Raw genomic sequence first — 113,954 nt, 5'->3', positions numbered from 1 at the left:
ATGCGCTCCTGGTGCTGACAGACTATGGGTATGGCAAGGGGAACTCTTCGCATTTTCCTGGGCGCAGCCCCGGGCGTTGGGAAGACGTTCGCGATGTTGCAGGAGGCCCACCAGCTCCGGGCCGGCAATCGCGACGTGGTCGTTGGGGTTGTCGCAGGCCATGGACGGAAGGAAACCTGGGACCTCGTGGCAGGTCTTGAGGTGGTTTCCCCTGGTCACGCAGGTTGGACAGGTGTCGTCGTTCAGGAAATGGATGTGGATGCTGTGTTGGCCCGGCACCCGGACGTTGCCGTTGTGGACGAGTACGCCCACACTAATGCGCTGGGGAGCAGGAATGAACACCGCTGGCAGGACATCGAGCTGCTGCTGTCAGCGGGCATCAATGTGCTCTCCACGGTCAGCATCCAGCACCTGGCTTCGTTGGAAGACGTGGTGTCCGCCATCACCGGGCAGCCCCCGGGGGAAACGGTTCCGGACGACATGGTGCGCCGGGCGGATCAGATCGAACTCGTGGATGTTGCGCCGGAACTTCTCCTGGAACGGTTGACGGCCGGAAATATCTATCCGGCCGAGATGATCGATGCTGCCCTGGCCAACGAGTTCCGGCTCGGCAATCTCTTCGCGCTGCGCGAGATCGCGCTGATTTGGCTGGCCGACCGGGTCGATGAAGGCCTGGCAAAGTACCGTGCCAGCGAAGGGATCACGGCGACCTGGCCGGCGCGGGAACGCGTGGTCGTCGGTCTGACCGGCGGACCAGAAGGGGAAGCTCTTATCCGGCGGGCGGCCCGGATCCAGTCGCGGGTCAACGGCGGGGACCTCCTTGCTGTCCATGTGCGCCGAGCAGAGGGGCAACCGGGAGCGGCAGCACAGGTGTTGGCATCCCAGCGCCGGCTCGTCACCGACCTGGGTGGCAGCTACCACACTGTAGTAGGGGAGGACGCGGCGGAATCGCTTTTGGAATTTGCCCGTAGCGTCAACGCAACCCAGATCGTGGTGGGCGTGTCCCGCGGCCGCCTGGCCAGCCGTCTGTTGGGCAGGAGCGTCGGCGCCAAGGTCGTGAAGGGCTCCGGGGACATCGACGTGCACATGGTCTCCCATCCCTTGGGCGCCCGGACGCTTCCCCGCCCGCCCTCACCGGTGCTGGGCCGGGCCCGGACAACCGCAGGGTTCGTTCTGGCGGTGCTCCTCCCGGTCCTGATCACCACGGGATTGTCGTTCGCCCCGGAGCTGAACCTCGCGACCCACGTGCTGGTCCATCTCACGGGGGTGATCGCTGTGGCATTTATCGGCGGTCTCTGGCCAGCGGTGCTGGCGGCCGTGTTGGACTCGCTGCTGCTGAATTACTTCGAGACCGAGCCTGTCGGAACCTTCAATATCAGCGACCCACAGAATGTGTTCGCGTTGCTGGTGTTCCTTTTCGCGGCAGTGGCGGTCTCCCTGCTGGTGGGCGTTTCGGCCCGGCGTGCCGCGGAGGCTGCCCGTGCCCGTGCCGCGGCAGCAACACTGGCTGATCTGGCCCGTGATGCGCTGATCGCCGATGACTCGGTCGAGGCGTTCCTCGACAAGGTGAGGGAGACCTTCCAGGCCAAAGCGGCCGGCCTGTTCACCAAAGCCTCTGAAGCGCCTGGCTCCTGGGAGCTTGAGGCCTTTTCCGGGGACGGGCCTCCGCCGTCCCCGGATTCAGATTCAGCGTCGTCGGGGCCAGGCGCGGTTGAACTGGCCGATCCCGACACCGCCCTGGTGGTGTCCGGCCGGGCTCTTACGGCCGGTGACCGGCGGCTCCTTGCCGCGCATGGCGTCCATCTTCTTTTGCTGCGGGAGCGGGATGCCTTGCACCGCAGGCTGACAAACACGGCCAAACTTGCCGAAGGGAACAGCATCCGCACATCGATCCTGCGGGCCGTCGGCCACGACCTGCGCACGCCACTGGCCGGTATCAAACTCGCAGTGACCGCGCTGCAACGGCAGAAGGGCCGCCTGCCGGCGGAGGTGGAGACCGAAATGCTTGACACCATCGAGTCCTATTCGGACCGCCTCGACGGGCTGATCGCCAGCCTGCTGGACATGTCGCGCATCTCCAGCGGTTCCACCGCACCGCTGACCGCCCCCGTCATCTGGCGGGACGCGATCGAGGACGCGCTGCGGGGACTTCCCGCGGACGGCATCCGCGTCGACCTTGCCCCCAACATGCCCCCTGTGGACGCGGACCTCGGCATGCTCGAACGTGTCATCGCGAACATCGTGGAGAACGCGCTGAAATACGCGGCCGGTTCGGACATTGTCATTGTCGGACCTTCCAGCGGGGCCGGGGCGGCTACGGTCAACGGCCGGCCCTGCGGAGAGCTGCACATCGTCGATCACGGCCAGGGCGTCTCCGCCGCGAACGTTATCGCGATGTTCCAGCCGTTCCAGCGGCTGAACGACGCGCCGGAAGGCTCCGGCGTGGGCCTGGGACTGGCCATCGCGAAGGGCTTTACCGAGGCGATGGGCGGACAGCTCATCGCCCAGTCGACACCAGGAGGGGGACTGACCATGGTGATCCGCCTGCCGCTCTCTGCAGGCCCCCACGCTGCCGCCGACTCCCCAGAGGATGAGAGAGGATGAGAGAGGAGGCAGCGCCTCATGAGGACCGTCCTGGTCGTTGATGATGAACCACAGCTCCTGCGCGCCCTCCAGGTTAACCTCCAGGCCGAGGGATACCGGGTACTGACGGCCCTCGACGGCCTCACCGCCCTGGCACACGCCGAGGCCGGTCACCCCGATGTCATTGTTCTGGACCTTGGGTTGCCGGACATCAATGGCGTGGACGTCATCACCAGGATCCGCCGCACCAGCAGCACCCCGATCATCGTGCTCTCGGCCCGGCACGGATCCGTGGACAAGGTCCGGGCGCTGGACGCGGGGGCCGATGACTACGTCACGAAACCCTTCGGGCTCGACGAACTCCTCGCCCGGCTCCGGGTCGCCGGGCGCCGCCTCACCCCGGACATCGACGACCAGGGGCCAACCATCGACGTGGGGGACTTCGAAGTGGACCTCGCCAACCGGAAGGTCACGAGGGACGGTGCCGCCGTCCGTCTTACCCCGCGGGAATGGGCGATCCTGGAACTGCTGGTCCGCAACCCGGGCCGGCTCATCACCCAGCAGCAGATGCTGGCCAAAATCTGGGGACCCGGATACGACAGTGAAACCCACTACCTTCGGGTCTACATGGGTCAGCTGCGCCGCAAGCTCGAGGCAGATCCGGCCCGGCCGAAACACCTTCTCACTGAGGCCGGGATGGGTTACCGCTTCGAACCCTGACGCCCGTCGCGAAAGCGCCCGCAAGCCACCACGTCCCCGGCCCCCGTCGAGGGCGTAAAGGATTCGTCAATAAAAACCCTTTTCGCGATCCGCCGTTTTTTGCCGGTGTTAGCTTCGGCAGTGAACGCGGTGCGCTGCGCAGCGCGGAAAGGAACCCATGACCACGTTGAGCAGGCCCCCGGCCGATCCCTCCGCGCTGCGGCCGCACGGTGCAGAAGCGATGAAGAACTGGCTGCTGTTCGGGCTGCAGGACAGCAAGGGCATCCATCAGGGCCCCGGTGCCGTGAGCGACAAGCACCTGAAAAAGCACGCGTGGTGGCAGGTCATGTGCCTGACCGGTGTGGACTACTTCTCCACCCTGGGTTACCAGCCGGCGATCGCGGCCCTCGCCGCCGGCGTCATCTCGCCGCTGGCGACGATGGTGCTGGTTGCCGTGACTTTGCTCGGTGCCCTGCCGGTCTACCGGCGCGTGGCCGGTGAAAGCCACCGCGGGGAAGGCTCGATCGCAATGCTTGAGCGCCTGCTTCCACGCTGGGGCGGCAAGCTCCTGGTCCTGGTCCTGCTCGGATTCGCCGCGACCGACTTCATGATCACCATGACCCTCTCCGCAGCCGACGCCACCGCACACCTCATCCAGAACCCCCTGGCTACTGGTTTGCTGCAAGGCCAGAACGTCCCGGTCACGCTCTTCCTGCTGGCGCTGCTGGCCGCCGTGTTCCTGCGCGGCTTCCGGGAAGCCATCGGCGTCGCCGTCGTACTCGTCGCTCTCTACCTCAGTCTCAATTTGGTGGTCGTGGCTGTGACGATCGTTCAGGTCTTTGCCCATCCGGTGGCGATGGGCAACTGGTGGACCAACCTTTGGACTACCCATGGGGATCCCCTCATGGTCATCGCGATCGCACTGCTGGTCTTCCCCAAACTCGCCCTCGGCCTCTCAGGGTTCGAAACCGGCGTCGCTGTGATGCCCCAGGTCCGCGGAGACGCCGACGACGCCGAAGACCACCCGGCAGGCCGCATTAGGGGAACCCGGCGCATGCTCACCAGCGCCGCCGTGATCATGAGCGGATTCCTCATCACCACCAGCTTCATCACCGTCGTCCTGATCCCGGAACAGCAATTCCAGCCCGGCGGCGAGGCGAACGGCCGCGCCCTGGCCTACCTCGCCCACGAATACCTCGGCGTCGGCTTCGGCAGCATCTATGACATCAGCACCATCGCCATCCTCTGGTTCGCCGGCGCCTCCGCCATGGCAGGACTGCTGAACCTGGTCCCGAGGTACCTTCCCCGCTACGGCATGGCTCCCGCATGGGCCAAAGCAGTCCGGCCGCTCGTGCTCGTCTTCACCCTGATCGGCTTCCTCATCACGTTCCTCTTCGACGCCGACGTCGACGCGCAGGGCGGCGCCTATGCCACCGGCGTGTTGGTGCTGATGACCTCAGCCGCCGTCGCCGTAACGCTTTCGGCCCGCCGGAAGCGGCAACCCAAGCGCACCTGGGGCTTCGGCGCCATCGCCGTGGTCTTCACCTACACCACAATCGCCAACATCTTCGAACGGCCCGAAGGCATCAGGATCGCCGGGGTTTTCATCCTGGGCATTATTGTGATCTCCCTGCTCTCCCGCGTCCGGCGCTCCTTCGAACTGCACGCCACCCATGTCCACCTGGACCAGCAGGCGCTGGAATTCATGTCGGACACCCTTGAAGGGCCCATCGCCCTGATCGCGCACGAACCGCTACGCCTGTCTGCAGAGGCGTACCGCGACAAGCTCGCCTCCGCCATCGAGGTCAGCCACCTGCCCCTCGCGCAGGAGGCACTGTTCCTGGAAGTCGTCGTGGATGACTCCTCGGACTTCGAAACGGAACTCTACGTCCGAGGCGTGACCCGCCACGGCTACAAGATCCTCGAAGTCCACGGTCCCGTGGTTCCGAACACCATTGCCTCCGTCCTGCTCCACATCCGGGACGTCACCGGGCTCATGCCGCACATCTACTTCCGCTGGACTGAAGGCAACCCGGTCACCAACCTCCTGAAGTTCCTGTTCCTCGGCGAAGGCGAAATCGCTCCCGTCACCAGGGAAGTCCTGCGCGAAGCCGTTCCCGAGGTCACCAGACGCCCCTGGGTCCACGTCGGCTAACAGCCCGGGACGCTCACCGGACCGCGTGCGGAACCCGGCGGGCCACCTCGACTGCCTCTTCATACCTGAACGGTGATCCCTGCCGGAAGGCTGCCTCTGCATCGGCACGGCGGACACCGTGCGCCAGCACCCTCACATGCACCATCTCATCGTAGGCAGCGGAGCACGCCAGAATGTCACCCAGCACCTGATCCTCGTGGAAGCCGCGATCGGAATAAGGCTGGAAAATGACCCACCACGTGTCTCCGGCCTGGTCCCGGAACAGGTAGCCGGCCCGCGGAGTGAACGCCATACCGTCCACTCCGCGGCCGTCGTACCCTTCCACGGAACCTGCCGCCGCCGAGAACCTGATCCCGCCTTCTGTATCCCTGTCATCCCAGCGCATCTGCCAGCGCACCTCCACGCATCTATCGGAAATCGCTCCGGCGGGGCCGCTCCGCTGCGCCCTGCCCGTACCTATATCGAAGGTCCGGGAACGGTTTTCCGGCCGCTCGCGCCCGGTTTATTGACGCATTTTTTACGGGACCGCAGCAGGGAGGGCCTGTGTATCCTTGCTTCCGGCCGTCTTTACCCGGCCAGTTGCCAGGCGCGACACTGATTCCGTGAAGATGAGTGAGTGGTGGCCCCTTGTCAGCGCAGAAACCCGGCATTGGCTCGTGGGGCATAACGGGGAGCCCCTGACTTCGCCGGTCATCGCCGACATCATGGCGGTCACGAACGGGCCACAATGCCCGAGTGGTGGGCGGGTGGGTCAGCGAACGGACCTCACCTGACCGACGCAGCCGTGGACTGGGTCGAAGCCGTTGCCAACGGCGAGGATCCGGCACCGACCCTCTAAGCAGCACGGGAAACGCGAGCCGGGCATGGACAGGCAACGTAAAGCGACCACGGCCTGACCTCATAGGCGGGTCTGGCGAAGCTCCCCATGGGCCCGCGCCAGCCGATCCCTCAGCTGTCGGTTTTCTTCGCTAAGCCGTTGGATGCGCTGGTGAGCGAGTTGGAGCCGCGCTTTCAGCGACGCCTCGGATACTCGTAGCGACTTACCCGTGGGCGTTGTTTTGGGCGGCAGGTTCCGGACCCGGAGCTGCTCGAGCAGGTCCGGCTGAGTATACAGCCAGGAACGTGACACCCCGGCGGTCCTGGCAAGTTCACTGACGGTTGCGGCTTGTGTGGTTTGGTCCAGTTTCCGCAGCGCCTGCTCCGCACGCTGACGCGCGGTCTCAGATCGCCTGCGCGCGGCCGTAAGAAGATGGTGGGTGTTGTCAGTCCGCATCGCAGCGGTTCCCCTCGCCGGGCGCCGTGGTTTGGATGGTGGCGATGATGTTTTCGAGGTTGGCCGCGACGTGGCGGTTCATTTCGACCACGCGTGTTCGCCCCGCCGATTCGGCCTGGGCGATCAGCTTCTTGGTGGAGCGGAGATGATTGAGGTGCTCGGAGAGAAAATCCGGGGTGGTGACGAAGACCGGGCAGGTGAGGCAGGCGTTGGCGTGCGGACAGGCCTGCTGGAGCGGCAACCCGCAGTACCCGTTGGACAGGGCCATGGTGGCCCGGCCCAGGTTTTCTTTCATCCAGGCTGCATCGTTGATCGTCTCGTCCTGTCCGGGGTTGATGACTTCACCATGGATGTTGATCTTCTGCGCTTGTTCCCAGTGCCGGCGGACGCTCTCGTCCTTGAGCCGGGCGTAACGGGCGGTCATTTCGTGCGATTCGTGGTCCAGCAGCCGGCGCACCACTTCCTGCGGGACGTCGGCGTTGATGAGCCTCGTAGCGTAAGTGTGGCGGAGCTGATGGGCGGTGAAACGGAACGGCAGACCCTGTTCGTCCCGGAGCCCGATGGTTGTCTGCCAGGTCTGGATTATGCCGGCAGCGGTGCCGGAGTTGAACGGCCTGTCACCGGTCCGGGACTGAGGCGATGGCGCGAGATAGCGGGCGCTGGGCATCGCGTCGCGGACAATCCGTTGTTGCTGCCGGATCGCGTCGGCGAGTTCGTCGTCGATCGGCAGGGTCGCCTCGCGGGACATTTTGTGGTTGAAGTAGCGCAGGTAGGGGGCGTTCTGGTCATCGACGAGGAGACAGTCGAGTTCCAGGCGGTAGGTGTCGGCCAGGCGGAGCCCGGTGCGGATGAGGATCTGCATCATGAGCCGGTGGGGCTGTTCGAGGCGGCCGAGCATGTCAGGATCTTCGATCTGGGCCATGATGAATTCCGGCAGCGCCCGGGGCAGGGCGGTCGGGCGGCGCGGGTGATCCCCGAGGTGGATCCCGGCGGACGCTGACAGGCCCGGTTCCCAGTTGTGTTCCCGCGCGGCGCGCAGGAACAGTGCGGTAGAGCTCAGGGAGTAGCTGCGGCTGGCGGGGCTGAGGCCAAGCCGGAGCAGCAGGTTCAGATACACTTCGACGGTTTCCCGTGTGAACTCGTGCACGGCACCGTTTTCACCTGCATGTTCGGTGAAGGCGTCCGCCAGCCGGTGCAGGGCCGTCATGTCCCGGTTCAGCTGAGAGTAGCTGGTGCCGGTGGAGATCCGCCAGCGCATGAACCGTTTCGCCAGCAGCCGCAGCCAGGGCTGCGGTACTGGTTTGAACCGCAGGGTGCCGCCCTGGCCTGTCCTGCCACGGAACCCCATGACTTCAAGCCGCCAAAGGTCACGCTCGAATTCCGAGGCCGCATCCGGTGGTGCCAGGAAGACTTCCAGCTCCGAGTACAGGGTTGTGTGCACCCGGCGCAGCTGCGCCGGGGCATCCCACAGTTCAGTGCTTTCCATGCCCGAGTCTGTCAGGAGCGATCCTGTTTGCCGTTGCCTCAGCTCGCTGATCAGGCTGCGCAGATCCTGTGCCCGAAACCGCTGCCGTTCCCGCTTCCGGGAAGCGAGAAGCTGGATCGCCAGCGCCAGTTCAATGCGCAGTCCTTCGGGCAGGCCTTCCAAGTTCAGCCGTTCAGGCCTGGTGCGCTGCCCCGGCAGGTCCCTGAATGCATTGAGCTCCGGTTCCCCGAGTCTCTTCCACCGGTAGAGGTGCGTCTGGCACAGCTGCTTGGTGGCAAGGAACCGGACGCATCCGTCGATGCTGCAGAGCGGGAACAGATTTCCGGCAAGGTCAGCGTCATCAAGCACGATCACCGCCGCATCAAACCGCGGCGCAAGGGCCAACCGCATCCGTGCCAAGAGACCGTCCGGGCCAGGGTGTCCGCTCTCGGCACTATGCGGGTCCATTTGTCATCTCCTTGTTGTTCCTGCCGTTGGCGTGCCCGTCGGCCTCCTGCCGGTCCGGAAGCCAGCCGGCCGATGCCAGCGCCGCCCGGACGTGCCGGATGTCGAGGTGGGAGTACGTGTCGATCGTGGTCGCGACGGATGAGTGGCCCAGCAGATTCTGGACGACTTCGGAGGGGACTTTCCGGCGGAGCAGGTCCGTGGCGTAAGTGTGGCGGAACTGGTGGGGAGTGAAGTGAAACCCTACGCGGCCCCTCAGCCGGGTGACCAGGTCCAAGACCGCCTGGTACGTCATCGGGCGGCCCACCGGCGGCGACCACAGATTCACAAAGACGTAGTCGCAGTCCAGCGCGCCGTACTCCTCGAACAGATAATCGGCGAACAGACGAACCAGGCCGGGCTGCACGGGAACATCGCGGTCGCCGGTTTTGGCTCGGGCCTTGTTGGCATTCCGCCGGGATCGCACCCTGACGATGCATTGGGCAGAGTCAATGTCCTCGTGCCTGAGCCCGAGTACTTCGCCGATCCTCATGCCGGTGCCTGCCAGAAGCGCGAAGAGCAACCGGTCCCGCAGGTGGTCGCAGGCATCCAGCACCGCTGCGACCTGGCCGGGGCTGAGGGTGCGGGGTAGCCGGGCCGGGTTCCGCCGCCGCAGTGACGCTGTCTGCCGGTTGGAGCGGTGAAGATGGGCGAGCATCGGTTTCCAGGATCCGCCCCGGCCGCGCCTGCCCGGCGGCAGGAAACGGACGTCCGTCCCATGAAGGTGGTGAAACTGATAAAAGGAACCAACGGCGGACAGCTTGCGGTTGATCGTTCCCGCCGAACATTGCTCCGTCGGATGCATCAGGCGCCGGATCTGTCCGGTCCGCTCCCCGGGAGTGAGCTGGAGCCAGTTCGCGAATCGTCCAACCTCCTCCAGTTGGACCTCCTGCCAGCGAACGCGGGACTGCTCGAGGAAAGTGAAGAAATCCCGCAGGTCGAAAGCATAGGACCTGATGGTCCCGGGTGACCTGTCCACTGCTCCCAGGTGGGCCAGGAAACGGTCAACGGGTTCTACGACGTCGTATGCTGCATCGAGGACGGTCCAGGATTCGTCCCCGTTTTGCAGGGTTACCCGTTGAACAGACCAGGGCATGCGGCTCCTCCGGAAGAGTTCAAACGAACAGTGCCGGTACCCGGTCTAACAGGGGAAATTGACCACGTCGTGAACGCGTAGACAACACTGAAGATAACCGACTCTTTAACAGCACATCGCTGTCGCAGGCGGCCCGTGAGCTACGTCGAAGACACCCAGCCAGGGGCTGAGGGAAACGTATATTCGAATAGACACGCCAGTAAAAAGCGGCCTTCTGAGCCGCCGCTGTTCATTGTGGGGGAGGGGTACGACAAAGAACGGGTTGCACGCCAATGGGGACAGCTTTGAGCTGTGCGGAGGGCTCCACCTGCCCCCAGTGGGCACAACCCGTTCACCCCCGTCTTGGTGGTCTGCCTGATGTCCGCGGGGAGGTTACACGGTGCCGGTTACGGGTTTGGGCCCCCGTTGCCTGCCGGTGCGCCAGCCCGGCAGCACCTCATCCAGCGTCCGTGCCTTGTCCGGCTCGAGTTCGCCGCGGCGGGCCTTTTGGCGCTGGGCGTGCAGCCATACGCCGAGGTCGTGTTCTTCACCAGCCGGAGCCTTGTGCCGGGGCCAGTCGTGCCCGTCCGCCCGGTATCTCGCCAGGGTGGCGAGCCGGTCCTGCCACCTGGCCTCATCGGCCACGGCCCGCGGTGCCCGTTGCCAGTCGGCGAGCACGGCGAGCCCCTCGCGGTAGGCGGGTGCGAGTGTCCCGGCCGCGGCCTCGCGGCGGCGCCGCTCCAGCCAGGACGCCAACCTCCGCTCATCCGCGTCGTCAGAGGCGCGGGAGGGATACCCCCCGGTTGACTGGACCATGGCCACGAGCTGGCACATACGCGCCAGCCCCTGCCCGTTCACTGGTGGCACCGGCGTGCCGGCGGCTTTCTCGTGCTCGGCCTGGAGCCCGGGGTCAGCGGCCAGCGCCACAGAGAGGTGGTAGCCGACCGTCCCGGCCGGGGCCCGGGTGAGCGCAGCGATCCGGGCGCGGGTCAGCCCGCCCCGGTACATCAGCACCCACTCCGCGTTCGGAGCCGCAGTACGCCGCCTGGTCACCACGGCACCATCCTGCCACCCGCACCTCTCACGACCTGTCGCCAGATGGCCGCGTTCTCCGTCCCTGCTGCGGCATTCCAAAATGTCTCTCCGCAAGGGCTGGGGTGCATGGGGGCGGTCTTTGCCTCGTTTGTACGGGGTGTGGGAATTAAGGGTGTTCAGGCAAGTGCTCAGGCTCTAAGCTTTTGCCCACCTACCGACACAGGAGGCTCTTGTGCGTACGTCTGATCAGATCGACCGGCCGGCTCAGGCCCGCCATCTCCAGGAAGCCCTCCTCACGCGCGTTGCCAAGGGCAGGGAATGGGCCACGCCCGGCGTTGAAGCTGCGCTCCGTCGTGCCCTGACAGGGATCGACGCAGGGCTCGAAACGGCGTCACCCCGCCTGCAGGCCAGCCTGCGGACCATCGCCGACGAACTCGCCGGGAGGATCGAAACGGCCACCCCTCGGCTCCACGATCGGATAGCGAGGCTTCTTCCACTGGATGGGACTACGGCACAAGCGATCCCCCCGAAGACGCCAACCAGGATGCTCTGGTGGTTCATCCCGGCCACTTTGGCAGCCGCGGCCGGTGGAGTAGCCCTGTGGCGGGTGATGCGATCGGGTCCCGAACCGGAAATTGGCGCAGCGCCTGCAGCCCCACTAGTAGGGGAAGCCTCCACAACTCCGCCCCCGGAATCCGTCATTTAGGCGTTTAGGGAGAGGCTCCGGCTCCCCCACTCCCGCCACGACGTTAACTTTCCAGCGACCGGCCGCGGTCTGCCAGGGCGACATCCCCAGGCCCGCTGGCCCCGTGGTTGGTCCTCTGGCGGCACCTTACTTCCTCAGCACCCCTAATGTGCCAGCGCCAGGGCCTTTCCCACGCGCAGCGTGCTCGTGTCCCTGGGTATGGACATCATCCATGGCACCGGTCATCGACCTGGCGCTTTCAACGACGGAGCGCGGAAGTTTGCTTAGGGTGCGATTCGCTTTAAGGCACCGGGTCCGGGAGACGTCACCTTTCCCGGTGCCATTGCCGGCCGTCGCAGGCAGGTTTGTAACCGGCACTACCAATGATCAGCTGGCTGCCTTGGAGAAACCTTGGAAGAACCTGTCGGCTTCAACCGTCCCCTGAAGTTTGCCTCAAGCGGCCAGAATGAGGGGCGGCTGTTTGCTACCTGTTGCCAAGGCGCCTGTCCCAGCCCGGACCTAGGAAGTGGGCCACGGCCGGGAGACGGAACCACACCACGGCGACTACCAGCACGACAACAACGGCCATTGTGATCCAGAACCCCAGCGCCGAGGGGTGGTTTGCGGCTGCTTTCATCTATGACTACCCCTTGTAGGGCCGAATATCATTATGGTCCCACGGGGCCGACAGCGAGGAACCCCGGGTACAAGGGGGGAAGGCCCGGCTGGTGTCTGGGAGCAGCAACCGCTGGTGATGCCTGAGACAGGCAGCCCGCGAGGGGTGGCAGCAGTGCGCGCCGGAAGTCGGACTACGAACTAGAGGACTGCGTCGTTGGTTTCCGGCAGGTCTGGGCCTGGAATGGCGGCAGGTTTTCCGGGTCCTGGACGTTGTGGAGGTGGGCGAGCAGGGCCAGTCCGGGGTCTTCCGGGTACGCGCCCAGGTGTTGCAGCAGTGACGCGCGGACTAGGGGTTCGAGGTCCGTTTGGGTGAGGATCTCGTCGATGAGCCGTCCGAGCTGGAACTGCAGGAGCGTGCGCCGCGCCGCTGGCGCGGACGGGGCGGCGTCTTCGGGGACTTGATCGGCCGTTGGGGATGGCGGGGTCGGTGTCCGGGGGTGTGGACCGGTGGATCGTTCTCGTTCTTTGGGGCTCAGTGGCGTTGCGTCCGGGCGCGGGTCCACGGCCGGGATCGCGAGCGTGCTCATGCGAGTACCGGGACGATGCCGGTGACCACGGTGCATTACAGGGACCGGCGGACTGGTCGAGGAGTCACCGTACTGGCCAGATGTCCGATCCTTTCGTGCTCTCCTAGGGATACCTGAGGAACACACGAGACCAAGCCCCCCCACGAAGCAGTTGCCGCCACCAGACCCTGAAGACTGATTACTTGCCACCGTGGCTGATCAAATCCACCGTTCCTGCCCGTGCATATGCACGGCGCCGTGCCTTGTGGCTCATCAAGCAGTAACCTGACAACGAGGGGGAACATGAGACTCACTGCACAGATCAAGAAGGCGGCCGACGGCTGGCTCGACCTTCACGTCCTCGAGTTGCCGGAACTTCGGGCCCATGCCCGAAGCATCGAAGATATCCCGGACGCTGTCAGGGACGCCGCGGCAATACTGACGGACCGCCCCGGGCATGACTTCGACGTCGAGGTCAGGTATTAGCGACTCAGGCCCGAGGACCTGCACTTTTCCCAACCGGGAGCAGCGGACGCCTTATTGAGTCCGCACCGCACGTCGCCGGCCCGGAGTCTCGCCATCCCGCCAGCCTGCGTTAGAGCGGACGGATGTTTTCGGCTTGGGGGCCCTTGGGCCCGTGGGCCACGTCGAACTGTACTTTTTGGTCGTCTTCCAGTGACCGGTAACCGCGGCCGGCGATCGCGGAGTAATGGGCGAAGATCTCTCCGGTCCCGTCGTCAGGGGCAATAAAACCGAAGCCCTTTTCCGCGTTAAACCACTTGACCGTGCCTGTTGCCATGCGTGCCCCCAAATGAATTCTTCGTCTCACCGCAGGCAACGGCATACCAGCGGGGCGGACATCCTTATCCGCTGGTCTCCAACGTAGAGCCCACTCTTCCACCGGCACAAGGCCGCGGCAGCACCGGGACCGACGACGGAGCTGGGTGCCGGCTGGCATGGGGGACACCAGCGCAGTGGTCCGCCGCCGGCCGGTTTCAATTTTACGCCCGGCACAAGGCCAGTAACGGTGGGTTTCCAGGATGGCCGTCTTGGTCTTCCGGAGGCAGCAGTCCCGGACAAAGCACGGTTTTATAGGGTTCGTCGGGTTTCCCCAAGGTGCCAGTGACAGCATCTGGGTAGCTGGCCAACGAGGCGCCCTTCGGGCCAGTCCGCCGGGCCTGGCCATGCTCCCCCCGCCAGCTGGGCCCGGCGGAAACCTTGTGCCGCCGAGACCGGCGGACATTGGGTGCAAGACGGCTTCGGGAAATCCCGGCGTGGTTCAGGTGCTCTTTCCCGAACCCGTTGCTGGACGTAGGCTGGGTGTGATCCACCCGCCTGCATTGGGCGCTGTGGCACGCCCAGCCCAGGAAGGCGACATCAATGGAGATGGACATCAGGGGGAACTGGGACAGGCTCAGCCCCTCCATGCAGCAATGGCTCAGTGACAACCCCGGATCCGCGATCCTGCCCCGCACGATAGCCGCCATCATCTGCAAGGAGATCGGCAAACCAGCAGACCGCGATCTGCACGGTGGAACCCTGCTGTCGCAGGAGGACCGCGACTTCATCCTGGACAAAGCCCGCCACACCACCCCAGCAGGGCCGGGGCCCCGCTTTTTTGGTCCTGCACCGGCACCACGGAACTAGGAGTTCCGGACCATGGCCGCTCTGGCGGCCCGGCAGTAGCCCCGCATCGGCGCCTGCCCTCGTGGGCTTTTCCGCCGGACCCGACATAGGCGGTGTCTGGAAGCAGATGCCCCCAGTTTTGGATAGGCCGCGGCGGCGCGCCTGCCAGCACGGTTTTCGGCTCCTGAAGTGGCGTCCTGCCCCCCGAATTTCATCCAATGATTTTGAGGAGTGTTGACGGTATGGTTGGGGTCACTCCAGCAAGCGCTCCATAGGACTGACCGGCGTCACGGTTTCACCCACGCGAGTGATTTCACCCAGTTCGGGCGCGCAAGGGGCTTAGGAGGCGCATTGTCGATGAGAGACGATCCTGATGTCGTGTGGTTTCTTGAATCAGGGGAGGATGAACTCTTCGTCAGGCTGGGGCGGGAACTTGTAGGCGACAATCTCGGTATGAGGCCGGACGATACAGTTGAAATCCAGCGCTTCGGCAGGGCATGGTTCGAACGCGTATGCAATGGAGTTCAGGGCGGTGGTTTGTGCCCAGCCCTTTGCAAAGGGCGTTCTGAGCGATGATTTGACTGGCATCCTGGTCGACATGGCGACCGTGTTACTGCCGCTTGTCGGCAACCAGAAGCTGATCGCGCTCACTGTTTCAGGGATCATCATGCGCCGCGGACTGACAGCCTTTTGCCAACCCGGTGAGTCCTAACTCCTCAGGAGTCTGACCACTGTCGATGGAAGGGCGCACTCCTTGAATTCACGATCGGGGCGAAGGGCTGCCATCGGGATGTCCCGCATGCCCAGCTCAGGAACCTTCACCGCCCGGTGAAGGTTCCTGAGCTGGAGCACGGGCCGTCTCGAAACCCTAGGGTTCCGAGACGCCTTTGGACATGACGAACGCCGGTAGATGGCGATTCGGCCGTTAGTCCCGGGAAGCCTAAAAACTAGTTTTCGGTATCCCTAAATTTGCGGTATCCTCGTTGCAACACCACGATGGCGAGGAGCGATGATGGCCACCCCCACCCTTCAGGCACGCCCGGCTGCAGGCCGGGTCTGGTCCCGGCTGCTGCTGCTTGGCCCGGCGTTCGTCGCCGCTATCGCTTATGTGGACCCCGGGAACGTTGCAGCAAACCTGACCGCCGGGGCCAGCTACGGGTACTTGCTGGTCTGGGTTCTGGTCGTGGCGAACGCGATGGCCGTGCTGGTGCAGTACCAGTCGGCAAAGCTTGGCCTGGCCACCGGTCTGAGCTTGCCGGAGATCCTGGGAAAGCGGCTAGGCACCCGGCGCCGGCGGCTGTACTGGGCCCAGGCCGAAATCGTGGCTGGTGCCACCGACATGGCCGAGGTAATCGGTGGGGCCGTTGCCCTGAACCTGCTCTTCGGACTCCCGCTGCTCGCCGGCGGGATCATCATCGGCCTGGCGTCCATGTTGCTCCTGGCCCTGCAGACTGCCCGCGGCCAGCGGTCTTTCGAGTACGCCATCCTGGTCCTGCTCGGCGTCATTGCTGTCGGTTTCATGTCTGGCTTGTTCGTCAACCCGCCCGATGGCGGCAGCGCCCTTGGCGGACTGCTGCCCCGCTTCGAAGGAACGGATACGGTCCTGCTGGCCGCGAGCATGCTCGGCGCCACGGTAATGCCGCACGCGATCTACCTGCACTCCGCCCTGGCCCGGGACCGGCACGGCTTCTCCGAAGACCCGGCCGTGCGCACCCGACTGATCCGGGCCACCCGGTTCGACGTTGTCGGCGCGCTGCTGCTCGCCGGTGTGGTGAACATTTCGATGCTTTTGCTGGCCGCGTCCAGCCTGCGCGGCATCGAGGGGACAGACACCATAGCCGGCGCGCACGCCGCCGTCACCTCCGCCCTGGGCCCGGCCATCGGTGTGGTGTTCGCGATCGGGCTGCTCGCGTCGGGCCTGGCGTCCACCTCAGTCGGCTGCTACGCCGGCGCGACCATCATGGGCGGCCTGCTGAAGATCCGCATTCCGCTGCTCACCCGCCGCGTGATCACGCTGATCCCTGCCCTGCTCATCCTCGGCGCCGGCATCGAACCCACACTCGCCCTGGTCCTAAGCCAGGTACTGCTCAGCTTCGGCATCCCGTTCGCCCTTATCCCGCTGATCCGGCTCACCGGCAAACGCGAAGTCATGGGCATCCACACCGACTCCAGGGCCCTCAAGATCGCCGGCTGGACCAGCGCCACCCTGATCGTCGGCCTGAACTGTGTGCTGATCACCCTGACCATCACCGGCCAGTCCTGACAGCGTCACCCTTTCGGTGCTCGTCACGGGTGCCCGGAAGGAACCACCCACACGGCATCGGACGCCTGTGCCCCGAGGGCGATGTCCTGATCCCGCCCGGCAACGCGCACGGTGGTTTCGGGCGAAAAGGCCCGCCGTTCTCCTATCAGGAGCTCCGTGCCCGGGATGAGCCCAAGATCGGAAAGGTAGCGCAGGAGCGGGGCGTCCGCGTCCGACACCCGATAGATGGTGACCTTGTTGCCCGCGCCTGCAAAGGTGAGCTGCTGCGCGTCAAGCCGCCGTCGGTATCGTCCATCCGGGGACGGGATCGGATCCCCGTGCGGATCGCTCACCGGGTGGCCCAGCAGCTCATCGATCCGGGCCAGGAACGTCTCGGACACCGCGTGCTCGAGCACTTCGGCTTCATGGTGAACTTCGTCCCAGCGGTAACCGAGGACCTGGACCAGGAAAGTTTCCAGCAACCTGTGCCGGCGGACCAGCATCACGGCAACCTCGCTACCCGCGGGGGTCAGGTCGATCCTCCCGTGCCGTTCATGCGTGACGAACCCCCGGTCGGCGAGTTTCCGCACACCTTCAGAAACGGTGGACGCGCCCAGGCCCAGCCCCTCCGCGATCCGGCCGATGGTCACGTCCTGTGCTGTCCACTCAGCGGCTGACCAGATGAACTTCAGGTAGTCCTGGGCGGAGGGAGTCAGATCGGACACCGGCATGGCTCTGATCGTAGCAACCGGGGACCGGCTGACTTCCCTTCAATGGTGAAGGCCCACTGAAGCCTACTCCTGTGCCGGAACGAACCGCACGGTGAGACGGTCAGGAGGCGTTCCTGGAAGCCTTCCGCTTGCGGCTGAGGGCGAACAGGCCAGCGCCGGCGGTGATGATAACCGCGGCGATGCCCAGCACTGCCGGGGCGTTGCTGTTGTCCGGTCCGGGGACCGGTGGAACGCTCTGCCCGGTCGCCGGACTGGATGGCACTGCCGTTTCGGCGACCGCCGCGGCGGCGGTCGCCGGCGCCGGGGCTGGGGTCGTTGCCGAGGCGGCTGGGTCCTGGACGGTGAAGGAGTAACTGCCTTCGATCGGGTGTCCGTCGGAGGACACAGCGCGCCAGAGGACCTTGTACGGGCCGTTGGCGCCTTTGGCGACGGTGGTGGAGATGGTCGCGTCGGTGATGCTGACTTTGCCGTCACTGAGGGTGGTACCGGTGCTGTCGGTGACCTGGATGACGCTGAAGTTCAGGCTGGCGGCGGCGGTCGGCGGCTCGGACAGGGTCAGGGAGACCGTGTCCGGGGCGGTGGTGACGGTGCTGTCCCTGACCGGTGAGGTGGAGGCCAGGGAGTCGTGGGCCTGCGCGGGGGCCGCGGCGAGGGACAGGATCATGGCGGCGGCCGCGAGGGCAAGTGCCAGGGCGATGCGCCGGGCACTGCGAGGTACGGTTTGGACGGTGTTGTGCACGGGACTCCGGCGGGGGTCTTGGCGTGCGCGGACCGATGGTCCGCGCACGCATTCCGGCGGTTATTTGGCGGCGTCGTCGAGGAGCTGGCGGAACTGCTCCTCGCTGTTAAGGGTGAGCTTTTCGCCGTTGAGGAAGAACGTGGGAGTTCCGGTGACGCCGAGGGCTTTGCCGTCGGCGATGTCTTTACGGATCCGGTCCTTGGTTGCCTCCGCCGCGACAGTGGCGTCGTATTTGGCCATGTCCAGTCCAAGTTCCTGCGCGTAGGTGCGGAACAGGGCGGCCTGGGAGTCCTGCTTTTCGCCCCATTCGGTCTGGGTGTCAAACATCTTGGTGTACATCTGCTGGTATTTGCCCTGCTGCGCGGCGGCCTCGACGGCGAGGGCGGCGGTGCCGGAGTTCCGGTGTCCGGGCAGCGGGAAGTAGCGGTTGACGAAGGTGATCCGGTCCCCGTATTCCTTCTTCAGTTCCTCGACCAGTGGCACGGCGGCCCGGCAGGACTCGCATTCGAAGTCCAGGAACTCCACGAGCTGGGCTTTCTCGGTGGCCGGGGTGGTGACGCGGTGGCTGTCAGCCCGGACGAGCTGGGCGTCCGAGGCCGGCGCCGCGGCGGTGGGGGCGGGTTTGGTGGCCGTGAACACGGCATACCCGATCACCGATGCGGCGACGGTGAACGCGATCAGGCTCCACAGCACAGTGCGGACCCTCTTGGCGGTGTCGCGGGGTTTCGGGGCGGCTGCGGTTTTTGGGGTCTTGGGTGGTGCTGGTGTCATCAGTGGGGCAGGCTTTCCTGGTCGCGGTGGGCGGCGGGTTCGATCTGGAAGGTGGAGTGCTCAATGCTGACGTCGAAGTGTTCGGCGACGCAGCGCTGCAGGTCCGCCAGGATGGTCGCGGAGTGGCCGTCCCGCATGCACTTGTCCTTGACGGTGACGTGGGCGGAGAGGACCGGCGTGCCCGAGGCCACCAGTGAGGCGTGCAGGTCGTGGACGTCGATGACGTGCGGCAGGGCCAGGATGTGCTCGCGGACCTTGGCCAGGTCAAGGCCGCGGGGCACGTTTTCCATCAGCACGTCAGTGGTGTCACGCAGGAGTTTCAGGGTGCGGGGAATGATCAGCGCGCCGATCAGCAGGGACACGACGGCGTCAGCCCGGGTCCAGCCGGTGAAGGCGATGATGACCGCTGCCGCGATGACCGCGACCGAGCCCAAGGCATCGTTGAGGACCTCGAGGAACGCGGCCTTCATGTTGAAGTTGTGGTGCCGGCCCGAGGCGAGCACGAGCAGGCCGATGGCGTTGCCGGCCAGGCCGATGATGCCGAACCACAGCATGGTGGATCCTACAACCGCAGGGGGTTCGAAGAGCCGCCGGATGCCTTCGACGATGACGAACCCGCCCACTCCCAGCAACAGGGCCGCCTGGCCCGCCGCGGCGACGATTTCGGCCCGCTTGTATCCCCAGGTGCGCTTGAGAGTGGCCGGTTTCAGCGCCAGCGACGCGGCGATCAGCGCAATCAGCAGACCGGCCGAGTCGGTGAACATGTGCCCGGCGTCCGCCAGCAGCGCCAGGCTGCCAGTGAGCACAGCGCCGACGATCTCGGCGACCATCACCGCAAAGGTGATGGCGAAAACGACGACAAGTCTGCCTCGGTTACCGGCCGCGTCGCCGCCGTGGGTGTGGTCGTGTCCGCTGCCCACGGATCAGTCCTTCGGGCGGAGGCTAAGCGTCAGGGGCTGCGGCTGGGCATCGGATTCACACCCGGCGCAGCATCCCGGGTCTTCCTTCACTGCATCGCTATCGGCCTTCCGGCCCGAAATCGGGAGGCCCTGGCCCTCGGCTGCGTTTCCTTCCGGAACCGGCGCGGGTGCGCAGCAGTCGTCCGTTTCGGTGTGGTGCCCGGCGGCGCCGGGGACGGTGCAGCAGACGTCCCCGCGCCAGGCGTTGATGCCTTCGCGGACGGCGATCCCGGCGATGACCAGGGCGGCGCCGGCGTCGGCCCACCACCAGCCCAGCGTGCTGTTCAGGACCAGCCCGACCAGCAGGACCGCGGAAAGATAGGTGCACAGGAGGGTCTGCTTGGAGTCCGCCACCGCGGTCTTCGAACCGAGTTCCCGCCCTGCCCGGCGCTGGGCCCAGGACAGGACCGGCATGATGGCAAGGCTCAGGGCCGCGATCACGATCCCTGCCGTGGAGTGCTGCGCTTCCCCGGCGCCGGTGAGGGACCGGATCGCGTCCACGGACACGAAGGCCGCCAGGGCGAAGAACGAGATCGCGATGATCCGCAAGGTCAGGTGTTCACGCCGCTCGGGGTCCTTGGCGGAGAACTGCCACGACAGCGCCAGGGCGGAGGTTACCTCGATGACGGAGTCCAGCCCGAAACCGATCAGCGCCGATGAGTCGGCCACACCGCCGGCCCATAACGCGGCCACGGCCTCGATGACGTTGTACGAAATGGTCGCAGCGGCGAACCAGCGGATCCGCCGCGACAGGACGGCCCGCCGGTCCTGGCTCGGGGTCTGCAGCACGGCCGTCATACGAAGCACTCCCCGTCAGGGGCGCAGCAGGACGGATCCACGGCCAGGACAACCCCGAGCAGATCCTTGATGGCGTGACCCAACCGGGCATCGGCGAGTTCATACCGGGTCCGCCGCCCATCCGGGACAGCGACCACCAGCCCGCAGCCACGAAGGCACGTCAAGTGGTTGGACATGCTCTGCCGGGACACACCCAACGCGTCCGCCAGATCGGACGGGTAGGACGGGGCATCGGAAAGCGCGAGCAGGACACGGGCGCGGGTAGGGTCCGAGACCGCGTACCCGAACCGGGCCAGCACCGGCGCCTTGGTAAGAGTTTCCATAACCCCCAAAGTACAGCGCACGATGTATTCAGGCAAACCTGTATAGGGACACCTTTCCCGACGGCGCTGGATGGCTGGAACGACTTCCGGCCCGGTTCGGAGCCGGCCCCTCATCCACGCGCTGCCCTTCGGGTGGTGCCATGCGCTAACCTGATAGGTGCACATGTAAGCACCTATTGATGTATGGGTGCTGGATTCAAGGAGTTTCTTTGATTGCCGTTCTGGCCGTTCCGGCCTATCGCAAGCTTTTTCGGCCCAGATCGTCGCGCTGCTGGGTACCGGGCTGTTGACGGTGGCGTTGGGTTTGCTGGCGTTTGATCTGGCCGGCGGCCAGGCCGGCGCCGTTCTGGGGACGGCGCTTACGATCAAGATGCTCGCGTACGTGTTTGTGGCCCCGTTGATGGCGGCGCTGGTGGAGCGGCTGCCGAAGAAAGCGGTCCTGGTCGGTGCCGACCTGATCCGTGCCTGGATCGCGCTGATGCTGCCGATGGTTGATCAGGCGTGGCAGATCTACGTCCTGGTGTTCGTGCTGCAGAGCGCCTCGGCTACCTTTACCCCGGCGTTCCAGTCCCTGATCCCGGTGATCCTCCCGGAGGAACGCCGGTACACCCGGGCCCTGTCGCTCTCGCGTCTGGCCTATGACCTGGAGTCACTGGTCAGCCCGGCCATGGCCGCGGCGCTGCTGGCAGTGGTGTCCTTCCACGAACTCTTCCTCGGGACCGTGGCCGGTTTCCTGCTCTCCGCCGCTCTCGTGGTCACAACCGGTCTTCCTGCGGCGCCGCGGGTGCGGCAGGAAGGATCGCTGTGGCACCGGACCACGCTGGGCTCGCGGATCTTCGCGAAGAACCCCGAGCTGCGGGCCCTGATGGCCCTGAATCTTGCCTTGGCCGCCGCGACCGCCCTGGTGCTGGTGAACACGGTCGTTTACGCCAGGGACATGTTCGGCGGGTCCAATGCCGACGTCGCCGTCGCGCTGGCCTGCTTCGGCGCCGGGTCGATGCTCGTGGCCCTGACCGCGCCCCGGGTCCTGGACCGCGTGCCGGACAGGGTCCTGATGCGGGCCGGTGCCGTGTTGCTGTCCGCCGGCCTGGCCGGGGCGTTCGCCCTGCTGGCCGTGCCGGGGACCTGGCCGGTACTGCTGGGGCTGTGGGTGGTTCTGGGCGCGGGGACCTCGATGATCAACACGCCGTCGGCGCGGCTGCTGCGCCGGGCGGCGACCGACAGCACCCGGCCCTACATCTTCACCGCTCAGTTCTCCCTCTCCCATGCCTGCTTCATGATCACCTACCCGGTCGCCGGCTGGGTCGGGGCCGCGGCCGGCCAGCCGGTGGCGGCCGCCGTGCTGGCCATCGTCGCTACAATCAGTACGGTTGCCGCGTTCCGGTTCTGGCCCGCAGCAGCCAGGTCCGGTCCCGTGCCGGAAACCATGAAAGGGTGAGGCCGTGGACAACGTCGAACACCTCGCCGCCGTTAGCCTCCACCACCCCGCACCGCCGGACGCGCGCCGGCTGGAAGCAGCGACGGCCACCTTCCGGATGCTCGCAGACCCGACCCGGCTGCACCTGCTCTGGCTCCTGGCGCAGGAGCCCTCAGACGTCGGCACCCTGGTGGAACAGACCGGAGCATCACGGACCTCGGTCAGCCAGCACCTGGCCAAACTGCGCTTCAGCGGCCTGGTCACCACCCAGAAACACAGCCGGCACGTCATCTACAGCCTCACCGACGGGCACCTGACCCGCCTCGTCATGGAAGGCCTGAACCACGCCGACCACAAAGTCACCGGCGAACCCTCCCACGACTGAACAGCACCGGCCTTCCGGCGACCACACCCCAGCCGGCCGGGCGGGCACATAATGAAGGCAGCCGTGGGCCGCAGCGCTGCGGCCCTGTGGTGATCTGAGAGTGCAAAGGGGCACGGCATGGAGCCGACGAAAGAACAGATCGTTGCCGGGTATGACCGCGCCGCAGCAGAACTCCGGGGATGGCTGGCTGACGCATCAATCGCCGATCTGCGCCGCCGGAGCAACGGCACCCGCTGGACGAATGAAGAACTGCTCTTCCACATGGTTTTCGGCTACATGGTGGTCCGGTCACTGCTTCCGCTCGTCCGCGTCGTCAGCGGCCTCCCGGCACCGGTCGGCCGGGCGTTCGCCAGGGCCCTGAACGCCGGAACGGCCCCGTTTGATGCCGTGAATTACTGGGGCTCGCGCGCCGCCTCGCTGGTCTACAACAGGGACCGGATGCGCCGGAAGCTGGACAGAACCCTCAGCGCCCTGGCCCGCCGGCTGGAACGCGAAACCCCAGAAAGCCTGTCCCGCACGATGCCGTTCCCGGACAAGTGGGATCCGTTTTTCAAGCCCCTGATGAGGCTCAACGATGTGTATGCCTACCCGACGCAGCATTTCGACTTCCACGCCCGGCAACTGAGCCTCCGCCCCGCGGAAGGACCGGAGGCGTCCTGAAACCAGCCGACACGACCGGGTCAGGAACCCGGGGTCAGGTGACGGTGAGTTCGGTGTACATCCCTGCCGGTTTCGTGCCCTAGGCCGCCGAGCCGGATTCGACCGGGAGGCCGTCGAGGCGCGCCTTCGGCCCACGGCGCGCAGTTGTTGGGTGGACAGGGCGGAGAAGGGTCCCCGGGTCCTGATGCGGGTGGAGGGCCGGCGACGGCTGGGGGAGATGCCCCGGTCTCAGAGGGCACTCACGTCGCCGGCCCCGTCTCACTCCGGACAAACCGTCCGGAAACCACATCGATGCCGACGACCTGAGTTACCGGATGGGCTTCAACACTACTTCCGCCCACTCTGATTTAACACCGGATCGGGGCGCACGGCACGCGTGGGCGCTACCTGTTTTCCTGCCCGCACAGCTACGCACCTGCGCAGAACAAGCACGGGCGTCACGGGTACGTCTTGTTCATAATTCCAGAAGGGGTTGCCTGGGTGCTTGCTCATTCGAACATCTTAAGTGTGATCCGCCGACGCTGAATCCAAAGTCAAAAACGACCGTTTCTGAATCTGCCTATATCCACGCGGGCCGCCGGCGCTGCCGCTTCGTGTCGAATCCTGCTCGGGCACTGCTGCATGGTGAGGGCAGTAACGTGCCTTTTTGACCGTCCTTTGAAGCTAATTTTCGGGTGATCAAGAATGATTAGTTCCGATTGAGGCCGTACTGGCGTGTCATGAGCGCCGCCTTGTAGTGGGCCTCGGCTGCGTTCACCTCAGAGGAGGGGGTGCTGGGTCCGAATACGCGCAGGAGGCTGAAAACGAAGTGCCGGGCATGGTCCGACTTCATTTTTGTAGCTTCCCCCGCTGCGCTTTGGTTAGCAAGCTCGCGAAGGGCGACATTCCCGCCGTGGCCGTCACGAGCATAACTTGTCCACCGGCCGAGGATTCGCTCGGCACCGTCAGCTTTGCCAACGTACTGTTTGCCGTTAGTGGAGTCTGTAATGAGGTAGATTCCCTGGACCTCTGACAGGGCGATACGCCAGTCCCCGTATCGGGGATCATCCACCATGTCCTGCAGTTGGTGATAGGGGAGCAGCACCCCGTCAAATCCTGGAAAGGGAACTTTGTCCCGGTCGGCGATCTCCAGCACAGGCATGCGGGCGCCTGTGGCTGAGCCGGCGTTTCGGTGCCAGCTCCGGGGATTATCCCACTCGATCACGAGCCGGTCGTTAAGGGGCGCAAGGAATTCTGTGGGGCGCAGGTCGAAGCATCTGTAATTCTTGGAGGATGCTGTTTCCACCTCGCCATAGTTCTCGTAGGTACCCCAAAGACGGGAGCGGCGCCCGCCATCGGCAATGAGGATCACCCAGTATCGGGGAGGATGCGCGGGAAAACGGGGCGGAACGTCTTGCTCTCTGGTGTAGGCGAGGACTCGCTCCTGGGTCAGATCCTCCGGCCCGCGCAGTGCATCGGGATCACTTGGCTTAAAAGTGTGGCGGATGACGTGGACGTCCTCGAGCCGAATCGCCGGGTCGTAGTCCGCACCAATGCCACTAAGCACATGACCCAGAGTGAGGGAAGCGCGGAAAGCCGGCTCTTCAGAGACCACCGTGCTCGAAGGGACGGAGAGGGCAAGGGATTCCAGATCAGACACCGGAACACCTTATGCCACTGCGATTGTGCCGGTCACTCAGCGGCTCGCTAGCGTAGATCGGAGCCACGAGACGGAAGCGACTTTGTGCATCGTCGGATCGATCTTGTGCTTCGCTTCGCTGCGGGGTAACCGCTGCTCGATACCAAGCTTTGCTTCAGTTGGCGCTACGTGAAGCCTTAAAAATGGGAACGCCCCGGGTCCGCTCAAAGACGGAATACCGAGGCGACCAAGTTATGCGTTACAGGTAACATGCCGGAGCGTGTCCGCCAGAGGCTATCCTGAACTTGCCCCTTGATCGTATCGGAAAGGCGACCAGATTGCATCCCAATGCGTCTACTTACGCACCTTGGGTGCAGGATTGGCTGACGATCGATCGGTTCAAGACTTACCTTCGCGCGGCTGGCAACAACACCCAGCGAGCTTTTGATTTGTATCAATGGAATACGGCTGTCAATGCCGCGCTTCTCCACGACTTTGCGCATGTGGAAGTAGCGCTCAGAAATGCACTGCACAGGGAACTGAGCACTCTGGTCCAGCCTTCATTGACTTGGCTCGCAGCGCCGACTGCTTTGACTTTGTTTCCAGTCGCGATGACCACAAACAAGGCCGGCACCAGCTATGACGCCAACGAATGGCTTCGAGGTCGACTTCATGATGCCCGCGTCAAGTTCAAATGTGGCCATACGAGCCAACAACTGTCCCCCACAGATGCAGGCCGTATCGTCGCAGATCTTACGTTCGGTGTGTGGGTGGAGCTTCTACATTCTCGATTTGAACCCACAATATGGACGAATGCGCTGCGAAATGCCTTTGCTCAAGGTATCGCTCGTCAAGACGTTTACAGCCGTCTTCGTACCCTCAACGACGTAAGAAACCGGCTCGCTCATCACGAGCCCAACCTCACTACCGTAAACAAGGCCCATCGCGAGCTATTTTGGCTGCTGAGCGTCTTGGATCGAGATGTCCAAAGGCACGTTCGGGCACATAGCCAAGTTGCCAGCCTGCTTGCAGCTAAACCGTGAGTGGCCGTCGGCTGCCAACTAGCCAGAATCGACTGACTTATCCAGCTTGTCGAACATCTCAGCTGAAAGGTTAGCTAACGGCCCTCGGCTGTGTGCAAGGGCCAGTGGGCCGGCTGCTGGGGGTCGGTACTCCGACCCCCCAAAGGGTGTGACGTTCGACGGTAAATGGCGGCTTTTTCACGGCGCTATTTGGCGCTTGTTGCAGCCTGCAAGAGGATCGACTACCGGGCGTCGGGTGCGAAGTTCCTAGTGGGTATATCGTCAAGGGGAACGTAGATCGGAGACATCGTGGGCTTTTTGGACAAGCTATTGGTAGGCGGAGTCGCTGCCCTCATCGGCGGTGGCATCGTCCAGACCTATCGATCCGCTCAGGAGACCATACGCCGGAAAAGCACCCCGATGACGTTCGATGATCGTCTAACCCAGCAGGATTTCGTCGCGATTTCGACGCGGATAGCAGAGCACACACCGCGTATTTCTCGAATCACAACCACTGGAGTCACTGTCCTGCTCGAGGTGCGATCTAACAGCGGTCTCTCGACATGGACAGCCGAAATTGACTTCAACGACTACGGGCGACTGACTGGAAACTACTGGCTACAGTCGGCAAACACGCAGTCGCCTATTCCGGAGTTTTTCGCCCATGCACTCCAGGAAGAAATCTGGAAGCATGCCGGCCAGAAGCCGACCGGATCTAGATCAGCCTGATCCCAGCGAGGGCGGGCATTCGAGGACCTTGGGATCCTTACAGCCCTTGCCTTCGACTTCTTCGCGACTAACCTCCATGCCGCGCCCAGGTTGGTTCCGGCGACGAAGGCTCCGAACCATGCGATACCCGCGGAACCGACCGTATTCGCATTCATAAAAAAGGACAACGCAAACTCCGAGTGCCGCGAATAGGCATAGCAGCGACACCCATGCGTGACGCGACCCGAAGCGGAAGAGCCAAATCCCCAACGCAACCCCAGCAGCCAGGGCTGCGGACGCCTGCCAAGGAGCATCGAGCCTTCCGAAGAGGACGAAGGCAAGCGTGACGCATAAGAGGACCACGGCAAAAACAAAGTAGCTCGTGCGGACTCGCGCTTGCGGGACTGTCTATTCACGCTGTTCACGGCGCCGGAGCAGGATGCTTGTGATCCACCACCATCTTCTCTTGATACCCCATGCTTGCCACGATAGCGGTGCCCACGCCGACAGGCTGTTGCGCTCCGACAGGCGAGTCAAATACGACCAGCTTGTTAAATAGTGCGTGGGGAGTCTCGGTCTGCAGCCGGGGTTCCTCAGACTGCGGCGGGTTTCTCTCTAAAACGACCGTTTCTGACCTGCTCCGGCAAGCCTCCGGAAAAATGTGACTTTCGGCGATAAATGGCGGCTTTTTCGCGGCGCTATTTGGCGCTTGGTGCAGCCGCAAGGGGATGGGCTTACGTGCAGCTCTCCTGCTGTCGCGCGGGCATCAGAGCATGGTCAACGTCGCGGCGCAAATGCGGAAACTCGAAACCCACCCCCTTCTGGGACCGGCACTCGCTTCAGGACGTGTCCACGTCACCGGGCTGTTCTAGAGCATGTCGGGGTTGCTGCACTGGTTTTCGTTGGACAACTGTAGCGGCCCCGCCTACGTGTTCTGGAGTTTGGTCGACCGCCTGATCGTGCGCCGAACCGTCATGGACACAACCGGAAACCAGCGAACCTCCAAAAACGCTCCCTGACGGCCTACGACCACTGAACCGAATAGGACTTAATCATCCAGAGGAGATGCAGGTCGATGCAGAGGATATGCAGGTTGATGCAGCCGAGCAAAGGGCGATAAGGGCGATATTGGTATCTTTGCGGCGTGGGTGGCGGTGGCACGCTCGACGGCGTTGCGAACCTGCTCGGTCGGGCAAGGAAAGCCGTTGAGGTCATCCCTTAGGGACGCCTCGAATGGGATCGCCTGCTGGAGTAGGCCACGGACCCTCTGAACGCTCGACTGGGCACCTTGGAGCAATAAGAAGTCGCTCGACTCGTCAACCAGAGAGAGGTTCGCCAGATTGAATTGGTAAACGCAGATGAGAGCGTAAAGGTAATTATCGACTAGCCGAAATTCCAAGGTGTCCTCGGGATGCGTTATCCACTGCCGCTGGTAGTCGAGGAGTTCCTCCTCGGCGGGAGCCCAACTTTGGAACGCCGTGGCGCAGATGTGGAAGGGCAACAGACCGTTCGACTCGACCTGACGCGAGTCCAGGAGGCTAAGCGAACCATCGTTCGTGATCCGGTATCTATCAAGTTCCGAAGGGATTGCCGGATTAGCTATTTCAGGGGGCGCGTCCGCGACGGCACTTCGCAAGCGTGAGTTGAAGTCTGTGCCCCAGGGGATCACTATTGTTCGCCAAGATCGGTCCTGGACAAGAAAGCTCCACGCGGTCATGACGTTAGCTTACGGTTTCGGCTCAATTCCGGTGATTCGTGGTCCTGAGCATGGAAGCGGCGTTGACCATCCCGAGATAGTGAACGGCCCGCCCCCGCGCAAGGTTCCCCCTGCCGCACTGACGGGCCGGACGAGGGCGGCGAACTGAAAGGCACCCGCCGCCCGGTCTGCTAGTCGGTCAGGATAACCCGCACGAAGTCCGAGGGGAGTCTCAGTCTTGCGGAGGGGGAAGGTTGGTAAAGCGCTGAAGTATGCTAATGCAGTGCCTCGCGAGCGTCAGCTTCTTCGAAGGATAGTGAGTTCGTAGGTTTGTCGCCCGGACCTACCCAGTCTATTGTTGGCGGCCAACGGAGATTCACCCCATGTTGGAGAACAGGTCCTATGACATCTCCACCGCACGCGTCCTCCTCATCAAACCGGAGGGCATCGAACAACTCGACCCCCTTTCAGAGCAAAACCAGGAAATGCCCGTTCCGTCTTAGACGGGGATGACTGATCCAGCTCGAAGCGGCACGGCCCGACACCAGACATTTTGCAGCTGTCCCGCCATCGTGAACTGGAATTAATGGGGAGTGGGAAATAACCCTCCTCCGTCGAACGCAGCCGGGAGGCCATGCCTCCCGGCTGCGTTCGAGTCCGCCCCAGATGCTCCAATACAGGTGACTCAGAGTGGCGGCCCGCACGACGGATTTGTCGCGCTCGACATCGGTCTCTATCACCGAGACGATCCAGTTCCCGTCTCCTGCGGCAGGATTGCGGTACCAAACCTCACAAGCCCGACGCCAGGGCCCCGGAGAGCTTCGGATGATGGGACGAGCGACCCCAAATGGTCTACCGACCGACGCCGATGTCCGCCCGGAAGCCGGTCGTCGAACGCGCAACCGGCATCGATTCTTCCCTCGGCACTGTTGCCAGCCTTCCTACGCACGTTTACCCCGCACGATGAAAAGCACGGTGAAGGTGCCCTAACCGCTACGCTCCAAACTGTCTCAAAACCCTTGGGAAAGGAGACGTCTCATTGAGTGAATACTGCCCTCGCCTGCATTGCCACAGATTTTCGGCGGAATCCTGGGTATGAGCTAGCGAGGGAATTTCTCGTAACTATGTCTTGCAATCTTCTGGCAAGAATCGAGTGCTCATCGTTAGTTATGAGACACGTCAGTCTGGTCGAAGCTCACCACCCCGATCGCGGCACTGGAGGCCGAACAGACTCCGTCGGGCGAGCGGCTGGGCAGAGGTGCGGAGCGGCAAGTTGCCCAGGAAGCGTCGATGCCCGCAGCCGACCGACGGGTGAGGCTCGGGGCGCTGCAGCACGCTCATCATGCACTTCTTGGCGGCTTCACCCCATGCACCAACGAAGACCTACGCGCGGAAAGGAAGGGGAGAGCTTCTCCTTAGCTCAAACTCGGTGGGCAAAGTGGACGGGTCAATAACGGTCGTTTCTGACCACCCCCGGCCCGGCCTCCCATTCCTGCCCCTAGGAGGCTCATATTTAGTCAAAACCGGCTGCCGAAAAGAAAATCGTCACAACGCCAAACGGAGGGTTTTTGACGTGTCGGGGAACGTAATCGGCTACGCGAGGGTCAGTACCCGGGGGCAATCTCTCAATTCTCAGGTCGACGCACTGGTGGCGGCAGGGGCCGTCCGAGTTTTCCAAGAATATGTGTCGGGGGCCACGCAGGCGAGGGAGCGGTGGCAGGACTGTCTGGATTATCTGCAGCCAGGCAACGTCTTGATGGTTGCTGATCTGACAAGGCTGGGCCGCAGCACAGCAGACTTGGCAGACATCGTGACGGTGCTGGGCCAGCGGGGGATAGGGTTCCGGTCTCTGGCTGAACCGTGGCTTGATACCACCAGCGCTCACGGCAAGCTCATCTTTGACATGTTCGCTTCCTCGCAGAATACGAACGATCACGATTGTCAGAAAGAACCAAAGCCGGCCTCGCGGCAGCAAAAGCACGCGGTCGACTTGGCGGCCGCCCTCGACCATGACGCCGAGGAAGCTGGAAACCGCCCGGCAGCCAAGGAGCGAGGGAAAGACTCTGAAGGAGACGGCTCAAAGGCTTAGCGTCAGTGTCTCCTCGCTAACGCGGGCGCTGGCGCACGCGGACTCATAGGCGCCGACAGAACAATGCCAAATACCGCTGCGATTCAACCAACCACAGCGATTTATGGGCTCCTGTAAATCAAAACAGCTGTGAAACAGCAGGTTGCGGGACCGGTATCCGCGCTTAAACCTTCCAAGAAAAGACTTTTCCGTCTGACGTTATATAGCGGGCTTCAGTGATGCGTGTTCCGTCGATGATGGGCATGATGATCCATCCTCGTGCGCATTCTCCCCAGTTCATGGCACCGCCGTCTGGGTACATCGGAGTGACAGGGTCGCCGGTATATCCGGTTGACCGCTCATAGACGCCGTTGTTGGAATCACGGAGACTCCATCTCTGGGAAGAGACAGAGGGCGTTGACTCGCCGTCCTTCGGGTCGGCACCGAGACAAACCTCTACCTCGAAGGCTCCAATGTCCTGGTTGTATTCGTCCCGAATCTGCTTGTACTGGAAGAAGGTAGCTGTGGCCCCGGTTTCCTTCACTTTGACTCGGGTGCCCGCACTGGCTGGCGCGGCAGGCGGGGTGATTAAAGCTGGCGACGCAGTGACAGTTTGGGTTGCTGTTACCGTTACCGTTGGCGCGGCCGTGGGAGTGGCTGTGGAACAGCCCGCTACCGGCAGGATTGCAACAACGAACAGGCCAACTCTTCTTATCAATTCAGTCCCCCAAAGGCTCCAGATCTCGAACTCTTTATTCGAGCCTCCGCGATCATACAGGGGATCCCAGAAGTCTCCGGTTCGGGAAACAACCAACCGATACTGCCCGCACGGCCGTCGGGATCGCGGCATCGCCGCAGAAGAGGAAATAAACCTCTCGGTTGAAACAGCAGCACAGCACAGCCTATGAGCGACAATGAATGCTCTTCATTCGGTGTACCTCAAAGTCCCGTGGCTGGCGCAGGTCGCTAATGCGCGGCGAGGTTCAATTGGTTCGGTACGATCTTGGGACGGTTGCAGTAGCCGGGAAACGCGACAGGCACTTCTACCAGACCAGGATGTCCAGAAGGCGGAGATCCGTCAGCCCGTCCAGTAGCCGGACCTCCCGCTGCCTGTTGGTGTCCGCCGACTCGTATGAGCGAAGTTGGCGCCGCAGTTCGTCTAACGCTCCGGACGCGCGCGCCTCGAGTAGGTCATTGCGTACGGCGATCCACGTGCGTCGACGCCATCCGAACTGCGGGTAATCCCTTCGGAGCCGCTTTGCCGCCGGGGCATAGGAGCGCGCTACGTGGCTGTCCAGGATGGGGAAAAGGTGCGGGAGTTTTAGGTGCAAGACCTTTGAAATCTTCGCGAAGCTCACGCCGCTGGGAGCACTTTGAGCGAAATGCCAGTAGAGATCAGTCATCTCGGAGAACAATCTCTCGTCGACAGCAACGAGATCTGGGTTCGCGTTGCCGAGGTCAGCGGCTGGATTCACCCACGGTGCCGTTGCCGCTGTCTCAACGAAGAAGGTGACTTCCTTGTTCGAGATCCGGGAACTGATCTTGCGGGTTCGGATGACTTCCTGAGCCGTGAGGTGCCCTGGCTGTCCAGCACCCAAATAATCAAACGCGGCAGGCGTCTTCCGCGGATATTTCTGCATAACCGCCATTGCCTCTTCTAAAGTGCGGACATGGCCGGCCACAGTGAGTGTCTGCGCTGTTTCTCGAGTCATATCGTGATTGCCCCCAATGCGGTTCGCGAATGGAGGTTAGCGAACGGACGTAGTCCCTGGCCTGCTGCTGTGATCGGGCGTGGCCTTGTTGGCGTCCAAACGGAACGCCTTGGACACTTCTGTAAGCGTTAATTCGTGGCGCAGCTTGCATGCGCTGTTTTGGTTTGCGAAGAGCCCCTTAAGCCAAAAAGCCTCCGAAAGATCAACCGTTCGTTCCCATGAAACGGGCACTATGTACTCATAAGTGTCAACGCCATCCTGGCCAGCGGCAGTGTTGAGCAATCCGTAATCACCGCTGAGGTCCAGCTGACTGAATGATCGATCTCCCCCGTTTTCCTTGAGTGTCGCTTCCAGTGCCGGCTGCGCCGGTCCGGTGACTGTTCCGACGCCAACGTAGCCGTGGCCGGGGACGTATACGAAGATGCGGGCACCGACGGGGAGTTTCCGCAAAGATCTGGAGTACCACTCGCCGCCGCCGGCGGAAACGAAGCCGTATTTCCGTGCATCGTCCCAACTGCGTGTTGAGTTTTCCAGGCCGAATGCCACATACCAGTCGGAGCCATTCCACGCGGCTTTGGTAGACCGCTGGTGCGCTCCTCCGCTGGATGGCACGGCCTGCTGCGTCGCGGGGATAAGCCAGGTTCGCGCGAGGTAGTCGTTGCCCTGGTCCGTGAAGTAGCGGAAGAGCATGACGTTGATCGGGACCGCGTAGGTGGCACTTAGGTATTGAACGATGCGTTCGGTGCTGTCATCCAGATCGCTGGCCACAACAGTAATCGAGTGGGCCTCATTGAGATCATCCGGGGTCGGTGTCCCGCCGAAGCGCTCGGCGAATGCGACATCGAAATCTGTGCCGGGGTTGTGCTTGTGGAAGATGTCCCGCAGGTCTTCGTTCGACAGGCCCTGCACCCAGGATGCGTAGTCCAGCGCCTGCGCGACGATCTCACGGGGAGTCCTGTCCCTCTTGAGCTCAACAATGTGAACCGTCCCGTCGACGTCGATGCCGAGGATATCGATGAATTTTCCGTGACCGGTTAAGACTTGATGGCCGATCAGAAGTAGTTCAGTCTCGAGGATGGCGGGATCGTCCAGGATGAGCTGTTCGAGGCGGGATTCCAAGGGCATCTTGGCGGGTGCTAGTTGGACCGCCTTATCAGTCACGCGCCAGAGGCCGATTTCTAGAGGCAATGAGATCCTTCGGTAAGCAGCGAACGTTTTTGCCGAGCCTACCCCCTAGACCAGGAACAGTATTGGAGGGCACGTAGCCTTGACGGCTACTTCTTCCGTGCCTTCTTCAGAATTTCCGCTGCCTGCCTGTACGCCTGCTTGGCCTCCGGGCTTGTCGCTGCGCGGTACAACCTTTGACCTTCTTCAGCCAGCTTCTTCGCTTTTGCTTGCACGACAGGGTCTTTGGCGAGGGAGTAAAGCTTCGCTCCGCCGGCCTTCGCCTTCGTCCCGCTGTTCTTCAACAGGCCAATTGCTTTGTCCTGTTTTCCCGCCATGGTGTTCTCCGTAACTGCAGTGGTTGGTCAAGCGAGATTAGCACTGTGTGAGAATGCTCCTATGGAGCCAGAAGACACCGGGGAAATTGCACTGCATGTTGAAGGAGAATCCGCCATTGCGGTGGGGGACCCGGCTGCCCTTGCGGCATTATTCGAACGCCTGGACGTCGATCCCACAGCGGCGGTTCCCGTGGGCCAGGCCATTGCCGATACAGCGGCAGCAGTGAGCGGCTTGGGCGCTGTCGGAATGACGGCAAAGGGAAACTGGTTCCAAATGACTCCAGAATCGCTGGCCAAATTTCAGGAATTTAGCTCCTTCAATCCTCCTGCCAACGGCGTTTTCAGTGCAGCCATACGTGGGGAAGGAGGCCGCTTTGAAACCTTCGTTGATCTCGTCCAAGCGAACGGAATCAATCCAGCGTCAGTAGCTAACGCCCATGCCCTTGCCGCCGCCATGGCTCTGCGCATGGCCATCAAGAACCTTGAGGACTTGGTCAAGAGGCTGGACGTTAAGCTCGACCGCGTGCTGCAGGACAGCCGCACCAGGGAGATGGGCAACGTTCAAGGCATCACACACGTGCTTTCAAAAATCTATAGGGACTTCGAAGAGACGGGGACAATCACCGCCACAGATTGGGGCCAGATAGACTCTCACCCGACAGAGTTAGCCCAGCTGCTCAACACAGCTCTCGGGCACATCGACACCCTGACGCAAGGACTTTCGGCCGAGCCTCTCAAGAAAAAACTGGAAAGCGCTGAGCTGGCGAGTAATGGGGAACTCCAGCACTGGCTCGTGCTCGCCGCTATCTGTCTCGCAAACATGGCGCGCATGGACGCGCTGGAAATAGCTCACGCCAGAACACAGGACGAGGCGTCAGCGGTGCGCCAGGCGGCAAAAGTGAAGCGGGCTAACGAGGATCTTCTGGCGAAGACCAAAGAGACGGTCCAAGCCCTTGCAAACGCTGCTGAAAGTGCCGGACGGGTAGAAGCCTTCCATCGTGTTGCCAGCCCCTTTGCTGCAACCAGACTGGAAAAGTCAACCGAGAAGATCCGAGCGCTTCTCAGCGCGTTTTCCGACGCTTTCGGCATGCCCGCCATATCCCAGCACACGGACCGCCGCGCCTGGCACGAATCAATTTTGGACCTGGCCCAAGAAGTCAGCGGCGGAGTCGTCGGCGCAGCGACGGCTGTCACGACGGGAGTAGCAGCTGCCCCCAAGGCCATCGGTACCGCTGTGGAAGACTCCTTTTTGGGATTTGCAGATCAGATCCGGTCTCGGCGCGAATCTGAAACTGAACACTCCACCCAGGAAAGTGATGCGAAGTCAGAGCTTATGAAAAGTGCGGACCAACCTAACGGGGCGTGAGCGCCGGCTGCCACCGGATCGTCCCTAAACTCAACTTTGGACGAGGGCGAAAGACCAGTATTTTGGCATAACCTCCGGGACGCGCAGATGACGCTAAGTTCCCTATGTTCCCAGGCGCGGGAGCGACACTGGCAGGATGTCCCACTCCTAAGGAAGTGGGACACGGCCATACGTCTGGCTTGGCTGCAGTTGGGGGACCTTCACCGTGCAATAAGTCGTGCGAGGTATAACGTTAGCCCTGAAGCCCGGTCTTCAGCAGGTTCACCTTGTGCGTCGGGCCGGGGTTCTGGGACAGGACGTTGATGGAGCCGTTGCCGTTGTCCGCGATGACGATGGCGATGTGCCCGGCGTCCCGGAGGGGGGCGCTGGTGGCCAGCAGGGCCATGAAAATGCCCATCGGCACGTTGATGAATTTGAACAGGCCGCCGATAAGGGGCAGGCGGGACAGGGCCCGTGCCGACAAAGCCGGTCATCACACCGGCCACGAGGGCCAGCCGCGGAGCCATCTCCTTGAGCACGTTGGGGAGGTTCCCGGGTCCCTCCCGGTTCAGGGCGTCGTTGAGCGGGCTAGAGACGGGGAAGCCGCCCCGGTGCTCGTCCCCAGCGCCACCCGGGAAGGGCAGCATTCAGCCTGGCTTCCCTGTTGTGGTCGAGTCCGTGATTGCGGTGCTTGATCCTTTGGATATGGAGCCAGACGCCTAGGATCCTTTCTTCTTCAGTGTCGGCTTTCTTGTGCCGGGGCCAGTCGTTGCCTCGGCCCATGTACTCCCTGACCTCAACTAGACGCCTGTCCCATCGCGCTTCGTCTTCGACTTTGCGGGTAGACGGATTGTTCCATCCGGGAATGGCACTAAGGCCTTCCCTGTATAGAGCGGAGAGGGTCCCCTGGGCGTAGTCCTGCCGGCGGCGGTGGAGCCATACACCCAAGGTTCGCTCCCTGGCAGAAGCCGCGCCTGTAGAGGGGAGCCTGCCTTCTGCCTTGTAGAGCGCGATGATGTCGTTCATGTTCCGAACTCCCGCGGGGGTGTTCCTGGTGACTGAGCCGACAGATGCTTTGTGTTCGTCCCTGATGGATGGCGCCGCCTGTGCTGCTATGCGGAGGTGGTAGCGTACGGTGTTTGCGGCCACGCCCGCCTCGGCTGCGATCTTCGCGGACGGGACTCCCCGCTGATACATCTGCACCCATTCCGGATGCGGTGCCCTGTGTTTCATTTGCGTCATCGAAGCCTTCCAGCCGCTTCAGCTCATCTCTGGATCCCGGTTTCACAGACCAGCCATCTCATTATCCATCTCCGTACGTTATGGAAAGTCTGAGCCACTGGCGGCACGGAGTTGCTGCTCAGGGATAACTTCTGAAATTGCGCCGGAATGTACCCGTTTGAGAGTCTCTGCTGGCGTGATGGCTGCACCGTGTCCCAGCTCCAAGGAATCACTACACAAGCGCCTCGGGGATGATGGGCATCGTGGGGAAAGGTGCCCTGTGGGCGACGGAGGCTTCCTACCTGAACGACACATCAGAACTCCGGTATGCCTTGGACATGTTGAAGGGTGCCTGGGACCAGGAATATGAAGAACTCGGAGGGCTCCAGGAAACCATCACTACCCACAAATCGTCCCGGCCGAAAACGTCCATCACAGTGCTAAAAGTCTTGAGCACGTAAGCGCGGGCAGGCAACAGGAATTCGACTACGAGCAAGTCTCTAACGGGGCCCCTAACTAATCACCCGGGCGCTAGAAGTGTTCTCAAAGATGCAGTCGTCCACGGCGCTGGAGCACCTGAAGTCCTAGCCCGGAAACCTTGGGCCAGGACAAGAAAAATACCCCGGTCCGAAGACCGGGGTATACGCGATTACCCGACTCATCCGTGAAGGATGTATCGACTCACCACAATGCGTGCGCGAGGGGGGATTTGAACCCCCACGCCCTTTCGGACACTGGCACCTGAAGCCAGCGCGTCTGCCGTTCCGCCACTCGCGCGCAACCTCTTCTACGCAGTTCCACAGCTCCGGATCCGGAGTTGCAGCCTATGTAAGCAGAGAGAGCAAGCATAACGGACAAATGCGAGTCTCAAGGCGCAAGTGCGGTGAAACGGGGAACCCAGAGGGCGGAGTCGACGGCATAACGCACGATTCGCCCTCTTGGGCGGCTCGCCGGACAGGAAGAGAGGAGGCGGCTGGCCGTGCTGTGCGCGTTTTATGCCGCCCGTCGCGAAAGACCCATGGACAAGCCACTCTGGGCCCAGTGCGAAGGGATACACTGGCACTTGACTTGAGAAACTCGGAGAAACTGGGTCAGAAAGGTATGGATGACGGAGTCCTGGATGTCCGCTGAGGAGGTCGCTGAGCATCTTGGCGTGATCAAGGACACCGTCTACTCCTGGATTGCTAATAAGGGTATGCCAGCTCATAAGGTTGGTCGTCTTTGGAAGTTCCAGATCACCGAAGTTGATGAGTGGGTGCGCAGCGGCGGTGCGGCTGAGGAGTCACCGAGTTCGTCAGACAAGGGGGAATGACGGCCCGTGCAGATCATCGATAACGTTAACGAGTTGCTTGGCGACGATCTCAAGGCAGAGATTGCCACGGGTTCGAGGTTGCGTATCGCAGCGTCTTCTTTCTCGATCTTCGCGTTCGAGGCTCTACGCAAAGAGCTGGAGCACCTAGAGGAACTGAAATTCATCTTTACCTCGCCCTCTTTCGTGACCGCCAAAGCAACAGACAGACTCCCAAAGGAACAGCGCGAGTTCTTCATCCCGCGTGGCCGGAATGGCGAGTCGACGTTGTACGGCTCCGAGTTTGAGATTCGTCTGCGCAACAAGATGACTCAGCGGGCCATCGCACGCGAGTGTGCTGAGTGGGTGCGGCGCAAAGTGAGGTTCCGATCGAACAAGACGGCCGCTCCTATGCAGCAGTTCGCCATCGTTGACGATAAGGCGGCGTACCTGCCGCTCCAAGGTTTCACATCAGCAGATCTTGGCTATGAACGCGGCAACGCTGTGTCCAATATGGTCACCAAGCTCGATGACGCACCGATGACATCGCAGTACATGCAGCTCTTCGACCAGATCTGGCACAACTCCGCACAGCTTGAAGACGTGACCGAGGCGGTACACGACCACATCGCGTCTGTGTACGCGGAAAACTCACCGGCGCGTATCTACTTCCTGATCCTGTTCAATTTGTTCGCTGAGTTCCTCGACGACATCAGCGAGGACGTGCTGCCCAACGATCTGACTGGGTACCAGGACAGTGCGATCTGGAAGAGCCTATACAACTTCCAGCGCGACGCCGCGACGGGCTTGATCAACAAGTTGGAGACCTATAACGGTTGCATCCTCGCCGACAGCGTCGGCCTGGGCAAGACCTTCACGGCGCTTGCGGTCATCAAGTACTACGAGCTGCGTAACAAGTCGGTGCTCGTGCTTGCGCCGAAAAAGCTGGCTGAGAACTGGACGAACTACAACGCAAACTTGACGACGAACATCTTCGCGTCCGACCGCTTCAATTACGACGTGCTCGCCCACACGGACCTTTCGCGCACTCGTGGTGAGTCGCTTGGCATCCCGCTGGACCGCGTGAACTGGGGCAACTACGACCTCGTCGTGATCGACGAGTCACACAACTTCCGTAACGCTGACTTCACCACCGAGAAAGAGACCCGCTACGGGCGACTTATGCGGCAGGTCATCCAGCAGGGTGTGAAGACCAAGGTGCTCATGCTGTCGGCGACACCGGTGAACAACCACTTCACCGACCTTCGTAACCAGCTCGCGCTGGCCTATGAAGGCGACTCACAGAACCTGTCAGCCAAGCTAGGCATCTCAACGACAGTTGAGGAAGTATTCCGGCAAACTCAGCGGGTATTCAACGAGTGGTCAAAGCTCCCCGCCGAGCAGCGCACTACCGACGCGATTCTCTCCAGGCTGGACTTCGACTTCTTTGAGCTGCTCGACGCGGTGACGATCGCCCGCTCCCGCAGGCAAATCCAGGCGTTTTACGACACCTCAGACATTGGAGCATTCCCTGAAAGGTTCCCGCCAGAGTCAGTGCGATCGCCGCTTACCGACCTAGCCGGAGTACCATCTTTCAACGAAATGTTCGAGCGGCTGTCGTCACTAACGCTCGCGGTCTATGCACCGCTGACCTACGTGTTCCCGAGCAGGCTAGAGAAGTACGAGCTGCTCTACGACCCAGCAGCCAGCGGAAGCATGGCCAACCTCGGGCATGCGAACCGTGAGCGCGGCATCCAAAAGCTAATGACGGTGAACCTGCTCAAACGGCTCGAGAGTTCAGTCGAGGCGTTCCGGATCACCCTCACCAAGCTCGGCGGAACAGTCGGGCAGGCACTTTCTGCGATCGACAATCACGTCAGTTCGGTTGACGATCTCGCGGCGTCCGTCGGCGACCTTGAAGCCGATGACGACGACTTTGAGTTCCCCTCTAGCGGCACCGTCGGCACAAAGGTAAAGATCGACCTCGCCGATATGGACATCGAATCCTGGCGGCGTGACCTCGCTCATGACGCGGGCGTGATCGCTGAACTGTTGGCAGGGGTCAGCGTCGTTACTGCGCAGCACGACTTGAAACTCCAGGCACTAAAGCAGCGCATCCAAAGCAAGATTGCCACGCCAATCAATGCGGGCAACCGAAAGGTTCTCATCTTCTCGGCCTTCGCCGACACCGCCGCCTACCTCTATCGCGAACTCGCCCCACAACTCGCGCGGGAGGGCATGGACACGGCGGTGGTGACCGGGCAGGGCAACCCCCGAACTACGCTCGGCAAGGGTTTCAGCTTCCAGCAAGTGCTCACCCTGTTTTCACCGAGGTCGAAGTCTCGCCACCTTGCCATGCCGAACGAGCAGCGTGAAATCGAGGTGCTCATCGGCACCGACTGCATCAGCGAGGGACAAAACCTCCAAGATTGCGACTATCTGGTCAACTACGACATTCACTGGAACCCGGTGCGGATCATTCAGCGGTTCGGTCGCATCGATCGCATCGGTTCCACGAACGCGCACATCCAACTCGTAAACTTTTGGCCGGACATCTCCTTGGATGAGTACATCAACCTCAAGGAACGCGTCGAGAACCGCATGGTGATCGCCGACCTCGCCGCGACCGCGGACGACAACGTACTTACCCAGGAGTCAAGCGACACCGCGTTCCGGAAGGAACAGCTTCGCAAGCTGCAGGACGAGGTCATCGAGCTGGAGGACGTGCGCACCGGCGTGTCCATCACGGACCTTGGTCTCAATGAATTCCGCATGGACCTGCTTGGCTATGTCAAGGAGTACGGCGACCTCACCGCCGCCCCTAAGGGCCTGCACGCTGTCGTCCCCGCGCGGCCAGATATTGGCCTGCGGGCCGGCGTCCTCTTCGCGCTACGTAATGTCAACGCCGACGAGACAATCAACCGTGGAAACCGTCTGCACCCGCACTACCTTGTCTACCTAGACAACGAGGGCAACGTGATCGCCGACCACACCGAGGTCAAGCGTATGCTGGACCTCATCCGCGCAGGATGCCGCGCGCACGACGAACCCGTCGCTGACGTTTGCCGGGCCTTCAACGCCTCCACGCTCGAAGGCTCAGACATGAGCCGATACTCGGAGCTGCTCACGGCCGCGATCCGTTCCATGATCGACGTGACCGAGGAACGTGACCTCGACAGCCTCTTTACCGCCGGGCACACAACCGCGCTAACCCAGACCATCGGCGGGCTCGACGACTTCGAACTGATCGCCTTTCTCGCCATTGTGAACCCCGCTACGGCGGCAGAATGAGCGCGCCGCTGTACCGCTGGCCTGCGGCCGCCAAGTTCGGCCGAGTTGTGCCCAAGAGCAAGTTCTACGAGCATTCGACCATCCCAGCCACAGTGCGCGACAAATTCGTCTCCGAGGTCCATCGCATCATCTGGGCGTACAAGCTCGCTGACGAGACCATCAACCTCCGCGGTGACGAGTCCGTGCCCGAGATCCAGGTCTTCAGTATCGAGGTCAAGGCGGATGATGTCAGCGAAGACGTACTCACCGTCATCGACAGGGCCGTGCCGTTCCCTATCATCTTCGAGATCAGCCGCCCCACTGGCAGCACGCGTATGGTCGCGTCTCACAAGCAGCTCGACGCCGCGAGCCCGCGGCTCAGCGCCTACTTCACTACGGAATGGCATGCGCCCGACGCGCAGCGGGCCCCGTTACCTCCCTCCCTCGATCTAGCCGGACTCTACGCTGGCCTTCTGACGCCAATCCTGCCCATGGCGACGCGCCCTGGAGAGAACATGGTGGCGGCAACCGACAGGCTGCGTCAGGCAAGCAAGCTCGAACGCGACGTCGCTGCCCTGGAAAAGAAGCTCCGAACCGAACCGCAGTTCAACCGCAAAGTGGAACTACGGCGCCAGCTCCGGGCAAAGACGGCTGAGCTTGCCCTCCTTATTGACACTGCAACTCCTATTACCGAGGACACCCCGTGGACAAACTGCTGATGCACTCACCCGACCTGACTGAGCGGAATATCGACAAGATCGCCGAACTGTTCCCCACAGTCATCACCGAGGGACGTGACGACGACGGTAACGCCACGAGGGCGATCGACTTCGACCTGCTGCGACAGGAGCTGTCCGCTCACATTATTGAGGGTCCGCAGGAGCGCTATCAGCTCGATTGGCCCGGCAAGCGTGAGGCGCTCTTCGCCGCAAACGCACCCATCGCGAAGACCCTTCGCCCGGTCCGCGATGAGTCGGTGGACTTCGATGCCACGCGTAACCTCTTCATCGAAGGCGACAACCTCGAGGCTCTGAAGCTGCTTCAGGAGTCCTACCTCGGCAAGGTCAAGCTCATCTATATTGATCCTCCATACAACACCGGTAACGACTTCGTGTACGACGACAATTTCGCCGAGACAACCGAAGAGTACTTGGCCAAATCTGGACAGGTCGACGATGCAGGTAACCGACTCGTCGCCAACACGGAGTCCAACGGACGATTCCATTCTGACTGGCTCAGCATGATGTACCCGCGACTGAAGTTGGCGCGGAATTTGCTCGCGGACGATGGAGTGCTCTTTATCTCCATTGATGACAACGAGAGCGCCAACCTCCGCAGGCTTGGTGACGAAGTCTTCGGTGCAAATAACTTTGTAGCGCAGTTGGCGGTGCAGGTGAATCCGAGAGGACGCCACCTCGACCGCTTCGTGGCCAAGACGCATGAGTCGATCCTCGTTTTCGTGAGAAACGCTGCGTCTGATGCGATCACGGGCATTGCGAAGGACGGTCGGATGGCGGACGAGTATCAACGATCGGACGAGGGCGGCCCGTTTCGGCTGTTGGGGCTGAGAAACCGGAACCAGGCATTCAACCCGCAGACTAGGCCCAACCTCTACTACCCCCTTTATGTGTCGCCGACAAGCGGAGGAGTCTCGACCACACCCGGCGGTGAGTTCACTGTCGAGGTATATCCAGATGCCCCGGATGGCACAAAAACCTGTTGGACATGGGGGCGGGAGCGGGTAATCAACGATAATGATCTACTTCTTGCCGAGAAGTCCGGCGTGGAGTGGCGCGTCCACCGCAAGGACTATCTGTACGGTGACAACGGTCAGATTGCGAAGACCCTGGTGAAGTCCCTCTGGCTCGAGCCTGAGTTTAACAACGACTACGGGCGAAAAGCCGTGAAGGACCTCTTCGGCCGGGCAGTAATGGACTTCCCGAAATCGCTTCAACTCATGGGGCGACTCATCGAAATTGGATCCAGCGCAGACGGCATCGTCTTGGATTTCTTTGCTGGGAGTTCATCGCTTGCCCACGCGGTCATGCTTGCCAACGCAGCTGACGGCGGTAGCCGGCGGTTCATCATGACCCAACTGAACGAGGAAACGGATCCGAAGTCGGAGGCGGCCAAAGCCGGCTTCGCAACGATCGCTGACCTGTCCAAGGAGCGAATTCGTCGTGCTGCCGCAAAAGTAGCCGGCGAGGCCGGACTTACTGCCGAGGGGTTGGACCTAGGCTTCCGCGTCCTCAAGGTCGACTCGACAAATATGCTCGATGTGCGCCGCACCCCCGACATGCTTGGCCAAGAGGAACTAACCCTCTACTCCGACAGCGTGAAGTCCGACCGCACTGGCGAGGACTTGCTATTTCAGGTGCTGCTCGACTGGGGTCTGGAGTTGACGATGCCGATTGCAGTCGAACGGATTGACGGGCGTGACGTGTTTGTTGTCGAGGACGGCGCGCTGGTTGCGTGCTTCGATGCTGAGGTAACTCCGACCCTGGTGCGTGAGATTGCGCGCCGCGAGCCCCTTCGGGCCGTCTTCCGTGACTCCGGATTCGCGACGGACGCTGATCGCATCAACGCTGAACAGGTGTTCGCCGAGGTCTCGCCCGCCACAGACGTGAAGGCGATTTGAGCCCTATGAAGCTTCAGTTCAAGGTTCAGCAATACCAGACCAATGCCGTCGATGCGGTGGTCGACTGCTTCGCTGGGCAACCCCGTCACGATGGAATCTCCTACCGGATCGACCCGGGTCGTGGCGCGAAATCCGCTGAGCCGACGTTGGACATTCCTGAGACACGGGACTCCGGCCTACGTAACGCGGATATCGCCTTGAATGCTGTGCAGTTACTGGAAAACATTCAGGCGGGGCAGCGCAGCAGGAATCTGCCCCTATCGAAGACACTGGTGTCGAGTAAGGCGGCAGCGCCAGGTACTCCGAACCTCGATATCGAAATGGAGACCGGAACCGGCAAGACCTACGTCTACATCAAAACCATCATGGAGCTGAATAAGCGCTATGGGTGGAGCAAATTCATCGTCGTCGTACCGAGCGTGGCCATCCGCGAAGGCGTGAAGAAGTCGTTCGACGTCACCTCCGAGCACTTCCAGCAGATTTACGGTACTAAGCCGCGCTCGTTCGTGTACAACTCCCTGCAGTTACAGGAACTGGAGCGTTTCAGCTCTGACGCCGGGGTGCAGGTGATGATCATCAACATCCAGGCGTTCAATGCCACTGGCAAGGACAACCGGCGCATCTACGACGTGCTCGACGATTTCCAGTCGCGCCGTCCCATTGACGTGATAAGCGCGAACCGGCCGATCGTCATCATTGACGAGCCGCAAAAGATTGGAGCGGCAAAGTCGTTGGAGGCACTGAGCCGGTTCAATGCCCTGATGGTGCTGCGCTATTCGGCGACCCATAAGGTGGAGCACAACAAGGTGCACCGGCTGGACGCACTGGACGCCTACAACCAGAAACTCGTGAAGAGGATCTCCGTGCGCGGCATCACGGTCAAGGGCCTGGCAGGAAGCACAGCATACCTGTACCTGGACGCGATCGAGATCGCAAAGGGGGCGAAGCCCCGCGCGCGGGTCGAATTGGAAGTACAAACAAAGAGCGGAATCAAGCGGCAGGTCAAGCGGCTCGACCTAGGGGCCCGACTCCATGACATATCGGGCGGGATTGAGGCATACAAAGACCTCGTTATTACCAACATCGACGCCAACCGTGATGTCATCGAACTCAGCGACGGCAGCATCGTGGCCTCCGGCCAAATCACCACCGACGTGACCGAAGAAGCGAAGCGCCGCATCCAGATCCGTGAGGTCATCCGTGCTCACATAGATAAGGAGCGCGAGCTCTTCGCACAGGGCATCAAGGTGCTGTCGCTGTTCTTCATCGACGAGGTGGCCAAATACCGCGACTACGAGCGTGAAGACACGCTCGGAGACTACGCGCGCGTCTTCGAGGAGGAGTACCGTGCGCTGGTGGCCGATGAGCTGAGTCAGCTGGACTTCGATACCGATGCGGAGGCATACAGGCAACACTTGGAGTCGATCAACGTAGAGAAAACGCACCAGGGCTACTTCTCGATCGACAAGAAGACCAAGCGGTTGGTGGACCCCAGCGTGGCTAAACGTGGTGAGGACGCGGGCCAGTCCACGGATGTCGGCGCTTATGACCTGATCCTTAAGCACAAGGAGCGCCTGCTGTCCTTCGCGGAACCAGTCCGGTTTGTCTTCAGCCACTCTGCACTGCGCGAAGGCTGGGACAACCCCAACGTATTTGTCATGGGCATGCTCAAGAAGAGCGACAACACCGTCTCGCGCCGCCAGGAGATCGGCCGTGGTCTGCGGTTAGCTGTGGACCAGCATGGCGAGCGGATGGACAACCCCACCACCGTTCACGACATCAACGAGCTGACCGTGGTAACTGACGAGTCCTACACCGACTTCGTGGCGGGACTACAGAAAGAGATCGGCCAATCATTGGCCTCCCGTCCCCGGAAGGCCAGCGTCAAGTACTTCGCGGGCAAGACGTTCGTCACTGAATCGGGGGAGAGCATCGTCCAGGAAGCGCTAGCGAATGCGCTGTATAAGTACCTCGTGAAGAACGACTACATTGACGATGACGACACCATCTCCGACGCTTACAAGGCCGCCCGAGACGCTGGCACTCTCGCTGAGCCGAACTCGGACGTGCTCAAGCCGGTCATTGATCAGCTCTGGCCGCTCGTAGATGCGCTCTTTGTAGGCGTCCCTCAGCCAGATGATGGGCGCAAACCCAAGCGGATTCCCCTAAACGAGGAGAACTTCGCCAAGAAGGAGTTCAAGGAGCTCTGGAACCGCATCAACCACAAAGCGGTCTACCAAGTCGAATTTGATTCGGCCGAACTTGTCGCGAAATGCGTCGCGGCGCTCGATGCCCATCTGAATGTCACTGCGATGCAGTACGTCGTGCAGTCCGGCGAGCAGAACGCTGAACTTGACGCTGACGCCATGGCGGCCGGGGCCGGGTTCACTGTTAGCTCGACGAATACACATACAGAGACGATCTCGGCGGCCTCACAGGTCCATTACGACCTGCTCGGTGAAATCACAGAAAAGACCCAGCTCACCCGCCGGACAGCGGCCGCCGTCCTTTCAGCGGTGATGCCGGCAACCTTTGCGAAGTACCGGCAGAACCCCGAGCACTTCATCACCGAAGCCGCGCGGCTGATCAATGAGCAGAAGGCCACCGTGATCGTTCAACATCTAACGTACGACACGCTCTCCGATCGACACGACACCGCGATCTTCACCGCCAACCAGACGAAGCAAGACTTTGCCAAGGCTGGGGAGAAACTGAAAAAGCACATCTACGACTACGTGATCACCGACTCGAAGGGCGAACGTGCCTTCGTCAACGACCTTGACACCAGCAACGAGGTTGTCGTCTACGCCAAGCTGCCCCGGGGCTTCTTCATCCCAACTCCAGTTGGCGAGTACAACCCAGATTGGGCCATCGCTTTCAAAGAAGGCGCCGTCAAACATGTCTACTTCGTTGCTGAGACCAAGGGCTCGCTGTCCTCGATGCAGCTTCGCCGAATTGAGGAAGCCAAGATCGAATGCGCCCGCAAGTTCTTCATGGAGCTGAACGCCAAGCACCATGAGAACGTCACATACGACGTTGTGACCGACTACAGCCAGCTTATGCAGCTCGTAGCAGCTGGGGCCGCAAATGGTTTGAAGGACCAGGAGTATGCCGGCTTATGACCTGAAACATGACCACACACGAATGTGCTCCGACCAATCAGTCGCCGTATGGGATCAGTCAGAGACTGTCCGCGGCGGGGATCACGACATTCAAGCGGAGAAATACATTCTGCCAGCCGTCTACGCGTTCCTTCTGGTTCGGCTCCTCAAGTAGCTCCGGTGACGGCCTAGCACTGCCTCCGCTAGCCAGACAGGTGTGAGGAACCGGATAGAGCACCGGTTCCTCACAGTAGCCGTCCTGCGGCTTGGCTGCTCCGTCGGCCTAGCGCCGGTACCCGTTGTGTAAGCCTAGCGTCGGTACCCGTTGTGTAATAAGGGCGCTTATGATTCGCTTCTTCTAAGTCTTGCCGCAGGCTTTCTTGAGATCCCGATCGAAGGAACGCACGACAATGCCGGAAACCACGCCCTCTTTGTCATCCAAACCGGCGCCCGGGACGGGGCGGCTGCACGATGCATTCCAGAACCAACTGGTGCTCAATCACCTGGATCTGGCCGAATCCCTAGCCTCGCGGTTCGCCGCCCGCGGACGGGAGCGCTCAGACCTGGTCCAGGTGGCCTATCTGGGGCTCATCAAGGCCGCATGCGGTTTCGATGAGGAGAAGGGCGAAAGCTTTCCTGCCTACGCGGCGCCCACTATCAGCGGCGAACTCAAGCGCTTCTTGCGGGACCGGTGCTGGACCGTCCGGCCGCCACGCCGCATCCAGGACGTCCGGACGCAGCTCCTGCGCACTGCCCCTGATCTGGCCCAGTCGCTGGGCCGTGTACCCTCGGCGCAGGAATTGGCCACGGAACTAGGCGTCACACCGGCCGAGGTCCGCGAAGCGCAGGCAGCCGGCAGCAGCATGCATCCCGACTCGCTGGACAGCCCGGATCCCTGGGGTGGGCCAACCAGGGGCGAGGGGCTGGTCTCTCCGGACCAGCCGATAGAGCACCTCGAAGAACTCGTGTGCCTGCACGAGGCAATCCAGGAACTGGACCCTGACGATCGGGAGATGCTGTACCGGCGCTACTTCCGCGAGGAGACCCAGGTGGAACTCGGCAAACGGTTCGGCATCTCGCAGATGCAGATGTCTCGGCGGCTGTCCCGGATCCTAGTGTGGCTTCAGCTCCGGCTGCTTGACGACGAGTCAGTAGCTCTGAACACGGCCACCGCGGACCAGCGCTGATCAGGGGAGCCGGGGCCGCCACCCGGTTGCTGGGCGGGACCAAACCTTCGGAGATCTGGGCTTGAGCTGCTGTCTTGGCTGCCTCTTACGTCGCGCCTTCGGCTTCGACGTAGCTGAGCTGGCCGTTAGCGGCTTCTACGGTCAGGGTTACTTTCACGTCCATAGTTTAGGCAACGGCCCGGGCCAGGGTGCTTTCCAACGCTGCCAGCAGCGTTGGGCCGTGCTTTTCTTCGCGCCGGTCCACTGGACGTGCCCCACCCAGAGCAGGGCAAGAGGTCATCATCCACAGTGCGAAGTAGTTGTGCGGGATCCGGAGCTCTATCGCGCGCCGGAACAGGCGCACGACAACTGGGTTTAGCGACAGGTCCGGCTGGAACTGGAATCCAGGGCAGAACGTGCCCTCGTCGATAAAGACGCGAACGAGTTGGCGAAACGCCGGTTCCGGGTTCGGGGAGGCGGCTCCGAGCCGTTCCCGGACCTGGCCCACCGCGGGCAGGCCGAACTCGTCACGGACCGCGTCCCAGAGCTGCTGCGGAATGGGGGAGCGGTATAGCTCAGCTGGCATCATCAATGCCGTCCAGCAGCCATTGCGTGGAGGCGGGGTCACGGCGCAGCAGGAACGTACGCAGTGCCGAGTTGGAGGAGAGCTTGACCTGCACCCGCCAGAACTCGATGTCAACGATGTTCCCGATACCAACTGGCGCGGTGGTGCGGGTCTGCCACCAGGAGTCCCGCTCGAACCAGTGCACTGGTTCTTCGGTAATTACCCACAAGCGCCCGTCATGCCGGACGGCGAGGGGCCGGCCGGTGGGGTTGAACCGCACGTCGACCGCGACATTCAGGGATGTTTCATTGGCTGTTGCTGTCACGTTTTACGCGCTCTCCTAAATTCCTGTTGCTTGCCCCGCCGCGGCGGGTGACCGCCGACGCCCATACCCAGGTGCGATAAGCCAGGGGCCCGTCCTGCCATCTGACCTCAACGGCCTTCGCCGTCCAGGCGAACACCTCGCCCTCAACGAGCTCGGCACAGTTCGGGAACCGCAGCCAGGCCCTGACCGGGATCCCCGGAAATACGTTGTGGACCGGAAAGTTCTTGAAATCAAGTTCCTCCAAGGTGAGCCCGATCGGCTGCGCACGCCTCGCGTACCGCGCGTGCAGCGCCTTGGCCTGCTCGGGACCCATTACCACGGTTACTAGAATATATGTTCGAACGACACCGGAAAATTTTAGCGGCATCCACTCGTGCCGCTTCCATCAACTATGAGGTCGGGGTACGACAAAAAACCGGCACCCCCAAAAACTGAAGCGGGTTATGCCCATTGTGGGCAGGTGGAGCCCTCCGCACACCTCAAAGCTGTCCACACTGGGAATAACCCGCTACGGCGCCGTCGTCAGCGGTGCCTGTCGTTCAGTTCAGGGGGAGGCCTGACCTCGGAAGGTTCCAGCTCCGGCCGTGGGCGCCTATAGGTGACCGGGTGACGGAAGGACGTGCCGGACCAGGCGACGTCGGCCGAGACCTCGACCACGACCGGTTCGATCAGCGTTAGCCGCACGGGGCCTTTGTCCCTGCTGAATCTGTTCAGGGAGGACTCGCTGATCTCTTCAGGCCAGGGGTGTCCTGGACCGGCAGCATGGAGGTACTGGCCCAGTTCACGTCCGACTTTCGTGGAGAGAACCGTGGACCGGCCGACAATCTTCAGCTCGCCGCCCACCGGCAGGCCGGCGATGATGGCCTGCGGTTGGGTCAAGGACCCGATCACGGCAGCGCAGACGACATCCAGGACGTCTTTGTGTTTTAGCTTCAACCACGCCCTGGTGGCCTCGTACGGCTGGGCTCCGCCCTTGAATACGAGACCCTCGATTCCCGTAGCGGGCAGATCCCGCAGCCAAGTCTTCGCCAGTTCCATGTCCCCGGTCGTGGGGGAGAGGTTCAACGGCGCAGTCCAGTCCCGGCCCAGTTCCTCGAGCAGCTACCGGCGCCCCGCGAACGGCACGTCCCGGATGTCCTGCCCGGCGACGGCCAGGACATCGAAGGCCACGAACGAAGCCGGCAGCTCATTGACCAGGCCCGGCAAAGCGGCCCTGGAGGCGATCATGCGCTGCTGCAGCGCCTCGAAATCCAGCCGGTCCCCATTCCAGATGACGGCCTCACCGTCCAGGACCACCCCGGGAGGTACCTGCTCTGCGAGAGCTTCGGCCAGATCCGGCAGGATTTTCGTGAGGTTTTTGCGCTGCCTGGACCACAGCGTCACCTGATCAGCGTCAATAAACGCGGCCGCCCGGAAACCGTCCCATTTGGGTTCGGCCCATAGGCCGCCGGGCAGTGCGTTCGGGCCAGGGAAGGTCTTGACGAGCTTCGCCATGGCAACCGCGACCGGTGGGTGCAGTGCCGGCGGAAGGGACTCGGCCATGGGCCCAGCCTAAAGGAGAAACGCCGGCATGAAGGTCCGTCTGGCCTTACTTGGCCCGAGGGCCCTCCGTGGCAGCGTCCTCTGCGCTGACGCGGCGCAGCAGGGCCGCCATGCTCCGAATAGCTGCCGGATCTTCCTGCCAGGGCTTGCCGCCCCGGGAGCAGGCATGAAAGCCCGTGGCAGATGACTCTTTCGCCGCTTCGGCGAGCTCAGCCCACGCCGCTTTCAGGTCTGCCACCTGCTCAGGAGTCGACGGCTCCTGTTCCTTCGGCTCAATCGCCGCTGCGAGGGCGGGGCAACCAGCACCCGTTGCCGGCTTGCGCAGCCGGGCGAACCAGCTCGACAGACCCATACGCTTTCCCTTCGCATCAACACTCCAATGACCCCCCAGGGCAAAGCAGAGGGACCGCAACCGGTGCCGCATGCGGCCCTCTGCCCTGGGGTAAACATCCTGCTGCTTACGCCTTCGAGCATGCCACACGGATAAGTGATGGTGCATGCTCGCAGGGCTCGCACCCATGTGGGCGTCCGCTGGCGCGGCCGGCTGTTGGGGCCAGGTGGCGCCGTCGCAGAGCTCCTTCACCCCCTGGCCCTGTCTTGTCTACGACGTTTTGGCTGCTGTCCTGACGGATTGTACGTGTCCGCTCCGGCCTGTCGAGCCCCTCCTTCGTCGGGGCCTGCGGTCCGGGAATTTCCCTGCGGCGCTCCTTCGTCGCTGATTTCCTCCGGGAATTTCCCGCACCTTGCCCTCACGGGTAGACAGGCCTCCGTCGGCCACAGCTCCGCAAGCTTCGCCAGCAGCCAAAACAACGGGGGAGAAGGGGAGCTGGCCGGTCACCATTGGCCGCCCCACCCACCAACCCTTTCGGCAAAAAGGAGCACCACCATGAACGCAGTCACTAAGAGGACCGTGACCACCGCTGACACTGGCGAAACGGTCCACGACGTACCCGTGCTCATCGACTACCACATGAACGACGGGTACGACTGGATGGACGTCATCGCAGAACACGGCTGGGCCGTGATCCCCAGCTGGGGCTGCGACGGCTGGGACCTGGGCCAGTGGCCTTACGTCATGGTCGCCGGGATCCGCACCGCGGACGAGATCGGCAACCTGTTCGGCATGGCCACCTATTGCGAGGGCGACGTCCGCACTTACTGGTTCAGGACAAAAGGCAGATTCTGGACCGCGATCAGTGAGCAGGCGTTCTTCCACTGGAAGAACGGACAGGCCCAAGGCCCCGACGACCTGCCCGAAGCCGCCGCCGAAATGCCCAGCCGCTACCGGATGCCCTGCACCCTCACGGACGCGGCCTAACCCTATCCGAGCCGGTGCCCCGCCGAGAGCGGCGGGGCACCGCACCACCCCAAGACATATCATCTGAGAGAGGACAAACCCTCATGAGCATCTGCACCGCCCTGATCATCCCCGCCGACCTGAATGAACCGGCCCGCGTGGAAACCATCGACGCCGGGTTGGAGACCCTGCAAACCCTCGTGGCCGGGAACATCGAAGCCGTGAGTGGCGATGACTGGCACTTCTACCTGAACGAGGAAGGCAAAATCCTCAACCTTCCCCCGAACCGCCGTACCGCGATGCTGGTCCTCGAAAAAACCCGGATGCTGTCAGACGTCTTCTGCGGGAACGTCGTGTTCCTGGGAGAGACCCGCGACGGGGATGAAGGCAATGTGCCCCAGCACCTGATCGACCTCGCGCAGCAGCTCTTCGGGTTGGAACAGGAAGCCGCCTAACAGGCCGGGCACCCGCTTACTCAAATGCTCAAATGAGTAAGTGGGTGCCCATCTCCGTTGGATGGGCCAGTCTGCGGGGGCGGTCCCTGATTGAAAACGCGGCCGGAGACGCCGGGCTGCTGGAGCACGATGCCGTTGATGGTGCCGTCGGGCAGGCCCTTGGACAGGTCGGCGACCTCAACCTCGAAGCCGAGCGCCTCGGCGCGGCCCTTGACGACGGCGATGGTCTGGGGAAGGACATCGGCGTCCAGGACAGTTTTGCCGTCGCGAGCGTCCTTGTTCTTGTTGGCGCGGCGCATCATGAGGACGGCTTCAGCGACAGCCGTTGCTTCATCGAGCAGTGAGGCGTTGGCGATAGGCAGCGCGGTCAGGTCCTGGACCATGGTCTGGAAGTTCAGCAGCGCCTCGAGCCGACCCTGGGAAATCTCCGGCTGGTACGGCGTGTAGGCGGTGTACCAGGCCGGGGCCTCCAGGATGTTGCGGCGGATCACCGGCGGCGTAACGGTGTCGTAGTAGCCCTGCCCGATCATCTGAACGGCGGTCTTGTTCTTGGCTGCAAGGCGGCGCAGTTCTGCAAGCACCTCAACCTCGCTCAGTGCATCTCTGAGCGCAAGCGGCTTGGACTGGCGGATCGCATCAGGAACAGCAACGTCCACCAGGCCATCAACGCTGTCGTAGCCAATGGCTTTGAGCATGCTGTTCACATCGGCCTGGCGACGCGCGCCGATATGGCGGTCAGCAAAGGATGATGAATGGGATGCGATCGTCATGAGGAACTCCAGGTCTGGCCGGCCACGGGTGGCGCGGCATGGTTGGGTTCCTCCCCGCTCTGTATTGGACCTGAGAGATTCCGCGGAAGTGGTAGTCCGCTTGCACCGTCGGTGAGCCAGGCTTGCCCGGCTGCTTTCCAGAGTTGCCTCGCCGCGGCGGTGCTTGGGCCTGAGAGATTCCTGGGGAGGATTTGCTCCTACGGCGCTGCCCGGTGATGACGGGGAGAACTCTCCCGCCACGGCTCGAAAGGCTATTGAGATGTAGGTGATTCGCTTCACACCGTAGATGAGTCAGATGTTGGTCTGCAACCTGAAAGAGAGGCACCTTAAGCTCTTCTGTACCTTGTACATAATCCCTTTCACCTATGCTCATTGATCGCGTTCGCCTGCCCTGTTGTACTGACACTCACACGAATCCCCACGGTCCCCTGGCCGCTTCCAAAGACGTCCAGCGGTAAAAACCAGAACGAGGCCTCAATCGAGTTATGTCGACGACAGAGAAAACCCAACAGTTAAAGTCTCCAATCGCCCCTGAGTGGCTTACGGTCCCCACTGAGCCGAACGAGCTCAATCCGGTGATCTGGGCCGAGGGAGTGTCTCGATCCGAGGCGGGTGAAATCACTATCGCCGGACTGCCTGTCTCTGAGCTGGCTCAACGGTTCGGGACACCCGCCTATATCATCTCCGAGGACCACTTCCGCAGCCGCGCACGGGCCTTCCGTGATGCCTTTAATGAAGCCTTTGCACCCCTGTGTGGCGGAGTGGATGTCTACTATGCGGGCAAGTCTTTCCTGTGCACCGAGGTAGCCAAGTGGGTAGCGGAGGAAGGACTGCGCCTGGATACGTGTTCCGGAGGGGAACTCGCGTTGGCAGCACGGGCTGGTATCGATGGCGTGAAGCTGGGTCTTCACGGCAACAATAAGTCGGACAATGAGATCAACCGCGCGCTCGATATGGGCATTGGCAGGATCGTTGTGGACAGCCTTCAAGAGCTGGAACGCGTGGCAGAAATTGCGCGTGGCCGTGGTCTCACGGCTCCGATTCTGTTGCGGCTTACCCCAGGCGTTCATGCCAAAACGCACGAATTCATTGCTACCGCCCACGAGGACCAGAAGTTCGGTCTCTCCATGGCCTCCGTCAACGGCAATCCATCCGCTGCTGAACAAGCAGTCGATGCAGCGTTGGCACACCCCAGTCTCGAACTCCTCGGTCTCCACTGCCACATCGGTTCACAGATCTTTTCGCCTGACGGCTTTGCCTTGGCCGCGGAGAAGCTCCTCGGCTTCATTGCTTCGATCCGTGACCGTCATGGGGTGTCCCTAAAAGAACTGGACCTTGGCGGCGGGTACGGCATCGCCTATACAGAAGTTGACCATCCCCAGGAGCCGAAGCATTTGGCAACGGCGATGGCGGCGGTCGTAGGTGAAGCCTGTCAGCGTCTCGGCATTGATGTGCCGCGCATCTCGATCGAGCCGGGTCGGGCCATTGTGGGCAGTTCAACTTTCACTCTTTACAAGGTCGGCACCCTGAAGACTATCCATGTGGAGCACGGCACGGATGTGTTCGAGCGCCGCTACGTATCCGTGGACGGCGGCATGAGTGATAACCCGCGGCCCGTACTGTACGGTGCGGACTACTCGGCGGCCCTTGCCTCCCGCAGTTCAGAGGCGCCATTGGCCCTGTCACGGGTCGTGGGCAGGCATTGTGAGAGCGGCGACATCGTCGTCAAAGACACCTATCTGCCCTCCGACGTTGAGCCTGGGGACCTCCTTGCAGTGCCGGCAACCGGCGCGTACTGCTGGGTCCTGGGAAGTAACTACAACTACACCCCGCGGCCGCCTGTCGTCGCTGTTTCCCGGGGCGAGGCGCGTCTCATCGTCCGCGGTGAAACCGAGGAGGACCTTTTTCTCCGTGATGTCTCATGCTGATCCCACACCACGCCGTTGTCGTCCCCATTACCCAGCTGGTCCGAAAGGGCGAATCCTGATATGACAGACTCTTTGACCGAATCTGAAGCTCTGACATCCACTCCTCTCCAGGGGGTGCCCTACTGGAAAGGTCACGGCACCGGCAACGACTTCGTCCTGATAGCAGACCCGGACGGCAATCTGGAGATCAGCTCGACCATGACCTCCCAGATCTGTGACCGGCACAAGGGCATCGGAGCAGACGGCCTGATCCGCGCAGTCCGTTCGGAGCGCCTTCCCGAAGGGAGGGAGGTCCTGACCTTCGCGCCGCAGGCCGAATGGTTCATGGACTACCGCAATGCCGACGGCACAATCGCCGAGATGTGCGGTAACGGCGTCCGCGTGTTTGTTCACTTCCTGGTCTCAACCGGACTGGCTGACCTTCCTGCCGGTTCTACGCTGACCATCGGAACCCGGGCAGGAGCGAAGAAGGTCACCCTGATCGGCAGCGATTATGAGATCGACATGGGTCCCTGGCGGAAAGCCTTTCCGGAACGCAGCGCCGAGGATGGCACCGACGCTGTTGTTTCGGCGCCGGGTGTTGAGGTACAGCGCGGTGTTTCCATTGACATGGGCAACCCGCACACAGTCGTGATCCTGCCCCCTGGCACGCCCTTGTCACCTCTCAACCTGTTCACCGCACCTCACGTCAGCCCCCGGCCCCGGCGGGGTACCAACGTCGAATTCGCTTCGCTCAAAGAGCCGGAAAACCCCCAACTGCCCCGCGTCATCACTATGCGGGTTTACGAGCGTTCGGTTGGAGAGACCCAGGCCTGCGGAACAGGAGCCTGCGCCACAGCGGTCGCCGTCCGTCTGCAATCAGGGCTTCACGATGCCGAATGGACAGTGCAGATGCCAGGCGGCCCAGTCCTGGTGCGCTTTCAAAAGGAACGAGGGATGGGAGCAGCTGTGCGCGAGCACGTCTTTCTGCGCGGCCCTGCCCGGATGGTCTCAAAGGGCGCCATCGATCCTGAGATGTGGGACTTTCCACGGGAAACCTCAGACGCTTCCAAACTTCTTGAGGTGGCACGATGAGCGCGCAACCTGATTCGCTGGCTCCGGCCAGGACGTTCGGCCTGAATCTTCCCGACTACCCTTGGGACGCGATGGCACCGTACAAAGCCATAGCAGCCAGGCACACGGACGGGCCGGTAGATCTTTCTTTGGGCACTCCTGTGGATTCGACCCCGGATGTCGTCCGCGAAGCATTGATCCGGTCAGCCAACGCTCCGGGATATCCTGGTGCGCACGGCACCGCTTCCCTTCGGGAGGCGATTGCGCAGTGGTTTATCCGTCGCCGCGGTGTCGACAGCCTCGACCCGCAAAGCATCATGCCCACGGTTGGATCCAAGGAGCTCATCGCGTGGCTGCCGTTCATGCTTGGCCTGGGGCCAATGGACGTGGTCGTCAGGCCAAAGATCGCCTACCCCACGTACGACATCGGTGCGAAGCTGTGCGGGGCTACGTCGGTGGCCTGCGACTCCCTGGAGGAACTGGACCCGGCGACGCTGCGAAGGGTTCGCCTGGTATGGATCAACTCCCCGGGGAACCCCACAGGCCAGGTCCGTGACGCGCAATCCATGAAGACCCTTGTTGCACAGGCCCGTGAACTTGGGGCCGTTGTTGCCTCAGACGAGTGCTACGCCGAACTGGGCTGGGATTCCTGGGACACGGAAACCGGTGGGGAGCGCATTCCCTGCGTCCTGGAATCCGAAGTCTCCGGCGGCTCCACTCAAGGGCTGCTCTCCCTGTATTCGCTCAGCAAACAATCGAATCTCGCCGGCTACCGTGCTGCGTTTGTGGCTGGCGATGAAAAGATCATGGCCAGTCTGGTTAATACCCGAAAACACGCCGGCATGATCGTCCCGTCCCCGATAATGGCGGCGATGGAGGCGGCACTGAACGACGAGGAGCATGTGCGCATCCAGAAGGCGGCCTACCGGCAGCGCAGGGAGATCCTGCTGCCTGCCCTGCAGAGTATCGGCTTCAACGTCGAGCACTCGGAGGCAGGTCTGTATCTTTGGGCGACCGCTGGACAAGACACTTGGCACACGGTGCAGTTCCTGGCAGAACAGGGCATCATCGTCGGGCCGGGAAGCTTCTACGGCCGCGCCGGTGAGGGTTATGTCCGGTTCTCAATCACCGGGTCCGACGAATGCATCGCCGCCGCCGCAGAGAGACTGACGGCAGCCGAACTGCCCCGAAAAGCCCATAGCTAGGCGAAGCTGGCAGCTCAGGACCAAGTAAACGGACTGGAGAACGCACCATAGCTGCGTTCTCCAGTCCGTTTTTGTGTTTCGGCAAGGATCTGTAACAGAAATGCAAGACGCTGGAGGCAAATCCTCGTCCTCAGGGCTTCCCACCTACTCCGACAAGCGTCTCCAGCGTGCACCAGGTGGAAGCGGGATCGCCTGCGCCCAGATATCTGCTTCCAAACGCAAAGCGGGCCGGAGTCCCCTTCCCGAGGGGACTCCGGCCCGCTTTGCGTTGCTGAAGGATACTGACGGCCCGTGAACGGCCTTGGAGGCGTTGTTTTTGTATGGCTGGCTTTATCAGTTGGCGTGCAGCGAATCGTTCAGCTCTACAGTACGTCCGCCACGATGGAGAACCTCGACCTCGCCCGAGGTGGAGTTCCGGCGGAACAACAGGTTCGGCTTACCGGAAAGCTCGACGGCTTTCACGTGCTTGTCCTGTCCGCCGTTCTCCCGGCTGACGATACGTACCTTCGTGCCGGCTGTGACGTAAAGCCCGGCCTCAACAATGCTGTCGTCGCCGATGGAAATCCCTACGCCCGAATTGGCTCCCAAAAGGACGCGCTCACCCAGCGATACACGTTCCTTTCCGCCGCCCGAGAGCGTACCCATCACGGAGGCGCCGCCACCAACGTCCGAGCCGTTTCCGACGACTACGCCAGCCGAGACGCGGCCTTCGACCATTGAAACTCCCAGGGTTCCGGCGTTGAAGTTTACGAACCCCTCGTGCATGACGGTAGTGCCTTCGGCCAGGTGAGCCCCGAGACGGACCCGGTCAGCGTCGGCGATCCGGACGCCCGCGGGAACCACGTAGTCCACCATGCGGGGGAACTTGTCCACCCCATACACAGTGACGGTGCCGCGGGTCCTAAGGCGGGTCCTTGTCTCCTCGAAGTTCGAGACTTCACACGGGCCGAAATTCGTCCAGACCACGTTGGGCAGGACGGCAAAAATACCGTCCAGGTTCAACTCATTAGGGCGGACGAGACGATGGGAAAGCAAGTGAAGACGCAGGTAGGCATCTGCAGTGTCCCGCGGCGGCTCATCGAGATCTAGCTCTGTCAGGACGACTTTCAGGTGCACGCGTCTGTCGGTGTCGTCTCCGGTCGCGGCCAGCCGTGGCAGTTCGCTCGGAGGGGTAGCCGAGGGCTCAGGCTGCCCGAGCTGAGGGCTTGGATACCAGGTGTCCAACACGGTTCCGTTGCTGGACACCGTCGCTATTCCCCAGGCGTGGGCCAGCCTGGAGGCTGCCCCAGTGGGGGTGTCTTGAGGGAGGGTCTGTGTCATGGGAAAGACTCTAGGTGCGCGGGGGTGAGGCCGTCCCTGATCGAGGTAAAGAATTTCTGGAACCGGGTTGCTCACCTTCTGGCTCTGCAAGGGTTGTACGTCAGTCGCTACTGCGGTTGATTGATTGGGTCAAGGGTGTTTCAGATCACCACGCCGGGGTCAACCAACTATGGGCGAAGGAAAGATGGAAAGAGTAATTGTTTGTAGATGCGAGGACGTGTACCTCGACGATGTCGAAACTTCCCTCGCCGACTCCGACGGGCCCATGTCCGCGCACGAGCTGAAGCTGCAGACCAGGGCGGGCATGGGAGTCTGCCAGGGTCGCACGTGCGGCCCGCTGATCCGCTCGTTGCTGCGGGGGCATTCGGAACTGCTCGCGGATGCCCAGCTTGGGCCAGGCAGCAATGCACCAGCCCGTCCGATGACCCTTTTGGATCTTGCCGCATCCCGCAGTGACGCGGAAGCAAGGAGTGAGTGTGTTGAAGCGAATAAGTGACCATCCGGTCCTAGGGCCATTGAGCCAAGAAGAAATTGAGTTCGAATTTGATGGCAAGTCCTATCAAGGCATCAAGGGCGATTCCATCGCTTCTGCCCTGCTGGCAAATGGTGTCAGGACACTCAGGTTCTCGAACCGCGACGGAGAACCCCGGGGGATCTACTGCGGTATCGGCCACTGCTTCGAATGCAGGATGACCGTGAACGGTGTCCAGAGCGTCAGGGCCTGCATCACGCAGGCCTGCGACGGAGACGTTCTTGAATCCCAGGGTGAAAACCGCGGGGAGCGTCATGATGATTTCTGATGTAGTCGTAATCGGCGCCGGACCGGCCGGACTGAGCGCAGCAGTAACCGCCGCCGAAGCCGGTGCCGACGTTGTCGTGATTGACGAGAATCCCAGGGCCGGCGGAAAGCTACTTGGCCAGCTCCATGAAGAACCCGGCACAGGCTGGTGGATAGGTGCCGAGATCTCAAAGAAGCTGGCTGAGCGGGCTGTAAACGCAGGTGTGCGTATCCTGACCAACCGGCAGGTCTGGAACATCTCTCAAAAATGGGAGGTTGCACTGGACACCGGCGAATGCGTGAAGGCCGACTACGCGGTTGTTGCCACTGGCGCTGCCGAACGCCCGCTGCCTGTTCCTGGATGGTCCCTGCCTGGTGTCATGGCCATCGGAGCTGCCCAGACGCTGACCAACTACTACCGGGTGAGGCCCGGGGACCGGATTGCGATCGTAGGGGTGGACCCCCTTTCCCTCACAGTCGCACATGAACTGAGCATGGCCGGTGCGGATGTCGTGGGAATCTACCTGCCCGGTAAGAGCATTTTTGCCGGCACTCAAGCCGATCCTGACACCAACCTGGAGTATCTGGCCGGAATGTCCGACCTCGCCCCGAACGCGTTTCTTCGATGGGGCGGGAAGCTCGCAGCGAACAAGACCCTCAGAAAACTCGCACTGACGTTCTTCCCCAAGAGTGGCCTCCCGTTGATGGGGACCCGTCTGAACCTGAGGAAAAGCCTTGTTTCAATAGGCGGGAATGAACGCGTAGAGCATGTTGAAGTAGCAACGATCGATAGTCAGGGAAACCCCGGAAAGACCCGGACGGTCAAGGTGGACTGTGTCTGCATCTCCGGTGGGCTTTATCCTGTCCAGGAACTCACCCGCGACTGCGGTCTGGTGCGGATCGACCAACTCGGCGGGACCATTCCCCTCTACAGCCCGGAAATGGAAACCACCCAGGACAACCTCTTCGTTGCCGGGAACGTCACCGGAATCGAGGGAGCAAAAATTGCCATGGCCCAAGGCAACCTGGCCGGTACCGTTATCGCGTCCCGACTGGGTCTGCTCCAGGGCAAGGAAGCCATAGACCGGGCGGCAGCAGCGGTACGGTCTGCCCGGAAATCAAGCGCCATCACCTTCATGCCCGATATCGAGGAGGGCCGGCGGATCGCTGACGATCTATGGCTTGAACGCGTGAGGGAAAATTCACTGGCACAAAAGGATGAGAGTTACGCATGAAAACGGCAGATGCCGTCGTTATCGGCGCAGGAGTATCCGGCAGTTCCATCGCCTTCCGCCTTGCACAGCAAGGCCTCAAGGTAGTCATCGTGGACAAGAACGGCCCGGGATCCGGAGCATCAGGCTCCTGTGACAAGGCCATCTTCATGCAGTCCAAACGGCCGGGCCTACATATGGAACTGGCCATGGCCAGCCGGCGAATGTATGACACGCTTGAAGCCGAACTGGAACAGAGCGTGGAGTTTGAGAGTGATGGCGGCATGGTCGTCATCGAAACCCCACGCCACATGGAGTTCATGAAGGACTTCATCGAAAAACAGCGCAAGGCGGGCATCTCCGTTTCCTTGATTGACGGGGACGCGGCCCGCACAGCCCAACCGTTCCTGGCCCCCCACATTTTGGGTGCCTCTTTCAGCCCCGACGACGCGGACGTGAACCCGCTTGCCCTGAACGCCGCCTTCTTCCGGGCCGCCAAACGTCATGGAGCCGTCCACCTAACTCACAGCGAAGTAATCGCAGTGAATACCGAGCGAGGTAAGGTGACGTCGGTCGAGACGACCCGCGGAAGCATTTCTACCGGACTCGCCATCAACGCTGCGGGTCCCTATGCAAAGAGCGTGGGGGCATTGTCCAACATCGACATCCCGGTGCAGCCCCGCCGCGGAACCATACTCATCTCCGAGTCCATCCCCAAGAAGGTGACCGGATGCCTACTCGACGCCCAATACATCGCATCGAAGCACCTGCGCTCAGATAACGATGACGCGCCGCCCTATGGTGTCGGGCTTTCACTCGGCCAAACCGTGTCCGGCAACCTTCTTATCGGCGGGAGCCGCGAATTCGCCGGCTTCGACAAGCGGCCCAACCAGGACGTCATCGCGACCATCGCAGCGCATGCCGCCCGAATCGCTCCGGAACTGGCGAAGACGCGGATCATCCGCACCATGACCGGTTTCCGGCCGTACACGGGGGACGGACTTCCCATCATTGACCGGGCAGCTGAGGTGGATGGCTACATCATCGCCGCTGGGCACGAAGGAGACGGCCTGGCCCTTGCTCCCCTGACTGGTCAGCTCGTGGTTGACCTCATCAAAGGCTCTGGACCAACGCATCATTTCCTGTCGGGTTTGCGGGTCGACAGGTTCGCGGGCTCGAAGCAGGACGCACCGGCTGCTGCACCGGGAACTACCGCAAACGCCGCGACCGAGGTACAGGTCCCCGCATAGGCAGTCGGCTCGGCACCACAGGAGAAAAGGCTTCGCGTTAGGCTCCACTAAATCCCAGTAGAAGAAACGCTCGTACGGCAGCACGGCCCAGCGTCGCAATTCCGGCGCGCAGATTGGACGACTTCAACATGCATCAGACCCTCCAGAACTTCATCAACGGGGAGTTCGTCACTCCGGCCGGCATCGGACTGCTGGACATCATCAACCCGACCAACGGGGAGGTGGTGGCTCAGTCGCCCATTTCGGTGCAGGCGGATGTGGATGCCGCCATGGCCGCCGCGCAGGACGCCTTCAAGACCTGGAAGCACGTCACCCCGGGCCAGCGGCAGCTGATGCTGCTCAAGCTCGCCGACGCCGTCGAGGCCAACAGCGATGAACTGGTGGAAGCCCAGCACCGCAACACCGGACAGGTGCGCTCCCTGATCGCCTCCGAGGAAGTGGCCGCCGGCGCCGACCAGCTGCGTTTCTTCGCCGGGGCTGCCCGCATCCTGGAGGGCAAGTCCGCCGGGGAGTACTTCGAGGGCCACACCTCCTACGTCCGCCGCGAACCCATCGGTGTAGTGGCCCAGGTGGCACCGTGGAACTACCCGTTCCTGATGGCCATCTGGAAGATCGGGCCGGCGCTGGCCGCGGGCAACACAGTTGTTCTCAAGCCCTCGGACACCACCCCGGAGTCCACCCTTGTCCTGGCCCGTCTCGCCGGGGAGATCTTCCCGGCCGGCGTCCTGAATGTTGTCCTGGGTACCGGCGAGACCGGCGCGATGATGGTGGACCACAAGATCCCCGGCTTGGTTTCCATTACCGGTTCCGTCCGGGCCGGTATCGCCGTGGCGTCCGGTGCCGCAAAGGGCCTCAAGCGCGCCCACCTGGAGCTCGGCGGCAAGGCTCCGGCCATCGTCTTCAAGGACGCCGATATCAAGAAGAGCGCCGCGGCAATCGCCGAGTTCGCGTTCTTCAACGCCGGACAGGACTGCACTGCCATCACCCGCGTGCTGGTGGAGGAGTCGGTGCACGAGGATCTGGTCACAGCCATGGTGGAGCACACCCGCACCCTGCACACCGGTTCGCAGAACGACGAGGACAACTACTTCGGCCCGCTGAACAACGTCAACCACTTCAACGCGGTGCGGTCGGTGGTCGATCACCTGCCTCTCCATTGCAAAATCGAAACGGGTGGCCGTCAGGCGGGGGAGAAGGGCTACTTTTTCGAGCCCACCATCATCACCGGCGCCAAGCAGACCGACGACGTGGTCCAGAAGGAGACCTTCGGCCCCGTCATCACCGTGCAGAAGTTCAGCACCGAGGAAGAAGCCGTTGAACTGGCCAACGGCGTGGAATACGCCCTGGCATCCAGCGTCTGGACGTCCAACCACGGCACCGCCATGCGCCTGAGCCGCGACCTGGACTTCGGCGCCGTCTGGATCAACACGCACATCCTCCTCACCGCCGAAATGCCCCACGGCGGCTTCAAGCAGTCCGGCTACGGCAAGGACCTCTCCATGTACGGCGTGGAGGACTACACCCGCATCAAGCACGTCATGAGTGCACTCGACGCCTGAAAGTAAGCACATGAGCAAATTTCTGGACCTGAGCAGGGACGTCGCAGAGTTGACCGCTGACCTCATCGATATCCCCAGTGTTTCCGGCTACGAAAAGACCATCGCGGATGTCGTTGAAGAGTCGTTGAAGCGGCAGCCGCACCTGAACGTCACCCGGTTCGGAGATACCGTCGTGGCCCGAACTGAACTTGGACGAGCTGAACGGGTCCTCCTGGCAGGGCATCTTGATACTGTTCCGCTTCCAAGCGCAGCAGAAGCGCGCGGATCAGTTCCGAGCCGATGGCTGGGGGAGACCCTTTACGGCCGCGGAGCGACGGACATGAAGGGGGGAGTGGCTGTTCAGCTTGCCCTGGCCCATCACCTCGCCCGTCCCGAGAAGGACCTTACATTCGTCTTCTATGACCATGAAGAAGTGGAGGCGGCCAAGAGCGGCCTCCTCCGGGTGGCAACACAGGCGAGAGCACTGGTGAACGCAGATCTGGCGGTACTTCTGGAACCGACAAACGGCCTGGTGGAAGCCGGCTGCAACGGAACACTGCGTCTACGTGCCGCAACGGAAGGAACAGCCGCACACTCAGCTCGGGCATGGATGGGTGACAATGCCGTCCACAAGCTCGCTGACCTGCTTAGAACCCTGCGTGACTACCAGCCGGCCTCCGTATATGTGGACGGCCTGGAATACCGTGAGGGGCTGAACGCCGTGGGCATCGGCGGAGGAATCGCCGGTAACGTCATCCCCGATGCCGCCTACGTTGACATCAACTACAGATTTGCACCCGACAAGTCGGTGGATCAGGCCGAAGAACACGTTCGACGTCTCTTGAACGGTTATCAGCTGGTCAGAACGGACGCTGCCGGCGGCGCCCGGCCGGGGTTGGGGAATACTGCCGTCCAGAGCCTGGTCAGTGCTGTCGGGGGCACCCCCCAACCGAAGTACGGCTGGACCGACGTCGCCAGGTTCGCCGAACTGGGGATCCCTGCTGTCAATTTTGGGCCGGGAGACGCGCTCCTTGCACACACCGACGACGAGCATGTCCTCGCATCGGACGTCCGGAAATGCCTGGGAGCGTTGCTGGATTGGCTGACGTAAGGGGCTTCTGCCGGAATAGAATTAGCAGGCCCCGCTGGCTATGCCGGATTAGCGCAAGGAGAAGACATGCGGTTGGTCAAGGGAAACCTGAACATCATCAATCTGCGAACCCTGCAGATGGTGATAGACACCGGATCTCACACGGCAGCGGCGAAGAAGCTGGGCTACACCACTTCTGCAGTATCACAGCAAATAGCTGCCTTGGAAAAAGCCCTTGGCGTTGACCTCTTCGAACGGGGGCCCAGAAGCCTCTGGCCAACGCCTGCCGGCCTTGCGATGAGTGCCCACGCCGACATAGTCCTCCGTCAGGTGGCCCGCGCCGAGGATGAGATGCAGGCCTACGCATCCGGTTCCCAAGGGAGTCTCCGTATTGGTGCATCGGGGACAGCGGCTGCCCAGCTGGTGCCCCGGGCCTTGTCACGGCTTTCAATGCGCTACGCAGCTGCCGACATATCGCTGGAAGACATCAGCCTTCAAAAGGGGCTGGCGAACTCCGTCCTGGAGGGCCTTACGGACCTGGGAATTATTTATGAGTACGCCAAGGTGCCGATACCGCGCCCGGAAGGCTTGGTCATCAAACCAATTCTCGACGAAGAGTTGGTGGTAATAAGCGCTGCACATACCGCAGGAAAAACGGGTGACAAGGTCCCACTGGAGGATTTCGCGAACGAAAATTGGATTACGAACGAGGTGGGTTCTGCAGGCGCGGAGAATTTTGGGGAGATGTGCCAACTGGCCGGCTTCGAGCCGAACATCGGGTTCCACAGCAACGATTTTGACGTCATCAGGGGCCTGGTCAAAGAAACCATTGGTGTAGCCCTCGTGCCGGCCTTGGCGTTGGGTATCGACCGGGGCATCGCATTTCATCGGCTGATGGACCCGCCGCGGCGGATGGTCCATGTCGCGCACCGCGCTTCAGACATGAACCCCCTCCTCGCGGTAACCATGGCTGCACTGCGCGAAGCGGCCGAGGACTTCATCGATTGGACGACAGATGCTTTCGAGGTTCACCTGGATAGCCCCGTGGCGTCCATTGTTTCTGACTAATCTGTACAAACGTTGTTGGCGTCTCCTGCCACATGAGCATCGAGCCTGCAATCGTGCCTGAGTTCCCGGTGACATGCGCCTGCCCGGAACCCGCAGCAGACTGATTTGTGTCGGTCATGCTTGTGCTTCTGAAGTCTGGAATTCCAAGTCCAGCGAGCGTAGCGTCAGCGAAAAAGCAGTAGGCGGCGGCATACGATTCCTCATCAAAAAGGCCGGCGCCTGTTTTGAGGGGACCAGAACGATGGCTGGATGGAATGCTGACACTGCGGCTGGCCCTGTAGGTGCCGGCACAGTCACTCTGGTGGAAGGAACGTCCTTCTGCATTTCTTTGCAGAACGGAGACATGCACGCGGAATATCCGCACGGACTGTTCGTCCAAGACAGCCGTGTCCTGTCTGGCTGGTTTCTTACCGTGAATGGGATGCCGCTGGAACCGTTGGCAGCGGAAATCAAGGAACCCTACCGTGCGCTTTTCGCTGGCCGCGTTACCCGCTCAGACGGGTACGCAGACAGCCCTCTGATCGTAGAGCGGCTACGTGAGATTGGAGAGGGTATCCAGGAACAGGTGACTGTTCGCAACTACTCCCTTGCACCGGCAGACTGCTTGGTTTCATTTCAGGTAGAGGCAGATTTCGCGGACCTTTTCGAGGTCAAGGAGGCGCGGATTCAGCGGCGGTGGCAGGAAACCCGGCATTTGGACGGCGAGACGCTGAATATTGAAGCCACGTGGCAGGACCTTTGGAAAGGCGTCACAGTTCTGGCGCCCGGAGCAGACATATCGTCTGACGCCCTTACTTACCGGATTGCTGTTCCGCCACATGGATACTGGAACGCCGTGGTGACCGTGATGCCCAAGGGCAAAAAAGTCCGGTCCGGAGCCTTTTTTGTCCATTCCAGTGCGAACGAAGATTCTCCCCGGGACCGACGCCGTCAGGAATGGGTGGCGAAGATTCCGGTGTTGCACATGGCAAACCAGTCCATTGAGCGAACCCTGAGGCGCAGTTATGACGACTTGGGCGCCCTGCGCATCGAGGACCCGAACCACCCGAACCGCGTTGTCGTAGCCGCAGGGGCGCCATGGTTCATGACGCTTTTCGGCAGGGATTCTCTTTGGGCTTCAAACATGGCATTACCAGTCGATCCCTCCCTCGCGCTGGGCACGCTTCAGACATTGGCGGACCGTCAGGGGACCGTCGTTGATCCCATAACGGAGGAAGAACCCGGCAAGATTTTGCATGAGGTCAGACTGGACGTTTCCAGTAACCTCTCCCTGGGCGGCCAGTCGGCGTATTACGGCAGCGTTGATGCGACACCGCTGTTTGTTGAGGTGCTGGGGTCAGTCAGCCGCTGGGGATTCGCCAAAGAGAGCATCGCTGCCCTCCTGCCGCACGCGGACCGGGCTATTGATTGGATTCGGAACTACGGCGATAAGGACGGCGACGGTTTTGTTGAATATGAACGTCTCAATCCTCAGGGCCTGATCAATCAAGGCTGGAAGGACTCCTGGGACGGAATCAACTTCGCCGACGGCCGGCTGGCCGAACCCCCGATCGCACTCTGCGAGGTGCAGGCTTATGTATACACCGCTTACTTGTCCAGGGCATGGATGGCATATGACGCCGGGGACGTTCAATTGGCGAAGGACCTGGTTGACCGTGCGGCGCGGCTGAAGAAACAGTTCAATGAGCAGTTCTGGATCCCGGAGCGCGGGTACTACGCCGTTGCTTTGGATGGCAAGAAGCGGCAGGTCGACGCTTGTGCCTCAAACATGGGGCAATGCCTGTGGCACGGCATTGTCGACGAAGATAAGGTTCCGTTAGTGGTCCAAAAGCTGATGTCTCCGGAAATGTTCAGTGGATGGGGCGTTCGTACTTTGGCCAGCGATATGGGCGCTTACAATCCGGCGAGTTACCACAATGGATCAATCTGGCCGCACGATAATGCTCTAATTGCCAGTGGCCTGCTCCGCTACGGTTTCGTGGCGGAGGCGCAGCGGATTGCCTCGGCACTGCTGGAGGCAGCTGAGCATTCCGACGGGCGGCTGCCGGAGCTGTTTTGCGGGTTTCCCCGGGACCAATTCACTCAACCTGTGCCATATCCGACAGCATGCTCGCCTCAGGCATGGGCGGCGACAACGCCAATACTGCTCATAACCAGCCTGATGCAGTACGACACACACGTGTCACGCGGAGGGCTTTGGATGGATCCCGTATTGCCGGAGGCTTTTGGCGACCTGCACATCACCAATGCTCCGATGGCTGGTGGCCGGATAACCATCGACGTTATCAATTCCGTTCCAACAGTTCATGGACTGCCCGAGGGCATGGTGTTCCATCGTGGACACAGACCCTGGCTCACGGAACTCGTCAACCAGGCAAACCAGTCCCAGGGGAACTAGAGGACCATCCGCTTCGGCAGGGGGCATTCAATGCTTCACCAAAGAGGTTGGATACGTTCAGGACATGCAGAGAGGGGGTTCACCGCCAGACGTCGGTGAACCCCCCTTGACTAATTACAGCCGTCCGGCGGTCTCGAGGGGGAGAGAGGACCTGACGCCTGCCACAGCGTCCCTGACTGCGGAAACCAGACCGTCAACGTCTTCGTCAGTGGTGTCGAACGAACACATCCACCGCACCTCGCCACTGTCCCTGTCCCAGTCGTAGAACCGGAAAGAGCGCCTGACGATATCCGCTGCCTCCGGCGGCAGCGCCGCAAAGACGCCGTTTGATTGCGTATCCCTGGTCACGTGGACGCCGTCGATAGCTTCCACGCCTCTGCGCAGGCGCGACGCCATCTCATTCGCATGCGCCGCAGACCGCAGCCAGAGATCCGACTCCAGAAGGGCGATCAACTGGGCAGAGACGAAGCGCATCTTGGAGGCAAGCTGCATGTCCATCTTGCGGAGGTGCTTCATGCCCCCGCCCGTCTCCGAATTCAGGACGATGACCGCTTCTCCATAGAGAAGTCCGTTCTTCGTGCCTCCAAAGGAGACGATATCCACGCCGGCATCCGCAGTGAAGGCCTTGAATGGGACACCAAGATGGGCGGCGGCATTAGCGAGTCGGGCGCCGTCCATATGCAGCTTCATTCCCCGGGAGTGCACATGTTCAGCTATGCGCTGCACTTCTTCGGGTGTGTAGCAGGTTCCCACCTCAGTTGTCTGTGTGATCGACACAGCCAGCGGCTGAGCCCTGTGTTCATCTCCCCAGCCCCAGGCTTCTTTGTCGATCAGCTCCGGAGTCAGTTTGCCGTCCGTAGTGGCGACCGGAAGAAGCTTGATTCCGGCAACCCGCTCCGGCGCTGCATTTTCGTCGGTATTGATGTGGGCGGTGTCCGCGCAGATCACCGCTCCCCAGCGGGGGAGGAGTGTCTGCAGCGACAGTACATTGGCGCCGGTGCCATTGAAAACAGGATAGGCGACTGCTGCAGGCCCGAAGTGCGCCTTTATGACGTCCTGCAGCCGTTCCGTGTATTCGTCCTCGCCGTAGGCGACAACGTGACCGCCATTGGCTGCCCGGACGGCCTCGATGATTTCCGGATGTGCTCCGGCATAGTTGTCAGAGGCGAATCCCCTCACCGCAGGGTTGTGGAGGGGGCCAGTCATCGCTGTGCTCCGCTGAGAGCAGCGTCAGCGGTGGCCTTCGATGATGTACCCAGACGGATCCGCTTGCCGTTCAATTCACCGGCGTCCGCGTCGAAAACGTCGACGACAGCCTCGGCGAGTACATCAACATGCGTGAAGCCAGGGAACTTTCGCTCCGGCTGGGCTGCACGCATGCGTTCGTCGAGCAGTGCCTTGACGACAAACACCAGGCTGGCCGACGAGAGCGGCCCTTCCGAGTCCTTCTCGAAACCGTCTGCAACTGCCAGCGTCCAAGCTTCCGCCGCGGACTTCACGGCAGCGTAGGCGGCATTGTCGGCCGTGGGGCTGGCCACCGACTCAGCCGACACAATCGCAAGCCGCCCTGCCGGCGACTGGATCAAGTCATCAAAAAACGCGCGGCTGGTATTCCTCAGGGTCGTCAAAATTCCGGTGTGGAGGAAGTCCCAGTCGTCGTCAGCCTGGCCCTTGACACCCTTGCCGCCGCGCCAGCCTCCGACGAGGTGGATAAGTCCGTCGACAGGACCCAGTTCGCTCCGGATGGTGGCGGCCAGTTCATTCACCGAGTCCATGTCCGCAAGATTGCATGTATAGCCGGTGACATTGTCATGGGCGGCTGCCAGCTCGCGGACCCGGTCCTCGCGAATATCGACCGCTGCCACCTTCGCGCCAGCCTTCGAGAGTGCGCTGACTACTGCCGCTCCGGCGGCACTGGTGGATCCGGCTACGACTACGGTTCGACCGGACAGGTTCTCCGTCATTCTGCTGCCTCTTCCTGGAATTGTGCCGATGCGTCCCCGGTGATGCCGGCGGTCGATTCAATGACCGGCCGCATCTTCTTCTCGAGCGCCTCGTAGAACATTGAGAGCGGAAATTCGTCGTCGAGGACCTGGTCGGTGAGTCCACGAGGGGGTCCGTCGAGAGGGAGGGCCTCCGGCCCCTTTGCCCACACGGAAGCAGGGTGGGGGGTCAAAGTCTCGGAAATCATCGTGTAGGCCGCCAGCCAGTGGGCCATCTTCGGCCGGTCGATCGAGCGCCAATAGAGCTCCTCAACCCGCAGTGCGAGCTCGACGACGACCTTGGCTGCGTCCTTCCAGTCAATGCTCAGCTTTCCATCAGTCCAGTGGAGGACCCTGTGCTGGTGCATCCAGGCGAAGAGCAGCTGACCGCCTACAGCGTCGTAGTTGCGGACACGGCTTCCGGTGATGGCGAACCGGAAAATGCGGTCGAAAATTACAGCGTATTGAACAAGTTTCGCGTGCTTGCGTGCCTCTTCGGACGATGTTTCGTCTTTTTCGATAAGGACGGATTCCTTGAACGCCGTGAGGTCACAGCGCAGCTCTTCCAGCGAGTACAGGAAGTACGGCATCCGCTGCTTGATCATGAAGGGATCGAAGGGGAGATCTCCGCGCATGTGGGTACGGTCGTGGATCAGGTCCCACATGACAAACGTTTCCTGGCACAGCTTCTGGTCATCAATGAGCGCAGCAGCATCGGCGGGAAGGTCCAGCGAAGTGATTTCCGATGCGGCTTGCAGAACGCGCCGGAAGCGGGCTGCTTCACGGTCGGCAAAGATGGCTCCCCAGGTGAATGTGGGCGTGGAACGGACCGCCACGCTTTCCGGGAACAGGACTGCCGAGTTGGTGTCGTAGCCGGGGGTGAAGTCCCAGAAGTGCACGGGCACGAAGAGTTTGTTCGAGTACCTGGTGGCCTCCAGCTCATCAATGAACTCGGGCCAGATGACATCGAGCAGCACGGCCTCTACGAACCGGTTGGTGCTGCCGTTCTGGGTGTACATCGGGAAGACCACCAAGTGGGGCAGACCGTTGATGCGCCACTGCTGCGGCTGGAAGGCTAGCAGCGAATCCAGGAAATCCGGCTCTTCCAGACCGGCGGCCTGCCACTTCTGGAAATCCTGCACCATACGTTCGAGGTATTCGTGGTCGTGCGGCAAATGCGGCTGGATCTGCTGGATCGAGGCAATGATGCTGTCGATATCCGCGTTGGCGCGGGGGTGGTTCGCGCTGTCGGGGACAGAGCCGTCCTTGACCTGAAGCTGCTGCAGGTCAATGACCGACTCTTTCAGGCTTTTCCATGCAGGCAGCGACCTGATGTCTGCAGCCTGGAGCTGCACTTCCTCTTGCGCCTTAACTGACATTAGTTATGTCCTTCCAGTGGGTGGGTGCACCGAGACTACAAAGGCCTTCAATGTCAGCGACAGGGTAAGAGCAGTGGCGTTTCTGATACTTCGTTTAGCAAAGTTTTCACTGCCGGGCTCCCAACCAGCCGGGAACACTCTTCGCCGTCAAAATCGGCTTACCCTATGTCATACAAGCCTATTTGCAGCCATAGGTCTTTGCATCGAAGTTTCCGACACCCATATGCGCGTAGGCTTCATAGAAATGGACTCGCTGCTCAAGGCCTGTCCGGTGCGACTGGAGCCCCGTTTCACATCGTCCCGAACCAGAGGTCTGAAGTGAGCTACAGTTCCTCTTCTACTTCGTCCAGTCATCCTTAAGGTGGACCTGTTCTTTCCCGGTTGAGCCTGTGAGTACTATCACAGGCAGCAGATGTTCTTGCGGATCTCGGTCCGTTGAAATCCGCGATTCATCCCCCCTTAGGCGTGGCCATCTATGGCCCCAGAAAGGACACTGCGATGGCTTCTACGCCACAGTTCACAATCGATAATTCCCCTGCGGTTGGTTTTCACTACCGTCTCGCAATCTTCACGGGCGGCGGAAAGTTCGTCGACGGCTACACCCTGGGTGTCCTGTCGATCGCTCTCGCTGTCCTCCCGGCCAATTTCGGGATGACACCGCTGTTATCCGGACTTGTCGGATCGGCAGCATTGATCGGCCTCTTCCTGGGGAGCATCTGCTTCGGTCAGGTCGCAGACCGTATCGGCCGCAGAAAGCTCTATCAGATTGACTTGGCGATCTTCCTGGTCGCCTCGATCGCGCAGTTCTTCGTGACGGACCCGACTCAGCTCTTCCTCGTGAGGCTGGTACTGGGTATCGCTATTGGCATCGACTACGCCGTCGGCCCGACCTATCTTTCCGAGATGATGCCCCTGAAACTCCGGGGACCGCTGCTGGGCAGCCTGGCCGCAGTGTGGCGGTTCGGCTTCCTTGCCTCCATCGGTGTTGGCGTCTTGCTGAACAGCCTCAACCTCGGTGCCGACGCCTGGAAGTGGATCCTGGTTACCAGCGCCATCCCGTCGGCGATCGTGATGCTTCTGCGGCTGGGTTCGCCCGAATCGCCCCGCTGGCTGGTGGCGAAGGGCCGCGTCGCTGAGGCGGACGCAATCGTCAAGAAGCACATCAACCCCAACACGGGCGTGGATGACCTCGTGGAAGCACTCGCGAACGCCAATGAAAAGCGCCGGTCTGCTGGTGAAACCTTCAGACTGCTGTTTAGCCGCAAGTGGCGTGCGCGGACGCTTTTCGCGGGCTTCTTCTGGATCGCTCAGGCAACCCCGCAAACTGCAATCTTCACCTTCCTTCCGACTCTGTTCCTGGCCCTCGGGGTTGCAAACGGATTCACACCGACGCTGATTCAGAATGCCTTCTTCGCCGTCGGCGGAATCGTCGGCATGCTGATTGTGAACAAATTCAGCCGCCGGGGAATGCTGATCACCACTTTCTGGATGATGGCCGTATCTGTGTTGGCACTGGCCATCCTTCCGAAGCCCGACGCCATGCTGGTCATCATTTGCCTTTGCATTTACGCATTCATCGAAGCCATCGCCGGGAACCTGCAGTTCATTTATCCCGCTGAACTCTTCCCCACGTCGATGCGAGCAGCGGGCGTCGGCATGGCAGCGGCCCTAAGCCGGATCGGCGCTGCAATTGGCACCTTCGTGCTGCCCATCATTGTTGCCACCTATGGAGCACAGACTTTGATGATCGGCACCGTCGTCCTGCTGGCACTCGGGGCATTCGTTTCCTGGAAGGTTGCACCCGAAACCGGCGGCCGCGCGCTGGTTGAGGAGCCTCCCGCAAACAATGGGTCGCCACGTACGGAAGCCACGGCTGTCTGAACAACAACCGCCGGCAAAGGTTAGGTCCCAGTAAGAGCGGATAAGAACCCTCACGGGTGCCCTAGTTTCAGAAAAGCGACGCTCTGAGACTGGGGCACCTTTTTATCTGCGATGTCCTAACCACTACTACTAGTCCCACTTAGCTGGCAAGAACGGGTATCTAGAAACCGGAATAGCCGTCTCGACTTGCCACCTAAAGGCACGCAACTTTCCGCCGAAGACGAGAAGAGCAAATGTTTCGAATCCCATAGCACGATCCGCCGCGTTACAACGACGGGCGCCTCCCAGGTAGACGATATTCCGAACTCGGCTGTCGGCAGCATCATCCCGCATGCCCTTGTACTGGGCGTAGGTTGCTGCCGCATTCCCTGGCGTCCGATAAGTTCCGGGGGAGTGGCCCCCGCCGTGGGGCGGAAGGGATTGGGCAGGGGGGGCATCTGTGAGTCCTTGTGAGTCCCTGTGAGTCTACTCCCTCATGCAGTGGCTAGAACCTTCGGCCGGTCGCTGCGATGGTATTTGCGGGGGCGTCAGGATGGTTCGAAGTCCCGGTTTATTGACAGCGGTTCATGACCTTCTCAGATCCCACCCTGACAGTTATTGGGCGAGGAAAACGCATGGGGAAGCTCGAGAATGATCGAAACAGTCCTCAGATTCTGGCCTTCATGACTCGGCTTGGGGCATTCGGTGCATGTGTCACCTGTTGTACCCGGGGCGGGCACCGGAGAACCAGTGGGAGCTCCGCCCATTGGCGAAGTCCTCCCTGTTCAGGCGAACATGACGTCAGATTTGGGTGTGCTTCAAAATGTTAGGCGGTCAGACACTTCTGGCACGCAGCACGTCGCGGCTCCTTACTTCAGAAGGTGTTAGTTGTAGCCGCAAAAATGGTGGACGCACTGGTGATCAGCTTGGTCCGAAGGGCCACTGGCACCTCGTAAGGTCAAGTACGCCGGGGGAGCAAAGAACCTCGAACGCGGTCACGTCCGCCCGCTCTATGGTTTTTCCCGTAGATTCGGGGGCCGAGCAGCAGCGCGGCGGGGCCGCTACATACCGATTGGCGCTACGACTCGTCGGCGATGGGCTTTAACCCGTCACGGAGTACAGCCTTTTTTGTTGCAAAGGCAAGGGTGCTTGAAACCGGTATCAATGCAAAGTATTTGGCGTCAATTCTGCCCTCGCGGGGAGCTGCAATTACATCGACAGCGCAATCCCGCAAGCCGTGATGGCCCCAAGCGGCTTGTGACGAATGCTGCGGGGCGATGGACCCTGCGGTTAAGGCAGCTGGACCGGCTCCTTGAGGAGCCCCACTAACGTTTTTGCCTCGATTCAGAGTGGATGCAAAGGGTTCTTGCCCGGCCTGGAGTGAGCGGATGGAGGGACTTCCCTGTCGTTTCGCGGTGGTACAACAGGCGGCTGGAGGGTCAAGGTGCGGGGCTGGAACCCCCTTAAAGATACCGGTGTCTACTCCTCTTGCCAACTACTCTAGATACCGGTGTCTCAGAAGCGTAAAGTTCACTCTGATCAATTGACATAGCGGTTTACCTAGGAAATACTTTTGTTGCATGAGTGATCGCGATCACTCCCTCCCCCTTTAAGCCCTCCAACCTAGGAGCAGTAGGCATGACCGAACAGACAAAACTATGGGGCGGCCGGTTTGCCGGCACGTCCAGCCCGGAACTCAGCCGCTTCTCGCGATCTGATCCCAAATACTTCCGCATGGCTCCTTACGACCTGCACGGGTCCCGGGCGCACGTCAAGGAACTTAACCGCTCTGGCCTCATTGATGATGCAGAGCTGGCCGTCTTCCTTAACACCATCGATGAGTTGTCCCGCGACATTCAGGAAGACCGTGTCGTACCTCTGGAATCAGACGAGGATGTGCACACGTTCCTCGAGCGGATTTTGATTGAACGGATGGGACCGACAGGGGGCAAGATCCGTGCTGGGCGCTCCCGCAATGATCAGGCCGCCAACGACCTCCGACTCTACATGCGTGACAAGGTTCGCTCCGTCAGTGAACTCCTGATCGAATTGACGAACGCGTTGGCAAGCCAGGCGGACCAGCATCTTCACACGCCGGTGCCCGGCTTTACGCATCTGCAGTCCGCGCAGCCGGTGGTTTTTGGTCATCAAATCCTGGCTCATGCCCAGCCACTTATCCGCGACCTTGAGCGGTTCCAGAACTGGGATACAAGGGCGGCTGTATCCCCCCTCGGCGCGGCGGCCCTTGCCGGGTCAACGTTCGCACTCAATCCGGAGCTGGCTGCAAGAGACCAGGGCTACGAGACGAGCGCAGAAAACTCCATCGATGCTGTGGGCAGCCGCGACGCTGCCATCGAATTCCTCTTCGTGTGCTCCCTGACGCTTATTGACATCTCCCGCCTCTGTGAGGAAATCATCTCTTGGGCATCACAGCAGTTCCGCTGGATAACCATGGACGATGCTTACTGCACTGGCAGCTCGATCATGCCGCAAAAGAAGAACCCGGATATTGCGGAGCTGGCCAGGGGCAAGGCGGGACGCGTCCTTGGAGATCTTATGGGCCTGATGGCGGCGGTCAAGTCTTTGCCGCTGGCCTACAACCGCGACCTGTCCGAGGATAAGAACGCCGTTATGGACGCCGTTGAGACTCTCGAAGTCGCCCTTCCGGCTCTGACAGGTCTGGTGCGGACCTTCACGGTCAACGTTGAAGAGGTACGTCGTCAGGCAACTGCGGGGTTTACGCTGGCCACGGAAGTGGCCGACTGGTTGGCACGCCAGGGCATTCCGTTCAGCGAGGCGCATGAAATCTCGGGAGCGCTGGTGCGCTTCTGCGAAAGTAATGGCTTGGACTACGACGACCTGAGTGATGAGCAGCTGGCATCGGTTGATCCGCGCCTGACCCCTAATATTAGGGCTGTGCTCACAGTGGAGGCAGCTCTCGAGGCCCATTCCGGGTTTGGAGGGACGTCGCCTGCCAGGGTGGCCGAACAGCTGACACGGCTGCGGGCAAAGCTGGACCAGCACAAGAGTTGGGCGGCGGATTATGACGGTCTGCGGGTCAGGCCGGTAACGCGGGTTGATCATGAGCCCGGTCAGCGCTGATATACGCGGCGCAGCATCTAACCCCCACGATCAGGAAAAAATCATGAACATTCAAACAGAGCCGAGCGTCAAGGGCGCTGCTTCGGTCGATCTGAAAATTGTCCCCCGACGCCACGTGGGGCGGTGGATCGGGGCCGCAGGGGTGGTCCTATTCCTCGTGTGGTTGGGAGTTTCCTTCTACCGCGCGAAGATCGACTGGGCTACCGTTCAGGAGTACCTGACGGTCCCGGTATTGATCCAAGGCATCGGTGTGGCCTTGCTCCTGACCGCGGTTGCGATGGCGCTGGGTCTGCTTCTTGGCGTCATCACGGCCGTGATGCGCCTGTCCAAGAACCCCGTGGTTTCCGGGGTCGCCTGGCTCTATATCTGGGTCTTCCGTGGCACACCTGTCTATCTGCAGCTGCTGATGTGGTTCAACCTGGCCCTGATCTTCCCGGTCATCGGGATCCCCGGGCTCTACTCCGGCCGCATGATCGATGTCCTCACTCCCTTTATCGCGGCATCCATTGGTCTTGGCCTGAACCAGGGCGCCTACACCTCCGAGGTTGTCCGAAGCGGCATCCTTTCCGTGGACGAAGGTCAGACCGAAGCCGCGCAGGCAGTGGGAATGACCAAGCTGCAGGCCATGCGCCGCATTGTTCTGCCCCAGGCAATGCGGGTCATCATCCCACCAGTCGGAAACGAAGTGATTGGGATGCTCAAAACCACTTCCCTGGCTTCCGCGATCGGCGTGAGTGAAATTCTCTCCGAAGCCCAGCACATCTACTACGTCAACAACCGCATCATGGAACTGCTCATCGTCTGTGCTGTCTGGTATCTGGGCGCGGTATCCATCCTCAGCATCGGCCAGTTCTATCTCGAACGGTACTTCGCCAAGGGAGCCTCCAGCCGGCAACTGCCCCAGACACCCTTCCAGCGGATCAAGAGCATCTTCGGCACCAACAGGAAGGCACTGTCATGAGCACCAACGTTCTGGTCCGGGCCGAAAACGTCCACAAAAGCTTCGGCCTCAACGAAGTCCTCAAAGGCATCAACCTCGAAGTCCAAACAGGCGAAGTTGTCTGCCTCCTCGGAGCCTCCGGTTCCGGGAAGAGCACCTTCCTACGCTGCATTAACCACCTTGAAACGCTCTCAAACGGACGCATCTGGGTAGGGGACAAAGTCGTTGGCTACCGCCAGGAAGGGGACAAGCTCTACGAACTCTCGGACAAACAAGCAGCCCAGCAGCGTCGCTCCATCGGCATGGTCTTCCAAAGGTTCAACCTCTTCCCCCACATGACAGTGCTGGAAAACATCATCGAAGGACCAGTGCTCGTCAACAGGGTCAAACCTGCCGAAGCCAAACGACACGCCTCCGAACTCCTCGCCCGCGTCGGTCTGGCAGGACGCGAGTCCTCCTACCCCCGGCAACTCTCCGGCGGCCAGCAACAGCGCGTAGCCATCGCCCGGGCCCTGGCCATGAAACCCCAACTGATCCTCTTTGACGAACCAACCTCCGCCCTGGACCCGGAACTCGTCGGAGAAGTGCTCGACGTCATGAAAGACCTGGCCCGATCAGGACTCACCATGATCGTGGTCACCCACGAAATTGGCTTCGCCAAAGAAGTAGCAGACCGCGTCGCGTTCATGCATGACGGAGAAATCGTCGAACTCGGCCCACCCGCCGAAGTCCTCGGAAACCCCCAACACGACCGCACCAAAGCCTTCCTCTCCCGCGTCTTCTAACACAACACCCTCTACGAGCTGGAGCCACCATGAAGTATCTGAAGAGTGCCACACGGGCTGTGGCAATTAGCGCTGTTGTAGCTTTCGGCCTCACAGCCTGCGTGGGCGGGGCAGAGGATGTCGCCCCTGAAGCCGGTGCGACTCCCGGGCTCCCGCAGACCATCAAGGATGCAGGGAAAATTCGCGTTGGCACCTCCCCGAACTTCCCCCCGATGGAATTCCGTGACAGCGAGAACAAGCTTGCCGGTGTTGACATCGAACTGCAGGAGAAGCTTGGTGAGGTCCTGGGGGTGGAAATTGAAGTGGTCGAGTCCCCCTTTGACCAGTTGATTAACTCCGTCCAGACCGGGCGTGTGGATCTGGTGATGTCCGGCATCTCGGACACGCTGGAACGGCAGAAGACGGCTGACTTTGTGGACTACTTCAATTCGCAGGGAAGCCTGTACACGTCAGGCGCTCGTGCTGCAGAGTTCAAACAGGAGACGGACATCTGCGGGAAGAAGCTTGCCGTCAGCGGCAAGACTGACTACTTCGAGCAGGTCAAAGCCCTGAGCCAGACAGCATGCGTCGACAAGGGACTTCCTGCGGTGGATATTCTTCCTACCGACTCCGGTGCGGCGGCACGGCTGCAGATTGACCAGGGCCGGGTTGACCTTGCGGCGCAGGGACGGGAGAACCTGGCCTACTTCGAGCAGACTGAGCCGGGTAAGTACGCCGGGGTGCTCGAGCCGCTCGCCGCTAAGCCCTTTGGAATTCTGGTGATGAAAGGTGAAGAAGAGCTGGCCAATGCAGTGAAGGACGCTCTCAACACGGTCATCGAAAGTGGGGATTACCAGAAGATTCTCGACAAATGGGGCGTAGGCTACGGGGCGATGACCCCCGTAATCAACGGCGTGAAGTGACACAGTCCCAATCACCGAAGGTCGGGGCGGCGGTATGGCCGGAAGGCTACCGCACTGCCGTCGCCCTGGCCTTCGACCTTGACGGACCCACAGGTGACGCCATGTTGACGGGCACCATCTGGGACAAGCCTGAATACTTCAGCCAGGGTGCGTACGGTCCCTGGCGGGCCCTCGACCGGATCCTGGGGCTACTAAAAGATCACGGACTACCGGCGACTTTTTTTACCCCGGCCTGGGTGGTTGAGACGTGGCCACAGCAGTGCAGGCGCATTGTTGAGCAGGGCCACGAAATCGCGCACCACGGTTATATGCACGAGAAATATTGGGATCTCACCCTAGCCGATCAACGAAGAGTCATCGAGACCAGCCAGCGGATCTTCCGCGAGGTCCTTGGTACCACCGCCATAGGCTTTCGGACACCGTCAGGGGACTGGCGGCCCGAAACCCCCGCTCTTCTGGAAGAAATGGGGTTCCACTACTCGAGCTCCATGCGAGGCGATGATCGTCCCTACTACCATCCTGGCGGCAAGCTCATTGAGATCCCCGCACGCTCGGATATGGACGATTATGCCTCCCTGGCCTTCACCACCAACCCGGACTGGCCCTCCGGCGGGGACCGGATCGCTAGCTACGAGCTGACACTTGATAACTGGACCCGTGAATTCGACGGCTACCACGCGGAAGGCTTGTGCCTCTCTACGATTTTCCATCCCAAGGTAGTGGGCAAACCCGGCCGTGCAACTTTGTTGGATCGCTGGTTTCAGCACATGACGGAGGGCGAGGACGTGTGGTTCGCGACCAGCAGGGACGTGGCCTCGTGGTGGCGGCAAACCGAAACTTCCCACGGCAATAGAGGACTCGGACAGTGAAACCGTTCAGCGGAACTGCACAGGGGCGATGGCCAGAGGGCAAGAAGTGTGCCTTCGTCGTAACGGTGGGCTTCGAAGCAGAGCTCTCTGTCCTCGCGGCAGCTCCCGATGCCAGCGATCGAGCCAAGAGCCTTTCGGTTGGTCAGTACGGGGCAACCCGGGGCGTTGACCGACTGCTCACAGAATTGGACCGCACAGACACCAAGGCCAGCTGGTTTGTTCCAGGGGCAAACCTCTCCACCTACCCCCTTCAGGTCGATTCGATTGTTGAGGCAGGCCACGAACTTGGCAATATGGGGTGGGCCTTGGAAGACATGGGTTCACTGTCGCTCAGGGAACAACTGGACTGTATCGGCCGGAGCCAGGACGCCTTCGAATCCCTGCTGGGGATACGGCCTAAAGGCTTTCGCGCTGGCCGGGGGTCGTACGCGCCCGGGCTCACCGAAGCGTTGGTAGCAGAAGGCTTTACCTGGTCATCGTCCTGGCATGGTGATGACCTTCCACATTTTCACGCCGGGACCGCTTCCGGCCTGGTGGAAGTGCCCCGACAGCATGAACTCGACGATTACCCCTATTTCGTTTTCAACCTTGACCCGCCCCTGCCCAAAGGTAGCCCGCGAATAGCCTCGAGCCGCGAGGTCCTGCGCAACTGGATACTCGAATTCGACGCCCACCGTGCGGAGGGCCTCTGCTTCGTCCTGACCCTGCACCCGGAAATTATTGCCACCCCCGGACGGATCCTGATGCTGCGCAAATTTATGGATCATGTCCATGCCTGGAGCGACGTTTGGCATGCCACCGGCGGTGACGTAGCCCGATGGTGGAAGCAATGGGCCGAACCCAACCACCCCGACCATCCTGCTGAGATATTCCACGCACTTACGAGCAAAGGCGTCCTACATGACGAACGAATTTACGACATCTGAAAAGATTGCTCATTTCATATGCGGGCTGGCGCCGGGGGACATTCCCGCCGACGTACTGCACAGGGCCAGGCTCCACATCCTTGACACCCTCGGAGCAGGGATTGCCGGCTCCGCATCCCTGGAAGTCCGTTTAGGTCGTGAAGGCCTTGGTGCGGCATATGGGACGCCGCCTCCTGAAGGAGGCGTGTTCCTCTGGGGAACATCATCCAAAATGCCGGCACTTGGAGCTGCTTTCGTCAATGGCCTGGCCTGTCACGCCTTTGAACTCGACGACTCAGGCGGGTGCGACCATTCGGGAGCCGTCGTCCTGCCGGCAGCACTTGCTGCCGTCGCCTTGCGTACCGACGGGGGCGACGGTGGGGCGGCTGATGTCGATACTGCAGTAACCACCGCAACCCTGCTTCGTGCTGTCGTCAGCGGATATGAAGTAGCCCGCCGCGTTCAGTCCGCACTCGGCGGATACGACTCCGTCAACAATGCGGGGTGGCATTCAACCGGGGTGTGCGGAACCTTCGGAGCAGCAGTGGCATCCGGCGTCATCCTCGGACTGACTGCCCGACAAATGGTGTCAGCAATCGGTTTGGCGGGTTCATTCACGGGCGGTACGTGGTCGTTTATCGGGGACGGCGCGATGTCCAAGCGATTGCACGTAGGACGGGCCGCAGAAGCAGGCCTGAACAGTGCCCTCTTAGCCAAAGCGGGGTTTACAGGACCACGCGACCTGTTTTCGGCCCCTTGGGGAAGCTTCCTGAAACTCTACGGACAAGCTCGGGACATAAACGAATCCGAGCTTTACCACTCTCTGGGCTGCGAGTGGCAGATCAGCCAAGCCTCGATCAAACCTTACGCGACCTGCCGCAGCACCCATTCCGCCATCGACGCCATCCTGGACCTGCGCTCACGACACGGCATCACCGCGGAGTCGGTACGTTCCGTCACTGTCAGCACGAGCGCGCTCATCGCTGACATGTGCGGCAAAGCCGATACCCGTTCGCTCGTTTCCACCCAATTGAGCATGCAATTTGCCCTCGCAGCGGCGCTATTGCACGGTGAAGTAGGACTTGAACAAATCACCGAACAAGGACGGTCCAACCCGCGGCTGACTGACCTCATGGGACGCATTCGACTGCAGATTGACCCCTCGCAGAACGGTGGCTCGGCGGAACCGCGACTGTCCGTCGAAACCAATACAAATACTTGGGTGGTCCAGGCTGTCCGCGCGAAAGGCGCCTCCACCAACAGGCTCAGCGACGACGAAACACTAAGCAAATTCACGCGCCTTGCCGCCACCAGACTTTCGCAGGGCGCCGCAGAGTCCATCGTCTCGTTGGTCATGAACTCCGATGACATGGACAACGCCTCCCGGCTTCTACCCCTGCTCGCGACTGATTCAGAACCCGCGTTACTGGAATAAGAACCTAGGCCCCACCCGCGCACGGGCCTTACCGATGCAAACCCACAAAGAAGGACAGGCGACTTGAGCAAGCGAGAAGCGCAACTGCCATGAGCAATCGCAAGGACACCAGCTGGAAGAATCTCGAAGGCCAGCAGGTCCAGGTATATAAGGACGGCGATGTTTTCCGCACTGGCTACGTCGAGGAGGTCACCTTCTCCGGTGACGCCCTCTGGCTGCAAGCGTACGGCGCCTACCAGCGCGTGCTGCTCTGCAGAGCTGATGGCTACCACATCATCGCAATGCCCGAAACACCAAGGGAACAAGAATGCTGATTGACCGGACCCAACCCCACCTTGACGTCACCGTTAAGGATCGCCCGTCGATGGACGAGGACCTCAACAGGGCCATGGGCCACCTGCTTAAACTGGCACCAAGAACGAAGACTCACGGGCTCCTCATCACCCGTCTCCGCCATGGTCACTTCACGGTCGGGTTCAGCCGGGACGTTCCTTTCGGCTATACGCGCGAGCAGGACCACCGGAGCAGATGAGCGACTCGATGACCTCGGAGGCCGGGCACGAAAGAGCCCAACTACAAGCCCGCCCAGTTAGCTAGATTGTCTCCTTGCACTGCTCCGGACTCAGCAACGGAACGCCTGGCGCCAACAGCATCCAGGCAATGATAGAAGGTTTTTCTAAAATCCAAGGAAACCGGTATCAATGCGGCATCCGCCCGACCAAATTTTGTTGTAAATTTTAGGAATGGAATTGCGACGATACGGCACCGCCACCTTGATGGATGTGGCGCGCTTGGCAGGGGTTTCACGGTCCACAGCCGCGCGCGCATTGGGCAAATATGGTTCCGTAAGCCCTGAGCTTCAGTCCATGGTTGCCGCCGCAGCCGAGACGCTGGGGTACCGCGGCAACGCATTAGCCAGGAGCGTCAGTTCGGGACGCTCCCACACCATAGGCGTCGTTGTCAGCGACATCGAGAATCCGCATTTCGCCCGCGCTGTTCGCGGAATGACCGATGTGGCAAAGTCCGCCGGCTACGACGTCATCCTTGCCAATACAGATGAAAACATTGACGCTGAACGTGCAGCAGTCCAAGTCTTTCTCGACAAGCGAGTGGATGGCCTGATCGTGGCATCGACGAGCCGCAGCGACTCAGGGCATCTCCTCGACGTCGTGGGCATGGGCCGCCCGCTTGTACTCTTCGACCGGCGCCCCGACAACGTGGAATCCGACTGGGTCGGCACCGATTCCTTCTCAGACGCAAAGAGCGTCATGAAGTACCTAATCAGCAAGGGCCACACGAAAATCGCGTTCCTTTCAGCCACTACTAAGACTCCGGAGGAGCTCGAGGCCGGGCACCCTCTCCCAATTTCACCCATAGCGGACCGAGTCCGAGCCGTTCGGGAGGCAGCCCTGGAAGCCGGCATCGAATACGAGTTCATCTCGGGAGCCATGTCACCTCAGAAATCGCACGAACTGGTGACCTCACTGTTACATCGGACAAACAGGCCCAGCGCACTGATTGCCTCCTACAGCAAGATTGCCCTCCCGGCTTTCCAAGCCATCCATGCGGCGGGAATGAGCGTGCCGGAGGACCTCTCACTGGTATGCCTGGACGATACCGAGTGGATGACTGTCAGCTGCCCCGAAGTCACCGCCATCTCGAATCCTGCCTACGACATGGGAATGAAGGCCGCGGAAGTCCTTCTGGGGAGAATCGAGGGCTCGGGTCCCGTCTCCAAAGATCACCTGTTGTCAGCCACCTTCATCCAAAGGGCATCCGTTGCCGACCTCAGCAGAACAGCGCTGAGACAGCGCGCGTAACCCCCCCCTTTTTCCGGTGCTGGACGCCGTAGCCGGCGCGGCAGTCCGTGCATATCGGAAATAGTGACAAACAACCAATTGCGCAAGATACCGGTGTCTCATAGACTTAATCAAGTCTTGAGATACCGGTGTCCACCGATACGTAATCTTCGGGTAATCCGCCCGATAGACATTGACACCACCGGTTTACCTAGACGATACTTTTGTTGCAAGAGTGATGCTGATCACCTCATCGTGACCAGCGTAGAAGCAGCTCAGGAAAGAACGGATCGCAATGGGGCGGCCCCTCCGGGACGTCCACCCAGCGAATCCCCGGAATTCGCGAGCGGGTTCCACGCCTCCATAGGAGGCTTGGAGTCTTCCAGGTCCTAGTTGCGAGGCAAGGATATGCATCAACGCCGCCTCACAAAGTTGCGGAGCTGGTCATCACCGAGACGCTTCCAGGAGCTGGTCCGCAACGGCCAGCACAGCAGTTGGGCAGCGGCTTATGACGGTCTGCGGGTCAGGCCGGTAACGCGGGTTGATCATGAGCCCGGTCAGCGCTGATATACGCGGCGCAGCATCTAACCCCCACGATCAGGAAAAAATCATGAACATTCAAACAGAGCCGAGCGTCAAGGGCGCTGCTTCGGTCGATCTGAAAATTGTCCCCCGACGCCACGTGGGGCGGTGGATCGGGGCCGCAGGCGTGGTCCTTTTCCTCGTGTGGCTGGGGGTTTCCTTCTACCGCGCGAAGATCGACTGGGCTACCGTTCAGGAGTATTTGGCAGTCCCGGTATTGATTCAGGGCATCGGTGTGGCCTTGCTCCTGACCGCGGTTGCGATGGCGCTGGGTCTGCTTCTTGGCGTCATTACGGCCGTGATGCGCCTGTCCAAGAACCCTGTGGTTTCTGGCGTCGCCTGGCTCTACATTTGGGTCTTCCGTGGCACACCTGTCTATCTGCAGCTGCTGATGTGGTTCAACCTGGCCCTGATCTTCCCGGTCATCGGCATTCCGGGGCTCTACTCCGGCCGCATGATCGATGTCCTCACTCCCTTTATCGCGGCTTCCATTGGTCTTGGCCTGAACCAGGGCGCCTACACCTCCGAGGTTGTCCGAAGCGGCATCCTTTCCGTGGACGAGGGTCAGACCGAAGCCGCGCAGGCAGTGGGAATGACCAAGCTGCAGGCCATGCGCCGCATTGTTCTGCCCCAGGCAATGCGGGTCATCATCCCACCAGTCGGAAACGAAGTGATTGGCATGCTCAAGACCACTTCCCTGGCTTCCGCAATCGGCGTAAGTGAAATCCTCTCCGAAGCCCAGCACATCTACTACGTCAACAACCGCATCATGGAACTGCTCATCGTCTGTGCTGTCTGGTATCTGGGCGCGGTATCCATCCTCAGCATTGGCCAGTTCTATCTCGAAAGGTACTTCGCCAAGGGAGCCTCCAGCCGGCAACTGCCCCAGACACCCTTCCAGCGGATCAAGAGCATCTTCGGCACCAACAGGAAGGCACTGTCATGAGCACCAACGTTCTGGTCCGGGCCGAAAACGTCCACAAAAGCTTCGGCCTCAACGAAGTCCTCAAAGGCATCAACCTCGAAGTCCAAACAGGCGAAGTTGTCTGCCTCCTCGGAGCCTCCGGTTCCGGGAAGAGCACCTTCCTGCGCTGCATTAACCACCTTGAAACGCTCTCAAACGGACGCATCTGGGTAGGGGACAAAGTCGTTGGTTACCGCCAGGAAGGGGACAAGCTCTACGAACTCTCGGACAAACAAGCAGCCCAGCAGCGTCGCTCCATCGGCATGGTCTTCCAAAGGTTCAACCTCTTCCCCCACATGACAGTGCTGGAAAACATCATCGAAGGACCAGTGCTCGTCAACAGGGTCAAACCTGCCGAAGCCAAACGACACGCCTCCGAACTCCTCGCCCGCGTCGGTCTGGCAGGACGCGAGTCCTCCTACCCCCGGCAACTCTCCGGCGGCCAGCAACAGCGCGTAGCCATCGCCCGGGCCCTGGCCATGAAACCGGAACTGATCCTCTTTGACGAACCAACCTCCGCCCTGGACCCGGAACTCGTCGGAGAAGTGCTCGACGTCATGAAAGACCTGGCCCGATCAGGACTCACCATGATCGTGGTCACCCACGAAATTGGCTTCGCCAAAGAAGTAGCAGACCGCGTCGCGTTCATGCATGACGGAGAAATCGTCGAACTCGGCCCACCCGCCGAAGTCCTCGGAAACCCCCAACACGACCGCACCAAAGCCTTCCTCTCCCGCGTCTTCTAACACAACTGGCAGTCCGGGAACGGGTGACTTATTCCAACCTGAACAAGGCAGTTCATGGGTGGATCTTCAAGAGATTGGCCCGAGCCCAAGACAAGTTCGGCTCATGGCTGGTCTTCGAACCACCAAAACTACGCAATCACTATCTTTAACGAAGGAACCAATAATGAAGATTTCAAAGGCCGCAATTCCGGTAGGGGCCCTGGTAGCAGCGGCATCGCTGGCACTGACCGGCTGTGCTGGTGGAACAAGCGCCTCCGCGGAAGACGCGTCCCAGGGGGGTCTACCTCAAGAGATCAAGAGCAGTGGGAAACTCCGTGTCGGACTCTCTCCTGATTTTCCGCCCATGGAATTCAAGGACAGCGACAACAAGCTGATAGGCGCTGACATTGAGCTGGGACAAAAGCTCGGCGAAATCCTCGGAGTCCAGATCGAAGTCGTCGAATCACCTTTCGAGCAGCTGATGAACTCGGTCCAGACCGGGCGTGTGGATCTGGTGATTTCCGGCGTGTCCGATACGTTGGAGCGGCAGAAGACAGTTGACTTCATCGACTACTTCCAGTCTCAAGCCCGTATTTACACGACTGCAGCACGCGCGGGAGAGTTCACTAAGCAGAGTGACGTTTGCGGCAAACAGCTGGCTGTCAGCAGCAGCGCCGAGCAGTATCAGCAGGTCAAGGACCTCAACAAGTCGGTTTGCGTCGATAATGGCCTGCCTGAAATCAAGATCTTGGCCACCGATAGTGGCTCGTCTGCCCGCCTTCAGATCGAGCAGGGACGCGCCGACCTAGCAGCTCAGGGAGGCGAGAATCTCGCGTACTTCATGAAGCAGGAACCTGGCAAGTACGCGCCAGTCCTCGAGCCGCTGCCAGCTGAACCGTTCGGCGTTGTTGTGGCGAAAGGCAGCACCCAGCTGGCTGAAGCAATCAAGGACGGATTCAGCGAGATGAAGTCGTCGGGCGACTACCAGAAAATTCTCGACAAGTGGAAGCTGGGTTACGGAGCAATGGACCCCGAAATCAACAGCGTTAAGTAGACAGGGCATGAAAATTGGTGCAGGGGCTGCTGCCTCTGGGCATGCCGCCCCTGCACCGGATTAGACCCACAGATTGCCGCTGCACCCTCTCATCACCGGCGGGTTCCCGAGCCAGTTCACCTTGCCGTCGTGCTTGCCCACCCAGCGGCGCTCCTGGCGTTGTGGACATCTCAGTGACCGGCTCCACGCGCCACCAGATCAAAAAATTGAACGGAAAGAGCAATGCACGAACAGGGCAACCGACGAAAACACGTGGTGGTCATCGGAACCGGTGGAACCATAGCTTCATCAGGTGCCGACGCCATAGACTTCCACAACTACAGCGTCAGCAGCACGGTCGAGCAAATCCTGACAGCGGTACCTGAAGCAGGCCAGATCGCCCGACTCAGCAGTACCCAGCCGGCCAACGTGGACAGTTTCATGATTGATAATTCAGTCCTGCTGGCGGTCGCACGGGCAGCCAAAGATGCCGTCCAGGATGACGCGGTCGACGGCATTGTCATAACTCACGGTACAGATACTCTCGAGGAAACAGCCTACTTTCTCCACCTGGTTCTTCCGACCAACAAGCCTGTCGTTGTGGTTGGTGCTATGCGCCCTGCCACTGCTATGAGTGCCGACGGGCCACTAAACCTTTTCAACGCCATATTGGCTGCAACCAATTCTTCCTCTGTGCAGAAGGGAGTCCTGGTCGTTGTCAATGGCCACATTTACAGCGCCCGGGACGTGATGAAGCGCGACACTTCCTCCATTGATGCAATCGACGGGGGAAAATATGGAATCTTGGGCGAAATCTCCGGGGAAAACGTCAATTTCGTGCATGCTCCGGTCAAGCCGCATACGTCCAACAGTGAGTTCAGCCTGTTTGGTCTCGATGAACTGCCACACGTTGATGTCCTATTTGATCACCAAAGCGCTGGCCCACACCTATACGAGGCTGCCCTTGCAGCAGGAGCCAAGGGCATCGTGGTTGCCGGCACCGGAAACGGCAGCCTTTCAGCCGGAGCACGGCAGGGTGCGGCCTATGCCCACGACGCAGGAATTCCTTTCATCAGGGCCAGCAGAACGGGGCAAGGCATAGTTGCGTCACTGAAGAGCGACTCCGAGCACGGGATTATTTCGGCCAATTCGTTGACCCCACAGAAAGCGCGAGTTCTTGCGATGCTTGCAATAGCCCACGGGGAAGGTGTTGTGGGATTACAGGACGTCTTCGACAACTACTGACTGAACCCCCAGTACGAACATACGGCTTCACCGGCTCGGGGCCGGAACTCGACCGTTCCCGTTTCAGTCGAAACCATCGTTTTTGTTGACTGCATAGTATCGGTGGAGGCGAGGGACATCACCAGGGTAGGGCATGCCCCGCCCTTGGCGCGGACACACGGAAAGGTGCAGCCTGTCGGGCGGGCTCCATGGCTTGATATGCATCAGCACCCCCCAGTTGCTTCGACTAATGGGGGTTTGGGTGGCTTTTCGTGGTCGGAATCGGACCTGCCCAAGAAGGTTGGGTGTGGATCATTCACGGGAATCCCTTTGACCGATAACTGTATTTGAGGCAGTGGCCGTCAACCGGCCGGCCCCAAAGAGAAAGATGGTAGCGATGCTGCTGGCACTCCTCCAGGAGAACTCCATAGTCCTTGACACAGTGGCCAATTGCGCCGCGATTGAATCTGCTGCCCGGGCAGCTGCGGCGGGAGGCGCTGATCTCCTGGTGACGCCCGAGCTCTTTCCCGTGGGATATGCCCCCCTCCAAGTACGGTCGGAGCTGGATCCAAGGCTCCTGCCATCGCTTCATAACCAATTGGCGGGTATCGCCAAGAAACACCACATTGGCCTCGTGTACAGCTTGCCGCGCGTCACTGAGACAGGGGAGTGGCAGATTAGTGCCACCCTGGTGGATGCCGAGGGTACAACACTGCTTGATTATGGCAAGGTTCATCTGTTCGGCCCCGCGGAGAGGAACGCCTTCACCCCAGCGGGAAACCGGCCCGCTGTCGTCGAATTCCACGGCATTTCGTTATCCATGATGATCTGCTACGACGTCGAGTTTCCGGAGTCGGTACGTGCTGCGGCAATGGGAGGCGCAGAACTTCTTCTAGTACCGACAGCACTTGGGCACGGGTTTGATGACGTCCCACAAGTGCTGGTCCGCGCCCGCGCCCTTGAAAGTCAGTTAGCTATCGCCTATGCCAACCACTCGGGCGTGGAGGACGGCAACAAGTTTCTAGGCGGCAGTGTCATCGCCGGTCCTGACGGAAAGCTGCTGGCTTCCGCCAGCGAAGGACCTACATTGCTTTTAGCCACGATAGATCCAGAAGCAGTAAAGCGTGAGCGCCGCACGGTTCCCTATCTGGATGAGCGCCGTGCGGACCTATACCAAGTCTGGGAAGCTGACCACAACGGGACCACCACCCCTCCCACGGTGTCCGCAACGAGGACAAACCGCATCCGACCCGCCACTCACTGACGCTTCTCCTGAACGTCGATCACCACTTCCCGCTCGCTGAACGAACCATAAGGCAAAATTTCCATGACCATCGCCACCGAACTCCCAGCGTCCGATCCTTCCAGCACCTCCACACTCACGGAGGATGCCGCCACCCGACGCCCGGTAGAGCAGCTTGGCCCCATCACCATGCTGAACCCGGACTTTCCGTTCAGCTACGACCACTACCTGGCCCACCCGGACGGCCTGGGATCGGTGCCCGAAGAACTTCTGGGCACCGAGGTTGCCGTGATCGGTGCCGGGCTGTCCGGCCTGGTCACTGCCTATGAGCTAATGAAGCTGGGGCTGCGCCCGGTGGTCTACGAGGCGGACCGGATCGGCGGGCGGCTCCGCACCGCCGCTTTCCCCGCTGCCCCCGGCGTCGTGGCGGACCTGGGCGGCATGCGCTTCCCCGTGTCCGGCAAGGCGTTCTACCACTACGTAGACCTGCTGGGCCTGGAGACCCAGGATTTTCCCAACCCGCTGGCCGAGGCCACGTCCAGCACCGTGATCGAACTAGTCGGCCAGAAGCACTACGCGGAAAAGCCCACCGACCTGCCGCCCTTCTTCCGGGAGGTTGCCGACGCCTGGAAGGCAGCGGTGGACGACGGCGCCAAGTTCGGCGAAATGCAGGCCGCCATCCGTGCCCGGGACACGGCCCGGATTAAGGAACTCTGGAACGAGCTGCTCCCGCTGATGGACGAGCAGACGTTCTACGGGTTCATCGCAGCGAGCGAGTCCTTTAAAAGGCAGGCTTCGCGCACCGCGAGGCCTTCGGGCAAGTGGGGTTCGGCACCGGTGGCTGGGACACCGACTTTCCCAACTCCATCCTGGAAATCCTGCGCGTCGTGTACACCGACGCCGACGACCAGCACCGGCTCATCCGCGGGGGAGCGCAAAGGCTCCCCGAAGCACTCTGGCACCACGCGCCGTCGCGCATCGCGCACTGGCCGGTCGGCACTTCCTTAGCGTCGCTGCACTCCGGCTCGCCCCGCGGCGCCGTCGGAAAAATCAGCCGGAACCCGGACGGCAACCTCCGCGTCCGCGAACGCTGGGGCCGCGAAGCCAGCTACCCGGCCGTCGTCACCACCTGCCAGTCCTGGCTGCTCTCCACCCGGATCCACACCGAGGAAGCGCTCTTCCCGGCCGAGCTATGGACCGCCATCGAGCGCTCCCACTACATGCAGTCGTCCAAGACATTCGTTATGGTGGACCGGCCGTTCTGGAAGGACATTGATCCGGAAACCGGCCGGGAAGTGCTGTCCATGACCCTGACGGACCGCCTCAACCGCGCCACCTACCTGCTGGACAACGGCCCGGACCAGCCCGCCGTGATCCTGCTGTCCTACACGTGGAACGATGACGCGCTGAAGTGGCTGGCGCTCGACGCCGACGAACGGGTGGAGCTGATGCTGCACTCCCTCCAGCAGATCTACCCGGGAGTGGACATCGCCAGCCACATCGTGGGCCAGCCCATCACCGTCTCCTGGGAGGCCGACCCCAACTTCATGGGCGCCTTCAAAGCGAACCTGCCCGGCCACTACCGCTACCAGCAGCGGCTGTTCACCCACTTTAAGCAGGACAAGCTGCCGGAGAGCCAGCGCGGCATCTTCCTCGCCGGCGACGACGTCTCGTTCACCGCCGGTTGGGCAGAGGGCGCCGTGACCACGGGCCTGAACGCGGTGTGGGGCGTCGTGAACCACCTCGGCGGCTCCTCCGCGCCGGGCAACCCCGGCCCCGGCGAACTGCTGGACGCCATCGGACCCATCAAGCTGTGACTCCCAGCAGGGTTCGAACCATGCTCACGGTCAGCGCCAATTTTCTGCTGTGCATCCGCAAATGCCCATGCCGAGACCCAAGGACACTGATGAATCCAGACCATCACTCGAAGCCTAGTGCTATCGCACTTCTCTTTCATGATCCGCTTTCAAAAGTGCACCGGAACAACGCGCTGGCGACGACACGAAGAAGCAAGCGCCGTAACGACCTTCCGGAAGGACTGCCCCCTCAACAGAGGGCTGGGCGTGAAGAACGAATAGGTCTGGTGCAGGCGGACCTCACAAGATTGATTGAGAGCCGGCGCGTCCAGCAAGGTGTGGAATGGAGAGAAAAGAGAAGGTACTGATACTCTTTTGCGCCCCGTTTACCGGTGCGGACTCTATCGTTTTGATGTCTTCGCATACCCGGATCGATTAGAGACCATCCGCACGAGAGCCAATACGCGAAAGAGATCGACGTGGCCTTGCGTCATCCCCAGCAATCTGAGGTGGGCAGGCCCGGTATCCACGGCCGTGTCGAGAACCAGACGATTCGCTCCTTGGCTACGGGCAACCCGGACGGCTTCCCGCAGTAGAAGTGATCCGAGGCCGCTTCGCCGGGCGTCGGGCAATACCGCCAGAATTTTTAACTCCGACTCACCTTCCAAGGCTTGCTCATTTAACGGAGAACCGAAGGGCAGGACGCTGGCGGTCCCGAGCAAACGTCCTGTGACGATGTCCTCTGCAACTAGGAGGACGCCTTGCCGCGCCCTGGTTCCGGTGTCGAGCAATGTTCGCGTCGGCCCTTTCCAGGCTGCTAAACGGCGGGTAGATGGGTATCCAAGGCCTTCCCAAGTAAGACGCCCCACAGTCTCATTTTCGACTGGTAACGCGCGTCGGATTAGGTAATCTGTTTCGTTTTCTTGTTTGCCCGCGGTGGTCCTTTCGGAGCCCAACGGCCCGTGTGGATGAGCTGTCAGTTGCATAGCTGCAGCAAGACTTTGCCCTTCTGAACCACGGATTCTGCGTGGCGGTGGGCGTCGATAACGTCGTCGAAGGGAAAGACACGATCCACAACCGGTCGGAGCAGTCCTTCGGACACCATGGGCCAGATATCGCGCTGGACGCCCTTTAGGATGCGCGCCCGTTCTGACAGGGGCCGGTCGCGCAGTGATGTCACATGCAAGGACATGCGCTTTTCCATCATGATGCTTAGGTCAATGCCTGCTGCTTTTCCGCCCTGCAACCCGATCACTACTATTTGTCCATCCATGGCGGATGCCTCCATGTTTCGAGCCATGTAGAGGGAACCCATGTTGTCAAGGATGATGTCAGCACCGGCCCCTAGGGATTCCTGCTTGATGACATCGACGAAGTCGTTTTCACGGTAGTTGATGACGACGTCTGCTCCCAGGGAGCGGCAGAAGGCCGCCTTCTCTGCAGTGCCGCAGGTAGTGAACACGCGTGCGCCCATTGCCTTGGCTATTTGTATTGCTCCGGTTCCGATTCCACCTGCCCCGCCATGGATGAGGACGTTCTGCCCCGAGCGTAGGCGGCCGATGTCAATTAGGTTGGACCAAACCGTTGCCGCCATCTCTGGCAGGGCGCCCGCCTCTGTTAGTGCTGCCCCCTTTGGTGCCGGCAGCACTAAGGAGGCGTGGACGGACACCTGCTCTGCACATAGGCACCACCTGGAAGCAGTGCGCAAACCTCGTCACCCTCTTGGAAACTGGTGACGTCAGCTCCGACAGAGACGACCCTGCCGGCGCATTCGAGCCCCAACCGCTCAGTGGCCTCTGGCTTCAGCCCGTAGACTCCCCTTCGCTGCAGCAGGTCCGCGAAGTTCATACCTACGGTGGCGACTTCGATGACAACTTCTGTGGCATCCGGATGAGGGAGGGTACTCTCAACGATACGTAAAACCTCGGGATCACCCGGTGCGTCAAATTCAACTGATTTCGAGATGTTCTCGATTCCGTTAGTATGGCTCGTTTGCTGGCCAAGGTTCTCATAGTGACGTGCCAACGCCCCCGTCAATGAGTTCTTATCTTTCCTGTCACTCAAGTGAGGAGGCTTCGGGTTGCCGCCCGCAGCGGGCGGTGTCAGGGGAGGAGGACCGGCTGGAGTTCCTCGAACCGGTCACCGGGGCCGGGATTATCGGGGTGTGTCTTGCCGCCGAGCTGGGTCATGACGCCCCACACCGCATTAAGGCCCGTTGTGACAGCACCATCGGCCCAGCCGCCGGTCCAAGAGACGCCGTCGCCAGCTAGGTAAATCCCTCGGTGGCCCGCCTCCATGCCGTCCTGCATGAAGTGGGTGTAGAGGCGGCGCTGGTAGCGGTAGTGACCGGGAAGGTTGTCGCTGAAGGCGCTCATAAAATCGGGGTCATCCTCCCATGAGGCCGTCATGGGTTCCCCGACAATGTGCGAGGCGATGTCCACGGTGGGGTAAATCTGTTTGAGCGAGTGGAGCATCAGCAGCACCCGCTCATTGGCGTCAAGGGAAAGCCATTTCAGGGCGTCGTCGTTCTGGGTGTAGGAGAGACAGATGAGGGCGGGCTGGCCTGGGCCGTTGTCCAGCAGGTAGGTGCCGCGCGTGAGCCGGTCCGTCAGCGTGGTACTCATGACTGGCGTCCAGTTGCGGGGTCAATGTCCTTCCAGAAGGGCCTGTCCACCAAGACGAAAGTCTTGGAGGACTGCATATAGTGACTCCGCTCGATGGCAGCCCAGAGCTGATGGCTGAAAAGCGATTCGTCGACGTCGATGCGCGCCGACAATAGCCAGCTCTGGCAGGTCGCGATGACGGCCGGGAACCTTCACGTCCTTCCCCATTGGTCAGTTATGTCTATAGCACCGGTTCCGACCGAGGCGGCTCCACCCGGGCTTGGCTGCCGCCGGATGGCACGCACTCCCGGGCGCGGATAGGTGCCGTGGAGACTGGCCAAGCTGGTTCCGGCAGGCCAATGCGCCGTCCCAGCGGGGGCGGGCCGCCAGAGGCGTTCGGGCAGCAGCTGCGCACCGCCCACGATGCGGTGCTGATCGGTATCGGCATCCACATAGACCACCCGGAGGATTTCGAGGATGGAGTCGGGGAAGTTCGTGTCCCAGCCGCCGGTGCCGAAGCCCACCTGTCCGAACGCCTCCCGGTATTCGAAAGGCAAGGCCGAGAACGCCTTGGAGGTGGCCAGATAGCCGGAGAAGGAGACATCGCCGAAGCGTGGCACCAGCTCGTTCCAGAGCTTCTTGCCAGTTAGGGCGTTGAGCGCAGCGCCTTGCTCACTCCGATTGACCGCAGTGGAGTGTCAACATTACCTCGATTGGAAGTCGCGGGACTCGCCGTTTATTGAAGAGACTGAAGAGGAGTCCTCAGAAATTCTGGGGCGCTTGGAGGGGATGCGACGCGCTTTTTTGAGGAAAAAACTGACGTCCCTATGACCTAATACGGGTCAGGCCGGCGACGCAGAGTCCATCCCGAACATCACGCGTGAACTCCTCCTCTGGGCAATAGTCATCGTGGCATCAGACGGGCTGATAGCCCTTACCCCACACCTCACCACCGGGCTACCCCACAAATCGCTTTACGCCCGGACATCCCGGACTTCCCAACCTCTTTCCATGGGGAAGCCAAGTATGTGAATCCTCGCTTGCTCTCAAGAGCACCACGAGCCTCATCGTCGAGCTCAGAATCAGACTTGCTGGAGCGCCGCCGCCTTCCAGGAGCGGATCACATCCTCAACCGTGACAACAGTGCCAAAACAAGACTGAATGGTGTACAGCGAACGCCAGTGTTGTTCTTCGTCATACTCCGCAGAAGCATCTTCAACTACGAAGGTTTCGTACGATCGTTGGTGAGCATCACGGGCGGTCGATTCTACGCAGATATTGGTCGTGACCCCGCAGATAATTAGCCTTCGGATTCCACGTGCTTGCAGTAGTGGCTCCAATCGGGTTCCTATAAAACAACTAAATCGCGATTTATCGATGATGAACTCACCTGGTTTAGGTTGTATGTCGTCGATAAGCTCCGCTGCTACTGTTCCCTCAGTCCGTGTCTTTGGGGTGGGCGGCCCAAGGGCGCGGCGGCCGTTGGCAGGAGCCTCGTCGGCGTTATCGGCCATGTGGGCCAGGCGTGCGTAGATGATTGTCTGATTAGACTCTCGTGCTGCTTCAATTAGCTTTAGGCATGGGCCTATAGCGGAACGCAACGCAGATAAGTCAGTGCCTTCGGGCGCCATGCTGTGTTCAGGCTCAAGAAATACCTTCTGCATGTCTACGACTAGCAAAGCAGTAGGACTTTTAGAGAAGGTAAACGGTTCTCGTCCTACCCCGCCCATCCACTGCTCATACGAAATCCAACCCATGTTTACCTTTCCTAAGTGTCGAAAAACCCTTTACCGTTCCAGGGAACTCACCTAAATGAGTATTAGCCGGTCCGCTGGCATACTCATGCACACGTTTGGTCCTATACGTGCAGCGATAGCTTCATTCACCAACGTTCAGACAAGCCAATTACTTTGCATTCCTTTACTCGAGCTTTTAACCGCATTCAAATGAATATGAGTTACAATCCCTTATGGGGCCGGCGTAGCCGGCCGAAGCCAGTCTGCGGTGATGACTGGCGATAAACTGCACCTACGATAACGTGGAACACTACACGCAAATCTCGCATGACTCGGGCAGTTAGTCTTGAAACGCGTTTCTAGACTAAGCAAGGGCAGGGCGGCACGTCCTTCCCGCTCCGGTTACCTCTTTGCCCTTCCCGCTTGTCGAGAACTTCCTGGTATCCCGGCTTGGCACCGATATCGATCCCCGCGAGCCAGTTCGCTTGTGGAATGTCCGTAGGGAGAAGGGCCTTCTGCCGTTTCTGGGTGGGGGAGAACATTCGCGGAGGAATGAGCACCAAGGCGGGCAGGGCTGCATGCATACCGGATCAGGACCCGAGCGGGGAGAGTACATTCACTAGGCCGAAGAGGTCTTTGGGGTCATCGGGATTGGCGACCAGGTCAATATTCTCAAAGTAGGGGGAGCCGTCGATGGAGTCACGTAGGTAGCGCAGTGCGGAAAAGTCCTCTATAGCGAAGCCCACGGAATCAAAGATCGTTATCTGGTCGGCGGATGATCGCCCACTTGCCCTACCATTTAAGACCTCCCAAAACTCTGTGACGGAAAAGTCCGCTGGCATTTGTTGGATTTCTCCCTCTATGCGAGTCTGCGGGGTGTACTCGACGAAGACTCGTCCCATCGTCAAAATTCCTGCGTGAAGTTCGGTTTTGCCCGGGCAGTCTCCACCGATCGCGTTGATATGGACGCCCGGTCCGATGAGATCGGGGGTAAGTATGGTGGCGTTCACCTTGTCAGCCGTGCAGGTGGTAATGACATCCGCGCCGCGAACGGCATCGGCGGCGGACGAAGCGATTGTCACGTGGAATCCAAGGGGGGCGATGTTACGAACGAACTTCTCCATGGCGGCGTAATCTGTGTCCCATATCTGCAATCTGTCGATTCCAAGAGCTGCCCGGAAGGCCAAAGCTTGGAATTCAGCCTGGCTGCCGGTTCCTATCATGGCCATGACGCTCGAATCCGGCCGTGCTAATGCTTTAGCAACCATCCCCGAGGTTGCAGCTGTCCGCATTGCAGTCAGCAGTGTCATCTCTGTAAGAAAAGTGGGATATCCGTTGTGGACGTCAGCCAAGACACCAAAGGCCGTAACGGTCTGGAATCCGCGTGCGGGATTGGCTGGATGCCCATTCACGTACTTAAAACCGTAGGTTTCGTGATCACTGGTGGGCATCAGCTCGATTACTCCAAACGGAGTATGGCTGGCGACACGAGCAGTTTTGTCGAAGGACTCCCAGCGCCGGAAGTCATCTTCCAGGTAGCAGATCATTTCCGACATGATCCTCTCGGGTCCACGCTCCGCTGCCCATCGGATCATGTTCTGCACATCAACAAAACGCGTCATAGCGACTCCTCTACGGTTTGGAAATGGGGGTTCCACGAATCTACGTGCGTTGGTTAGCAATGCGCAATGCGCAAAACGTGCGCATCAGTCCGCGGGGTTAAGCAACATGCACCTTGACACTATGCACTCCGTCGTGCCTACTCATGCTTTCGCGGCAAGTAGAACAAGGCGCCGCCGGTGTTACGGGTTGTATGAAACTGCTGGCGATAACTTGCGAGGGGGCCCCAGCAACGCTTGTGAAGCATTATTGCCTGGACGGCGACGGTGCCCTGCTTGCTTTCAACTCGTCTCATTTTGCGCGGTAGCGTGCTCGCCGCGTCGGCGGTTCCCAAGTCATCACAGAACAGAGCTGAGCAGGTTGTCTCGCTGTTGACCGCGCCTTCCATGCTGCAGATTCTGCCAAGCAGCTGGTCGAAAGCACTGAGGCTTTCCGCGCCGAGTTCCGCCACGAGTTCCCAGCCGCCGTTAGTCGTATGAAGGGCCTGGATCTCCGGAAATCCCCTGAGATCCCGAATGACCTGATCGGTCAATCTTCGCGATGAGGGCTATGGCGTGGATCGCAAACGGGTCCGATCCTTCGCGCACTCTGACACTAAACCGCATGATTACTCCAGTGGCTAGCATCCGCTCAAGTCTGTTGTTGATCGTGGCGCGTGTGACACCAAGATTGCGCGCGAGGCTCGCGAAGGGTGTCCTGCCATCGTTGCGGAGTGCTCCAAGTAGTTCTCGGTCCAGGTCTGAAAGGGAGCCCCTGGACATAACTGAATCCAATTGCCTTACTTTGTTCAACTGATCGCGAAGCTCGTGGCAAGCATGCAGGGCATGCTGGACCTGACCCCTGCGAGGATCGTGGTATCGATTGACCGGCAACACATATTCGAGTGGTGCCGGCGGTTGCTCCAAGTGTCGAGTCGTCGACCTTCCACCGGCGGACAGGCTGTTCTGCAACAGGACCTTCTCGATGTTGAACTGCTGTGGGCGCCGGTTGCGACATGGAGGGTAAGGGTCGCGTCGAGAATTGACAGTAATTGTGGCCTCGGTCATACTGCCATAACGGGCGCTGATGAAAATGCCTTTTCCGTTGTGCGGAAGATCTGGGGTCCGCCCGACACCTAAGCGAGAGGTTCAGAAGGATGACCAAAAAAATGATTCTTGCGCGGCGTCAGCTGCTGCATTTGGGCGCTGCGAGTATCAGCGCTGCTGGGCTTGCAGCCATTTCTGCATGCGCAACTCCCGCCAGCAATGGGGCTGGCATAAGCGGTGAAAGCAACATGAAGTTCAAGCTTGTCGAGACAATGAAGCAGCGTGGGCACGCAATTCTTGGCATGGTCGACTCACCGCCATCCTCTTGGGTGCAGGCTGACGGAAGCGCGACAGGTTATAACGTTGAAATTGCTAAAAGGCTGTTGGCCAAGTACGACATTCACAAAATCGAGCCGTTCTCGGCCGAGTTTGCAGGAATGATTCCTGGGCTCCAGGCTGGTCGCATGGACATCTGCATAGCGGGTATGTTGATCACAGACGCGCGGTGCGAAACGCTTGCAATGTCTGCTGCGACAAACGCCATGAGCTTCAGCTTGCTGACCAAGGATGGCAATCCCGATGCGCTTAAGACCATAGCTGACGTGAAAAAGTCAGGCGCCAAGCTGGCAGTGGAGGGTGCTACTGCCCAGGAACGCATTGTGCGCGCCGAGCTAGAAGATTCGCAAGTTGTGATAGTTGGCGATCGGCAGGGAGGCGCTGACGCTGTCCGTATCGGCCGCGCAAACGCCTACGTTCTTCCCGTCAGTAGCGCAAAGCAAGTCGTCCAGGCCCCCGGAGCCCCCCTGACGATTGTAGAACGCGTGGCGGACATGCCGGTCATCGGTAGTGCGCTGGCAATGCGCACACAGGACGCGGATTTCGCTAACGCCTTCCGGGAAGACTTTAAGGAAATGGTTGCCTCGGGTGAATATGCCGAAATAATGAAAAAATTCGACTCGGACCCCACGACGCTCGATCTTCCCGGCGTGCAACTGACCTGCTGAGAAGAACATCAGGCATATGAGTATGAGAGAGTACTTCGAAATTGTGACCGGACCTCTCCTAACGGGGCTCGGGGTCACGCTGCAAGTCTTCAGCGGGGCACTTGTGGTGGCTACCGTCGTTGGGCTTCTTGTGGGCAGTGCGAGACTTTCGAGGTCCCGCACTCTCCGATACGCGGCAATCGGTTTCACGGAGTTTTTCCGAGGGACCTCGGCCTTGGTCCAGATGTTCTGGGTTTTCTACGCCCTGCCGCTAATGCTGGGGTTTCCGTTGCCGCCGCTCTGGGCCGCATGGGTTGTCATTGGGCTAAACGCTGGCGCCTACATGGCTGAAATGGTCCGCGGGGCGATTTCGTCCGTGCCTCATGGTCAGTTTGAGGCCGCCGTGGCATTGAACATTCCTCCGCGGACGCGGTTCCGCAGGATCGTGCTACCGCAGGCGGTACCGGTCATGGTGCCCAACTACATCAACGAAGCGATCACGATTCTGAAAGAGACCGCAATCGTTTCACTGATCGGCATATTTGATATGACACACATCGCTAAGACCCTGCGAACGGAAAACGGAAACTCTACCCTGATCTTCCTGACGATAGCCGTTATCTATCTCTGCATGGCACTCATCATTGCCGGGGCCGGGAAGGTCCTTGAAGCACGGGTAGACATTCGGCGTATCCCCAAGCACATGGACTCCTCACGTCCTGCGGCCCCGATGAAGGCTGAGGTGAACGCATGATTTGGGAATGGAATTACGCCTTCGAGACTGTGCCGGTCCTGCTCGAAGGGCTGGGGATGACGGTCTATATCACTGTTGTCGCTGCGGCTCTCGCCTTGATATTTGGGTTCATGTTGGCGCTGGTCAGGGTGCAGAAGGTTCCGCTCCTGTCCCAGATGGCGAGCCTCTACATTCAGCTCATACGAAATACTCCGCTCCTGGTGCAGGTCTATTTGTTCTTCTTTGCACTGCCGGAGTTCGGTTTCACAATTTCGCCGCTCTGGTCGGCCATCGTCGTTCTCGGGATGCAGACCAGCGCATATCTAAGCGAGATATACAGGGCCGGTATCCAGTCAGTCCCCCAAGAACAGTGGGACGCGTGTACAGCCCTGAACCTGCCGCGCTGGCGTGTTTGGACTCGGGTCGTCCTGCCGCAGTCTCTCGTGCCGATTATGCCGGCAATCGGAAACCACATTAATAGCCTTCTAAAACTGACGTCGTACGCTGCTGCGATCGGAGTCATTGAGCTCTTCGGTCAAGGCCTTCGCGTCGCGGAGTACACCTATAAGTACTTGGTACCACTGACCCTGGTCGGTTTCATCTATCTCCTGATCAGCATCACACTCACGGTTTTGATCCGCAGGCTGGAGATTCGGAATGATCGCCGAAGCCTCCAACGTATCGTATAACGCGCACGACCATGACTTTCGAAGGAAGCCTCCAAACATGCAACTCAACATGCAAGACAATGATTCACCTACAGTGGAGCGGCTGGTGAAGTCGGATTTGGTTCTGGACATTCAAGGACTCACCAAGAGCTATGGCCAGAACACTATACTCAACAACTTTTCTCTTGAGGTGAAGCGGGGTGAGAAGGTATCCCTTATTGGGCCTAGCGGTTCCGGAAAGACCACAGTGCTTCGCATTCTTATGACCCTCGTGAAACCGGACTCGGGCCTGATCCTGGTCAATGGGGAGCCACTCTGGCATGAACAGCGAAACGGTGAACTCGTAGAAGCCAGTCCGAAACACCTACGGAACATGCGTAATGGCATAGGAATGGTCTTCCAGCAGTTCAACCTATTCCCGCATATGACGGCTCTCGAAAACGTGACCGAAGCCTTGGTGCAGGTAAAAGGCCTGAACAAGGAGGCCGCGCGTGAGCGGGCGCGCACTGTGCTCGACTGGGTAGGCATGCTGCATAAGGAGGATTCTCGTCCTTGGCAGCTCTCCGGCGGGCAGCAGCAGCGCGTAGCGATCGCTCGAGCCATCGCTTTGGAGCCTGAGGTCATGCTCTTCGATGAGGTGACATCGGCGCTGGACCCTGAGCTCGTTGGAGAGGTGTTGTCAGTCTTGCGAGACCTCGCTGCGACAACGGACATCACAATGCTGTTGGTGACTCACGAGATGCGCTTTGCCGGGGATATCGCAGACCAAGTGGTCATGTTCGATCACGGCCGTGTTATCGAAAAGGGTACGCCTGACCAAGTACTTCGCAATCCGAGGGAGGAACGAACACGGTCCTTCCTAAGGGCGATCCTCGATGTCTAGGAAGGAGGGCAAGAAGAACATGCGTACTAGGGTGGATTCTCGCTTCTTGATCGCCACAATAGACGGCGAGCTTCAGATCATCGACCGAGGAGTTCTCGTATACGAGGGCGACACTGTCGTCTTTGTCGGACCGGACTACACGGAACCGTGTGACCGGACCATCGATGCCAGCAACCGAATCGTTTCCCCGGGTTTTATCTCCGCCCACACCCATATGGGGGGTGGCCCCTTCGACAGATCGCTCCGCGAGGATGTTTACGATTATTGGAAAACGGGGCTCTACGAAGTGCTCATGCCAATTCGAGCAGCGACGGACGCTGACGCAACCCGAACAGCGACACGGGCCACCATGCTGGAGCTGATGAAGAGCGGGGTCACTTCCGCGATCGACCTGGGCGCATCCTTTGAAATCACAGCACAATGCGCTCAAGAGTCAGGACTTCGCACCTTCATCGGACAGTACATTCGAACCTGGAACTGGGCTACCGACGGCATCGGTGTCACATTCGAGGCGGTAGGCGACGTCGAGGAGCAGAGGCTGCTCGACGAAGCAGTTTCCTTGGTTAGGCGTTTCAACGGAACCCACTCCAAGATCGAGGCCATTCTCGCACCGGCCCAAGTGGACACTTGTTCACCTGACCTGCTCCGGGAGATCGCACGTTTATCCAAGGAATTAAACGTGACGGTGCAGACACACGCCGCGCAGTCACCATCCGAGTTCGATGTCATCCTCAAACGCCACGGGAGGACTCCCATCGAATACTTGGACGACCTAGGTCTGATGAACGAACGCCTGATCATTGGACACGGACTCTTCCTGACGGGACACAGCTGGTTGAGATACCCGTATGGAGATGACCTCGGCATCATCGCCGAGAGCGGCGCAACCGTTGCGCATTGTCCTACTGTGTTCGAGCGACACGGTCAGGCATTGGAAAACCTCTATGAGTACAAGAAGCGTGGAGCCCGTGTTGCCCTCGGGCTCGATTCTGCCCCTCACTCCATGTTGGCGGAGATGCGGACCGCCGGTGCAATCGGCCGAGTTCTCGGGCGCAGCGAGGTTGCCGTTACTGGCCGTGATCTGTTTCACGAAGCAACCGTTGCCACTGCCGATGCGCTCGGGAGGAGTGACATTGGACGTCTCAGCGTCGGAGCGAAGGCAGATTTCGTGCTGTTTCGGACAGACACGGTTTCCATGACTCCGCTCAGAGACCCCATCCGAAATATCGTCCACCATGCCAGCCCGGCTGATATCGACTCGGTCTACATCGGGGGAGAGGCCACCATCGCAAACGGGAGACCGACCTATGCAGACGAGGCAGAAATCGCTGCCAAGCTCCAAGAGGCCGCCTACGGCGTGTGGAAGAAGTTTCCCAAAGCGCATCAGGCGGGTAAGAGTGTCGAGGATATCTCTCCGATGAGCGCGCCAAGTATTGTGGCGCAATGCAGAGCGAAGGACCAAGAAATTCTTAGTGCAAATGAAAACTAGGCCGCCCCGTCGCTTCCAGTTGTCTCAGCGCCGATCGCTTGGTTGACCTAAGCGTGACGTTGTCTGGGTCAACCTTCCGAACCCCCGAACCAGCTCTGGCTGGTTCGGCCGATGGCTTAACAATGTGTGCGGCAAGACGTCCCCGAGGGACCGTAGGTAACGAAGACGATCTTCAGCTCCCGCCGATTTGGAAACCCGTTGCCACGGCTCGGGGTGGCCGCGCAGGAGGCTACATAGCGTTGGCATCTCAAGCCCTGGGTTCGTGTCGGCGATGGACGAAAAGTGGGCCGTTTTGCAGGCGGCGGGGCTCAGCGGTCGTTGCAACGGTTATGGTTCTATCGCCGGTGAAGTCGGTCTAGCCAGGTGCTCCATGGGATTCTGCCAGCCCAGGACTTTGCGTGGCCTGTGATTGAGTTCAGCGGCGACCCTGGTGAGGTATTCAGGGCGGTGGGACCCCCGGTCTGTTCCTTTCGAGAAGTATTGCCGGAGCAGGCCATTACGGTTCGCGTTTGAGCCGCGCTGCCAGGGACTCGCTGGATCATAGAAATACACCGGAATCAGCGACTGCCCGTAAAATTCTGGTGGCAAGCCACCTCAGTGCCTGATTACGGGTCAAAGTACGGCGCAGGTGGTCGGGATCGGGCTCATCGAGTCAGCCAGCCGATCGCGCAGAGTCTCAGCACCACGGTTCCCTGCCAAGTGCATGAAGATGATGAAGCGCGTAGTTCGCTCGACCAGTGTGGCGATGGCCGAGCGACTCACTCCAATTATTAGATCGCCCTTCTTACGGTGTTGTTGTGGGTGATTTCGGAGCTGTCGTAGTGTTTCGATCACCCTCGAGCGGCGGGTATGGCACCGTTCTCCCTGCCGCTTGGACGGCTCACTGGGAATGGCCGCCTGCTGGTCCACGGCCAGGTCCAGGTTTCCGCGCCCACATAGCGCTGATAAACAGTCTCGGGCACGAGGTGCATCTCCGGTTGTCCCGGGAAATCAGCGCATAGACGGTTGCCTAGCTGGCGGGGGACTCCCGCGTTGCTTCAGACGTTCGCGCACGAACTCTTCAGCTCCGGTTGTCGGCGATCTTCCCGACGCGCTGGCGGCACCGTCTGCGTTCGGCACTGCGCTGAGCCGTCCGCGGACGGTAACTACCGGAGGTTGTGTATGTTCCGGCGGATCTCCCTGCTCACAGTCGACGGACTACACCCGAGCTCCCTGGCAATAGCACGGATGCTGCGCCGGCGTGCAGGAGATCCGCGATCGTGATCGGTTCCGATTCGGAGAGAAACCCGGCGGAGATCACGGCCGGCCTCTGACGCGCGATGGGAGCGTACTTCTTGATGTCTCCGGACTTCAGAACAAGCGAGTGGCCGTGCTGTCGTCTATGCAGACTTGGTTCTGTTCGAAGTTGTGCTCCGTGGGCCACCACCGGCCATGCCAGCTGTTGTGAGGTTCGCTCCCAGCTCCCCGGAGATGCGCTCACTTGCCTCTTTTACGGCGGCGACAAGTACTTCGCGTCGCTGCGATGACTCCACGCTTGACAGGGGCGCCACGATTGTGACGGCGTACGGCACCGCTCCCTCGGAGCTAAAGAGCGGCGCGGACACGGCCCACATGTGATTTTCCATTTCGTTATCGCAGATGTCGTAACCGGCAGCACAACTGCCGCGGAGATGAACCTTTAGCTCCTCCGCCGTCGTAATGGAGTTCTCTGTATATGCGGTAAAATCCGTCATATTCAGAAGCTCGTCGACGTCGCGTTCGTCTAGCTGGGAAAGGATCGCGCGGGCGGAGGAAGCCGCATTAAGCGGAAGTTTCGTCCCGACGTGGACGTGATGGCGCAGCGGGCGAGTCCCCTCGACGTAGTCAATACAGATCACGTCGCTACCAACCATCTGCGCCAGAAACGCCGTCTCCCCCTGCTGCCGAGAAAGACTTCGCAGTACGGGCGCTGTTGCGTCTCTGATCAGTTCTGTGCTCGGCTTTGAAACCAGAGCCCTCGCGGCCGGCCCAAGAATATACCGCAGCCCCTCGGTTCGAATCGCAAAATCCTTCTCTTCAAGGACCGCCATAAAGCGGTGGATGCTGGAAGCGGGAATTTCGAGTTCTCGGGAAATTTCAACCAGGGTCTTCCCGGAGCCCTCACCCGCGAGACTGCTAAGAATGTCGAGGGCTCGACGCACAGGCTGCATAAATACTCCTTGTGGCAGTGCTTTACTGAAGGTCGTTATGATTCCGTCCTATGGAAAGATACCTACCACGATATCCCAAAAACTGAGAGGCGGTTCCCAGCGAGGCCCGGAAGGTCACTCCCGCGCTCTGGAACCTCTTCGGAATCGGGCCCCCTGCGGGAGTCCGGAAATCATTCGGAACGACGAAGTAAGCCCTTCGAGCTTAGATCAATTGTGGGGCCCATGCCGCACGCCCGGCAGCCCCCTTGCCTCCCAACTGACTACGATCTTCCGCGTCCCATAGCGCCCGAACTTGTCCGCAACCTACATTAGGAGCCGTTACGCCATGAGCCTTCGGTATTACGACGCCCAAGCAGTATTTTCATTACTTACGTACGAACGCGCGATAGACGCGATCGCGGGCGCCCTGATCAACGCTGTCGATCCTGAACTTGAATCGCCACGTCTTTTCGCTAGCGCTCCTCAAGGAGAGTTCCTGCTGATGCCGGCCGAGGGAGCAGCTTTCTGCGGGGTGAAGGCACTCACGGTGGCACCACAAAATCCGCTCCGAGGCCTTCCCAAAATCCAGGGATTGTACTTGCTCTACACGGCCAGCACGCTGGAACCCGTTGCAATCCTGGATGGTGCGGCTCTTACTGCCATTCGTACGCCGGCGGTTGCCTTCTGCGCGGTTCGAGTGCTTGCTAGCATCGCCCGAGCGGGTCATGCGCTTCCAGCCTCGCCTCGGGTGCTGGTTTTCGGCGCAGGTACCCAGGCTTTGGGGTGCCTCCTGGCTGCCCGGGCCGTACTTCCAGACGCTAGGTTCGAAGTCATAGGGCGCAGTGATGCCGGACTTTCACGGCTCCGCACTCAGACAGACGAGCATGGTATCGATTTTCACGACAGGCGATCAGACGTTGAGACCGCCGTAGCCACTGCAGATGTCATCGTTTGCGCAACCACCTCCACTCTGCCACTTTTCGACGGTAAGCTCGTGAAGGCGTCTGCTATCGTCGCGGCCATCGGCACACACGGAAAGCGCGCTCGAGAGATTGACGACGGCCTGGTTTCCCGGGCCGACGTTATCGTTGAAAGCCGAGCGTCAGCGGAACGCGAAAACGGAAACCTTAGTAGCTATTACAGCTCCGATGATTGGCGGACTCGTCCCCCCGCAAATCTTAGGGAGTTGATCCGTGGCGAAGTGAAGCGGAGGCCCGGCCGCCCGGCTGTCTACACCGGCGTTGGCATGTCTTGGGAGGACCTCGTTTGTGCTACTGCTGTGCACAGTTCGCTGAATCAAGGAGGCCAAGACCTTGTATCCGAGCGCTAGCTGCACGAGAGGAGAACTCAATGCGCACTTTGCGAGTAGTGCAGGAACGACTTGAGCTTCAGGGAAACACGGCAAGCTTCGTTCGTCGTCAGGCCGCGAGCAGCCAATGGAGAGCGCTGCGCTGACGATCCTGCAAGGAATAACCCTCGCTGTTCTCACTAGGTACGACAGGATCCGTTGGTTTTCGGGGATAACAGCAGACCTGACGGACGAGCCCAGTAAGTCTCGCTTCTGCAGCAGAAAGTTGCCAGGGGGCGCCCAAGAGGCAAATCCAAAGCGTCATGCTCGCTCTCGCCACCTTTCAGGTCCTAGTGGATAGATTGACGGCGCATGAGCTCGACCCATATATTGCTATATATGGAAGTGCCTATTCCATGGCACGGAAGGATTCTCATGGGGCAAAACGTACTTCAAACCCTCAGTGAAGACAATGGGGGCGCTATCCAAGATCCACGCACCCGTCGGCGTGAGGTCGCACAGGACCTGATTGCGATCGCCTACCGGCAGGGCGTCTTTGTCGCCGCCAACGGGGTGGTATCGGACTACCATCTAGATCCCGCCCTTTTCATGACAAAACCGACCCTGCTTCGGAGGCTCGGAAGCCTTCTTGCCGAGCAGATCGACACGGACGTCGATCGGATCGCTGGCCGCGAACCCGGATCTGCCGCGCTTGCCATCGCCACTGCGCTTCATACCGGTCTCCCGTACGTCTCTCTCCGACCAACGTCTCCGGAATCCAGTTCCTCAACGGTGTGCGGGGAACTGCACGCCAATGAGCGGGTAATTTTAATCGAAGATGTTCTCAGCTCCGGCTCTCACGCCCTGCGTGGCGCACGGACCCTGACCGAAAGCAACGCCACGCTCGTCGCGGTCCTGGGCGTCATTGACCGCGGCGAAGGTGCCACAGAGGCGCTTACTGCGGCGGGAATCACCTACATGCCGATGTTCGCCATGGACGAACTCGCAAAGAGGCATGCTGTCTCTCGCCATTCAACATCCCTTGCTCAGGGAGGCCAGCGTGACATCTGACGCAGAAGCTGCAGTAGTAGTGCAAATTGGAAACGCCAGTTCCCGTCGAGTACGGGAACGGCTTGATGCGCTGGCGCAACTGTCCGAACCGGGACCGGGAGTGAGCCGGCTTTGCTACACCCAGCTGGAGCGCGAGGCGCATGACCTGTTCGGCCAATGGATGCGGGAAGCCGGTTGTACCGTGGAGACCGACCCTGCCGGGAACACCATTGCAACCCGGCCAGGCACTGAGAAGGACCTCGGCGCGCTCGGAACAGGCAGCCATTTGGACTCGGTCTACAACGGAGGCTCCTTCGACGGCACCGTCGGAGTGGTCGCAGGTGTTGAGATCGCGCACCTGCTTCAGGAAGCAGATATTCACACCCGTCACCCGCTCAGATTCGTGGCCTTTGCCGGCGAAGAAGGCGCCCGCTTTGGGCAGGCATGCATCGGGTCGAAGCTGGCCGCGGGAATGACAAGCTTGAACGACCTGAACACTCTGGCCGACCGGGATGGAATTACGCTGGCAGCCGCCATGCGGTCCGTTGGGCTGGATCCGGTCAAGGCGGCTGCCACCCCGTGGAAACCGGATGAATGGAGCGCCTTTGTTGAACTGCACATCGAGCAAGGCAGTGTTCTGCAAGACACGGGTAACCAGATCGGCCTCGTTGACCTCATTTCGGGTTCAACCCGGCTCCAGATGACCCTGTCGGGCCGCCCATCACACACAGGAGGCACACCCATGCGGGGGCGGGCAGATGCCCTCGTCGCAGCCTCTGAATCCGTACTCTTCGCCGAACACCTCGCCTTGGACTCGGCGCACCGCGGCACCCGGGCAACTGTCGGGAAACTGACAGTAGAGCCTAACTCCATCACGACCATTCCAGGGAACGTAGCCCTGGCCTTGGACGTGCGGGACATCGACGCCGACCGGCAACGCGAAGCAGCCGTAACAATCGTCCAGCGGACGCTGGCAGCCTGCAAACGGCGGAACGTTGGACTAAGTGCGTAGCTGCTCGCAGACACCTCGCCGGTGGTTCTACCGATGTTGATCAGAGAACACATCGCCGAGGCGGCCAAGTCTGTAGGAGCCTCCTATCGGGTCCTGACCTCAGGAGCCAGCCACGACGCCCAAATGATCAACACCATTGTTCCAACCGGCCTGTTGTTCGTACCCAGCAAGGGCGGGCTTTCCCACGTCCCGGAGGAATGGACAGAAGCCCCGGAAATCGCGGTAGGCATTGACGTACTGGCCGCTACCTTCTTCAACCTCGATTCAACCCTGAACGCCTAACGGCGAAGCTTCCCTATACATTAGGAGTACAAACATGCGACTACTGGTTCGCAACGGAACCCTGGTCACCGAAAACGGCCTCGTCGAGGCCGACGTTCTCTGCGTCGATGGAGTCATCGGCGCGATCTATGAACACGGCCGGGAAGTCGAAGCCGACGAATCCATCGACGCGGCCGGGAAACTGATCTTCCCGGGCTTCATCGACCCCCACGTCCACTCCCGTGATCCCGGTAACACCCATAAAGAGACGTTTCAGCGTTCCACGCTCGGGGCTCTTTGCGGCGGACTAACCACCATTCTGGAAATGCCGAACGCCGTTCCGGCCGTGTCCACCGCTGAAATTTTCGCCGAGCGCCGTGCCCAGCACGAAGAAGTCGCATGGGTAGACTTCGGCCTGTGGGGCCTGGCCCTTGGCCCGGAAAACGACGAGGAAATCCCCAAGATGTTCGAAGCAGGAGCAGTCGGGGTGAAATTCTTCTGGGGCTACGCACTAGACAAGGAAACCAAGAGCCTTATCTACAACTTCGCTGCAGCACCGCCCGAAAGCCTGTTGCTTCCGCCGGAAAACGGCGAAGTCCTGAAGATGTTCGCCACCGCCGCCCGCACCGGAGGCGTCCTCGCTGCACACTGTGAGGACCGGCACGTGCTTGCTTCTTCCGCCGCAGCGCTCGGACACCCCATCCGCACCTACGATGACCTCTTGGCTGCCCGCCCGGCCGTGGCCGAAGCAGTCTCCATCGCCGTCGGCGCACAATTTGCCCGCGCAACGAGCTGTCGCTTCCACGTGGTGCACATGGCCTCCGAAGAAGGCGCAACCGTCGTCCGCGAAGCACAGGCGGCCGGAATCCCTGTCACGGCCGAAACATGCCCGCAGTACCTCACCCTGACCGCAGACGACGCGGAAGAACTCGGACCACTCATGAAGGTCTACCCGCCCGTGCGCCACAAGAGCGACCAGGACACCCTTTGGAAGGCCATCCAAGAAGGCAGCATCGCTTCCATAGGTTCGGACCACGCACCCCACCTAGTTGCAGAGAAGATGGCAGGGTTTGAGGACGCTCCCGCCGGCGGTCTCGGAGTGGAAACAATTGTCCCCTTGCTCGTAGACGCGATGGTCACAGGCAAGATAACGCCCGAACGGCTCGCTGAAGTGCTGTCCACGTCAACCGCTTCCATCTACGGAATTTACCCTCGCAAGGGCTCCCTGCAGCTGGGCACCGATGCCGACATGACAATCGTCGACCCGACCGGAACAACAGTCATCCGCAACGAAGACATGCACGCCCTCAACCCCGTCACCACTTGGGACGGCTGGGAACTTCGGGGCTCCGTTGATGCCAGCATTATCCGTGGCAAGGTCGCCATGCGTGATGGCTCACCGGTTGGGGAACGCCGTGGCATCTTCATCCCGGCCGCGCACACCGCACGGATCGAAGACGCAGCAGAGGTAGCCCCTGTGGGAGCGTCGTGAACCATGACGACCTGGCCACAGTCATAAGGGCAGCGACCCGAGTCGTGCATGCACGGAATGCTGCCGAAGTGTCGGCACGAACCCGTTACGTCCTGGCCGACACCGTCGCCGTGGCCTTGGCCGCCGGCCGAAGGCCGCAGGCGTTAGCCCTGGTCCAGAGCAACCCCCTCACGGGGACCTGGAGACATGAACGACGGACATTCCACTCTCCTGCCACCCTCTTGACCGGGTCAGGCGGGTGGGCGCAGCCGGACCGGGCCGCCTTCGTTAACGGATCCATACTCTGCGATCTCGAGCTGGACGAAGGCGTACGGCCAACCGGGCACCCCGCAGCCCACGTACTTCCGGCAGTGCTAGCCGCTGGCGAGGCCTTGGACTCCTCGCTTGGAGATGTACTGGACTCCCTCTTGGTCGGCTACGAAATTGCGGCCTATCTTTTCGAAAGCTTTACACTGGCGGAAGGCATCCACCCGCACGGACACCTCGGCGCCATCGGCGCGGCCGCAGCGGTCGCCCATCTTCGGGGAGCCAACCCTGTCCCGGCCGCCTTGGTTGCAGCAACGGCGCAGCTGGTCACAACATGGGGAGCCTGCAGGGAAGGCGCCTCAGGGCGCAACACCTGGACCGGTCATGCAGCACAGACCGGCCTACTGGCAAACCATCTGGCCGACGCCGGCTGGGAAGGCAGCGCCGACGTACTGACAACAGCCTTTAATGGGCGCATCGCGTTTCGAACAAGGTGCAGTGCTGCCCTCGGTGGACTCGCCCAGGATCCTGAACGGCTATTTCAAATTCTTCTCAGCGTGTGCGTTGACCCACACAAGCATCGAGGCAGCACTCGAATTGGCGCCACTGAGAGGCAGCGACATCGCAGCCGTGACAGTACGTACTACCGCGAACAACCTCAAGGTCGCCACGAGTCCTGGCCAGCGGGCTCTTTCGCGTCGGTTCTCCATTCCGTTCGCCGTAGCTACGGCCCTGACACGAGCCTCGGCCGACGCAACTGACTTTGATGCACCAGATCCGAGCGCCTTGGAGCTTGCCCAAAGGGTAACCGTCGAGGAGAAGCCAGAATTTACAAAAATGTGGCCGTCCGCCGCGCCGGCCGAAGTTCTGGTCACGCTAATAAACGGCACGACAATCCGGGGCTACTCCGACAACGCCAGGGGTACGGCCGCCAGGCCTGTCGGCGGGGAGGAACTGCGAGACAAGAGCGCTGCCCTGCTGGGAGACTCAGGGGCAGTTTGGGACTCACTAACCAACGCCGCTGACTCCTCACCAGTGGCAGAAGTGATGTCGGCGGCGGTGTCCCTAGGGAGACACTTGGCCTAAGGCATAAGCCTCCGCGCCGACGTAGCTGACACAACGTGCTGCCCGCATCTTTCAAAAACGGTGTCGGAAAGCCGCCCGGCCTGCGCTTCACACTTGAAACCCAGGCTGCTGCTCTTTTCTGAAGGAGGCGCAGCGGTACCTTCCATCCAACCCAAATAACAAAACAGACCCGGCAAGGAGACCGCTCATGGACGACACCACCTCCCATCTCTTGGAGATTGCACGGCAAAACGCATCATCCGAGGAAGCAACACGCATCACTTCTCTGCAAAGCCCTACAGTTGCCGAAGTGCTAGGGCGCTCCCTGGCCTCCGTATTGAAGGGCATCGCCGCGGATGTTGTGATCGTTTGGGATCAAGTTGAAACAAGCGTACTCGGGCATGTCGTGTCCAGAGAACTGGGCTCCGACCTAGTGTATGCCTACTCTGTCGAAGGATCCCTGGATCTTTCCGCTCCTTTAGCGCCGGGCTCCTCCTGCGTCCTTGTCAGCTACGACTGGACGGAATCACACGGACTTGATGCACTGCTGCGTCTCACCAAATCGCGTGGGAGCACCGTCAGCGGTATAGGGGCAATAGTGCAGCCGAATGGTCATGGACCTGCCGTCCACGTCATCGCTCAGTCCTGTTAGTGCCAGCATCCGACGGCGTCATCCCGACAGTTAGTGGCAGGGTTGGCGGAGCCTGCTAACGAGGGTGAATATCCAGGTACGTTTTCAGCTCGCGGGTGATCCTTGTCGTGCCGTCTCACGGACACAAACCAATTTCCGGTTCACAAACTCGTCCATGCCATAACGGCCGAGTTCGCGCCCGACCCCCGAGCGCTTGACGCCGCCGAAGGGCAGTTCCGCGGAGCTTCCCTCGGCTTCAATCATGTGAACCCACCGTTCCGGTGGCGGGGTTGGTCACCTTGTACATGTTGGTTCCCTTTCGGGGTCGGAAGTTGTTACGGTGCTCACGGTTCGATGAGGGCCTCGTCGGCGATGACGTGGATGAGCGCACTCACCCTTCGTACGGTTTCGCCGTGGCCATCGCTCAGGCCGTGCCCAGTCCGAGGACCCCATCAAAATTGTGGGGATCCTCGGCGGTCCTTCGGTCAGAGGTCCTCGTCCACGTCGAGCGGGTGTGGAACGGTGGAGATGGTACCGGTGAGCGGCCGACCTTCACGGATCAGCGCCCGCTTACGTATCTGCCAAACGATGCCGAGCAGCAGGAACCAGACGGGAGTAGCCAAAGTGGCCCAGCGGGTTCCTTCGCTGTATATGAACGCGCAGAGCAGGAGGACGAAAAAGGCAAGGACAAGCCAAGGAGCCAGGCGGGCGAAGGGTACCCTGAACCGGGATGCGGCGTGCCGCTCGGGGTGCCGCCGCAGGTACACGATGTAGCTGACAACGATGGAACCCCACGTAAACAGCACGAGGGTGGCGCACATCGTCGAGACGAAATCAAATGCGACAACAACCCCGTCACCTGCGTAGAGCAGGGGGATCGCGGTGAAAAGCAGCACCGCCGTGACAAACACAGCTCGGGTCGGCACTCCACGGGCGTCGGTAAGGGCGACTCTTGCAGGGGCATGTCCATCCTTGGCAAGTCCGAAGAGCATCCGAGTTCCGGAGTAGACGCCCGAGTTTGCGCTGGATGCGGCGGAGCTCAGGACGACAAGGTTGATGATGAGGGCTGCGGGGACGAACCCGGCAAGCAGGAATGTCTGGACGAAGGGGCTCTTACCCGGCACGAGTTCGGTCCACGAGGTAATACTCATGATGATGGCGAGAGAGCCGACGTAGAAGATGAGGATGCGTACCACGATCGAGTTGATCGCCTTAGGCAGATTCCTCCGCGGGTTTTCAGTTTCTGCTGCCGCAGTTCCGACGAGTTCGACGCCGATGAACGAGAATACGCCCATCTGGAATCCGAGCACGAAACCGCTCAGCCCCATCGGGAACATGCCGCCCTGATCCCAGAGATGGGTGATTGAGGCCTGGAAACCGTTGTGGGTGAAACCGGTCAGGATAAGCACAGCGCCGACAGCGATCAGCGCGAGGATGGCGACAATCTTAATGATCGCAAACCAAAATTCCATCTCACCGAACCACTTCACGGGCTGCAGGTTGAGAAGCAACAGCAGGACCCCTGCGCAAAGGGCCGGAATCCACAAAGGGATCTCCGCCCAAAAGAACTGCGTGTATGCGACGATCGCCGTGATGTCGGCAACACAGGCGATCACCCAGGAGAACCAGTAGTTCCACGAGACGAAGAAGCCGGCCCAGGGGCCCAGGAGGTCCTTGGCAATGTCACCGAAGGTCTTGTAGTGCAGGTTCGAGAGTAGCAGTTCGCCGAGCATCCGCATGAAGAGGAAGACGAAGAAGCCGATGATGGCGTAGACGAAGAGAATCGACGGACCGGAGACCGAGGCGAGGCGCCCCGATCCCATGAACAGGCCAGTGCCGATCGCCCCGCCGATCGCGATGAGTTGCAAATGGCGGTTCTTCAAGCCGCGGCGCATCCCGTCATCCGAAATGGCCCCTTCCGGACCAAACCGGGTCGATGTGGGTTGCGTTTGTGGCATGGTGCTCTCCTCTGAAAGTGCATTTTGCGCAGCCTTGCGCGTGCAATTGGCCCTTGAAACC

Annotated in this window: 102 protein-coding genes, 1 tRNA gene, 6 pseudogenes and 1 riboswitch; of the genes and pseudogenes, 63 read left to right on the top strand and 46 right to left on the bottom strand. The window is 60.8% G+C overall.

What is annotated here, in order from left to right:
* The first annotated feature begins 30 nt into the window (after window positions 1–30).
* From ACHMXB_RS22350 to ACHMXB_RS22340, 3 genes are all read left to right on the top strand, one after another.
* Entirely contained in the window at window positions 31–2,604 is a 2,574-nt protein-coding gene (locus ACHMXB_RS22350; protein ID WP_395405679.1) for a DUF4118 domain-containing protein, read from the top strand.
* 18 nt (window positions 2,605–2,622) lie between these two features.
* Entirely contained in the window at window positions 2,623–3,303 is a 681-nt protein-coding gene (locus tag ACHMXB_RS22345; protein WP_395405677.1) for a response regulator, read from the top strand.
* A gap of 157 nt (window positions 3,304–3,460) precedes the next feature.
* Window positions 3,461–5,437 carry an amino acid transporter gene (locus tag ACHMXB_RS22340; RefSeq protein WP_395405675.1) on the top strand — a complete coding sequence of 659 codons (1,977 nt, stop codon included), beginning with the start codon at window positions 3,461–3,463 and terminating at the stop codon, window positions 5,435–5,437.
* A 13-nt stretch (window positions 5,438–5,450) separates the two neighbouring features.
* Here the strand turns inward: ACHMXB_RS22340 and ACHMXB_RS22335 are convergent, their stop codons facing one another.
* The 5 genes from ACHMXB_RS22335 to ACHMXB_RS22315 form a co-directional block, all read right to left on the bottom strand.
* Window positions 5,451–5,822, bottom strand: a complete 372-nt coding sequence (locus ACHMXB_RS22335) for a hypothetical protein (RefSeq protein WP_395405673.1) — start codon at window positions 5,820–5,822, stop codon at window positions 5,451–5,453.
* A 513-nt stretch (window positions 5,823–6,335) separates the two neighbouring features.
* Window positions 6,336–6,710, bottom strand: coding sequence for a DUF6262 family protein (locus ACHMXB_RS22330; protein ID WP_395405671.1), 375 nt, complete (start codon window positions 6,708–6,710; stop codon window positions 6,336–6,338).
* On the bottom strand, window positions 6,700–8,643 hold the full coding sequence (locus tag ACHMXB_RS22325) for a tyrosine-type recombinase/integrase (protein ID WP_395405669.1): 1,944 nt from the start codon (window positions 8,641–8,643) through the stop codon (window positions 6,700–6,702). The genes ACHMXB_RS22330 and ACHMXB_RS22325 overlap by 11 nt, the downstream gene beginning before the upstream one ends.
* Window positions 8,630–9,775 carry a tyrosine-type recombinase/integrase gene (locus tag ACHMXB_RS22320; RefSeq protein WP_395405667.1) on the bottom strand — a complete coding sequence of 382 codons (1,146 nt, stop codon included), beginning with the start codon at window positions 9,773–9,775 and terminating at the stop codon, window positions 8,630–8,632. Before ACHMXB_RS22320 ends, ACHMXB_RS22325 begins: the two co-directional genes overlap by 14 nt.
* A gap of 372 nt (window positions 9,776–10,147) precedes the next feature.
* A complete protein-coding gene (locus ACHMXB_RS22315) occupies window positions 10,148–10,810 on the bottom strand; it encodes a helicase associated domain-containing protein (protein WP_395405665.1) in 663 nt (220 codons plus the stop codon).
* 211 nt (window positions 10,811–11,021) lie between these two features.
* Here ACHMXB_RS22315 and ACHMXB_RS22310 point away from each other — a divergent pair, with 211 nt between their 5' ends.
* Complete coding sequence (locus ACHMXB_RS22310) at window positions 11,022–11,495, top strand: hypothetical protein (protein WP_395405663.1); 474 nt, start codon at window positions 11,022–11,024, stop codon at window positions 11,493–11,495.
* 463 nt (window positions 11,496–11,958) lie between these two features.
* On the opposite strand, the gene ACHMXB_RS22305 is transcribed toward ACHMXB_RS22310, so the two are convergent.
* Together ACHMXB_RS22305 and ACHMXB_RS22300 are read right to left on the bottom strand one after the other, a co-directional pair.
* Window positions 11,959–12,111, bottom strand: coding sequence for a hypothetical protein (locus tag ACHMXB_RS22305; protein WP_395405661.1), 153 nt, complete (start codon window positions 12,109–12,111; stop codon window positions 11,959–11,961).
* Window positions 12,112–12,283: 172 nt separating this feature from the next.
* Window positions 12,284–12,679 carry a hypothetical protein gene (locus tag ACHMXB_RS22300; protein ID WP_395405659.1) on the bottom strand — a complete coding sequence of 132 codons (396 nt, stop codon included), beginning with the start codon at window positions 12,677–12,679 and terminating at the stop codon, window positions 12,284–12,286.
* Between the two features lie 282 nt (window positions 12,680–12,961).
* On the opposite strand from ACHMXB_RS22300, the gene ACHMXB_RS22295 reads away from it, so the two are divergent.
* Entirely contained in the window at window positions 12,962–13,144 is a 183-nt protein-coding gene (locus ACHMXB_RS22295) for a hypothetical protein (RefSeq protein WP_395405657.1), read from the top strand.
* A gap of 109 nt (window positions 13,145–13,253) precedes the next feature.
* Here ACHMXB_RS22295 and ACHMXB_RS22290 read toward each other — a convergent pair whose 3' ends face one another.
* Window positions 13,254–13,457 carry a cold-shock protein gene (locus ACHMXB_RS22290; RefSeq protein WP_395405655.1) on the bottom strand — a complete coding sequence of 68 codons (204 nt, stop codon included), beginning with the start codon at window positions 13,455–13,457 and terminating at the stop codon, window positions 13,254–13,256.
* 581 nt (window positions 13,458–14,038) lie between these two features.
* Between ACHMXB_RS22290 and ACHMXB_RS22285 the strand changes: the two genes are divergently transcribed.
* Complete coding sequence (locus ACHMXB_RS22285; protein ID WP_395405653.1) at window positions 14,039–14,305, top strand: hypothetical protein; 267 nt, start codon at window positions 14,039–14,041, stop codon at window positions 14,303–14,305.
* Between the two features lie 372 nt (window positions 14,306–14,677).
* Here the strand turns inward: ACHMXB_RS22285 and ACHMXB_RS22280 are convergent, their stop codons facing one another.
* A complete protein-coding gene (locus tag ACHMXB_RS22280; protein ID WP_395405652.1) occupies window positions 14,678–14,953 on the bottom strand; it encodes a hypothetical protein in 276 nt (91 codons plus the stop codon).
* Window positions 14,954–15,296: 343 nt separating this feature from the next.
* On the opposite strand from ACHMXB_RS22280, the gene ACHMXB_RS22275 reads away from it, so the two are divergent.
* Window positions 15,297–16,547, top strand: coding sequence for an Nramp family divalent metal transporter (locus tag ACHMXB_RS22275; RefSeq protein WP_395405961.1), 1,251 nt, complete (start codon window positions 15,297–15,299; stop codon window positions 16,545–16,547).
* Window positions 16,548–16,570: 23 nt separating this feature from the next.
* Here ACHMXB_RS22275 and ACHMXB_RS22270 read toward each other — a convergent pair whose 3' ends face one another.
* The 6 genes from ACHMXB_RS22270 to ACHMXB_RS22245 form a co-directional block, all read right to left on the bottom strand.
* Window positions 16,571–17,257, bottom strand: coding sequence for a metal-dependent transcriptional regulator (locus ACHMXB_RS22270; RefSeq protein ID WP_395405650.1), 687 nt, complete (start codon window positions 17,255–17,257; stop codon window positions 16,571–16,573).
* Window positions 17,258–17,357: 100 nt separating this feature from the next.
* Window positions 17,358–17,996 carry a copper resistance protein CopC gene (locus ACHMXB_RS22265; protein WP_395405648.1) on the bottom strand — a complete coding sequence of 213 codons (639 nt, stop codon included), beginning with the start codon at window positions 17,994–17,996 and terminating at the stop codon, window positions 17,358–17,360.
* Between the two features lie 60 nt (window positions 17,997–18,056).
* Window positions 18,057–18,767 (bottom strand): DsbA family protein, encoded by a 711-nt coding sequence (locus ACHMXB_RS22260; protein WP_395405646.1) that lies wholly within the window; start codon window positions 18,765–18,767, stop codon window positions 18,057–18,059.
* Window positions 18,767–19,687 (bottom strand): cation diffusion facilitator family transporter, encoded by a 921-nt coding sequence (locus tag ACHMXB_RS22255; RefSeq protein WP_395405959.1) that lies wholly within the window; start codon window positions 19,685–19,687, stop codon window positions 18,767–18,769. The genes ACHMXB_RS22260 and ACHMXB_RS22255 overlap by 1 nt, the downstream gene beginning before the upstream one ends.
* A 3-nt stretch (window positions 19,688–19,690) precedes the next feature.
* Window positions 19,691–20,524, bottom strand: a complete 834-nt coding sequence (locus ACHMXB_RS22250) for a cation diffusion facilitator family transporter (protein ID WP_395405957.1) — start codon at window positions 20,522–20,524, stop codon at window positions 19,691–19,693.
* A complete protein-coding gene (locus ACHMXB_RS22245; protein WP_395405955.1) occupies window positions 20,521–20,847 on the bottom strand; it encodes an ArsR/SmtB family transcription factor in 327 nt (108 codons plus the stop codon). Before ACHMXB_RS22245 ends, ACHMXB_RS22250 begins: the two co-directional genes overlap by 4 nt.
* A gap of 304 nt (window positions 20,848–21,151) precedes the next feature.
* On the opposite strand from ACHMXB_RS22245, the gene ACHMXB_RS22240 reads away from it, so the two are divergent.
* The 3 genes from ACHMXB_RS22240 (at window position 21,152) to ACHMXB_RS22230 (ending at window position 23,309) form a co-directional block, all read left to right on the top strand.
* Window positions 21,152–22,285, top strand: coding sequence for an MFS transporter (locus ACHMXB_RS22240; RefSeq protein ID WP_395405953.1), 1,134 nt, complete (start codon window positions 21,152–21,154; stop codon window positions 22,283–22,285).
* A 4-nt stretch (window positions 22,286–22,289) separates the two neighbouring features.
* Window positions 22,290–22,649, top strand: a complete 360-nt coding sequence (locus tag ACHMXB_RS22235; protein WP_395405951.1) for an ArsR/SmtB family transcription factor — start codon at window positions 22,290–22,292, stop codon at window positions 22,647–22,649.
* 117 nt (window positions 22,650–22,766) lie between these two features.
* Window positions 22,767–23,309 (top strand): DinB family protein, encoded by a 543-nt coding sequence (locus tag ACHMXB_RS22230; RefSeq protein ID WP_395405949.1) that lies wholly within the window; start codon window positions 22,767–22,769, stop codon window positions 23,307–23,309.
* A 688-nt stretch (window positions 23,310–23,997) separates the two neighbouring features.
* Here ACHMXB_RS22230 and ACHMXB_RS22225 read toward each other — a convergent pair.
* On the bottom strand, window positions 23,998–24,948 hold the full coding sequence (locus ACHMXB_RS22225; RefSeq protein ID WP_395405947.1) for a GIY-YIG nuclease family protein: 951 nt from the start codon (window positions 24,946–24,948) through the stop codon (window positions 23,998–24,000).
* Window positions 24,949–25,298: 350 nt separating this feature from the next.
* Between ACHMXB_RS22225 and ACHMXB_RS22220 the strand changes: the two genes are divergently transcribed.
* The 3 genes and pseudogenes from ACHMXB_RS22220 to ACHMXB_RS22210 all read left to right on the top strand — a co-directional run bounded on the left by ACHMXB_RS22220 (window position 25,299) and on the right by ACHMXB_RS22210 (window position 30,491).
* Window positions 25,299–25,970: an Abi family protein gene (locus ACHMXB_RS22220; protein WP_395405945.1), complete on the top strand. Its 672-nt coding sequence runs from the start codon at window positions 25,299–25,301 to the stop codon at window positions 25,968–25,970.
* Window positions 25,971–26,258: 288 nt separating this feature from the next.
* Window positions 26,259–26,678: a hypothetical protein gene (locus ACHMXB_RS22215; protein WP_395405943.1), complete on the top strand. Its 420-nt coding sequence runs from the start codon at window positions 26,259–26,261 to the stop codon at window positions 26,676–26,678.
* Window positions 26,679–29,926: 3,248 nt separating this feature from the next.
* Window positions 29,927–30,491 (top strand): annotated as a pseudogene (locus ACHMXB_RS22210) (recombinase family protein).
* 114 nt (window positions 30,492–30,605) lie between these two features.
* Here ACHMXB_RS22210 and ACHMXB_RS22205 read toward each other — a convergent pair.
* The 4 genes from ACHMXB_RS22205 to ACHMXB_RS22190 all read right to left on the bottom strand — a co-directional run bounded on the left by ACHMXB_RS22205 (window position 30,606) and on the right by ACHMXB_RS22190 (window position 33,635).
* Entirely contained in the window at window positions 30,606–30,965 is a 360-nt protein-coding gene (locus ACHMXB_RS22205) for a hypothetical protein (protein WP_395405941.1), read from the bottom strand.
* Window positions 30,966–31,464: 499 nt separating this feature from the next.
* Window positions 31,465–32,103: a DUF6308 family protein gene (locus tag ACHMXB_RS22200; RefSeq protein WP_395405939.1), complete on the bottom strand. Its 639-nt coding sequence runs from the start codon at window positions 32,101–32,103 to the stop codon at window positions 31,465–31,467.
* A 66-nt stretch (window positions 32,104–32,169) separates the two neighbouring features.
* Entirely contained in the window at window positions 32,170–33,294 is a 1,125-nt protein-coding gene (locus ACHMXB_RS22195; RefSeq protein ID WP_395405937.1) for a hypothetical protein, read from the bottom strand.
* Between the two features lie 113 nt (window positions 33,295–33,407).
* Window positions 33,408–33,635: a hypothetical protein gene (locus ACHMXB_RS22190; protein WP_395405935.1), complete on the bottom strand. Its 228-nt coding sequence runs from the start codon at window positions 33,633–33,635 to the stop codon at window positions 33,408–33,410.
* Window positions 33,636–33,696: 61 nt separating this feature from the next.
* On the opposite strand from ACHMXB_RS22190, the gene ACHMXB_RS22185 reads away from it, so the two are divergent.
* Window positions 33,697–35,001 (top strand): hypothetical protein, encoded by a 1,305-nt coding sequence (locus ACHMXB_RS22185; protein ID WP_395405933.1) that lies wholly within the window; start codon window positions 33,697–33,699, stop codon window positions 34,999–35,001.
* 232 nt (window positions 35,002–35,233) lie between these two features.
* Here the strand turns inward: ACHMXB_RS22185 and ACHMXB_RS22180 are convergent, their stop codons facing one another.
* The 3 genes from ACHMXB_RS22180 to ACHMXB_RS22170 all read right to left on the bottom strand — a co-directional run bounded on the left by ACHMXB_RS22180 (window position 35,234) and on the right by ACHMXB_RS22170 (window position 36,978).
* Window positions 35,234–35,464, bottom strand: coding sequence for a hypothetical protein (locus ACHMXB_RS22180; RefSeq protein ID WP_395405931.1), 231 nt, complete (start codon window positions 35,462–35,464; stop codon window positions 35,234–35,236).
* A 104-nt stretch (window positions 35,465–35,568) separates the two neighbouring features.
* Window positions 35,569–36,222 (bottom strand): helicase associated domain-containing protein, encoded by a 654-nt coding sequence (locus ACHMXB_RS22175; protein ID WP_395405929.1) that lies wholly within the window; start codon window positions 36,220–36,222, stop codon window positions 35,569–35,571.
* Between the two features lie 673 nt (window positions 36,223–36,895).
* Window positions 36,896–36,978, bottom strand: a tRNA-Leu gene (locus ACHMXB_RS22170).
* Window positions 36,979–37,306: 328 nt separating this feature from the next.
* Here ACHMXB_RS22170 and ACHMXB_RS22165 point away from each other — a divergent pair.
* The 6 genes from ACHMXB_RS22165 to ACHMXB_RS22140 all read left to right on the top strand — a co-directional run bounded on the left by ACHMXB_RS22165 (window position 37,307) and on the right by ACHMXB_RS22140 (window position 47,685).
* On the top strand, window positions 37,307–37,513 hold the full coding sequence (locus ACHMXB_RS22165; RefSeq protein WP_395405927.1) for a helix-turn-helix domain-containing protein: 207 nt from the start codon (window positions 37,307–37,309) through the stop codon (window positions 37,511–37,513).
* A gap of 6 nt (window positions 37,514–37,519) precedes the next feature.
* Complete coding sequence (locus tag ACHMXB_RS22160) at window positions 37,520–40,780, top strand: helicase-related protein (RefSeq protein WP_395405925.1); 3,261 nt, start codon at window positions 37,520–37,522, stop codon at window positions 40,778–40,780.
* Window positions 40,777–41,478: a DUF4391 domain-containing protein gene (locus ACHMXB_RS22155; RefSeq protein WP_395405923.1), complete on the top strand. Its 702-nt coding sequence runs from the start codon at window positions 40,777–40,779 to the stop codon at window positions 41,476–41,478. Before ACHMXB_RS22160 ends, ACHMXB_RS22155 begins: the two co-directional genes overlap by 4 nt.
* Window positions 41,463–43,397 carry a site-specific DNA-methyltransferase gene (locus tag ACHMXB_RS22150; RefSeq protein WP_395405921.1) on the top strand — a complete coding sequence of 645 codons (1,935 nt, stop codon included), beginning with the start codon at window positions 41,463–41,465 and terminating at the stop codon, window positions 43,395–43,397. Before ACHMXB_RS22155 ends, ACHMXB_RS22150 begins: the two co-directional genes overlap by 16 nt.
* Before the next feature lie 5 nt (window positions 43,398–43,402).
* Complete coding sequence (locus tag ACHMXB_RS22145) at window positions 43,403–46,519, top strand: type III restriction-modification system endonuclease (protein WP_395405919.1); 3,117 nt, start codon at window positions 43,403–43,405, stop codon at window positions 46,517–46,519.
* Window positions 46,520–46,908: 389 nt separating this feature from the next.
* Complete coding sequence (locus tag ACHMXB_RS22140; RefSeq protein WP_395405917.1) at window positions 46,909–47,685, top strand: sigma-70 family RNA polymerase sigma factor; 777 nt, start codon at window positions 46,909–46,911, stop codon at window positions 47,683–47,685.
* A gap of 166 nt (window positions 47,686–47,851) precedes the next feature.
* Here the strand turns inward: ACHMXB_RS22140 and ACHMXB_RS22135 are convergent, their stop codons facing one another.
* The 6 genes from ACHMXB_RS22135 to ACHMXB_RS22110 form a co-directional block, all read right to left on the bottom strand.
* Window positions 47,852–48,253: a hypothetical protein gene (locus ACHMXB_RS22135; protein WP_395405916.1), complete on the bottom strand. Its 402-nt coding sequence runs from the start codon at window positions 48,251–48,253 to the stop codon at window positions 47,852–47,854.
* Entirely contained in the window at window positions 48,240–48,554 is a 315-nt protein-coding gene (locus tag ACHMXB_RS22130; protein WP_395405914.1) for a hypothetical protein, read from the bottom strand. The genes ACHMXB_RS22135 and ACHMXB_RS22130 overlap by 14 nt, the downstream gene beginning before the upstream one ends.
* On the bottom strand, window positions 48,535–48,867 hold the full coding sequence (locus ACHMXB_RS22125) for a hypothetical protein (protein ID WP_395405912.1): 333 nt from the start codon (window positions 48,865–48,867) through the stop codon (window positions 48,535–48,537). The genes ACHMXB_RS22130 and ACHMXB_RS22125 overlap by 20 nt, the downstream gene beginning before the upstream one ends.
* 209 nt (window positions 48,868–49,076) lie before the next feature.
* Window positions 49,077–49,619, bottom strand: a complete 543-nt coding sequence (locus ACHMXB_RS22120; protein ID WP_395405910.1) for a hypothetical protein — start codon at window positions 49,617–49,619, stop codon at window positions 49,077–49,079.
* A 36-nt stretch (window positions 49,620–49,655) separates the two neighbouring features.
* The gene (locus ACHMXB_RS22115) at window positions 49,656–50,096 is read right to left on the bottom strand and encodes a hypothetical protein (protein WP_395405908.1); all 441 of its coding nucleotides are present in this window, start codon (window positions 50,094–50,096) and stop codon (window positions 49,656–49,658) included.
* A gap of 46 nt (window positions 50,097–50,142) precedes the next feature.
* On the bottom strand, window positions 50,143–50,448 hold the full coding sequence (locus tag ACHMXB_RS22110; RefSeq protein ID WP_395405906.1) for a hypothetical protein: 306 nt from the start codon (window positions 50,446–50,448) through the stop codon (window positions 50,143–50,145).
* A gap of 534 nt (window positions 50,449–50,982) precedes the next feature.
* On the opposite strand from ACHMXB_RS22110, the gene ACHMXB_RS22105 reads away from it, so the two are divergent.
* Both ACHMXB_RS22105 and ACHMXB_RS22100 read left to right on the top strand, forming a co-directional pair.
* The gene (locus ACHMXB_RS22105; protein WP_395405904.1) at window positions 50,983–51,414 is read left to right on the top strand and encodes a hypothetical protein; all 432 of its coding nucleotides are present in this window, start codon (window positions 50,983–50,985) and stop codon (window positions 51,412–51,414) included.
* A gap of 83 nt (window positions 51,415–51,497) precedes the next feature.
* Entirely contained in the window at window positions 51,498–51,848 is a 351-nt protein-coding gene (locus tag ACHMXB_RS22100; RefSeq protein WP_395405903.1) for a DUF3846 domain-containing protein, read from the top strand.
* 89 nt (window positions 51,849–51,937) lie between these two features.
* On the opposite strand, the pseudogene ACHMXB_RS22095 reads toward ACHMXB_RS22100, so the two are convergent.
* A pseudogene (locus tag ACHMXB_RS22095) lies at window positions 51,938–52,618 on the bottom strand (glycine dehydrogenase (aminomethyl-transferring)); the annotation flags it as partial.
* Window positions 52,619–52,765: 147 nt separating this feature from the next.
* Window positions 52,766–52,864, bottom strand: a riboswitch (glycine riboswitch).
* Between the two features lie 239 nt (window positions 52,865–53,103).
* Here ACHMXB_RS22095 and lysA point away from each other — a divergent pair.
* Genes lysA through dapC form a run of 3 tightly spaced genes read left to right on the top strand, consistent with a single transcriptional unit; the run spans window position 53,104 to window position 56,804 of the window.
* Complete coding sequence (gene lysA, locus ACHMXB_RS22090; RefSeq protein WP_395405901.1) at window positions 53,104–54,546, top strand: diaminopimelate decarboxylase; 1,443 nt, start codon at window positions 53,104–53,106, stop codon at window positions 54,544–54,546.
* 60 nt (window positions 54,547–54,606) lie between these two features.
* Window positions 54,607–55,620, top strand: a complete 1,014-nt coding sequence (dapF, locus tag ACHMXB_RS22085; RefSeq protein ID WP_395405899.1) for a diaminopimelate epimerase — start codon at window positions 54,607–54,609, stop codon at window positions 55,618–55,620.
* Window positions 55,617–56,804, top strand: coding sequence for a succinyldiaminopimelate transaminase (dapC, locus tag ACHMXB_RS22080; protein ID WP_395405897.1), 1,188 nt, complete (start codon window positions 55,617–55,619; stop codon window positions 56,802–56,804). The genes dapF and dapC overlap by 4 nt, the downstream gene beginning before the upstream one ends.
* Window positions 56,805–57,137: 333 nt before the next feature.
* On the opposite strand, the gene dapD is transcribed toward dapC, so the two are convergent.
* A complete protein-coding gene (gene dapD, locus ACHMXB_RS22075) occupies window positions 57,138–58,124 on the bottom strand; it encodes a 2,3,4,5-tetrahydropyridine-2,6-dicarboxylate N-succinyltransferase (RefSeq protein ID WP_395405895.1) in 987 nt (328 codons plus the stop codon).
* Window positions 58,125–58,293: 169 nt separating this feature from the next.
* On the opposite strand from dapD, the gene ACHMXB_RS22070 reads away from it, so the two are divergent.
* The 8 genes from ACHMXB_RS22070 (at window position 58,294) to ACHMXB_RS22035 (ending at window position 67,457) form a co-directional block, all read left to right on the top strand.
* Window positions 58,294–58,620: a (2Fe-2S)-binding protein gene (locus tag ACHMXB_RS22070; RefSeq protein WP_395405893.1), complete on the top strand. Its 327-nt coding sequence runs from the start codon at window positions 58,294–58,296 to the stop codon at window positions 58,618–58,620.
* 19 nt (window positions 58,621–58,639) lie between these two features.
* Window positions 58,640–58,924 (top strand): (2Fe-2S)-binding protein, encoded by a 285-nt coding sequence (locus ACHMXB_RS22065; RefSeq protein WP_205653084.1) that lies wholly within the window; start codon window positions 58,640–58,642, stop codon window positions 58,922–58,924.
* Window positions 58,911–60,137, top strand: coding sequence for an NAD(P)/FAD-dependent oxidoreductase (locus ACHMXB_RS22060; RefSeq protein ID WP_395405891.1), 1,227 nt, complete (start codon window positions 58,911–58,913; stop codon window positions 60,135–60,137). Before ACHMXB_RS22065 ends, ACHMXB_RS22060 begins: the two co-directional genes overlap by 14 nt.
* A complete protein-coding gene (locus tag ACHMXB_RS22055) occupies window positions 60,134–61,363 on the top strand; it encodes an NAD(P)/FAD-dependent oxidoreductase (protein WP_395405889.1) in 1,230 nt (409 codons plus the stop codon). Before ACHMXB_RS22060 ends, ACHMXB_RS22055 begins: the two co-directional genes overlap by 4 nt.
* Window positions 61,364–61,491: 128 nt before the next feature.
* The gene (locus tag ACHMXB_RS22050) at window positions 61,492–62,922 is read left to right on the top strand and encodes an aminobutyraldehyde dehydrogenase (RefSeq protein WP_395405887.1); all 1,431 of its coding nucleotides are present in this window, start codon (window positions 61,492–61,494) and stop codon (window positions 62,920–62,922) included.
* 10 nt (window positions 62,923–62,932) lie between these two features.
* Window positions 62,933–64,012 (top strand): succinyl-diaminopimelate desuccinylase, encoded by a 1,080-nt coding sequence (gene dapE / locus ACHMXB_RS22045; RefSeq protein ID WP_395405885.1) that lies wholly within the window; start codon window positions 62,933–62,935, stop codon window positions 64,010–64,012.
* A 66-nt stretch (window positions 64,013–64,078) separates the two neighbouring features.
* The gene (locus tag ACHMXB_RS22040) at window positions 64,079–65,059 is read left to right on the top strand and encodes a LysR family transcriptional regulator (protein ID WP_395405883.1); all 981 of its coding nucleotides are present in this window, start codon (window positions 64,079–64,081) and stop codon (window positions 65,057–65,059) included.
* 241 nt (window positions 65,060–65,300) lie between these two features.
* Window positions 65,301–67,457: a glycogen debranching N-terminal domain-containing protein gene (locus tag ACHMXB_RS22035; protein ID WP_395405977.1), complete on the top strand. Its 2,157-nt coding sequence runs from the start codon at window positions 65,301–65,303 to the stop codon at window positions 67,455–67,457.
* Between the two features lie 114 nt (window positions 67,458–67,571).
* Here ACHMXB_RS22035 and ACHMXB_RS22030 read toward each other — a convergent pair whose 3' ends face one another.
* From ACHMXB_RS22030 to ACHMXB_RS22020, 3 genes are read right to left on the bottom strand one after another with little or no spacing between them, the layout of a single operon-like run.
* Window positions 67,572–68,663, bottom strand: a complete 1,092-nt coding sequence (locus tag ACHMXB_RS22030; protein ID WP_395405881.1) for a threonine aldolase family protein — start codon at window positions 68,661–68,663, stop codon at window positions 67,572–67,574.
* A complete protein-coding gene (locus ACHMXB_RS22025; protein WP_395405879.1) occupies window positions 68,660–69,421 on the bottom strand; it encodes an SDR family NAD(P)-dependent oxidoreductase in 762 nt (253 codons plus the stop codon). Before ACHMXB_RS22025 ends, ACHMXB_RS22030 begins: the two co-directional genes overlap by 4 nt.
* Window positions 69,418–70,818, bottom strand: coding sequence for a DUF6421 family protein (locus tag ACHMXB_RS22020; protein ID WP_395405877.1), 1,401 nt, complete (start codon window positions 70,816–70,818; stop codon window positions 69,418–69,420). The genes ACHMXB_RS22025 and ACHMXB_RS22020 overlap by 4 nt, the downstream gene beginning before the upstream one ends.
* A gap of 465 nt (window positions 70,819–71,283) precedes the next feature.
* Between ACHMXB_RS22020 and ACHMXB_RS22015 the strand changes: the two genes are divergently transcribed.
* The 17 genes and pseudogenes from ACHMXB_RS22015 to ACHMXB_RS21935 all read left to right on the top strand — a co-directional run bounded on the left by ACHMXB_RS22015 (window position 71,284) and on the right by ACHMXB_RS21935 (window position 91,003).
* Window positions 71,284–72,699 (top strand): MFS transporter, encoded by a 1,416-nt coding sequence (locus tag ACHMXB_RS22015; protein ID WP_395405875.1) that lies wholly within the window; start codon window positions 71,284–71,286, stop codon window positions 72,697–72,699.
* A 1,617-nt stretch (window positions 72,700–74,316) separates the two neighbouring features.
* A complete protein-coding gene (gene argH / locus ACHMXB_RS22010) occupies window positions 74,317–75,780 on the top strand; it encodes an argininosuccinate lyase (protein ID WP_395405873.1) in 1,464 nt (487 codons plus the stop codon).
* A 43-nt stretch (window positions 75,781–75,823) separates the two neighbouring features.
* Complete coding sequence (locus ACHMXB_RS22005) at window positions 75,824–76,741, top strand: amino acid ABC transporter permease (RefSeq protein WP_395405871.1); 918 nt, start codon at window positions 75,824–75,826, stop codon at window positions 76,739–76,741.
* A complete protein-coding gene (locus ACHMXB_RS22000) occupies window positions 76,738–77,505 on the top strand; it encodes an amino acid ABC transporter ATP-binding protein (RefSeq protein ID WP_395405869.1) in 768 nt (255 codons plus the stop codon). Before ACHMXB_RS22005 ends, ACHMXB_RS22000 begins: the two co-directional genes overlap by 4 nt.
* A 101-nt stretch (window positions 77,506–77,606) precedes the next feature.
* Entirely contained in the window at window positions 77,607–78,407 is an 801-nt protein-coding gene (locus tag ACHMXB_RS21995) for an ABC transporter substrate-binding protein (protein ID WP_395405867.1), read from the top strand.
* Complete coding sequence (locus ACHMXB_RS21990; RefSeq protein WP_395405865.1) at window positions 78,404–79,276, top strand: polysaccharide deacetylase; 873 nt, start codon at window positions 78,404–78,406, stop codon at window positions 79,274–79,276. The genes ACHMXB_RS21995 and ACHMXB_RS21990 overlap by 4 nt, the downstream gene beginning before the upstream one ends.
* Complete coding sequence (locus ACHMXB_RS21985; protein WP_395405863.1) at window positions 79,273–80,202, top strand: polysaccharide deacetylase; 930 nt, start codon at window positions 79,273–79,275, stop codon at window positions 80,200–80,202. The genes ACHMXB_RS21990 and ACHMXB_RS21985 overlap by 4 nt, the downstream gene beginning before the upstream one ends.
* Window positions 80,177–81,616 (top strand): MmgE/PrpD family protein, encoded by a 1,440-nt coding sequence (locus ACHMXB_RS21980; RefSeq protein ID WP_395405861.1) that lies wholly within the window; start codon window positions 80,177–80,179, stop codon window positions 81,614–81,616. Before ACHMXB_RS21985 ends, ACHMXB_RS21980 begins: the two co-directional genes overlap by 26 nt.
* Window positions 81,617–81,705: 89 nt before the next feature.
* Window positions 81,706–81,930, top strand: coding sequence for a hypothetical protein (locus ACHMXB_RS21975; protein ID WP_395405859.1), 225 nt, complete (start codon window positions 81,706–81,708; stop codon window positions 81,928–81,930).
* On the top strand, window positions 81,924–82,148 hold the full coding sequence (locus tag ACHMXB_RS21970; protein ID WP_395405857.1) for a hypothetical protein: 225 nt from the start codon (window positions 81,924–81,926) through the stop codon (window positions 82,146–82,148). The genes ACHMXB_RS21975 and ACHMXB_RS21970 overlap by 7 nt, the downstream gene beginning before the upstream one ends.
* Window positions 82,149–82,359: 211 nt before the next feature.
* On the top strand, window positions 82,360–83,436 hold the full coding sequence (locus tag ACHMXB_RS21965; protein WP_395405855.1) for a LacI family DNA-binding transcriptional regulator: 1,077 nt from the start codon (window positions 82,360–82,362) through the stop codon (window positions 83,434–83,436).
* A gap of 589 nt (window positions 83,437–84,025) precedes the next feature.
* Window positions 84,026–84,943: an amino acid ABC transporter permease gene (locus ACHMXB_RS21960; protein ID WP_395405853.1), complete on the top strand. Its 918-nt coding sequence runs from the start codon at window positions 84,026–84,028 to the stop codon at window positions 84,941–84,943.
* Window positions 84,940–85,707 (top strand): amino acid ABC transporter ATP-binding protein, encoded by a 768-nt coding sequence (locus ACHMXB_RS21955; RefSeq protein ID WP_395405851.1) that lies wholly within the window; start codon window positions 84,940–84,942, stop codon window positions 85,705–85,707. Before ACHMXB_RS21960 ends, ACHMXB_RS21955 begins: the two co-directional genes overlap by 4 nt.
* 163 nt (window positions 85,708–85,870) lie before the next feature.
* Window positions 85,871–86,740, top strand: coding sequence for an ABC transporter substrate-binding protein (locus ACHMXB_RS21950; protein ID WP_395405849.1), 870 nt, complete (start codon window positions 85,871–85,873; stop codon window positions 86,738–86,740).
* Window positions 86,741–86,962: 222 nt separating this feature from the next.
* Entirely contained in the window at window positions 86,963–87,964 is a 1,002-nt protein-coding gene (locus tag ACHMXB_RS21945) for an asparaginase (RefSeq protein ID WP_395405847.1), read from the top strand.
* Window positions 87,965–88,340: 376 nt separating this feature from the next.
* Window positions 88,341–89,207: a carbon-nitrogen hydrolase family protein gene (locus tag ACHMXB_RS21940; protein WP_395405845.1), complete on the top strand. Its 867-nt coding sequence runs from the start codon at window positions 88,341–88,343 to the stop codon at window positions 89,205–89,207.
* Between the two features lie 63 nt (window positions 89,208–89,270).
* A pseudogene (locus ACHMXB_RS21935) lies at window positions 89,271–91,003 on the top strand (FAD-dependent oxidoreductase).
* 380 nt (window positions 91,004–91,383) lie between these two features.
* Here ACHMXB_RS21935 and ACHMXB_RS21930 read toward each other — a convergent pair.
* The 8 genes and pseudogenes from ACHMXB_RS21930 to ACHMXB_RS21895 form a co-directional block, all read right to left on the bottom strand.
* Window positions 91,384–91,968 (bottom strand): GNAT family N-acetyltransferase, encoded by a 585-nt coding sequence (locus ACHMXB_RS21930; protein ID WP_395405843.1) that lies wholly within the window; start codon window positions 91,966–91,968, stop codon window positions 91,384–91,386.
* Window positions 91,959–92,456, bottom strand: coding sequence for a zinc-binding dehydrogenase (locus ACHMXB_RS21925; RefSeq protein WP_395405841.1), 498 nt, complete (start codon window positions 92,454–92,456; stop codon window positions 91,959–91,961). Before ACHMXB_RS21925 ends, ACHMXB_RS21930 begins: the two co-directional genes overlap by 10 nt.
* Window positions 92,457–92,629: 173 nt before the next feature.
* Window positions 92,630–93,046, bottom strand: coding sequence for an alcohol dehydrogenase catalytic domain-containing protein (locus tag ACHMXB_RS21920; RefSeq protein ID WP_395405839.1), 417 nt, complete (start codon window positions 93,044–93,046; stop codon window positions 92,630–92,632).
* Between the two features lie 38 nt (window positions 93,047–93,084).
* Window positions 93,085–94,226, bottom strand: a pseudogene (locus ACHMXB_RS21915) (flavin monoamine oxidase family protein); the annotation flags it as partial.
* A gap of 441 nt (window positions 94,227–94,667) precedes the next feature.
* Window positions 94,668–95,342 carry a cysteine hydrolase family protein gene (locus ACHMXB_RS21910; protein ID WP_395405837.1) on the bottom strand — a complete coding sequence of 225 codons (675 nt, stop codon included), beginning with the start codon at window positions 95,340–95,342 and terminating at the stop codon, window positions 94,668–94,670.
* Window positions 95,343–95,911: 569 nt separating this feature from the next.
* Entirely contained in the window at window positions 95,912–96,943 is a 1,032-nt protein-coding gene (locus ACHMXB_RS21905) for an ornithine cyclodeaminase (protein ID WP_395405835.1), read from the bottom strand.
* Between the two features lie 137 nt (window positions 96,944–97,080).
* On the bottom strand, window positions 97,081–97,473 hold the full coding sequence (locus ACHMXB_RS21900; protein ID WP_395405833.1) for an Lrp/AsnC ligand binding domain-containing protein: 393 nt from the start codon (window positions 97,471–97,473) through the stop codon (window positions 97,081–97,083).
* The gene (locus tag ACHMXB_RS21895; protein WP_395405975.1) at window positions 97,409–97,702 is read right to left on the bottom strand and encodes an Lrp/AsnC family transcriptional regulator; all 294 of its coding nucleotides are present in this window, start codon (window positions 97,700–97,702) and stop codon (window positions 97,409–97,411) included. The genes ACHMXB_RS21900 and ACHMXB_RS21895 overlap by 65 nt, the downstream gene beginning before the upstream one ends.
* A 374-nt stretch (window positions 97,703–98,076) precedes the next feature.
* Here ACHMXB_RS21895 and ACHMXB_RS21890 point away from each other — a divergent pair, with 374 nt between their 5' ends.
* Genes ACHMXB_RS21890 through ACHMXB_RS21870 form a run of 5 tightly spaced genes read left to right on the top strand, consistent with a single transcriptional unit; the run spans window position 98,077 to window position 102,722 of the window.
* Window positions 98,077–98,970, top strand: a complete 894-nt coding sequence (locus ACHMXB_RS21890) for a transporter substrate-binding domain-containing protein (protein ID WP_395405831.1) — start codon at window positions 98,077–98,079, stop codon at window positions 98,968–98,970.
* 16 nt (window positions 98,971–98,986) lie between these two features.
* On the top strand, window positions 98,987–99,703 hold the full coding sequence (ehuC, locus tag ACHMXB_RS21885) for an ectoine/hydroxyectoine ABC transporter permease subunit EhuC (RefSeq protein WP_395405829.1): 717 nt from the start codon (window positions 98,987–98,989) through the stop codon (window positions 99,701–99,703).
* On the top strand, window positions 99,700–100,371 hold the full coding sequence (locus ACHMXB_RS21880) for an amino acid ABC transporter permease (protein ID WP_395405827.1): 672 nt from the start codon (window positions 99,700–99,702) through the stop codon (window positions 100,369–100,371). The genes ehuC and ACHMXB_RS21880 overlap by 4 nt, the downstream gene beginning before the upstream one ends.
* A gap of 49 nt (window positions 100,372–100,420) precedes the next feature.
* Window positions 100,421–101,233 carry an ectoine/hydroxyectoine ABC transporter ATP-binding protein EhuA gene (ehuA, locus tag ACHMXB_RS21875; RefSeq protein WP_395405973.1) on the top strand — a complete coding sequence of 271 codons (813 nt, stop codon included), beginning with the start codon at window positions 100,421–100,423 and terminating at the stop codon, window positions 101,231–101,233.
* Window positions 101,226–102,722, top strand: a complete 1,497-nt coding sequence (locus ACHMXB_RS21870) for an amidohydrolase family protein (RefSeq protein ID WP_395405825.1) — start codon at window positions 101,226–101,228, stop codon at window positions 102,720–102,722. The genes ehuA and ACHMXB_RS21870 overlap by 8 nt, the downstream gene beginning before the upstream one ends.
* A gap of 1,145 nt (window positions 102,723–103,867) precedes the next feature.
* Here ACHMXB_RS21870 and ACHMXB_RS21865 read toward each other — a convergent pair.
* Both ACHMXB_RS21865 and ACHMXB_RS21860 read right to left on the bottom strand, forming a co-directional pair.
* A complete protein-coding gene (locus ACHMXB_RS21865) occupies window positions 103,868–103,942 on the bottom strand; it encodes a helix-turn-helix domain-containing protein (RefSeq protein ID WP_395405971.1) in 75 nt (24 codons plus the stop codon).
* A 159-nt stretch (window positions 103,943–104,101) separates the two neighbouring features.
* The gene (locus tag ACHMXB_RS21860; protein ID WP_395405823.1) at window positions 104,102–104,911 is read right to left on the bottom strand and encodes an IclR family transcriptional regulator; all 810 of its coding nucleotides are present in this window, start codon (window positions 104,909–104,911) and stop codon (window positions 104,102–104,104) included.
* 325 nt (window positions 104,912–105,236) lie between these two features.
* Between ACHMXB_RS21860 and ACHMXB_RS21855 the strand changes: the two genes are divergently transcribed.
* From ACHMXB_RS21855 to ACHMXB_RS21820, 8 genes and pseudogenes are all read left to right on the top strand, one after another.
* Window positions 105,237–106,220 carry an ornithine cyclodeaminase family protein gene (locus ACHMXB_RS21855; protein ID WP_395405821.1) on the top strand — a complete coding sequence of 328 codons (984 nt, stop codon included), beginning with the start codon at window positions 105,237–105,239 and terminating at the stop codon, window positions 106,218–106,220.
* 393 nt (window positions 106,221–106,613) lie between these two features.
* Window positions 106,614–107,249 (top strand): orotate phosphoribosyltransferase, encoded by a 636-nt coding sequence (locus tag ACHMXB_RS21850; RefSeq protein WP_395405819.1) that lies wholly within the window; start codon window positions 106,614–106,616, stop codon window positions 107,247–107,249.
* A complete protein-coding gene (locus ACHMXB_RS21845; RefSeq protein WP_395405817.1) occupies window positions 107,239–108,240 on the top strand; it encodes a Zn-dependent hydrolase in 1,002 nt (333 codons plus the stop codon). Before ACHMXB_RS21850 ends, ACHMXB_RS21845 begins: the two co-directional genes overlap by 11 nt.
* 33 nt (window positions 108,241–108,273) lie before the next feature.
* Entirely contained in the window at window positions 108,274–108,522 is a 249-nt protein-coding gene (locus ACHMXB_RS21840) for a M20/M25/M40 family metallo-hydrolase (protein ID WP_395405815.1), read from the top strand.
* Between the two features lie 34 nt (window positions 108,523–108,556).
* Window positions 108,557–109,993 (top strand): dihydroorotase family protein, encoded by a 1,437-nt coding sequence (locus tag ACHMXB_RS21835; RefSeq protein ID WP_395405813.1) that lies wholly within the window; start codon window positions 108,557–108,559, stop codon window positions 109,991–109,993.
* Window positions 109,990–110,688: pseudogene (locus tag ACHMXB_RS21830) on the top strand (MmgE/PrpD family protein); the annotation flags it as partial. The gene ACHMXB_RS21835 and the pseudogene ACHMXB_RS21830, both read left to right, overlap by 4 nt.
* A gap of 49 nt (window positions 110,689–110,737) precedes the next feature.
* Entirely contained in the window at window positions 110,738–111,325 is a 588-nt protein-coding gene (locus tag ACHMXB_RS21825) for a hypothetical protein (protein ID WP_395405811.1), read from the top strand.
* A 187-nt stretch (window positions 111,326–111,512) separates the two neighbouring features.
* Window positions 111,513–111,956, top strand: coding sequence for a hypothetical protein (locus ACHMXB_RS21820; protein WP_395405809.1), 444 nt, complete (start codon window positions 111,513–111,515; stop codon window positions 111,954–111,956).
* An 84-nt stretch (window positions 111,957–112,040) separates the two neighbouring features.
* On the opposite strand, the pseudogene ACHMXB_RS21815 reads toward ACHMXB_RS21820, so the two are convergent.
* Both ACHMXB_RS21815 and ACHMXB_RS21810 read right to left on the bottom strand, forming a co-directional pair.
* A pseudogene (locus ACHMXB_RS21815) lies at window positions 112,041–112,205 on the bottom strand (aldehyde dehydrogenase family protein); the annotation flags it as partial.
* Between the two features lie 215 nt (window positions 112,206–112,420).
* A complete protein-coding gene (locus ACHMXB_RS21810; protein ID WP_395405807.1) occupies window positions 112,421–113,893 on the bottom strand; it encodes an amino acid permease in 1,473 nt (490 codons plus the stop codon).
* Window positions 113,894–113,954: the final 61 nt, after the last annotated feature.

The organism is Arthrobacter sp. UC242_113 (assembly GCF_044054585.1).
Taxonomy (GTDB): Bacteria; Actinomycetota; Actinomycetes; order Actinomycetales; family Micrococcaceae; genus Arthrobacter.
This window is presented reverse-complemented; position numbering and strand designations above follow the sequence as displayed.

What these genes read in the sequence shown, in the direction of transcription:
- ACHMXB_RS21850 (WP_395405819.1), top strand. Translation starts at nt 106,614, where the DNA reads ATGGGGCAAAACGTACTTCAAACCCTCAGTGAAGACAATGGGGGCGCT.
- ACHMXB_RS22185 (WP_395405933.1), top strand. Translation starts at nt 33,697, where the DNA reads ATGGAGCCAGAAGACACCGGGGAAATTGCACTGCATGTTGAAGGAGAA.
- ACHMXB_RS21930 (WP_395405843.1), bottom strand. Translation starts at nt 91,968, where the DNA reads ATGCAACTGACAGCTCATCCACACGGGCCGTTGGGCTCCGAAAGGACC.
- ACHMXB_RS22100 (WP_395405903.1), top strand. Translation starts at nt 51,498, where the DNA reads ATGAGCATCTGCACCGCCCTGATCATCCCCGCCGACCTGAATGAACCG.
- ACHMXB_RS22035 (WP_395405977.1), top strand. Translation starts at nt 65,301, where the DNA reads ATGGCTGGATGGAATGCTGACACTGCGGCTGGCCCTGTAGGTGCCGGC.
- ACHMXB_RS22300 (WP_395405659.1), bottom strand. Translation starts at nt 12,679, where the DNA reads ATGAGCACGCTCGCGATCCCGGCCGTGGACCCGCGCCCGGACGCAACG.
- ACHMXB_RS21905 (WP_395405835.1), bottom strand. Translation starts at nt 96,943, where the DNA reads ATGACGCGTTTTGTTGATGTGCAGAACATGATCCGATGGGCAGCGGAG.
- ACHMXB_RS22105 (WP_395405904.1), top strand. Translation starts at nt 50,983, where the DNA reads ATGAACGCAGTCACTAAGAGGACCGTGACCACCGCTGACACTGGCGAA.
- ACHMXB_RS21945 (WP_395405847.1), top strand. Translation starts at nt 86,963, where the DNA reads ATGCACGAACAGGGCAACCGACGAAAACACGTGGTGGTCATCGGAACC.
- ACHMXB_RS22030 (WP_395405881.1), bottom strand. Translation starts at nt 68,663, where the DNA reads ATGACTGGCCCCCTCCACAACCCTGCGGTGAGGGGATTCGCCTCTGAC.
- argH (WP_395405873.1), top strand. Translation starts at nt 74,317, where the DNA reads ATGACCGAACAGACAAAACTATGGGGCGGCCGGTTTGCCGGCACGTCC.
- ACHMXB_RS21880 (WP_395405827.1), top strand. Translation starts at nt 99,700, where the DNA reads ATGATTTGGGAATGGAATTACGCCTTCGAGACTGTGCCGGTCCTGCTC.
- ehuC (WP_395405829.1), top strand. Translation starts at nt 98,987, where the DNA reads ATGAGTATGAGAGAGTACTTCGAAATTGTGACCGGACCTCTCCTAACG.
- ACHMXB_RS21950 (WP_395405849.1), top strand. Translation starts at nt 85,871, where the DNA reads ATGAAGATTTCAAAGGCCGCAATTCCGGTAGGGGCCCTGGTAGCAGCG.
- ACHMXB_RS21965 (WP_395405855.1), top strand. Translation starts at nt 82,360, where the DNA reads ATGGAATTGCGACGATACGGCACCGCCACCTTGATGGATGTGGCGCGC.
- ACHMXB_RS22325 (WP_395405669.1), bottom strand. Translation starts at nt 8,643, where the DNA reads ATGGACCCGCATAGTGCCGAGAGCGGACACCCTGGCCCGGACGGTCTC.
- ACHMXB_RS22055 (WP_395405889.1), top strand. Translation starts at nt 60,134, where the DNA reads ATGAAAACGGCAGATGCCGTCGTTATCGGCGCAGGAGTATCCGGCAGT.
- lysA (WP_395405901.1), top strand. Translation starts at nt 53,104, where the DNA reads ATGTCGACGACAGAGAAAACCCAACAGTTAAAGTCTCCAATCGCCCCT.
- ACHMXB_RS21855 (WP_395405821.1), top strand. Translation starts at nt 105,237, where the DNA reads ATGAGCCTTCGGTATTACGACGCCCAAGCAGTATTTTCATTACTTACG.
- ACHMXB_RS22005 (WP_395405871.1), top strand. Translation starts at nt 75,824, where the DNA reads ATGAACATTCAAACAGAGCCGAGCGTCAAGGGCGCTGCTTCGGTCGAT.
- ACHMXB_RS21810 (WP_395405807.1), bottom strand. Translation starts at nt 113,893, where the DNA reads ATGCCACAAACGCAACCCACATCGACCCGGTTTGGTCCGGAAGGGGCC.
- ACHMXB_RS22175 (WP_395405929.1), bottom strand. Translation starts at nt 36,222, where the DNA reads ATGACGCAAATGAAACACAGGGCACCGCATCCGGAATGGGTGCAGATG.
- ACHMXB_RS22305 (WP_395405661.1), bottom strand. Translation starts at nt 12,111, where the DNA reads ATGAAAGCAGCCGCAAACCACCCCTCGGCGCTGGGGTTCTGGATCACA.
- ACHMXB_RS22250 (WP_395405957.1), bottom strand. Translation starts at nt 20,524, where the DNA reads ATGACGGCCGTGCTGCAGACCCCGAGCCAGGACCGGCGGGCCGTCCTG.
- ACHMXB_RS21840 (WP_395405815.1), top strand. Translation starts at nt 108,274, where the DNA reads ATGTTGATCAGAGAACACATCGCCGAGGCGGCCAAGTCTGTAGGAGCC.
- ACHMXB_RS22320 (WP_395405667.1), bottom strand. Translation starts at nt 9,775, where the DNA reads ATGCCCTGGTCTGTTCAACGGGTAACCCTGCAAAACGGGGACGAATCC.
- ACHMXB_RS21940 (WP_395405845.1), top strand. Translation starts at nt 88,341, where the DNA reads ATGCTGCTGGCACTCCTCCAGGAGAACTCCATAGTCCTTGACACAGTG.
- ACHMXB_RS21835 (WP_395405813.1), top strand. Translation starts at nt 108,557, where the DNA reads ATGCGACTACTGGTTCGCAACGGAACCCTGGTCACCGAAAACGGCCTC.
- ACHMXB_RS22040 (WP_395405883.1), top strand. Translation starts at nt 64,079, where the DNA reads ATGCGGTTGGTCAAGGGAAACCTGAACATCATCAATCTGCGAACCCTG.
- ACHMXB_RS22155 (WP_395405923.1), top strand. Translation starts at nt 40,777, where the DNA reads ATGAGCGCGCCGCTGTACCGCTGGCCTGCGGCCGCCAAGTTCGGCCGA.
- dapC (WP_395405897.1), top strand. Translation starts at nt 55,617, where the DNA reads ATGAGCGCGCAACCTGATTCGCTGGCTCCGGCCAGGACGTTCGGCCTG.
- ACHMXB_RS22190 (WP_395405935.1), bottom strand. Translation starts at nt 33,635, where the DNA reads ATGGCGGGAAAACAGGACAAAGCAATTGGCCTGTTGAAGAACAGCGGG.
- ACHMXB_RS22245 (WP_395405955.1), bottom strand. Translation starts at nt 20,847, where the DNA reads ATGGAAACTCTTACCAAGGCGCCGGTGCTGGCCCGGTTCGGGTACGCG.
- ACHMXB_RS21860 (WP_395405823.1), bottom strand. Translation starts at nt 104,911, where the DNA reads ATGCAGCCTGTGCGTCGAGCCCTCGACATTCTTAGCAGTCTCGCGGGT.
- ACHMXB_RS22330 (WP_395405671.1), bottom strand. Translation starts at nt 6,710, where the DNA reads ATGCGGACTGACAACACCCACCATCTTCTTACGGCCGCGCGCAGGCGA.
- ACHMXB_RS22295 (WP_395405657.1), top strand. Translation starts at nt 12,962, where the DNA reads ATGAGACTCACTGCACAGATCAAGAAGGCGGCCGACGGCTGGCTCGAC.
- ACHMXB_RS22060 (WP_395405891.1), top strand. Translation starts at nt 58,911, where the DNA reads ATGATGATTTCTGATGTAGTCGTAATCGGCGCCGGACCGGCCGGACTG.
- ACHMXB_RS22285 (WP_395405653.1), top strand. Translation starts at nt 14,039, where the DNA reads ATGGAGATGGACATCAGGGGGAACTGGGACAGGCTCAGCCCCTCCATG.
- ACHMXB_RS21910 (WP_395405837.1), bottom strand. Translation starts at nt 95,342, where the DNA reads ATGGGTTGGATTTCGTATGAGCAGTGGATGGGCGGGGTAGGACGAGAA.
- ACHMXB_RS22275 (WP_395405961.1), top strand. Translation starts at nt 15,297, where the DNA reads ATGGCCACCCCCACCCTTCAGGCACGCCCGGCTGCAGGCCGGGTCTGG.
- dapF (WP_395405899.1), top strand. Translation starts at nt 54,607, where the DNA reads ATGACAGACTCTTTGACCGAATCTGAAGCTCTGACATCCACTCCTCTC.
- ACHMXB_RS22140 (WP_395405917.1), top strand. Translation starts at nt 46,909, where the DNA reads ATGCCGGAAACCACGCCCTCTTTGTCATCCAAACCGGCGCCCGGGACG.
- ACHMXB_RS22110 (WP_395405906.1), bottom strand. Translation starts at nt 50,448, where the DNA reads ATGGGTCTGTCGAGCTGGTTCGCCCGGCTGCGCAAGCCGGCAACGGGT.
- ACHMXB_RS22230 (WP_395405949.1), top strand. Translation starts at nt 22,767, where the DNA reads ATGGAGCCGACGAAAGAACAGATCGTTGCCGGGTATGACCGCGCCGCA.
- ACHMXB_RS22050 (WP_395405887.1), top strand. Translation starts at nt 61,492, where the DNA reads ATGCATCAGACCCTCCAGAACTTCATCAACGGGGAGTTCGTCACTCCG.
- ehuA (WP_395405973.1), top strand. Translation starts at nt 100,421, where the DNA reads ATGCAAGACAATGATTCACCTACAGTGGAGCGGCTGGTGAAGTCGGAT.
- ACHMXB_RS22125 (WP_395405912.1), bottom strand. Translation starts at nt 48,867, where the DNA reads ATGGGTCCCGAGCAGGCCAAGGCGCTGCACGCGCGGTACGCGAGGCGT.
- ACHMXB_RS22020 (WP_395405877.1), bottom strand. Translation starts at nt 70,818, where the DNA reads ATGTCAGTTAAGGCGCAAGAGGAAGTGCAGCTCCAGGCTGCAGACATC.
- dapE (WP_395405885.1), top strand. Translation starts at nt 62,933, where the DNA reads ATGAGCAAATTTCTGGACCTGAGCAGGGACGTCGCAGAGTTGACCGCT.
- ACHMXB_RS21975 (WP_395405859.1), top strand. Translation starts at nt 81,706, where the DNA reads ATGAGCAATCGCAAGGACACCAGCTGGAAGAATCTCGAAGGCCAGCAG.
- ACHMXB_RS21970 (WP_395405857.1), top strand. Translation starts at nt 81,924, where the DNA reads ATGCTGATTGACCGGACCCAACCCCACCTTGACGTCACCGTTAAGGAT.
- ACHMXB_RS21820 (WP_395405809.1), top strand. Translation starts at nt 111,513, where the DNA reads ATGGACGACACCACCTCCCATCTCTTGGAGATTGCACGGCAAAACGCA.
- ACHMXB_RS22070 (WP_395405893.1), top strand. Translation starts at nt 58,294, where the DNA reads ATGGGCGAAGGAAAGATGGAAAGAGTAATTGTTTGTAGATGCGAGGAC.
- ACHMXB_RS21925 (WP_395405841.1), bottom strand. Translation starts at nt 92,456, where the DNA reads ATGGGCGCACGCGTGTTCACTACCTGCGGCACTGCAGAGAAGGCGGCC.
- ACHMXB_RS22025 (WP_395405879.1), bottom strand. Translation starts at nt 69,421, where the DNA reads ATGACGGAGAACCTGTCCGGTCGAACCGTAGTCGTAGCCGGATCCACC.
- ACHMXB_RS22340 (WP_395405675.1), top strand. Translation starts at nt 3,461, where the DNA reads ATGACCACGTTGAGCAGGCCCCCGGCCGATCCCTCCGCGCTGCGGCCG.
- ACHMXB_RS21955 (WP_395405851.1), top strand. Translation starts at nt 84,940, where the DNA reads ATGAGCACCAACGTTCTGGTCCGGGCCGAAAACGTCCACAAAAGCTTC.
- ACHMXB_RS22115 (WP_395405908.1), bottom strand. Translation starts at nt 50,096, where the DNA reads ATGGCCGAGTCCCTTCCGCCGGCACTGCACCCACCGGTCGCGGTTGCC.
- dapD (WP_395405895.1), bottom strand. Translation starts at nt 58,124, where the DNA reads ATGACACAGACCCTCCCTCAAGACACCCCCACTGGGGCAGCCTCCAGG.
- ACHMXB_RS22145 (WP_395405919.1), top strand. Translation starts at nt 43,403, where the DNA reads ATGAAGCTTCAGTTCAAGGTTCAGCAATACCAGACCAATGCCGTCGAT.
- ACHMXB_RS22350 (WP_395405679.1), top strand. Translation starts at nt 31, where the DNA reads ATGGCAAGGGGAACTCTTCGCATTTTCCTGGGCGCAGCCCCGGGCGTT.
- ACHMXB_RS22345 (WP_395405677.1), top strand. Translation starts at nt 2,623, where the DNA reads ATGAGGACCGTCCTGGTCGTTGATGATGAACCACAGCTCCTGCGCGCC.
- ACHMXB_RS21980 (WP_395405861.1), top strand. Translation starts at nt 80,177, where the DNA reads ATGACGAACGAATTTACGACATCTGAAAAGATTGCTCATTTCATATGC.
- ACHMXB_RS22280 (WP_395405652.1), bottom strand. Translation starts at nt 14,953, where the DNA reads ATGATGATCCCTGAAACAGTGAGCGCGATCAGCTTCTGGTTGCCGACA.
- ACHMXB_RS21870 (WP_395405825.1), top strand. Translation starts at nt 101,226, where the DNA reads ATGTCTAGGAAGGAGGGCAAGAAGAACATGCGTACTAGGGTGGATTCT.
- ACHMXB_RS21895 (WP_395405975.1), bottom strand. Translation starts at nt 97,702, where the DNA reads ATGTCCAGGGGCTCCCTTTCAGACCTGGACCGAGAACTACTTGGAGCA.
- ACHMXB_RS22270 (WP_395405650.1), bottom strand. Translation starts at nt 17,257, where the DNA reads ATGCCGGTGTCCGATCTGACTCCCTCCGCCCAGGACTACCTGAAGTTC.
- ACHMXB_RS22290 (WP_395405655.1), bottom strand. Translation starts at nt 13,457, where the DNA reads ATGGCAACAGGCACGGTCAAGTGGTTTAACGCGGAAAAGGGCTTCGGT.
- ACHMXB_RS22260 (WP_395405646.1), bottom strand. Translation starts at nt 18,767, where the DNA reads ATGACACCAGCACCACCCAAGACCCCAAAAACCGCAGCCGCCCCGAAA.
- ACHMXB_RS22165 (WP_395405927.1), top strand. Translation starts at nt 37,307, where the DNA reads ATGACGGAGTCCTGGATGTCCGCTGAGGAGGTCGCTGAGCATCTTGGC.
- ACHMXB_RS21890 (WP_395405831.1), top strand. Translation starts at nt 98,077, where the DNA reads ATGACCAAAAAAATGATTCTTGCGCGGCGTCAGCTGCTGCATTTGGGC.
- ACHMXB_RS22135 (WP_395405916.1), bottom strand. Translation starts at nt 48,253, where the DNA reads ATGATGCCAGCTGAGCTATACCGCTCCCCCATTCCGCAGCAGCTCTGG.
- ACHMXB_RS22335 (WP_395405673.1), bottom strand. Translation starts at nt 5,822, where the DNA reads ATGCGCTGGGATGACAGGGATACAGAAGGCGGGATCAGGTTCTCGGCG.
- ACHMXB_RS21960 (WP_395405853.1), top strand. Translation starts at nt 84,026, where the DNA reads ATGAACATTCAAACAGAGCCGAGCGTCAAGGGCGCTGCTTCGGTCGAT.
- ACHMXB_RS22000 (WP_395405869.1), top strand. Translation starts at nt 76,738, where the DNA reads ATGAGCACCAACGTTCTGGTCCGGGCCGAAAACGTCCACAAAAGCTTC.